106 protein-coding genes, 1 tRNA gene and 1 riboswitch (1 of these 108 running past the window's edge) are annotated in these 115,343 nt (G+C 48.3%); of the genes, 28 read left to right on the forward strand and 79 right to left on the reverse strand.

Annotated features, from left to right (window positions below):
* Positions 1–118: 118 nt before the first annotated feature.
* The 3 genes from guaA to LG211_RS14415 are packed head-to-tail and all read right to left on the reverse strand — an operon-like array spanning position 119 to position 3,965.
* On the reverse strand, positions 119–1,663 hold the full coding sequence (gene guaA / locus LG211_RS14405; RefSeq protein WP_269477864.1) for a glutamine-hydrolyzing GMP synthase: 1,545 nt from the start codon (positions 1,661–1,663) through the stop codon (positions 119–121).
* Positions 1,664–1,675: 12 nt separating this feature from the next.
* Positions 1,676–3,187, reverse strand: coding sequence for an IMP dehydrogenase (locus LG211_RS14410; RefSeq protein WP_148396985.1), 1,512 nt, complete (start codon positions 3,185–3,187; stop codon positions 1,676–1,678).
* A gap of 22 nt (positions 3,188–3,209) precedes the next feature.
* On the reverse strand, positions 3,210–3,965 hold the full coding sequence (locus LG211_RS14415) for a M15 family metallopeptidase (RefSeq protein ID WP_269477865.1): 756 nt from the start codon (positions 3,963–3,965) through the stop codon (positions 3,210–3,212).
* A 334-nt stretch (positions 3,966–4,299) separates the two neighbouring features.
* Between LG211_RS14415 and LG211_RS14420 the strand changes: the two genes are divergently transcribed.
* Together LG211_RS14420 and LG211_RS14425 are read left to right on the forward strand one after the other, a co-directional pair.
* Complete coding sequence (locus LG211_RS14420; protein WP_269477866.1) at positions 4,300–5,466, forward strand: FIST signal transduction protein; 1,167 nt, start codon at positions 4,300–4,302, stop codon at positions 5,464–5,466.
* A gap of 48 nt (positions 5,467–5,514) precedes the next feature.
* Positions 5,515–6,948 carry an aldehyde dehydrogenase family protein gene (locus LG211_RS14425; RefSeq protein WP_148396987.1) on the forward strand — a complete coding sequence of 478 codons (1,434 nt, stop codon included), beginning with the start codon at positions 5,515–5,517 and terminating at the stop codon, positions 6,946–6,948.
* Between the two features lie 155 nt (positions 6,949–7,103).
* Here LG211_RS14425 and LG211_RS14430 read toward each other — a convergent pair whose 3' ends face one another.
* The 8 genes from LG211_RS14430 to LG211_RS14465 all read right to left on the reverse strand — a co-directional run bounded on the left by LG211_RS14430 (position 7,104) and on the right by LG211_RS14465 (position 14,544).
* On the reverse strand, positions 7,104–8,030 hold the full coding sequence (locus tag LG211_RS14430; protein ID WP_269477867.1) for an AraC family transcriptional regulator: 927 nt from the start codon (positions 8,028–8,030) through the stop codon (positions 7,104–7,106).
* A gap of 217 nt (positions 8,031–8,247) precedes the next feature.
* Entirely contained in the window at positions 8,248–8,760 is a 513-nt protein-coding gene (locus LG211_RS14435; RefSeq protein WP_253020822.1) for a ferritin, read from the reverse strand.
* Between the two features lie 72 nt (positions 8,761–8,832).
* The gene (locus tag LG211_RS14440) at positions 8,833–9,612 is read right to left on the reverse strand and encodes an IclR family transcriptional regulator (RefSeq protein ID WP_148396990.1); all 780 of its coding nucleotides are present in this window, start codon (positions 9,610–9,612) and stop codon (positions 8,833–8,835) included.
* Positions 9,613–9,769: 157 nt separating this feature from the next.
* Complete coding sequence (gene groL / locus LG211_RS14445) at positions 9,770–11,410, reverse strand: chaperonin GroEL (RefSeq protein ID WP_148396991.1); 1,641 nt, start codon at positions 11,408–11,410, stop codon at positions 9,770–9,772.
* Between the two features lie 23 nt (positions 11,411–11,433).
* Complete coding sequence (locus tag LG211_RS14450) at positions 11,434–11,712, reverse strand: co-chaperone GroES (protein WP_148396992.1); 279 nt, start codon at positions 11,710–11,712, stop codon at positions 11,434–11,436.
* A 205-nt stretch (positions 11,713–11,917) separates the two neighbouring features.
* Entirely contained in the window at positions 11,918–12,700 is a 783-nt protein-coding gene (locus tag LG211_RS14455) for a prepilin-type N-terminal cleavage/methylation domain-containing protein (RefSeq protein WP_269477868.1), read from the reverse strand.
* Between the two features lie 129 nt (positions 12,701–12,829).
* Positions 12,830–13,738: a DNA-3-methyladenine glycosylase family protein gene (locus tag LG211_RS14460; RefSeq protein ID WP_269477869.1), complete on the reverse strand. Its 909-nt coding sequence runs from the start codon at positions 13,736–13,738 to the stop codon at positions 12,830–12,832.
* Entirely contained in the window at positions 13,738–14,544 is an 807-nt protein-coding gene (locus tag LG211_RS14465) for a P-loop NTPase family protein (RefSeq protein ID WP_269477870.1), read from the reverse strand. The genes LG211_RS14460 and LG211_RS14465 overlap by 1 nt, the downstream gene beginning before the upstream one ends.
* Before the next feature lie 71 nt (positions 14,545–14,615).
* Here LG211_RS14465 and LG211_RS14470 point away from each other — a divergent pair, with 71 nt between their 5' ends.
* On the forward strand, positions 14,616–14,786 hold the full coding sequence (locus LG211_RS14470; protein WP_148396995.1) for a DUF362 domain-containing protein: 171 nt from the start codon (positions 14,616–14,618) through the stop codon (positions 14,784–14,786).
* A gap of 67 nt (positions 14,787–14,853) precedes the next feature.
* Here LG211_RS14470 and LG211_RS14475 read toward each other — a convergent pair whose 3' ends face one another.
* From LG211_RS14475 to tsaE, 8 genes are all read right to left on the reverse strand, one after another.
* On the reverse strand, positions 14,854–15,498 hold the full coding sequence (locus LG211_RS14475; protein WP_253020818.1) for a redox-sensing transcriptional repressor Rex: 645 nt from the start codon (positions 15,496–15,498) through the stop codon (positions 14,854–14,856).
* A gap of 67 nt (positions 15,499–15,565) precedes the next feature.
* Positions 15,566–15,793, reverse strand: coding sequence for an acyl carrier protein (acpP, locus tag LG211_RS14480; RefSeq protein ID WP_148396997.1), 228 nt, complete (start codon positions 15,791–15,793; stop codon positions 15,566–15,568).
* 150 nt (positions 15,794–15,943) lie between these two features.
* Complete coding sequence (abc-f, locus tag LG211_RS14485) at positions 15,944–17,899, reverse strand: ribosomal protection-like ABC-F family protein (protein ID WP_269477871.1); 1,956 nt, start codon at positions 17,897–17,899, stop codon at positions 15,944–15,946.
* Between the two features lie 18 nt (positions 17,900–17,917).
* Positions 17,918–18,934 carry a tRNA (adenosine(37)-N6)-threonylcarbamoyltransferase complex transferase subunit TsaD gene (tsaD, locus tag LG211_RS14490; RefSeq protein ID WP_269477872.1) on the reverse strand — a complete coding sequence of 339 codons (1,017 nt, stop codon included), beginning with the start codon at positions 18,932–18,934 and terminating at the stop codon, positions 17,918–17,920.
* A 9-nt stretch (positions 18,935–18,943) separates the two neighbouring features.
* Entirely contained in the window at positions 18,944–19,150 is a 207-nt protein-coding gene (locus LG211_RS14495) for a hypothetical protein (protein WP_148397000.1), read from the reverse strand.
* 276 nt (positions 19,151–19,426) lie between these two features.
* Positions 19,427–19,891, reverse strand: coding sequence for a ribosomal protein S18-alanine N-acetyltransferase (rimI, locus tag LG211_RS14500; RefSeq protein ID WP_148397001.1), 465 nt, complete (start codon positions 19,889–19,891; stop codon positions 19,427–19,429).
* Positions 19,884–20,573 (reverse strand): tRNA (adenosine(37)-N6)-threonylcarbamoyltransferase complex dimerization subunit type 1 TsaB, encoded by a 690-nt coding sequence (tsaB, locus tag LG211_RS14505; RefSeq protein WP_148397002.1) that lies wholly within the window; start codon positions 20,571–20,573, stop codon positions 19,884–19,886. The genes rimI and tsaB overlap by 8 nt, the downstream gene beginning before the upstream one ends.
* A complete protein-coding gene (tsaE, locus tag LG211_RS14510; RefSeq protein ID WP_415270804.1) occupies positions 20,561–20,986 on the reverse strand; it encodes a tRNA (adenosine(37)-N6)-threonylcarbamoyltransferase complex ATPase subunit type 1 TsaE in 426 nt (141 codons plus the stop codon). The genes tsaB and tsaE overlap by 13 nt, the downstream gene beginning before the upstream one ends.
* Positions 20,987–21,073: 87 nt before the next feature.
* On the opposite strand from tsaE, the gene LG211_RS14515 reads away from it, so the two are divergent.
* The 3 genes from LG211_RS14515 (at position 21,074) to LG211_RS14525 (ending at position 25,634) form a co-directional block, all read left to right on the forward strand.
* Entirely contained in the window at positions 21,074–22,486 is a 1,413-nt protein-coding gene (locus tag LG211_RS14515) for an AraC family transcriptional regulator (protein ID WP_253020814.1), read from the forward strand.
* 238 nt (positions 22,487–22,724) lie between these two features.
* On the forward strand, positions 22,725–24,029 hold the full coding sequence (locus LG211_RS14520; protein WP_253020813.1) for a saccharopine dehydrogenase family protein: 1,305 nt from the start codon (positions 22,725–22,727) through the stop codon (positions 24,027–24,029).
* Between the two features lie 18 nt (positions 24,030–24,047).
* Positions 24,048–25,634: an APC family permease gene (locus LG211_RS14525; RefSeq protein WP_148397005.1), complete on the forward strand. Its 1,587-nt coding sequence runs from the start codon at positions 24,048–24,050 to the stop codon at positions 25,632–25,634.
* Positions 25,635–25,809: 175 nt separating this feature from the next.
* Here the strand turns inward: LG211_RS14525 and LG211_RS14530 are convergent.
* The 4 genes from LG211_RS14530 to LG211_RS14545 all read right to left on the reverse strand — a co-directional run bounded on the left by LG211_RS14530 (position 25,810) and on the right by LG211_RS14545 (position 28,124).
* A tRNA-Pro gene (locus LG211_RS14530) sits at positions 25,810–25,886 on the reverse strand.
* Between the two features lie 129 nt (positions 25,887–26,015).
* Complete coding sequence (locus LG211_RS14535; protein ID WP_253020812.1) at positions 26,016–26,588, reverse strand: ECF transporter S component; 573 nt, start codon at positions 26,586–26,588, stop codon at positions 26,016–26,018.
* 104 nt (positions 26,589–26,692) lie between these two features.
* Positions 26,693–26,822, reverse strand: a riboswitch (FMN riboswitch).
* 74 nt (positions 26,823–26,896) lie between these two features.
* Positions 26,897–27,640 (reverse strand): zf-HC2 domain-containing protein, encoded by a 744-nt coding sequence (locus LG211_RS14540; protein ID WP_269477873.1) that lies wholly within the window; start codon positions 27,638–27,640, stop codon positions 26,897–26,899.
* On the reverse strand, positions 27,633–28,124 hold the full coding sequence (locus LG211_RS14545; protein ID WP_272490587.1) for an RNA polymerase sigma factor: 492 nt from the start codon (positions 28,122–28,124) through the stop codon (positions 27,633–27,635). The genes LG211_RS14540 and LG211_RS14545 overlap by 8 nt, the downstream gene beginning before the upstream one ends.
* A gap of 149 nt (positions 28,125–28,273) precedes the next feature.
* Between LG211_RS14545 and LG211_RS14550 the strand changes: the two genes are divergently transcribed.
* A complete protein-coding gene (locus LG211_RS14550; protein ID WP_269477874.1) occupies positions 28,274–28,954 on the forward strand; it encodes a hypothetical protein in 681 nt (226 codons plus the stop codon).
* A 98-nt stretch (positions 28,955–29,052) separates the two neighbouring features.
* Here the strand turns inward: LG211_RS14550 and LG211_RS14555 are convergent, their stop codons facing one another.
* The 7 genes from LG211_RS14555 to LG211_RS14585 all read right to left on the reverse strand — a co-directional run bounded on the left by LG211_RS14555 (position 29,053) and on the right by LG211_RS14585 (position 35,280).
* Positions 29,053–29,223, reverse strand: coding sequence for a hypothetical protein (locus LG211_RS14555; RefSeq protein ID WP_269477875.1), 171 nt, complete (start codon positions 29,221–29,223; stop codon positions 29,053–29,055).
* Positions 29,224–29,348: 125 nt separating this feature from the next.
* Positions 29,349–29,504, reverse strand: a complete 156-nt coding sequence (locus tag LG211_RS14560; RefSeq protein WP_269477876.1) for a hypothetical protein — start codon at positions 29,502–29,504, stop codon at positions 29,349–29,351.
* Between the two features lie 144 nt (positions 29,505–29,648).
* A complete protein-coding gene (locus tag LG211_RS14565) occupies positions 29,649–31,043 on the reverse strand; it encodes a DEAD/DEAH box helicase (RefSeq protein WP_269477877.1) in 1,395 nt (464 codons plus the stop codon).
* Between the two features lie 117 nt (positions 31,044–31,160).
* On the reverse strand, positions 31,161–32,597 hold the full coding sequence (gene pepV / locus LG211_RS14570) for a dipeptidase PepV (RefSeq protein WP_269477878.1): 1,437 nt from the start codon (positions 32,595–32,597) through the stop codon (positions 31,161–31,163).
* Positions 32,569–33,792, reverse strand: a complete 1,224-nt coding sequence (locus tag LG211_RS14575) for a CapA family protein (protein WP_148397010.1) — start codon at positions 33,790–33,792, stop codon at positions 32,569–32,571. The genes pepV and LG211_RS14575 overlap by 29 nt, the downstream gene beginning before the upstream one ends.
* 16 nt (positions 33,793–33,808) lie before the next feature.
* Positions 33,809–34,033, reverse strand: a complete 225-nt coding sequence (locus tag LG211_RS14580; RefSeq protein WP_148397011.1) for a NifU family protein — start codon at positions 34,031–34,033, stop codon at positions 33,809–33,811.
* A complete protein-coding gene (locus LG211_RS14585; RefSeq protein WP_253020808.1) occupies positions 34,033–35,280 on the reverse strand; it encodes an ABC transporter substrate-binding protein in 1,248 nt (415 codons plus the stop codon). The genes LG211_RS14580 and LG211_RS14585 overlap by 1 nt, the downstream gene beginning before the upstream one ends.
* A gap of 193 nt (positions 35,281–35,473) precedes the next feature.
* On the opposite strand from LG211_RS14585, the gene LG211_RS14590 reads away from it, so the two are divergent.
* Positions 35,474–36,016: an NADH peroxidase gene (locus LG211_RS14590; protein WP_272490588.1), complete on the forward strand. Its 543-nt coding sequence runs from the start codon at positions 35,474–35,476 to the stop codon at positions 36,014–36,016.
* Between the two features lie 87 nt (positions 36,017–36,103).
* On the forward strand, positions 36,104–37,267 hold the full coding sequence (locus LG211_RS14595; protein ID WP_148397014.1) for an iron-containing alcohol dehydrogenase: 1,164 nt from the start codon (positions 36,104–36,106) through the stop codon (positions 37,265–37,267).
* A 381-nt stretch (positions 37,268–37,648) separates the two neighbouring features.
* Here the strand turns inward: LG211_RS14595 and LG211_RS14600 are convergent, their stop codons facing one another.
* The 3 genes from LG211_RS14600 to LG211_RS14610 are packed head-to-tail and all read right to left on the reverse strand — an operon-like array spanning position 37,649 to position 39,438.
* Positions 37,649–38,512, reverse strand: coding sequence for a DUF4097 family beta strand repeat-containing protein (locus LG211_RS14600; RefSeq protein ID WP_269477879.1), 864 nt, complete (start codon positions 38,510–38,512; stop codon positions 37,649–37,651).
* Positions 38,505–39,125 (reverse strand): DUF1700 domain-containing protein, encoded by a 621-nt coding sequence (locus LG211_RS14605; RefSeq protein WP_148397016.1) that lies wholly within the window; start codon positions 39,123–39,125, stop codon positions 38,505–38,507. The genes LG211_RS14600 and LG211_RS14605 overlap by 8 nt, the downstream gene beginning before the upstream one ends.
* The gene (locus tag LG211_RS14610) at positions 39,118–39,438 is read right to left on the reverse strand and encodes a PadR family transcriptional regulator (protein WP_148397017.1); all 321 of its coding nucleotides are present in this window, start codon (positions 39,436–39,438) and stop codon (positions 39,118–39,120) included. The genes LG211_RS14605 and LG211_RS14610 overlap by 8 nt, the downstream gene beginning before the upstream one ends.
* A gap of 160 nt (positions 39,439–39,598) precedes the next feature.
* On the opposite strand from LG211_RS14610, the gene LG211_RS14615 reads away from it, so the two are divergent.
* The 3 genes from LG211_RS14615 to LG211_RS14625 are packed head-to-tail and all read left to right on the forward strand — an operon-like array spanning position 39,599 to position 41,880.
* Positions 39,599–40,228: a TetR/AcrR family transcriptional regulator gene (locus LG211_RS14615; RefSeq protein WP_253020806.1), complete on the forward strand. Its 630-nt coding sequence runs from the start codon at positions 39,599–39,601 to the stop codon at positions 40,226–40,228.
* Positions 40,215–41,105, forward strand: coding sequence for an ABC transporter ATP-binding protein (locus LG211_RS14620; protein ID WP_253020805.1), 891 nt, complete (start codon positions 40,215–40,217; stop codon positions 41,103–41,105). The genes LG211_RS14615 and LG211_RS14620 overlap by 14 nt, the downstream gene beginning before the upstream one ends.
* The gene (locus LG211_RS14625) at positions 41,092–41,880 is read left to right on the forward strand and encodes an ABC transporter permease subunit (protein WP_148397020.1); all 789 of its coding nucleotides are present in this window, start codon (positions 41,092–41,094) and stop codon (positions 41,878–41,880) included. Before LG211_RS14620 ends, LG211_RS14625 begins: the two co-directional genes overlap by 14 nt.
* Positions 41,881–41,924: 44 nt before the next feature.
* On the opposite strand, the gene dusB is transcribed toward LG211_RS14625, so the two are convergent.
* The 5 genes from dusB to LG211_RS14650 form a co-directional block, all read right to left on the reverse strand.
* The gene (gene dusB / locus LG211_RS14630) at positions 41,925–42,884 is read right to left on the reverse strand and encodes a tRNA dihydrouridine synthase DusB (protein WP_367177893.1); all 960 of its coding nucleotides are present in this window, start codon (positions 42,882–42,884) and stop codon (positions 41,925–41,927) included.
* Positions 42,881–43,672 (reverse strand): type III pantothenate kinase, encoded by a 792-nt coding sequence (locus LG211_RS14635; RefSeq protein ID WP_148397021.1) that lies wholly within the window; start codon positions 43,670–43,672, stop codon positions 42,881–42,883. The genes dusB and LG211_RS14635 overlap by 4 nt, the downstream gene beginning before the upstream one ends.
* A 148-nt stretch (positions 43,673–43,820) precedes the next feature.
* A complete protein-coding gene (locus LG211_RS14640) occupies positions 43,821–44,216 on the reverse strand; it encodes a biotin/lipoyl-containing protein (protein WP_253020803.1) in 396 nt (131 codons plus the stop codon).
* Between the two features lie 36 nt (positions 44,217–44,252).
* The gene (locus LG211_RS14645; RefSeq protein WP_148397023.1) at positions 44,253–44,666 is read right to left on the reverse strand and encodes an OadG family protein; all 414 of its coding nucleotides are present in this window, start codon (positions 44,664–44,666) and stop codon (positions 44,253–44,255) included.
* Between the two features lie 11 nt (positions 44,667–44,677).
* Positions 44,678–46,219 (reverse strand): acyl-CoA carboxylase subunit beta, encoded by a 1,542-nt coding sequence (locus tag LG211_RS14650; RefSeq protein WP_148397024.1) that lies wholly within the window; start codon positions 46,217–46,219, stop codon positions 44,678–44,680.
* 239 nt (positions 46,220–46,458) lie between these two features.
* On the opposite strand from LG211_RS14650, the gene LG211_RS14655 reads away from it, so the two are divergent.
* The gene (locus tag LG211_RS14655; RefSeq protein WP_253020802.1) at positions 46,459–46,635 is read left to right on the forward strand and encodes a hypothetical protein; all 177 of its coding nucleotides are present in this window, start codon (positions 46,459–46,461) and stop codon (positions 46,633–46,635) included.
* A 751-nt stretch (positions 46,636–47,386) separates the two neighbouring features.
* Here LG211_RS14655 and LG211_RS14660 read toward each other — a convergent pair.
* The 5 genes from LG211_RS14660 to LG211_RS14680 all read right to left on the reverse strand — a co-directional run bounded on the left by LG211_RS14660 (position 47,387) and on the right by LG211_RS14680 (position 55,676).
* Positions 47,387–48,637 (reverse strand): serine hydroxymethyltransferase, encoded by a 1,251-nt coding sequence (locus tag LG211_RS14660; RefSeq protein WP_253020801.1) that lies wholly within the window; start codon positions 48,635–48,637, stop codon positions 47,387–47,389.
* Between the two features lie 32 nt (positions 48,638–48,669).
* Positions 48,670–50,235 (reverse strand): PucR family transcriptional regulator, encoded by a 1,566-nt coding sequence (locus LG211_RS14665; protein WP_253020800.1) that lies wholly within the window; start codon positions 50,233–50,235, stop codon positions 48,670–48,672.
* Positions 50,236–52,428, reverse strand: coding sequence for an ATP-dependent zinc metalloprotease FtsH (ftsH, locus tag LG211_RS14670; protein ID WP_269477880.1), 2,193 nt, complete (start codon positions 52,426–52,428; stop codon positions 50,236–50,238).
* Between the two features lie 70 nt (positions 52,429–52,498).
* A complete protein-coding gene (tilS, locus tag LG211_RS14675) occupies positions 52,499–53,887 on the reverse strand; it encodes a tRNA lysidine(34) synthetase TilS (protein ID WP_148397027.1) in 1,389 nt (462 codons plus the stop codon).
* Between the two features lie 19 nt (positions 53,888–53,906).
* A complete protein-coding gene (locus LG211_RS14680; protein WP_269477881.1) occupies positions 53,907–55,676 on the reverse strand; it encodes a SpoIIE family protein phosphatase in 1,770 nt (589 codons plus the stop codon).
* Between the two features lie 306 nt (positions 55,677–55,982).
* On the opposite strand from LG211_RS14680, the gene LG211_RS14685 reads away from it, so the two are divergent.
* Both LG211_RS14685 and LG211_RS14690 read left to right on the forward strand, forming a co-directional pair.
* Positions 55,983–56,693, forward strand: coding sequence for an ABC transporter ATP-binding protein (locus LG211_RS14685; protein WP_269477882.1), 711 nt, complete (start codon positions 55,983–55,985; stop codon positions 56,691–56,693).
* Positions 56,690–58,264, forward strand: coding sequence for a putative ABC exporter domain-containing protein (locus LG211_RS14690; RefSeq protein WP_148397030.1), 1,575 nt, complete (start codon positions 56,690–56,692; stop codon positions 58,262–58,264). The genes LG211_RS14685 and LG211_RS14690 overlap by 4 nt, the downstream gene beginning before the upstream one ends.
* A gap of 20 nt (positions 58,265–58,284) precedes the next feature.
* Here the strand turns inward: LG211_RS14690 and LG211_RS14695 are convergent, their stop codons facing one another.
* The 3 genes from LG211_RS14695 to metG form a co-directional block, all read right to left on the reverse strand.
* Complete coding sequence (locus LG211_RS14695) at positions 58,285–59,103, reverse strand: TatD family hydrolase (protein ID WP_253020797.1); 819 nt, start codon at positions 59,101–59,103, stop codon at positions 58,285–58,287.
* A 41-nt stretch (positions 59,104–59,144) separates the two neighbouring features.
* Complete coding sequence (locus LG211_RS14700; RefSeq protein WP_253020796.1) at positions 59,145–60,116, reverse strand: hypothetical protein; 972 nt, start codon at positions 60,114–60,116, stop codon at positions 59,145–59,147.
* A gap of 62 nt (positions 60,117–60,178) precedes the next feature.
* Positions 60,179–62,113: a methionine--tRNA ligase gene (gene metG / locus LG211_RS14705; RefSeq protein WP_148397033.1), complete on the reverse strand. Its 1,935-nt coding sequence runs from the start codon at positions 62,111–62,113 to the stop codon at positions 60,179–60,181.
* A 323-nt stretch (positions 62,114–62,436) separates the two neighbouring features.
* Here metG and LG211_RS14710 point away from each other — a divergent pair, with 323 nt between their 5' ends.
* A complete protein-coding gene (locus LG211_RS14710) occupies positions 62,437–62,988 on the forward strand; it encodes a DUF3793 family protein (protein ID WP_148397034.1) in 552 nt (183 codons plus the stop codon).
* Positions 62,989–63,473: 485 nt separating this feature from the next.
* On the opposite strand, the gene LG211_RS14715 is transcribed toward LG211_RS14710, so the two are convergent.
* On the reverse strand, positions 63,474–64,280 hold the full coding sequence (locus LG211_RS14715; RefSeq protein WP_148397035.1) for an undecaprenyl-diphosphate phosphatase: 807 nt from the start codon (positions 64,278–64,280) through the stop codon (positions 63,474–63,476).
* A 17-nt stretch (positions 64,281–64,297) separates the two neighbouring features.
* The gene (locus LG211_RS14720; RefSeq protein WP_148397036.1) at positions 64,298–65,470 is read right to left on the reverse strand and encodes a phosphoribosylaminoimidazolecarboxamide formyltransferase; all 1,173 of its coding nucleotides are present in this window, start codon (positions 65,468–65,470) and stop codon (positions 64,298–64,300) included.
* Positions 65,471–65,630: 160 nt separating this feature from the next.
* Between LG211_RS14720 and trhA the strand changes: the two genes are divergently transcribed.
* Positions 65,631–66,260 carry a PAQR family membrane homeostasis protein TrhA gene (trhA, locus tag LG211_RS14725; RefSeq protein ID WP_148397037.1) on the forward strand — a complete coding sequence of 210 codons (630 nt, stop codon included), beginning with the start codon at positions 65,631–65,633 and terminating at the stop codon, positions 66,258–66,260.
* Here the strand turns inward: trhA and LG211_RS14730 are convergent.
* From LG211_RS14730 to LG211_RS14825, 20 genes are all read right to left on the reverse strand, one after another.
* Positions 66,249–66,500 carry a hypothetical protein gene (locus LG211_RS14730; protein WP_269477883.1) on the reverse strand — a complete coding sequence of 84 codons (252 nt, stop codon included), beginning with the start codon at positions 66,498–66,500 and terminating at the stop codon, positions 66,249–66,251. The genes trhA and LG211_RS14730 overlap by 12 nt on opposite strands.
* Before the next feature lie 190 nt (positions 66,501–66,690).
* Entirely contained in the window at positions 66,691–67,284 is a 594-nt protein-coding gene (locus LG211_RS14735; protein WP_253020791.1) for a recombinase family protein, read from the reverse strand.
* A 345-nt stretch (positions 67,285–67,629) separates the two neighbouring features.
* Complete coding sequence (locus LG211_RS14740) at positions 67,630–68,829, reverse strand: ATP-binding protein (RefSeq protein WP_269477884.1); 1,200 nt, start codon at positions 68,827–68,829, stop codon at positions 67,630–67,632.
* 345 nt (positions 68,830–69,174) lie between these two features.
* Positions 69,175–69,789 (reverse strand): cytidylate kinase-like family protein, encoded by a 615-nt coding sequence (locus LG211_RS14745; protein WP_148397041.1) that lies wholly within the window; start codon positions 69,787–69,789, stop codon positions 69,175–69,177.
* Positions 69,790–69,819: 30 nt separating this feature from the next.
* Complete coding sequence (purD, locus tag LG211_RS14750) at positions 69,820–71,112, reverse strand: phosphoribosylamine--glycine ligase (RefSeq protein WP_269477885.1); 1,293 nt, start codon at positions 71,110–71,112, stop codon at positions 69,820–69,822.
* A 15-nt stretch (positions 71,113–71,127) separates the two neighbouring features.
* Complete coding sequence (gene purH / locus LG211_RS14755) at positions 71,128–72,663, reverse strand: bifunctional phosphoribosylaminoimidazolecarboxamide formyltransferase/IMP cyclohydrolase (protein WP_269477886.1); 1,536 nt, start codon at positions 72,661–72,663, stop codon at positions 71,128–71,130.
* Between the two features lie 5 nt (positions 72,664–72,668).
* On the reverse strand, positions 72,669–74,087 hold the full coding sequence (locus LG211_RS14760; protein WP_148397044.1) for an amidophosphoribosyltransferase: 1,419 nt from the start codon (positions 74,085–74,087) through the stop codon (positions 72,669–72,671).
* Complete coding sequence (gene purN, locus LG211_RS14765) at positions 74,075–74,668, reverse strand: phosphoribosylglycinamide formyltransferase (RefSeq protein WP_148397045.1); 594 nt, start codon at positions 74,666–74,668, stop codon at positions 74,075–74,077. Before purN ends, LG211_RS14760 begins: the two co-directional genes overlap by 13 nt.
* Complete coding sequence (gene purM / locus LG211_RS14770) at positions 74,669–75,718, reverse strand: phosphoribosylformylglycinamidine cyclo-ligase (protein ID WP_148397046.1); 1,050 nt, start codon at positions 75,716–75,718, stop codon at positions 74,669–74,671. It abuts the gene before it with no gap.
* Positions 75,697–77,157, reverse strand: coding sequence for an amidophosphoribosyltransferase (gene purF / locus LG211_RS14775; protein WP_148397047.1), 1,461 nt, complete (start codon positions 77,155–77,157; stop codon positions 75,697–75,699). The genes purM and purF overlap by 22 nt, the downstream gene beginning before the upstream one ends.
* A gap of 19 nt (positions 77,158–77,176) precedes the next feature.
* Positions 77,177–77,881, reverse strand: coding sequence for a phosphoribosylaminoimidazolesuccinocarboxamide synthase (purC, locus tag LG211_RS14780; RefSeq protein ID WP_148397048.1), 705 nt, complete (start codon positions 77,879–77,881; stop codon positions 77,177–77,179).
* 15 nt (positions 77,882–77,896) lie between these two features.
* Positions 77,897–78,409: a 5-(carboxyamino)imidazole ribonucleotide mutase gene (gene purE, locus LG211_RS14785; protein ID WP_269477887.1), complete on the reverse strand. Its 513-nt coding sequence runs from the start codon at positions 78,407–78,409 to the stop codon at positions 77,897–77,899.
* 31 nt (positions 78,410–78,440) lie between these two features.
* On the reverse strand, positions 78,441–82,166 hold the full coding sequence (locus LG211_RS14790; protein ID WP_269477888.1) for a phosphoribosylformylglycinamidine synthase: 3,726 nt from the start codon (positions 82,164–82,166) through the stop codon (positions 78,441–78,443).
* A 298-nt stretch (positions 82,167–82,464) separates the two neighbouring features.
* Positions 82,465–83,604, reverse strand: a complete 1,140-nt coding sequence (eutH, locus tag LG211_RS14795; protein WP_465250804.1) for an ethanolamine utilization protein EutH — start codon at positions 83,602–83,604, stop codon at positions 82,465–82,467.
* 646 nt (positions 83,605–84,250) lie between these two features.
* The gene (locus LG211_RS14800) at positions 84,251–85,393 is read right to left on the reverse strand and encodes a glycerate kinase family protein (protein ID WP_148397051.1); all 1,143 of its coding nucleotides are present in this window, start codon (positions 85,391–85,393) and stop codon (positions 84,251–84,253) included.
* The gene (locus tag LG211_RS14805) at positions 85,386–86,978 is read right to left on the reverse strand and encodes an APC family permease (protein WP_253020782.1); all 1,593 of its coding nucleotides are present in this window, start codon (positions 86,976–86,978) and stop codon (positions 85,386–85,388) included. The genes LG211_RS14800 and LG211_RS14805 overlap by 8 nt, the downstream gene beginning before the upstream one ends.
* Positions 86,975–88,381, reverse strand: a complete 1,407-nt coding sequence (locus tag LG211_RS14810) for a carcinine hydrolase/isopenicillin-N N-acyltransferase family protein (RefSeq protein ID WP_148397053.1) — start codon at positions 88,379–88,381, stop codon at positions 86,975–86,977. The genes LG211_RS14805 and LG211_RS14810 overlap by 4 nt, the downstream gene beginning before the upstream one ends.
* A 186-nt stretch (positions 88,382–88,567) precedes the next feature.
* Positions 88,568–89,104: an RNA 2',3'-cyclic phosphodiesterase gene (gene thpR, locus LG211_RS14815; RefSeq protein ID WP_269477889.1), complete on the reverse strand. Its 537-nt coding sequence runs from the start codon at positions 89,102–89,104 to the stop codon at positions 88,568–88,570.
* An 8-nt stretch (positions 89,105–89,112) separates the two neighbouring features.
* Entirely contained in the window at positions 89,113–89,943 is an 831-nt protein-coding gene (locus LG211_RS14820) for a hypothetical protein (protein ID WP_148397055.1), read from the reverse strand.
* Between the two features lie 39 nt (positions 89,944–89,982).
* Complete coding sequence (locus LG211_RS14825) at positions 89,983–90,219, reverse strand: hypothetical protein (RefSeq protein WP_148397056.1); 237 nt, start codon at positions 90,217–90,219, stop codon at positions 89,983–89,985.
* 176 nt (positions 90,220–90,395) lie between these two features.
* Here LG211_RS14825 and LG211_RS14830 point away from each other — a divergent pair, with 176 nt between their 5' ends.
* Together LG211_RS14830 and LG211_RS14835 are read left to right on the forward strand one after the other, a co-directional pair.
* Positions 90,396–91,229, forward strand: coding sequence for a putative ABC transporter permease (locus LG211_RS14830; protein ID WP_269477890.1), 834 nt, complete (start codon positions 90,396–90,398; stop codon positions 91,227–91,229).
* A 4-nt stretch (positions 91,230–91,233) separates the two neighbouring features.
* Positions 91,234–92,100, forward strand: coding sequence for a hypothetical protein (locus LG211_RS14835; protein WP_148397058.1), 867 nt, complete (start codon positions 91,234–91,236; stop codon positions 92,098–92,100).
* Positions 92,101–92,543: 443 nt separating this feature from the next.
* Here the strand turns inward: LG211_RS14835 and LG211_RS14840 are convergent, their stop codons facing one another.
* The 6 genes from LG211_RS14840 to LG211_RS14865 all read right to left on the reverse strand — a co-directional run bounded on the left by LG211_RS14840 (position 92,544) and on the right by LG211_RS14865 (position 100,935).
* Complete coding sequence (locus LG211_RS14840; RefSeq protein ID WP_148397059.1) at positions 92,544–93,044, reverse strand: GyrI-like domain-containing protein; 501 nt, start codon at positions 93,042–93,044, stop codon at positions 92,544–92,546.
* Positions 93,031–94,710, reverse strand: a complete 1,680-nt coding sequence (locus LG211_RS14845) for an amidohydrolase (RefSeq protein ID WP_269477891.1) — start codon at positions 94,708–94,710, stop codon at positions 93,031–93,033. The genes LG211_RS14840 and LG211_RS14845 overlap by 14 nt, the downstream gene beginning before the upstream one ends.
* 17 nt (positions 94,711–94,727) lie before the next feature.
* The gene (locus tag LG211_RS14850) at positions 94,728–96,434 is read right to left on the reverse strand and encodes an amidohydrolase (protein WP_269477892.1); all 1,707 of its coding nucleotides are present in this window, start codon (positions 96,432–96,434) and stop codon (positions 94,728–94,730) included.
* A complete protein-coding gene (locus LG211_RS14855; protein WP_269477893.1) occupies positions 96,431–98,170 on the reverse strand; it encodes an amidohydrolase in 1,740 nt (579 codons plus the stop codon). The genes LG211_RS14850 and LG211_RS14855 overlap by 4 nt, the downstream gene beginning before the upstream one ends.
* 22 nt (positions 98,171–98,192) lie before the next feature.
* Positions 98,193–99,473, reverse strand: a complete 1,281-nt coding sequence (locus LG211_RS14860) for an MFS transporter (RefSeq protein ID WP_253020777.1) — start codon at positions 99,471–99,473, stop codon at positions 98,193–98,195.
* Between the two features lie 106 nt (positions 99,474–99,579).
* On the reverse strand, positions 99,580–100,935 hold the full coding sequence (locus tag LG211_RS14865) for an APC family permease (RefSeq protein ID WP_253020776.1): 1,356 nt from the start codon (positions 100,933–100,935) through the stop codon (positions 99,580–99,582).
* 208 nt (positions 100,936–101,143) lie between these two features.
* Between LG211_RS14865 and LG211_RS14870 the strand changes: the two genes are divergently transcribed.
* Genes LG211_RS14870 through LG211_RS14880 form a run of 3 tightly spaced genes read left to right on the forward strand, consistent with a single transcriptional unit; the run spans position 101,144 to position 103,874 of the window.
* Positions 101,144–102,523, forward strand: coding sequence for an MFS transporter (locus LG211_RS14870; RefSeq protein WP_269477894.1), 1,380 nt, complete (start codon positions 101,144–101,146; stop codon positions 102,521–102,523).
* 26 nt (positions 102,524–102,549) lie between these two features.
* The gene (locus tag LG211_RS14875) at positions 102,550–102,783 is read left to right on the forward strand and encodes a hypothetical protein (protein ID WP_269477895.1); all 234 of its coding nucleotides are present in this window, start codon (positions 102,550–102,552) and stop codon (positions 102,781–102,783) included.
* Positions 102,768–103,874, forward strand: a complete 1,107-nt coding sequence (locus LG211_RS14880) for an amidohydrolase (protein ID WP_253020773.1) — start codon at positions 102,768–102,770, stop codon at positions 103,872–103,874. Before LG211_RS14875 ends, LG211_RS14880 begins: the two co-directional genes overlap by 16 nt.
* Positions 103,875–103,885: 11 nt before the next feature.
* On the opposite strand, the gene LG211_RS14885 is transcribed toward LG211_RS14880, so the two are convergent.
* The gene (locus tag LG211_RS14885) at positions 103,886–104,818 is read right to left on the reverse strand and encodes a helix-turn-helix transcriptional regulator (protein WP_253020772.1); all 933 of its coding nucleotides are present in this window, start codon (positions 104,816–104,818) and stop codon (positions 103,886–103,888) included.
* 286 nt (positions 104,819–105,104) lie between these two features.
* Here LG211_RS14885 and LG211_RS14890 point away from each other — a divergent pair, with 286 nt between their 5' ends.
* Together LG211_RS14890 and LG211_RS14895 are read left to right on the forward strand one after the other, a co-directional pair.
* A complete protein-coding gene (locus LG211_RS14890; RefSeq protein WP_253020771.1) occupies positions 105,105–105,536 on the forward strand; it encodes a MarR family winged helix-turn-helix transcriptional regulator in 432 nt (143 codons plus the stop codon).
* Entirely contained in the window at positions 105,533–106,816 is a 1,284-nt protein-coding gene (locus tag LG211_RS14895; protein ID WP_253020770.1) for a cytidylate kinase family protein, read from the forward strand. The genes LG211_RS14890 and LG211_RS14895 overlap by 4 nt, the downstream gene beginning before the upstream one ends.
* A gap of 287 nt (positions 106,817–107,103) precedes the next feature.
* On the opposite strand, the gene LG211_RS14900 is transcribed toward LG211_RS14895, so the two are convergent.
* Positions 107,104–108,549, reverse strand: coding sequence for an amino acid permease (locus LG211_RS14900; protein WP_253020769.1), 1,446 nt, complete (start codon positions 108,547–108,549; stop codon positions 107,104–107,106).
* A gap of 38 nt (positions 108,550–108,587) precedes the next feature.
* Positions 108,588–109,694 (reverse strand): agmatine deiminase, encoded by a 1,107-nt coding sequence (gene aguA, locus LG211_RS14905; RefSeq protein WP_148397069.1) that lies wholly within the window; start codon positions 109,692–109,694, stop codon positions 108,588–108,590.
* Positions 109,695–109,900: 206 nt separating this feature from the next.
* On the opposite strand from aguA, the gene LG211_RS14910 reads away from it, so the two are divergent.
* On the forward strand, positions 109,901–110,491 hold the full coding sequence (locus tag LG211_RS14910) for a TetR/AcrR family transcriptional regulator (protein ID WP_148397070.1): 591 nt from the start codon (positions 109,901–109,903) through the stop codon (positions 110,489–110,491).
* A gap of 239 nt (positions 110,492–110,730) precedes the next feature.
* Here LG211_RS14910 and LG211_RS14915 read toward each other — a convergent pair whose 3' ends face one another.
* Together LG211_RS14915 and LG211_RS14920 are read right to left on the reverse strand one after the other, a co-directional pair.
* A complete protein-coding gene (locus LG211_RS14915; protein WP_269477896.1) occupies positions 110,731–111,888 on the reverse strand; it encodes an iron-containing alcohol dehydrogenase in 1,158 nt (385 codons plus the stop codon).
* Positions 111,889–111,904: 16 nt separating this feature from the next.
* Positions 111,905–113,314, reverse strand: coding sequence for an MFS transporter (locus LG211_RS14920; RefSeq protein WP_148397072.1), 1,410 nt, complete (start codon positions 113,312–113,314; stop codon positions 111,905–111,907).
* A gap of 222 nt (positions 113,315–113,536) precedes the next feature.
* Here LG211_RS14920 and LG211_RS14925 point away from each other — a divergent pair, with 222 nt between their 5' ends.
* From LG211_RS14925 to LG211_RS14935, 3 genes are all read left to right on the forward strand, one after another.
* Positions 113,537–114,130, forward strand: coding sequence for a TetR/AcrR family transcriptional regulator (locus LG211_RS14925; protein ID WP_148397073.1), 594 nt, complete (start codon positions 113,537–113,539; stop codon positions 114,128–114,130).
* Positions 114,131–114,292: 162 nt separating this feature from the next.
* Positions 114,293–115,135, forward strand: a complete 843-nt coding sequence (locus tag LG211_RS14930; protein ID WP_253020766.1) for a MerR family transcriptional regulator — start codon at positions 114,293–114,295, stop codon at positions 115,133–115,135.
* A gap of 129 nt (positions 115,136–115,264) precedes the next feature.
* Positions 115,265–115,343, forward strand: the 5' portion of a protein-coding gene (locus LG211_RS14935) for an NAD(P)H-dependent amine dehydrogenase family protein (protein WP_253020765.1). It continues 1,004 nt past the right edge of the window; the window shows 79 of its 1,083 coding nt (coding positions 1–79); the start codon lies at positions 115,265–115,267; its stop codon lies off the right edge, out of view.

The following is a 115,343-nucleotide window of genomic DNA, read 5'->3' on the forward strand; positions in this document are numbered from 1 at the left end:
CACGAAACCGTTTATTCAATCTGTTTTGATTTCTACCTTTAAGGTTCTTTCTTTTACACAAAACTTTCCGGGGTCTCCTCAAACGCTGTATTTCCAACGTATGAGAGTTTTGTTTTAGCTATTCAAACTCTATCGTCCCAGGCGGCTTACTCGTACAATCATAAAGCACCCGATTCACATGAGCCACCTCATTGACAATCCGGCTCGTCACCTTCCCCAGCACCTCCCAAGGAATCTGCGCCGCCTCCGCCGTCATAAAGTCAATCGTATTCACAGCACGCAGCGCGATGGCATAATCGTAAGTCCGCTCATCACCCATAACGCCAACCGACCGCATATTGGTCAGCGCCGCAAAATACTGCCCGATATCGCGAGCGATCCCGGCCGCTGCGATCTCCTCACGGTAGATCGCATCCGCATCCTGCACGATCTTCACCTTCTCAGCCGTAACCTCGCCGATAATGCGAATCCCAAGACCCGGCCCCGGGAACGGCTGACGGAACACCAAATGCTCCGGAATTCCCAGCTCCAGTCCAGCCTTGCGGACCTCATCCTTGAACAGATCCCGCAGAGGCTCGATAATTTCCTTAAAATCCACATAGTCCGGCAGGCCGCCCACATTGTGATGAGACTTGATGACAGCAGACTCGCCGCCTACGCCGCTTTCCACCACGTCGGGATAAATGGTCCCCTGAACCAAGAAGTCCACTGACCCGATCTTTTTCGCTTCCTCTTCAAAGACCCGGATAAACTCTTCTCCGATGATTTTCCGTTTCTTCTCCGGCTCCGTTACACCGGCCAGCTTCTCATAAAAGCGCTGCTGGGCATTGACCCGGATGAAGTTCAGATCATACGGGCCTGACGGTCCAAACACCTCTTCCACTTCGTCGCCCTCATTTTTACGGAGAAGGCCGTGATCCACGAACACGCAGGTGAGCTGAGCTCCGATGGCCTTTGACAGCATGACCGCCGCCACCGAAGAATCCACGCCACCGGACAAAGCGCAGAGCACACGCCCGGAGCCAACCTTGGCCCGGATGGCTTCGATGGAAGTTTCCACAAAGGAATCCATTCTCCAGTCGCCTTTGCAGCCACATACATTATACACAAAATTGGACAGCATCTTTGTCCCTTCAGCAGTGTGAAGCACTTCCGGATGGAACTGCAATGCGTAAAGACCCTTTTCCGGCATTTCCGCTGCAGCCACCGGACAGTCAGGCGTATGGGCTGTTACAACAAAACCCTGCGCAGCCGACTCAATGTAGTCATTGTGGCTCATCCAGCAAACCGTCTTTTCAGACACATCAGAAAACAGCTTGGACGATTGATCCACCGTAACCTCAATTTTTCCGTATTCCCGAACCGGCGCCTTGCAAACATGGCCGCCCAAAAGATGCATCATCAGCTGTGAGCCGTAGCAAATTCCCAAAACGGGAATTCCCAGCTCAAAAAGCTCCTTTGTATAAGTGGGCGAATCCGCTTCGTAAGCGCTGCTTGGGCCCCCGGTGAGGATGATCCCTTTGGGGTTCATCGCCTTGATTTCTTCAATATCTCTTTTATAAGAATAAATTTCACAGTACACGTTGCATTCACGCACACGCCGGGCGATCAGCTGATTATACTGCCCGCCGAAATCCATCACAATTATTTTTTCATGCTGCATGGAATCCTCTCCTTATCTCAAGTTGCTGCTGTTTGAAGTATCCTTTAAGATAACGTCGTGTGCTCCGCCCTCCACAAGGCTGGTAGCGGAAACAATGGTCATCTTGGCCTTCTTCTGCAATTCCGGTATGGTCAAAACGCCGCAGTTGCACATGGTCGATTTCACTTTCTGCAGGGAATAGCGGACGTTGTCACTCAATGCTCCCGCATAAGGCACGTAGGAATCGACGCCTTCCTCAAAAGAGAGCTTGCTGTCGCCGCCCATATCGTAACGCTGCCAGTTACGGGCGCGGTTGGAACCTTCGCCCCAATATTCCTTCACATAGTTGCCGTTGATATTAAGCTTGTTGGTTGGTGATTCATCAAATCTGGAGAAGTACCTGCCCAGCATAATAAAATCAGCCCCCATGGCAAGAGCCAGGGTCATGTGATAATCATAAACGATTCCGCCGTCGGAGCAAATGGGAATATAAACGCCTGTCTTTTCGTAATATTCGTTTCTGGCCTGAGCCACCTCGATCACTGCACTGGCCTGGCCACGGCCGATGCCCTTCTGCTCTCTGGTGATGCAGATGGAGCCGCCGCCGATTCCGATCTTAACAAAATCAGCGCCCGCTTCCGCAAGATAGTTAAAACCTTCCCGGTCAACAACGTTTCCAGCGCCGATTTTTACCGAATCGCCGTATTTAGCGCGGACAAAATCCAGCGTATCCTTCTGCCATTCGGAGAAGCCTTCGGAAGAGTCAATGCACAGCACATCCGCGCCCGCCTCAACCAGCGCCGGAATACGTTCCGCATAATCCCTGGTATTCACGCCGGCTCCCACCATATAGCGCTTATGTTCATCCAACAGTTCATTTGGATACGCCTTGTGGGTATCATAGTCTTTTCTGAAGACAAAATGAGTCAGTCTCTGATTATCATCGATCACCGGAACCGTATTCAATTTGTTATCCCAAAGAACATCATTGGCTTCCGAAAGAGTGGCTCCTTCTTTCACATAAATCAGTTTTTCAAAGGGTGTCATAAATTCTTTAACCTTGGTTTCCAAAGACATTCTGCTGATCCGGTAATCCCTGCTGGTAACGATGCCCACCAGCTTGCCTTCCGCCGTTCCATCCTCAGTGACAGCCGTTGTGGAATGGCCTGTCCGCTCTTTCAGCTCCAGGAGTTCTCCCAAAGTCTGATCAGGACGAATGTTGGCGTCGCTGGTCACAAATCCGGCTTTATGGCTCTTTACCCGGCGAATCATCGCTGCCTGGTTCTCAATGGTCTGTGATCCAAAGATAAAAGAAATCCCGCCTTCCTTTGCCAGCGCAACGGCCAGCTTATCGTCGGATACCGCCTGCATGATCGCGGAAACAAGAGGAATTTTCATCTTAATGGAAGATTCCTCACCTTTTTTAAATTTAACGACCGGGGTGGCAAGGTTGACATTATCAACCCTGCATTCCTTTGAGGAATAGCCCGGTACCAGTAAATACTCGCTGAATGTCCTTGATGGTTCATTGAAATATACTGCCATTTTACCCTCCTTTAAAACATCTTTATACTTCTCCCAAATACTCTTCGAGAGTGATTTTTTGTTCATAAATTTCTTTCGCAGCATCCTTTCCCACATAGCGGATGTGCCAGGGTTCATATTCATACCCCGTAATATCTTCTTTCCCTTTTAAATAGCGGATAATAAATCCGTATTTATGGGCATTTTTAGCCAGCCATTCTCCTTCATCCGTATTGCCGTAAGCCTGCACCAGATTATAATTCACTGAAGGCGACGATACATCTGCACAAAGGCCGCTTTGATGTTCGCTGTATCCCGGCTTTGCGCTGTATTGCTCGGCTGCGTACTTGCCATCCTTGCCCACGTATTTCTCGTAGAGCACTTTCTGGTAAGCGTACGGCCGAAATCCGCTGGTAAGCTTGATGGTATGCCCCTGTTTATCAGCTGCTTTTGCCAAATCATTAAAAGCGGACGCTACCGTTTTTCGCAGCTTTTGATATTCCGATTCCCGGGATGAAACCTTGTACTTTACTTTCTTAAGGTCCCCCGGTTCATAATCTTTTCCAAGCCCATGGCTCTTATTGACAAGAATCAGATATTCCGAAGACTTGTCCACTGCCGGAGGCTGAGTCTGAATCGCGGCTTCAGTTGCCGGAACCGTCGCGTTTACCTGCGTGTCACCCTCCCCTACGTCCTGGTGAACATAAGGCGCCAGCAGAAAATAGAATCCGGAAAATACCAGCAGCATTAGTATGGCAACAGCTAGCCTGAGCGTAGGTTTTTTCCTATTCTTCACCATTTGTTTCCCCTTTTTCTTATAATACAGGAACTATCGATTGCGCAGCATTTCCTGTATTTCAAAAAAGTTTACCTTGTGAAAGTGAGCGCCAAGCGCGAATAACGTTTCCAAAGAAAACTTTTTTTATTCAAAACTATATTAACATATTTTATAATAAAAAACCCTCTTTTACAAATAAATTTTCCGCATTTCTCCTTGTTCCGCATTACGAAACCACCTGTCTGCATAATAAAACACACGGCGTTGACTAACTGAATTTTCGGACTTATTATGGGTGTTGAAAAGGGGTTAAGAAAAAATATATTGAGATAAGTCTTATAAGGAGGTACGAATTATGTTAAAGGTAAAAACAGGCGCAAGCGTAAACACCAATGCGGCGGCGGCCGGGAAAGAAGCTGCCTTACAAGTAAAAGAAAATGCAGCTGATATGAAAATGGCTTTCGTATACAGCGGGGTGCAGTATGATCAGAAGGAACTGCTGGCCGCCATTGCAGCCGAGCTTCCAGGTGTGCCATTGATCGGCAACACATCCTTTACAGGTGTCATCACCCAGGACGGATTTATCTCCGGTGAAGATGGATTTGTAGGCATCATGGCCATGTCTGACGAGGCGTTGAAGGTCGGCGTAGCCGGAATGGCCAAGGAAGGCACTGCAAGAGAAACCGGCAAAAAAGTCGCCGAAATGGCCCTAAAAAACGCAGGAACGGATGCTACGCCCGACTACTTTTATATGACAGCGCCTCCGGGAGAAGAGGAATTCTATCTGAAAGGAATCACAGAAGTAATCGGCCGGGTTCCCTTCTTCGGCGGCAGCGCTGCTGACAATGCCATAGCCGGTGAATGGCTGCTTTACACCGATCAGATGGTGACAGCCGATGGACTTGGCGTCGCATTCTTCTACACAGATAAACCTTTTGCCAACAAATATACCGGAGCCTATGGTGAAACCGACAAAATGGGCATTATTACAAAGGTCGCCCAAAATCGGACCCTGCAGGAAATCGATGGAATTCCCGCTCTGGAAAAATATCGTCAGTGGACCGGAGCCTCAAAGGAACAGGTCACAGAAGGCAATTTGCTCGCCTACAGTATCACCAATCCGCTGGGCGTGAAAGACCGCATGGGTGATCTGATCGCAATTCGCCACCCGATGAACGGTAATGCCGATGATTCCATCAACGTGGGCAACAACCTGGCTGTTGGAACGGCGGTCATTCTCATGGAAGGAAGTGTCGACGGCCTGATTTCTTCGGTAGGCAAGACGCTGGAAGATTTGAAAGCAAGAATGAATGGCGAAATCGGCGGACTGCACCTGGTACACTGCGGCGGCAGGAGAGCCGGTATTGACAACCGGATTGACGAAGTTACCGCACAAGTGAAAAAAGCGGTGGGAGATATTCCATTCATCATGGAGTTCACCTTCGGGGAATACGGATATGAAGATGACGGATGCAACACCTGCGGCGGCCTGATGCTGTCCTTCACCGCATTTGGAAAATAGATTACATACATAAAGAAGGGATTGTTCAGAAGAAAGGAGATTATCACTATGAAAATGATTATTAATGGAAAAAAGGTTGACAGTGTGAGCGGAGAAACCTTTGACGTGCTGGCGCCGGCCACCGGAGAAGTGATCGAATCCGTGCCCAAAGCAACTGCTGAAGATATTGAAAAGGCCATCGACGCAGCGGAAGCCGGCCAGAAAATATGGGCGGAAGTTCCCGTCTGCGAAAAAGCCGAGGTCCTTTATCGGTTCCTGGATATCGTGGAAGAAAATAAGGAAAGCCTGGCCCAGTTGTTGTCCGCTGAAAACGGTAAACCAATCACAGAAGCCAGGGCGGAAATCGGAAACATCAAGATCGGCTTTTCCGGTTTTATCGAGCATGCAAAGCACTATTACGGCGCTATTATCCCTCCGGGTACGGAAGCCGGGCAGGCAGCCAACCTGCAGCTGGTAACCAGAGAACCCATCGGGATTGTGGCCTGCATCATACCATTCAACTTCCCGTGCGACTTATATGATCAGAAGGTTGCGCCGGCCTTGATGATGGGGAATGCTGCCATCGTGCTGCCATCATCCGATAATCCGTTGACCCTGATGCGCCTCACCGAGATGCTGGTTGAGGCCGGCGTACCAAACGGAGTCATCCAGTGTCTCACTGCTCCCGGCGCTGTGAAAAGTGCGGCTGTAGCTGATCCCAGAGTCCATCTGGTCACCTTAACCGGAAGCACGGAAGTGGGAATCGATACCGCTCAGATTGCTGCTAAAAACTTGACCCATACAGCCCTTGAACTGGGGGGCAATGACGCCTTTATCGTATTGGAAGACGGTGACGTGGATTTGGCTGTAGAAGAAATGATCTGGGGCCGGATGTACAATACCGGACAGGTCTGCTGCGCCAGCAAGCGTTTTCTGGTCCACAATTCCCTCAAAGACGAATTCGCAGAAAAATGTGTTGCCAGAATCAAACAGATGAAAGTAGGTATGCCCAAGGAAGAGAACACCCAGATTGGTTGTCTGATCAGCGAAAAAGCAGCTGTTAAAGTTGAAAAAGAGGTTGAACTGACCGTCCAGCAGGGAGGAAAAGTCATCCTGGGAGGAAAAAGAAACGGCGCCTTCTACGAGCCGACCGTTATCGTCGATGTTCCTAAGACCGCAGACGTTGCCAAGGATATGGAAATTTTCGGCCCGGTCGTTCCTATCATCGGCTTCGATACCGATGAGGAAGCCATCGAAATCGCCAACGCGTCCATCTTTGGATTGTCAAGCTGCGTCTTCTCCAAAGATCAAAAGCGCGCCTTCAAGGTTGCAAAAGCCATGGAAGCAGGCGGCGCGGTCATCAACGGAGCCAGCTTCTTCAGAGCCTTTGAAATGCCTTTCGGCGGCTGGAAGCACAGCGGCATCGGTACGGAAGGCGTCATGTCCACCTTCGATGAAATGACCCGCGTCAAAAACATCGTTTTAAAGAATATTTACGAATAATCATACAAAGAGAAAAAGGGGCTGTCGCACATTTCAAAATAAGTGATGTGTGGGATCAGCTCCTTTTTCGCACAAATTTCGCGAATTGATGGTTGAAACGTGGAGGTTTCCTAAAAGCTCCGCCTTCGCAGCGGATTAAGTCAGCAGGTTTGCGTTTATTCTTTTGATAGAGTAACGGGAGCTACCCAAATTTCCATGCGATTAGTTTCTTGTAAGGTCATATTATATTTTTCAGCAGAAAATGGTTTTGTAGTTAGACCATGCCTGGGAAGCCATGTGCTAAAAAGATATTTTCCTGCCTGGTCCAGCGCTGATGATACAAGTTCTTCAAAGCTTTCAGCCTCTATGGAACAAACAATGTAGTCTCCTTCTGGCAACTCCTGTTGCACAAAACCACCGTTCAGCTTTTGCGGAATGTTTTTGGCAAGTCCCCCTGCAAAATAGGAAAATGTTTCTTTTTCCTCATCCGCGGAATATGGCATGCCCAATTCAATGTTCGGATGAATATATTGATCAATTGCCTTTTTTTCTTTATGATAACTAATCCAAAGCTGTCCTGGTACATCTATGCCTGTCCTTTCTCCAACTGGTGTTTGTGCCGTTATGGAAACATCTGCTGAAAGACCCAGATAAACTTCCGGAGTGTCAAGGTGTTCTCTGCGTATTTCTAAAATGATATTTTCAACGATTAGAGGAACACCCTCATCCGCCATTTCATAACCCAAAGAAAGAATCGGTTTTACAAAAGTATTGAGAAGCGGTCGATGTTTTTTATATTCCTCTGGTGTAATCCCATAGGTGTCCTTAAAGGCCCTGGTAAAATTTGAATGACTGGCAAAGCCATAGTCTAACGCCACATCTAAAATCCGCGGGTTCCCTGTATTTAGTGTATCGATCGCTTCTGCCAAACGCCGCAGTTTGACGTACTCTTGCAGCGGTTTATTTACCAGCCGCTTAAACAATCTTTGAAAATAAAATGGTGACAATCCAGCTATTTCAGCTAAAACTTCTGCCCGTATATTTTCCTGTAAATGTTCCTCAATGTAATCGACAGATTTTTGAACTGCTTCCCATGCGTGCATATTGTTTACCTCCTGTTTGATTGTGTCATTATTATATCAAATGAATCACGCTTGGGCTTTCCCTGCAATGCCCAGTTGGAAATCAGAATTGTGAACACCCTTCTAGAAAAAAGCTCTAAGCGCCTTCACCAACCATGAAAAAACTCATGATTAAGAAGTTGCTTAGAGCAGGTATCATCCAATAAATTTATATAATCCAAAGCACTTATGCAGTCTTTTACAGCGTCAGTGACGGCGCGTTATATGTCCTGCCCGCCAGTTCGCTGTCCAGCATATACAGGCCCTTAGCATCACTGCCAAACAGTTCAAACTTACGAACCAGGCTGTCAGCCGTATCTTCTTCCTCAGCCTGTTCTTTTACAAACCAATCCAGGAACTGCATGGTCCGGAAATCCTTATCCTGATAAGCGGCATCATAGATGTTATGAATCAAGCCGGTTACATACCGTTCATGCTCCGCACCCACTTTCAAAGGATCGATAAATTCCTTGAATTCCTTATCCGGCTTGCCGATCGCTTCCAATGTGACGGACTGGCCGTTCTGCTGAAGATATTCCATGAAAAGCATAGCGTGATCCCGCTCTTCCTGTGCTTGAATCTTGTACCAGTTATAAAAACCGTCCAGATTCTCATCCTTATAATAATTCGCCATATCCAGATACAGATAGGCAGAATAAAATTCCTTATTCACCTGGTCGTTCAACAATTCTACTACTTTTTTTGATAACATATCGCTTCCTCCTTATCTTACAAATGTCACTACTCTTATATGTATACCACATTTTTTTAAATTGTAACAAATTTATTCAACATAGCCCATGCTCCGCGACAGCTCCAGTGCCACCTGCTTTACATAGGCAGCCGTGTCCTCAATGCGGTCATCTGTCAGTACACGTACATCTCCGCTGGCGCTGATAGAAGCAATGATATCACCACGATAATCGTAGATAGGCGCTCCAATACATCGATGCCCGATCTCAAATTCCTGATCATCCATAGCCCAGCCTTGCCTGCGTACCTTGGTCATTTCCTCATGAAGTTCTTCCATGCTGGAAATGGTGTTGGGCGTAAATTTAATGAAGCTGCAGTTTTTCATTCGGTCTTCCAACTCCTCCTTTGAGTAATTGGAAAGAAGACATTTGCCCAAAGATGAACAATAGGCGTGCATTCGCAGTCCGATCTGGGAATACATCTTCACCGTGGAAACCACATCCATCTTTTCGATATAGACTACTTGATCTCCGTCCAGTACGCCTAAATGGGAGGTCAATCCCAAATGGGATGTAATCTGTACGATATAGGGCCGGGCCTCGGTCTGCAGCTCCAGGCTGTTGATGTAGCAGCTGACCGCCTCAATCAGCTTCAGTCCGATCTTGTAAGTGCCCGATTCTGTCTTTTCTATGTAATTTCTTCTCGTCAGCGTCGCTAAAAGTCGATGTGCCGTACTTTTATGGAGTCCCACACGGTTTGCCAGCTCGGTAACACCCAGGCCCTCCTGTTCCTCTGCTAAAACTTCAATCATGTCCAGCACTCGATCCACAGATTGTACGCCTTTATCATCGTGGGTCGAAGGCTTTGTCATAAATCCACCTCCTCGCATTACTGTGATAACGTTGCAAATTCAAGTTTGGGTCTATTATACCACAGTTAAAAAGGTTGGGGAGCTTTTTTTCTTTTGAGAAAAGGAAGAGCAGTCTGCTGGGCAGACTGCTCGAAACTATTCTTTTGGAAATGTCAGCTTACATCATTCCCGGCATACCGCCCGGCATTCCGCCGCCCATTGGAGGCATTGCCGCGCCTTCTTCTGCAGGAGCATCTGTTACGCCTGCTTCTGTTGTCAGGAGCATTGCGGAAGCGGATGCCGCGTTCTGCAGGGCTGATCTTGTAACCTTAGCAGGGTCTACGATACCTGCGTCGATCATATTTTCATATTCTTCGTGAGCTGCGTTAAAGCCTACGCCCGCGTCGCTGGTAAGAACTTTAGCAACAACTACGCTGCCTTCGAATCCAGCGTTTTCTGCGATCTGTCTAACCGGCTCTTCCAGAGCTCTCTGGATGATTGCTGCACCAGTCTTTTCATCGCCGGCCAGGTCTTTCACATATTTTGCCACTGCCGGAATTGCGTTGGCCAGCGCTACGCCGCCGCCGGAAACGATACCCTCTTCAACTGCCGCTTTTGTAGCGTTGAGAGCATCTTCAATTCTCAGCTTTCTTTCTTTCAGTTCTGTTTCGGTAGCTGCACCTACTTTGATTACTGCTACGCCGCCGGACAGTTTTGCCAGTCTTTCCTGAGTCTTTTCTTTATCGAAATCTGAAGTGCTTTCTTCGATCTGCGCTTTCAGCTGATGAACTCTCGCTTCGATTTCGCTGGCATCGCCTGCTCCGTCTACGATTACGGTGTTTTCTTTGTCAACCTTAACGGTTGCGGCTGTACCCAGCATATCCAGGGTAGCTTCCTTAATATCATAGCCAACTTCTTCAGAGATTACTGTACCGCCGGTCAGGATAGCGATATCTTCCATCATGGCCTTTCTTCTGTCGCCGAAGCCAGGAGCCTTAACAGCTACACAGTCGAAGGTTCCCTTCAGCTTGTTGACAACGATGGTTGCCAGCGCTTCGCCTTCCAGATCTTCGCAGATGATCATCAGTTTTCTTCCCTGCTGTACGACCTGCTCTAAGATTGGCAGCAGCTCCTGAATGTTGGAGATTTTCTTATCTGTCAGTAAGATGTAGGGGTTTTCTAAAACAGCTTCCATCTTTTCTGTATCAGTTACCATATATGCGGACAGGTAGCCTCTGTCAAACTGCATACCTTCTACTACGTCCAGCGTCGTTCCCATGGATTTTGCTTCTTCTACGGTGATAACGCCGTCTTTGCCCACTTTTTCCATCGCTTCTGCGATCAGTGCGCCGATCTGGTCATCAGCAGCGGAAATGGATGCAACCTGCGCGATGCTTTCTTTGCTGTCCACTTCGTGGGAAATCTTCTGAATTTCATCCACAGCCACATCAACAGCTCCCTGGATTCCTTTTTTCAGTACCATTGGGTTTGCGCCAGCTGCTACATTTTTAAATCCTTCTTTAATGATGATCTGAGCCAGCAGTGTCGCTGTAGTCGTACCGTCGCCAGCGACGTCGTTGGTCTTTGTCGCAACTTCTTTGACCAGCTGAGCCCCCATGTTTTCAACAGCATCATCCAGCTCGATCTCTTTTGCGATAGTCACGCCGTCGTTGGTGATCAGCGGTGATCCGAACTTTTTATCGAGAAGAACGTTTCTTCCCTTTGGTCCTAACGTAATTTTTACTGTATCTGCAAGTTTGTCAACGCCTGCCTGTAATTTTCTTCTGGCGTCCTCACCATAATGTAATTCTTTTGCCATTCCTCATTACCTACCTTTCCTAATTACTCCACGGTTGCTAAAATGTCTCTCTGGTTTAAGATCGTGTATTCTTCACCCTGATATTTGATCTCTGTTCCGGCATACTGGGAAAAGATCACTGTGTCTCCTGCTTTCAGTTCCATCTTTTCTTCTTCTGTCCCAGGTCCCACTGCAACGATCTCCGCCATCTGAGGCTTTTCTTTCGCCTGACCAGGCAGTACAATGCCGCTGGCTGTCTTTTCTTCTGCTTCTAATCTTTTAATAACCACACGTGCGCCCAAAGGCTTAATTCCAAAACTCATAGTTTCATCTCCTTCACTTTTATAGTTATTTTATTATCTACGATTTGTTAGCACTCACTCTTTACGAGTGCTAACTATAATTTAATACTTTCAGTCCCAGTTGTCAACAGGTTTTTTTGGTTTTTTGCTAAAGATTTTTTAAAGAAAGGAAAAGCGGCAGGCTGCCCGGACTCTTCTCCGTTCAGCTGCCGCCTTAAATCAGATTTTATTTTTTCTTAAATCCTTTTCCCGCTAAGTATTCATCAACAAAGTGATCAATGTCTTTGCCTTTGTAATTCTTAGCGTCAGCTATATTGGTTTCTTTTCCGCCTGTACTATAAACTTCTCCATTCACTTTGATGATCCCTGCATTCCAGGAACCCTGGGGGTTCCCCTCCGAATATGGGGATAAATTTGCAAAATATATGATATTCCCGTTACCCAACTGATAAGGACGCCAGTACATGGTTTTTCCATCATAGCCTGTGCTGGCAAGCTCTGTCTCGCTGACCTTAGGCAGGCTTCCGTAGGCCTTATAGACATTCCTAATCAGCTCGCTATCCTTGCCGCTATTATTCAGCTCTTCCGCAGCCTTCTTCACCGCTGCAGCAAACTTACTGAACTCATCCGCTGCGCACCCGCAGGTAAACTCGCCCCGATAGCCGGCGCCGGAAGGAATCAACTTAAACTCATAATCCTGATCATATACCGGGCATTTGGTTTCACCTTCATAATATCCGTTATCCAGCATGTACTTTGCCACATTGGTACCAGTAATCTTTATCACATCTGCGGTCGTAGTGCAGCTGCGTATCTGAGGATCATAATTAAACATAGCAATAAACTTCTTTTCCAGATCACCCCGCTGAATGGCGCATTTTGTCTTTTCCGTCTTTTTAATATATCCAGTGTATGCCGGAATCAAAATCGCAGCCAGTATGGCCAAGATTACCAGCACCACTATCACTTCGACCAGTGTGAAGCCTCTACTATCTTTCCTTCTTTCCATATCAAATCCTGCCTCTTTCGGAAAAATCCACGCGGTCATAATCAGCCCAGCGATGTTTCTATCGTTCTCTTTCAACCGTTCGCATCTATTTTACCACAAATTTAAAAAATGAACACCCCCGGCAAAGGTTCATTTCCTGCGGTTCTCAAGAGTCAAAGGATCCGCGGATTGCCTGCGGCTGATTTGGCGAACATAGTAGAATAAATATTGCTGGGCGATTCCGCCGTAGCTGCCATAGGTACGGCCCGCAAAATCACTGATCTCCTTCACTGACTCCAGCCCGTAAAGATCGTTCATTACCTTTTTCATCCACACATCCACCGGAAAGCAATCGTACTTGCCCATGGAAAAAAGTAAAATACAATTTGCAACCTTGGGCCCCACACCGGGAAAGCTGGTCACATATTCAAAGGCTTCCGCAGCGGATACATCCGGCGCCCCCATCGTTTCCAGCCGCTCCAATCCGTCTGCGGCCACTTTTCTGGCGGTGCCGATCAAGTATTTTGCCCGGTAGCCCAGCCGGCATTCCGCCAAATCTTCCGGCTCCAGACAGGCCAGAGTCTCCGGCGCAGGAAAGGTGTAGTAGACCTCTCCGTCCAGCTGGCCGGCCTTTTCCCCAAACTGACAGCACAAAGCTTCAATACATTTTTTAATCCTTGGAATATGATTGTTTTGAGAAAGGATAAACGAAATCAGTGTCTCCCACTTGTCCTGCCTCAGCAGGCGAATTCCCTGTCCTGCACCAATGGCTCTTCCAATAACGGGATCCTTTGCCGCCAATTCTTTTTTGATGGCGCCATAATCCCGGCCCAAGTCCAGATAGTCCTTCCAAAATCCATTAAAATCCTCATCCGTTACATTTGAAAGTATCAGCCGGCCCCCTTGCTGGCAGGGATCAAATCGCAGATTAGCAATACGTCTGCCTGCAATACCGGCATAGCTTCCGTCGGGCCGGCGGTTCCACCTGAATGCCTGCCCGCAATCAAAGATATGGTCCAGGTCAAAATCGCGTATGCCTTCTATGCTGACCTGCCTCATTATTTCAGACCTCTTACTTCAATATCAAAGCGGTTTACATTGAAAGCCGTCATATCTTCGATCTGCCGGGTCGCTTCTTTTTGTAGCGCTGCAGCCTGAGCCACTATGTTAAATCCGTAGCGCATATTGACCAATGCCGTCAGCTCCACCCCTTCCATAGCCGTGATTGTCATCACCCGCAGGATATCGTCCACACTCTCCATCCGGGCCGCCACGCATTCCACAATATCGCTGAATACTTTGTCCGACAGATTGTAATCCCCCAGATAGCTGTAAGTCGGCCGCACCACGGATTTTTCCGCGAACCCGCCCTTATTGGCGCTCCATCCGCGAAAGATGCGCAGCGGCGACATAAAATAACCGGAGAACTGACGCTTGAGCTGAAAAACCGGAGCAGGGATAACGTGCTGTCCCATTTCATGCCGCTGTTTGTGGGCAATCGCCCGCTCCTCTTCCGTAGTGATATCCGTTATATACACGGTCTCCGATATTTGCGGGAGTGCCAGTCTCTTTGCAATTCGTTTAACCATCTCATCGGAAGTGCCAATTACTAAAAGCTTTTGCGGAGGTGTTCTACGGATGCTTTCAGCCACCTCCTTCTGGTGTTCCTCCTTAGTAAATAGGGCCGTTTTGACTGCCCCGACTTTTGTAGACTGCCTTTTGGCAGATATACCGGCCATAACTTTATTCTCATAAATAAAGAGTCCATCATCGATGATACCCTCAATATTTAATTCTTTACATAGGTTCTGGGCCTGGAAGCTCTTTCCTGTTCCACTTTTGCCCACAAGTGCGTAAACTTTCATCTTGAATTCTCCATACCCTTCTGTTATAATCAGATGTATCGTGAAGATAAACATTAAAGGAGGTTGTTACAATGGCTTATGTAATTAAAGATGCTTGCATCAGCTGCGGAGTATGCGCAGGTGAGTGCCCGACGGAAGCTATCTCTGAAGGCGACGGAATCTATGTAATCGACGCTGATAAGTGCATTGACTGCGGCGCATGCGCAGGCGCTTGCCCAGTTGACGCTCCAGTAGAAGCTTAGTTTATACATAATAATTTGTATACGTAATAACCGTTTCTTGCATAAAGAAACGGTTATTTATTTTTTGTTATATATTTTCCGTAGTATTGCGGTTCATATGGTACGCCAGGGAGTGCAGGCTGTCGCTCAGATGCACATTCTCAATGGCTACGTGGTCCGGCACTTCCAAATCTACCGGAGCAAAATTCCAAAGGCCGCTGACTCCGGCAAAGCAAAGTTTGTCCGCAACCTCCTGAGCGCTGTCCTTGGTCGTACAGATAATCCCAATGTTGATTTGGTTCTCTTCCACATATTCTACGATATTCTCATAATCCATAACCTCAATATCGTTGATCTTCAAACCGATCAGCCTTGGATTGATATCAAAAATACCGCAAACCACAAAGCCTGCTTTGTAGTAATAGGTGTAGTTAGCAATGGCCTGGCCCAGATTACCGGCACCAACGATAATCATCTTATATTCCTTATCCAAGCCTAAAATGGCGCTGATCTCATTATACAGGCCCTCAACGTTGTACCCGTATCCCTGCTGTCCAAAACCGCCGAAGTTATTGAGATCCTGACGGATCTGCGAAGCCGTGTATCCGATCAAGCTGCTGAATTCATTGGAAGAAATTTTGTCGACTCCCTTTTTCTGCAATTCTTTCAGATATCGTCGATATCTGGGCAGGCGCTTGATAACCGCATTTGATATTTTCGTATCTTTTTTCATTCCACTTCCTCAATTACCTTATAATTTGCAAAACCCGCCTTGCGACGGGTTTTCCTGATCTGCTGTCTTACGCTTTTTCCTCGACATATTTGATAATATCGCCTACAGTCTGGAATTTTTCTGCGTCTTCATCGGGAACTTCGATGTCAAATTCGTCCTCGATCGCCATAATGATCTCAACTGCATCCAGGGAATCCGCTTCCAAATCTTTCATCAGATGGGTTTCTGTCTTTACCGCATCCTCTTCAACGCCCAGCTGTTCAGCAATAATTCCCTTAATCTTATCAAAAACCATAATATACCTCCATTCAGTTAAACATTACCGGTTTATCATATTTGCCCATTGCAAAGTTTATCCGCAAATAACTCAAACTTATTATAGTAGACAGTTCTTTATATTGCAACCGTTTTTTAACTTTTTTTCCATCGGATCGTCCAACTTCCGTTAGATGTCCTGCAATTCCATCCATCTTTCGTATTCGCCGGCCATCTCTTCCTTGGCCTCGTCCAGCTCTTTGCTCAAGGTTTTCAGCTGCTCCGGATCGGTCATCACTTCCTCCCGGCATAGCTGTGCCTCAATGGATGCAATCCTGCTTTCCAGGGATTCAATGTTCTCTTCCGCCTGCGCAAGCTGTCTTGCAAGCCTTCTTTTTCGAGCCTCTTCTTCCTTTTTCAGGCGGCGCTGCTCATTGACGGAAAGTTTTTCCTCCTGGGTTTTTTCCTCTTTTCCGGCCAGCTCTTCCAGATACTTCTTGCCGGATTCGATCTCCTGCTTCTTTTCCACGTAATAATTATACGTTCCCAAAAAAGCCGTGATGCCTTCCCGGCCCAGCTCAAAAATTCTGGTGGGAATTTTGTTGAGAAAGTACCGGTCATGGGAAACCACGATAACGGTTCCGGGAAAATCCAGCAGCGCGTCCTCAAAGACTTCCTTGGATTCAATGTCCAAATGGTTGGTTGGCTCGTCCATGATCAGGGTGTTGGCTCCTGACAGCATCAGCTTCAGCAGCGACAACCGCGCCTTTTCGCCGCCGCTGAGGGCGCTTACCGGAAGAAATACCATATCACCCTGAAAGAGAAAGCTTCCCAGTATGGAGCGCAGCTCCGTGTCCGTATAAAGCCGATATGCGTCGTGCAATTCTTCCAGTACCGTATTGCTTCCGCCCAGCAGCTGCTGTTCCTGATCGTAATAGCCGAAATCCACGTTGTGGCCCACTTTCAGCCTGCCGGAATTTGGTGAAAGATCGCCCAGCAGGATTTTTAGCAGCGTAGTTTTTCCCACGCCATTTGGCCCCACGATACAAATCCTTTCACCCCGTTTGATATCAAAGTCCACCTTTTCAAAGAGATGCTTTTCATTGGAACCGTAGCCGAAGCTTTTGGAGAGGCCTTCCCCTTCCAGCACGTCGTTTCCCGTTTTGAAATTCTGCCGGAACTGCAGCTTCATTCTGCCTCGCGATGCTTCCGGGCGGTCTACCATTTCTACCGCCTCCAGCCGTTTCTCCCGGGAAGCGGCCCGCTTGGCCAATTTTTCGGTGCCGTGCTGCTTGAAACGCCGGATAATTTCTTCTTGGCGGGCGATTTCTTTTTGTTGCTGCTGATACTTGCGCATCTGCGCTTCCCGCCGCTGTTTCTTCTGCTCGGCATAGCTGCTGTAGCTGCCTTCATATGTATAAAGCTTGTGATGTTCCACTTCGAAGATGCGGTTGACTGTTTGATCCAGAAAATAACGGTCGTGGGAAACCAGCAAAATCGTCCCTCGATATGATTTTAAATATTGTTCCAGCCACTTGAGCGTACCGATGTCCAGGTGGTTAGTGGGCTCGTCCAAAAACAGCAGATCCGGTTTTTTTAAGAGCAGGCACGCCAAAGCCAGGCGAGTCCGTTCTCCGCCGCTCAATGTGGAAATCTTTTTGTGATAAAACTCTTCTCCAAAGGCCATGCTGCTGAGAATTCCGTTGATTTCGCTCTTGTAGCTATATCCTCCTTGATCCCGATATTCTTCCTGCATCCGGTCGTATCGCTCCAGGAGCCGGTCCACCTGCGGACCTGATTCGCCTCTCTCAGCTTTCTTGGAAATTTCGGCGGAAAGGGCGAGCATGTCCTGCTCCATTTGTTCCATTCCCGAAAAGATGGCCTCTACCTCTTCCATGACGGTATGTTCCGAATGAAAGTTATCGCTCTGCTTCAAGTATCCAATCGTAGTGTCCGCAGACACAAAAAAATCACCGATGTCCGCGTTCAGTTCACCTGAAAGGATTTTAAGCAGAGTTGTCTTACCGGCCCCGTTGGCTCCGATGATGCCGATCCGGTCTCCTTCGTTGATATGGAAAGAGACGTTCTCCAGGATTACATCGACGCCGTAAGCCTTGGTCAAATCCTTTGCTGATAAAATAATCATCTTTCTTTTCCTATCTGTCTATAATGGTAAATTGGGGATCGCATCCAGCGTCAGATCGTCTGTGATCCCGGATTTATATTTGTAGTACGCTGCACAGCCGATCATTGCAGCATTGTCCGTACATAGGATCGGCGACGGATAATAAAGGGCGATGCCTTGCCTGCGGCACGCCTCTTCCATCATGCTCCGCAGCTTGCTGTTGGCAGCAACGCCCCCCGCCAGCACGATCTTATCTTTTTTCATCTTTACTGCCGCGGAGATGGTTTTTGTCACAATGACATCCAAAACAGCCTGCTGAAAGCTGGCGGCCACATCGGCCGTGTTAATCGCTCTGCCGGCTTGTTTTTCCGAGTTGATATAGTTGAGCACACCGGTCTTAATACCGCTGAAGCTGAAATCCAGGCTGTCCTTCTCCAGGAATACCCGCTTGAATTCCACCGTATGGGGGTCTCCTTCTTTGGCGATCTGATCGATCAGCGGTCCGCCAGGATAACCCAATCCCAGCACTCTGGCCACCTTATCATACGCCTCTCCGGCAGCATCGTCCCGGGTCTTTCCCAGCACCCGGCATTCATTATAGCCGGTCACTTCCACAATATTGGTATGTCCTCCGGATATGACCAGAGCCATAAAGGGCGGCTCCAGATTCAGGTGTTCTATGTAGTTGGCGCTGATATGACCCTGAATATGATGCACGCCCACCAGCGGCTTGTCCGCCGCCAAGGCATATGCTTTGGCTGTTGCCAGACCGATCAGCAGCGCGCCTACAAGGCCCGGACCATAGGTTACGCCAATCAGGTCCACCTGCTCCATCGTTATCCCTGCCTGGACAAGCGCCTGATTCGTGACATGGTTGATATTGGAAAGATGGTGGCGGGATGCGATCTCCGGCACCACCCCGCCGAACACCTGATGCACCTCAATTTGTGATGCAATGATATTGGAAAGGACCTGCCGTCCTTCTGCCACAATCGCCACCGATGTCTCATCGCAGCTGGATTCGATGCCCATTGTCAATAATTTTCCGTCTTTCATAATTATCCTCTATTCTAAAGGGAAGATCTGATTCTGTGCCTTGACTACACACTGGTTATCCGACGACAGGTGTCTGCAGTTTTCACAGGATTGATAGGTTCCCATGTTGAACATATCAAAATCATGCCTCCTGGAAAAGCGGCTGCAATGGCTGGCCACTGCTACCATGTCATCTCCGAAACGGTCTTCCTCATAAAAATCGTTATTGTGTCTCATGATTCCCTCCTCGAACGCTATTCTTAATACTAGTATCCTCCGGGAATCGGTTTTTATTCTGTTTTCACTATTTTAGTGCGGCGTTGACGCTTTTGGCTGCGGGCCGTTTCCATGCTCCCATGGGATCGCCGCTGCAATCGCACTTTTATCGCTGGAAAACATCATCGTAAATGCCGCTCTGCATTATCTCCAGCGATAAAATCAGCAGCTGCGGGATTCATCCATGCTGCGGGCCCCTTATACAGACCTAAAGGCGCTCCTGAACACTCTTGCCCCTTAGTTCTTCAAAGGCTCGGAAGGGTCTCGCCACATGATCACTGCATCTTCACCGTTATCCTGATAGTATCCTTTGCGCAGTCCTTCTTCCTTAAAATTAAATTTGCGGTAAAGTCCTTTGGCCGCTTCATTGGAACTGCGGACTTCCAGCGTAAAGCGCTTGATGCCCTGGCCCTCGGTAAACTCGATCATCACGGCAATGATGGCCGATGCGATATGTTTTCCCCGATGTTCCGGCAGCACTGCCACATTGGTAATGTGCCCTTCATCGATCACCAGCCACATACCGGCGTAGCCGACGATCTCTCCGTCCAGCTCCGCAATCACATAGAAGGCCAGTTTGTTTTCTGTCAGTTCCTGGCGGATCGATTCCCGGCTCCAGGGGGTGGCAAAGCAGATTTCTTCCAGTCTTGCAATGGCGTCGATATCCGTTTCATCCGCCTGTCTAATTACTAAATTACTCATGTCTCTTCTCTTCCAATTTCCGTTCTGCTTCTGCCTTGCGCATATAGTTGGGCTTTAATTCCTCGCAGCATACGGCCTTACCCTGCATAAACAGATCCTTAGCCACACGGGCCACCGAGTCTGCCGATTGGAGACGGCACTCCTTGGGCGCCAGCTCTGCATCGTCAAAATAATCTCGATAAGCCTTGGTGCCGTCGCCGAAAAACATTCTCTGTCCGCCCAATGCATTTACTTTGTTTAAAAATTCTTCAATCATATAGGGCGCACCTTCAACAGCTTCCTTAATTTTCCCGTCCTGCCAGCGATAGGCGCCGGCATAGACCTGGCTCCTCCTGGCATCGAAAACCGGGCAGATCAATCCCGTGTATTGGGGCATGTGATAGGCAAAAGTCATCAATGTAGGAACCGCGATTGCTTTGATATCCAGTACTTGTGCCAGCGCTCTGGCAGAAGACACGCCGATGCGGATTCCGGTAAAGGACCCGGGTCCCTGGGATGCCGCCACAGCTGTTAGGTCAGACAGTTTCAAACCATTTTCTGCAAGAAGCTCTTGAACCATTGGCATCAGGTTTTGCAGGTGGTTCAATACGCCTTCTGATTTTTTCAAAATAACATGATCCGCTTCGTCGATAATCGCTGCCGATGCGTGCGCTCCGGTCGTTTCCAACGCTAAAATGTACATTGATATATCCTTTCTCCCTCATTTTTACCATATTGGATAAAGATCGTCTTTGCTTCCGGGGGAATCAAGTCTTCGATCACGTCCGCCCATTCGATGACGCATACGCCGTCTCCATAAAAATATTCTTCATATCCCAGCTCGAACATTTCATCCGGGTCTCCGATCCGGTACACATCAAAATGATACAGCGGCATCCTGCCGTCGTGATATTCCTGTACAATGGTAAAGGTTGGGCTGGTAATGGTTTCTTCAATGCCAAGGCCCTTTGCGATATACTTGGTGAGGGCCGTCTTTCCAGTGCCCAGATCGCCGATGAGCGCGATCACATCGCCCTTTTGGGCTTCCCTCCCCAGCTGCAGCCCGAATTCTTTTGTTTCTTCTTCGTTTTTTAAGGTTATTGTTCTCATATCCATTTATTCTACCACAAGAAAAGGGAAATTGAAAACTCAATTCCTTGAGATGTATGTTAAAATAGAAGAAGAATATAAAGGAACGGGGAAATGATGATGCTTCAGAGAGAAGATATTAGCTTTATTCCAGACACGCCTACCGCGGTGCGCGCCTATAATATTACCGATTATCCTCCTCATTGGCACGATGATTGCCTAGAGGTAATTTTTGTACTGAAAGGCCAGGTGCAGGTTTTGGCCAGCTATGACCGCTTTCAGCTGCAAGAGGGAGATTACGTCGTCCTCAATGAAGGTGATATCCATTATCTCCATGGAAACGGGGATAATTTGGTTATATCTTTATATATTGATCTTCTGCAATTTGAGGATCAGCAGCCATACATCCGATATTTGAACTTTATCTGTGAAAGCTTTAATACCAACAGCATGCAGGAGAAGTACGTGCCCGAATTAAGAAAGCTTTTAGTAATGGTTATTGTGGAAGCGGCAAAGAACGACAAGGAAATCGACAAAATCAATGAAAACATGAGGCAAATTATGGAGCTCCTTGTCTATAAATTTGATATGGCTCATTATTATAACGGACGGGATATTGCGGAAGACCAGCTCCAGAGATATCATAGGATTATGAAAGAAATTGAGGAGGGGTATGAAGAGAAGGTCAGTCTGGAAGCGCTGGCGCAGAAGGAGTTCATCGGCAAAACTTATATCTCCCAATTTTGGAAGAAGATGACTAATATGAATTTTACTGAATACCTCAACTCCAGGAGAAGTGAAATGGCGGAAAAGCTTCTCTTTACTACGGAAAAAAGCATTAATGAAATTTCTCTATACTGCGGTTTTTCCGATCCGAAATATATCTATAAGAGTTTTAAAAAGTGGTATGACCGCACACCGTCAGCCCATAAAAAAGCTTACCAGGAATATATGCAGCGGGGAGCATGTTTTGAAGAATATGATGGAACACAGCTCTTGGGCAGTTTTGGCCGTGATCTCATTGATTCCTTCATGGATGAAGAAAAATCCTATTTGATCCACTCCGCGGATTTGTCCCATAACTGGAAAGAAAAATATGAATACCAGATGAGAAAGTACACTGGCAGCAGAATAAAAAAAGAAATGATCCGAGAAAGCCACCAAGCGCTGGGACTACGGGAAATCTATATGCCTCTGCTGGATAAAAACGCGGCCGGGCTCAGAGATGGAAAAATAACGTATGATACCGAGTTTGTAGAAAATATTTTTCGAATCGTCAGAGAAATGTCGTATGTCCTCTGCATTGAGATTCGATTTGAGGAGCGGAGCGCAGAGGAATGGGAACAGATTATTACAGGCTTTGCCTCTTCCATACAGCATCAAGAAGGAAAAGAAGCCTTGAGCCGATGCAGATTCTGCATTTATTTCAGTGAGTTTGAAAAGGATGTGGAGGTAAAAGGCCTGATTGATCGGTTAAAGGGGCACATCGATCCGAAGAATATAAAAATGGCATTGAAGTTCGATTAGGCTGCATAGCTGTTTTTTCGAAACAAAAACTAAAAATTGACAAGGACGTATTTTCGGAGGCCGACCGAAAAGGCGTCCTTGTTTTTTTCTTCCCGGAAAAAAGAAAAAAGGTCAAGGATAAAACCGACTAAATTTTGTAAAAAACATAGAATTTGGAGCAATTGATGAACCGGGCCAAATCTCTTAAGATAAAGAAAACGAATTATTTGAATGATCTGACAGAAAGGAAGAAGAAAAAATGAAATTAATGGTTGTAGGCTGCGGCGGTGTTGGTGAATCAATTATCAAGATTATGAAAGAAAGAGATCCACAGGGCTCTTGGCTGGAAAAAGTTGTGATGGCGGATTATGATCTTGGAAAAGCGAGAGATATTGCAGAAGAGATCAGTGACCCGAGGTTCGTACCGGAAAAGGTAAACGCAAAGAGCAAGCAAGAACTGGTAGCCTTAATTGAGAAACACAAGATTGACTTTGTAATGGATGCGGCGCTTCCGTTTTTAACAAATACGATCTTTGACGCGGCGCTGGAAGGCGGAGCCAACTATTCCAACATGGGCGTATGGACAGTCCCAGAGGATGAACCGAAGTGCTATGGAACAGGAAAGCAGTGCTTTAAAGAGTTCATGGCCGATTATAACTTCAATAAAAACAAGGAGTGGGAAGAAAAAGGCCAGCTGGCTATCATTGGTCTGGGAATCGAGCCTGGTACCATCGACGTCTTTGCCAGATTCGCGGCGGATCACCTCTTTGATGAACTGCACACGATCGACATCAAAGATGGAGCCAACATGGAAGACCCCAACGGCGGCGCGGATGACGTTGCGTTTGGATTTAACGTATGGACCGTGCTGGATGAATGTATGAATCCGAATATCACTTGGTATGATGATAAAGGTTATGTGTGTGATGAACCCTTTGCAGGCGAAGAAGTCTTTGAATTCCCTGATGGCGTAGGCCCTGTAAAGCTGTATAAAATTGAGCACGAAGAAACCGTATTCATGCCAAGAGTGCTGAAGGAGAAGGGCCTGAAGCGCGTTTCCTATAAAATCGGACTGGACGACAACCTGGTAAGCGCTCTGAAGGCAGTCAACGCGCTGGGACTGAGGAGCACAGAGCCGGTTGAAATGAATGGAACGCTGATTTCACCAAGAGATTTGGTTGCAAAAGTGGCGCCCCAGCCGGACAGCATCGACGACCATGTATTTGGAAAGACTTGCGGAGGAATTTTGTGCGAAGGAATCAAAGACGGAAAACAGAGAAAAATCTTTATGTATCAGAGTACGGACCAGCAGGAATCTTTGAAACGTTTCGGGACACAGGCGGTCGTTTCCCAGACAGGCTTCGGCGCTTCCATCGGAATCGAGCTGGTGGGCAGAGGCATCTGGACCGGAAAAGGCGTTCAGACTCCGGAATGTTTCGACGCGGTACCATATCTGAAGATCATGCAGGAAGCCAATTTCCCATTTGGTATTGTTGAGTACGAATCGGAATATAAGGCGGAAAAAGATCAGAAAGACTTGCAGGCACTGTTCGAAGCGCTATAAACACAAGGAGGAACCTTTATGCATATTCCAAGTCAAGCAGGGGAAGTCCTGCTTGAGAATGAAAACCCGTCATTAAAAAAATCTGCTGTAAAGCTGTCCACCGTATTTTTTCTGCTCTATTGCTATATCGCAGGAGGCTCTTATGGAATCGAGGATATGGTGGGCCAGGCAGGCCCGGGGATGGCAATTCTTCTGCTGGTTCTGCTGGCCATTTTCTGGGGATTGCCCTACGGATTAATCTGCGCGGAAATGAGTTCCACCTATCCGGAAGCAGGCGGGATCTATGTGTGGGTAAGGGAAACGTTTGGAGACTTTTGGGGATATAACTGCGGTTGGTGGTATACGCTGATGGGATTTATCGACACCGCGGTATACCTGGTCCTTGCAGTCAGCTACATAGAGAGCTTTATTGAGATGTCGACGTTAGCCCGGATTGCGCTGATCGTAGCATTGGTCGTTATTTTTACCTATATTAATGTAAAAGGTTTGGAAATGCTGGGGGCCAGCACCATTATTTTGGGTATCATCAGCCTGGTTCCCTTTGCGCTGCTGACAATTATGGGGTTTGTAAACTGGCAGACAAACCCCTGCCTCCCTTTTTTCAATACGGAGAGCGGAGCGTTGGGCAGCTTTGGCCTGGCGCTGGTTGTCGGCATGTGGATGTATTCCGGCTATGAGGCCATTTCCGCCCTGGGAGGTGAGATCGAAGGTGCGTCCAAACTGATTCCAAAAGGGTTGATGCTGGCGATCCCTTTCGTAGCATTGACTTATATTCTGCCGACGGTAGCAGGTATTGCTGGGCTGCCGGAAGGGACCTGGTCCCAGTGGAGCGCGGAAGAAGGGCTTTCCTATGTGGAGATTGGAGGCATGATCGGCGGAAAGCCGCTGATGATTATCTTTGTCATAGGCGCGGTGTTTGCCAACCTTGCGATTTACAACGATTATGTGGCATCCTCCAGCAGAGCGCCTTTTGTTATGGCGGAAGACAGGCTATTCCCCAGATTTTTTATGAAAGTGGATAAAAAGAATGGAACGCCGTATGTGGCGATCTGCGTTGTAACCGCAGCCACTCTGCTGTTGGCGATGATTGGCTCCTTCGATGTCCTGATTGTTATGGATGTTTTCCTTTATATGTTCTGCCTGCTGCTGGTCTTTGGCAGTGCCGTGTATATACGCTTTAAAAAGCCAGATTTACACGGCGAATACCGGATTCCGGTAGGCAAGAAATTATTCTTTGTCATTGCACTGTTTCCGATTGCAATTTGCATCATCGCCCTCTGTACCAATGGGCTCGGAGCTGTGATTATCGGGATTGTTGCCCTTTTATCCGGTCCAATCACTTACTATCTGTTTAAAGAGATGTATGGCGGAAGGGACGGGGAAGGCTATTGTGCCGAGCTGACCATACACACCAAGCTTTGGGCATGGCTGGTTCCTCTGTACGCAGCCTTCCAGTGGAAAAAGCATCGGTACCGCAGCAAGCTTGCGGCCCGGTCCATGGAGCGAATGATGATTCTTAATATCTGCACCTGGATGCTGATTCTGCTGGTGGCAGTCGGCTGTCTCAAATTCGGTTTAATTGATTTGATCATGGCATCGGCATAAAAAAAGTGTGAATGACGGGAGCACAGCTCCCTATTCACACATGTCGGCCGCAAGGGCCGACACTTTGCAAGGTACTTTCTTTGAAACTCCGTCAATATCGATTGCATCGATATTTCCTGCGTTATAAAAGAAAAAGACAAGTTCCAACTTTTCTCTTAGTTGAAACTTGTCTTACTGGTCTGAGTGACAGGAATTGAACCTGCGGCCTCGTGGACCCCATCCACGCGCGCTACCAAACTGCGCCACACCCAGCCGCTGCGAATTTTAGATTCTCTTCTATTTTACCACATAAAATCGGATTGACAACCACCAATTTAAAAATACCCGGCAGAATTTTATAATCCGCCGGGTATCTTCTTATATGGACAATTACATGAATCTCTATTTGTGCAGGAATTTGGATATTCTCTTATAAAGGAAGAAGGTCAGCACTGCATTGATCCCTGCCTTTGTAAAATTGAAGGCGATAATAACCGGAATCATGGCCACGACTGCTGATCTTGGTGCGCCCATAAAATACGGTGTAATCAGAATGTTGGCCGGGACCATTATCACTACCATGGCCAGGACTCCGCAAAGAAGTGCAATGATCGCCTTTTTTCTAGTCTTTTCGCCTCTGTAGATAAACCCTGCTACCAGAACAAATGCTCCTGTGGCGATCACGTGCATCAGAATTCCATAAACCCCGCTGGCTGAACTGACCGTAAGTCCCTGAATGACAGAAGTCACCACTGTCAGAAGGAGCCCCGCCCAAGGTCCGAAAGCAAAGGTTCCGATCAGAATTGGAATATCCGCCGGGTCATATTCGTAAAACGCCGTAAACATTGGGATATGTATAAAATATACCAATACAACCGATATGGCTACCAGCATGCCCATCTTGGCCAATTTCACTGAGTTGGACTGTCTGTGTCCGCTTTGATTTAAGTTCTCTCCCATTTTTGCCTCGCTCATTTTTTGATTCCTCCATTTTCTATGAATAAGTTCAGGAATCTGTCAGGTCACTAAAAAACCCTGGAATAAATTCCAGGGCAAAGTCACTAAATACAAGAACCGTATCCGTGTTTCTTTCATCCGGACTATACCGTCGGTACGGGGATCTGACCCGTTCGGCCAAAAAGGCTCGTGGACTCGTAGCTCATGCTCATTACCACCGGTGAGGAATTTCGCCTCGCCCTGAAACAGATTTGTTTTTACGATAATATTATAGTGGGAAATCGGGGCGTTGTCAAATTTTTGTTGTAAAATGCGTTTTAATCCCCCTATTGATCCGCCTTTACAATTCTTTCTCCGGCCACCGCATTCCATTCATCGATTTGCCGATAGACCCGATCCTTAAAATCATCGGATACCCATAGTAGATAACGGGGCGAACCGGGGGTGGCCTGATAATATGCGGCCACGGTTCTCATTTTCTGTTCCCTCCCATCCTCAAATTGTGTAACGCCGTCCACACTGTCCTCCGGATCAGAAGAAAAGGTCATGGTCACCTCATTTTTCATGGGTTTTCTTTTAAAGGTCCTGCTCCACATAGAGCTGGTACAGTGAATAACCTCCGCCAAATATTCATACTGTTCATTTTCCGCCACCAGCTCGGCTTCCCCATAGAGACCTTCGTATGACGGTCCGCTAAAAGTCAAGTTATGCTTAGTAGGTGTTTTTTTATCCTGCACCACCGAAACCTTTACCTCTTCATAGGACATGGGCGTTTCCACCAGCTGCATAAAGATCGATAGCCCCGTCCAAAGGCCTGCCAAAAGCGCTGTAATAACAGCCAGGATCACATACTTTTTTCGGATTTTCTTTTTTATTCTCTGTAAAGCGCTTTTCCCTTCATCAGCAGTGATGGGAGCCTCGACCGGCATGTTCATTTGTTCGAATATTTTTTTACAATCACTGCATTGCGCCAGATGCTCATCCACAAGCTTTTGGCTCTCCTCACTGCAGATACCGTCCATATACAGCGGCAGCAAATCTCTTACTGTTTTGCATTCCAATCTATTCATGCTGTTCCTCCTCCAACCTTTCCTGAATCTTCACTTTGGCCCGATAATAAATCACTCGGGCCCAGCCTTCACTTTTGCCGAAAATTTGCCCAATTTCTTTAAACGGCAGTTCGCCAAAGGTCCGGACAGAAAAGACCTCTTTGTACGGCTCCTCCATATGATGAAGGATTTGATAAATTTGCAGGGCGCTTTCTTTTTTAATAAAATCCGCCTCTGTATCCGTTCGGTCCGGCTGCTCCAGATCCAGCTCTCCAGCCACATGTTTGTCTTTTTTTAATTCTCTAAAATAAGTATGCTTGGCGATTTGGCAAAGCCACACGCGCAGATCGCAATCACCACGAAAAGAATCGATTCCCTTGAGCGCTTTGAAAAAGGTTTCCTGCGTGATTTCTTCCGCAGTCTCTTTGCTTTGGCTCAAAGCAAAAATATATTTATAGACGTCTTTAAAATATTGATTGTAGATTTCATCAAAATGCTTCACCATCTCACCTCTTTAGCTATATGACTCCTCAGACGGAAAAACGTTACAGCTTTTTTAAGCATACCACAAAATTTTTCGTTCATTAATGTTTCTTTAATCTTTTCGTGGTTTAATAAACACATAATCAAGAAGCATATGAAGGAGGGAGTAATATGAATACAGGTATCGCAAGGAAAGCCACTGCCGTCATTCTGACGCTGGCTATGATCATGACCATGGGAATCTTTACTACCGGAACCGTATCCGCCGCCAGTTCGTCGGCGCCGAAGATCGAAAAGATCAAGTATGACGGCAAAGGAAAAGTCGAAGTTGATTTCTATGGTAAGGTCAAGTATAAAAAAGTCAAAGTAACGGTCAAGGACAATTCCGGCAAGAAGTATAAGGCTTCTATCCGGGACAAGGATAATGATGAGCTGGAATTTAAAATCAAAAAATACAAAAAGGGGAAAAAATACACATTCACTATTAAAGGTATCAAAAAAGCCAAGGCATCAAAATACACTTCTGTGAAGGGAAAAGTAAAAATTCCGGCAGCCAAATCGGCAAAGAACAATATCAAGATGAAAGACATTGACTACGACTACGAAGATCAGGAAGTAAGCTTTGATTTCAAAACCAAAGTGCAATGGAAAAACCCAAAAGTTAAGATTACAGATTCCAATGGAAACTCTTACAGCACCAGGATCACCGATAAGGACAGCGACGATCTGGAAGTATGGGTCGGCGGTTTGACCTACGGCGAGAAGTATAACTATTCCATTTCCGGGATCAAAGCAAAAGGAGCATCTTCCTATACAACGATTAAAGGCACTTTTAGAGCGATCGATGATTAGTCGTACATGATAAACATAGAGAGGCCGGGCATTGCATGAAGCTGAAGCAAATCACTTCTTTCATGCAGCGCCCGGTCTCTTTGATTGCTGCCAATTCTTTATTCGGTCTCGTCGCTTCCGCTTGCCAGCAGTTTTTCGTAGATCGCTTCCGTATCCAGATGGGGATGCTCTTCCATATATTGATAGATCCGGTTCACTTGCGCTGCATCCTCCAGCAGGTCTTCTGCGACCTCTTCCGGAGTCTGGCCTTTTTCCTTTTTACGTCCCACCTGGTCGATTAGTTTCGTCCAATGGCCTTTTTCCTTCTCCCCTCATGCGGAACGTGTATCGGTACAGCCCTTTTCCAAAGAGGTCAAAGGGCATGATCATGATGACATATACGTCATTCAGCTGCTTATAGTCGATCACCCCTTGGCAAATGCTTTAAAACGACCTCTTTTCCAAGGATGATCTCCAGGATGCAGGCTGCGATTTCCGGATCCTCCATGGCCTCCGCGAACAAAAACCGATCCAGCAAGTTTAAATCCTTCAAATTCTTTTTTAATGTCATTTCTATTTCCCTTTATTATACCCATTCTATATGTATTGTGAAAAATATTCCCAAATTAGTCAATTTATTGATTGCTACTTTTTAGGAAATTGAAATAACAGGTACAAAAAGAGCTGCCGGGAGTCATGCCCGGCAGCGGATGGATTAATTTCTGCGACGTCCTGGATTGCGTTTCCGCTTTCCGTCTCTTTTTTTCTTTTTAGCAGGTGCTGCAGCCCAGTGGGGCTCCTGACTGATCTCCGTGATTTCATCGCCCATCTGCATCTGCAAAAGCGCTGCGGCCAAGTATTCAATGGGGTAGCCGCTTTCCTTCGCTTTCTTATGGAGCATGCTGCCGGTCAGCTGCAGATTATGGCCTTCGGCCAATCGGACTGCCTGATTGAGAATTTTATCCGATTTCTGCTTCATCACCGATGTGGCCGACGGCAGAGTTCCCTTGGCCAGCCGGGTTTTGCAGTAGCCTTCGATGCTCCGCAGCTTATAAATCTCTTTTCCGACCACAAAGGTAAAAGCCTTGCCTTCCTTACCCGCGCGGCCGGTGCGGCCGATCCGGTGGACATAAGCCTCTTCTTCCTGGGGGATGTCATAATTAAAGACCGCTTCCACATCATCCACATCCAAACCTCTAGCCGCCACGTCAGTTGCTACCAGAATGTTTGCCTTGCCATGGCGGAATTGGGCCATAGCCGCGTTTCGCTGACCCTGACTCAAATCTCCGTGGAGCGGTTCTGCAGGATACCCTTTTCCTTTCAGCTCTCCCGACAAGGCATCGGCTCCCCGCTTGGTTTTGCAGAATACCAGCGCCCGCTTTGGGTCGTGGACATCCAGCAGGCGGCACAGGGCCTCCGTTTTATCCTTGCTTTTCAGCTCGAAATAAAACTGCTCGATCAGGGGAATAGTCAGTTCTTTTTTGGTAATTTTAATCAGAGCTGCATTCCTTTGATATTTCTTTGTAATATTGAGAATAGCCTGGGGCATGGTAGCGGAAAACAATACGGTCTGGCGCTCCTGCGGCGTATCCTCCAGGATCGTTTCAATATCCTCGCGGAATCCCATATTGAGCATTTCATCGGCTTCATCCAGCACCACCGTTTGGATTCCGTCCAGTTTTAAGGTCCTGCGCCGCATATGATCCATAACTCGTCCCGGCGTGCCGACGACGATTTTTGTTCCGCTTTTCAGCATCTGTATCTGTTTTGACATATCCTGCCCGCCGAAAACGGGAGCAATTTTTACGCCCTTCGTATATTTAGAAAACCGCCGCAATTCTTCCGTAGCCTGGATGGCCAGCTCCCTTGTGGGGCATAAGACCAGGGCCTGAACGCCGCTGCTGTCCGGCTGGATTTTCTGGATCAGCGGAATGCCGAATGCCGCGGTCTTTCCCGTACCCGTCTGCGCCTGGCCGACCAGATCTTTGCCTTCCATCATCACTGGGATCGCCTTCTGCTGGATGGGTGTCATCTGCTCAAAACCCATTTCCGCCACTGCATGAAGAATTCCCTGATTAAGTCCCGATTGATTATAATTCATTTGTTCCATTCAAATACTCTTATCTTTCCTTTTACTTACAAACAAGAAAAGCCGGCGCTCGTTTACTGGAGCGTCGGCTTCTTTTTTACGATTCTTAATTAGTATACGCTATAATTGCCGTTCAAGTCAACTATTTTCTTCTTCGTCCGCTGCTAGGCGGAAGATTGCTTCTGCGTAAATTTTGGCCATAGCTACAAGGCTTTCCACAGCTAGGCATTCGTTTTTCTGATGCCCCAGCTCCGGCTCGCCAGGAAACCTGGCGCCAAAGGCGATCACATGCTTCATCGCCCTGGCATAGGTGCCGCCTCCGATCACCAGCGGCCTGCTGTTTTCATCACCAGTCTGCCTTTTGTAGATATCCATGAGCGTGGCGATCATGGGATCATCCTCAGCAATATAGATCGGTTCCTCGTGCTTTTCCTTGACAATGCCCAGATTATAGCGATCCAGCACCGGCATGATGCTTTCATAGACCGCCTCATCGCTGGAGGTCACCGGGTAGCGGACATTGATGGTAAAGGATGCGGCCTGAGTGGACACCGCCGCCATCCCCACATTGAGCACCAGCTTGCCCGACGGCTCATCCGAAAAGCCGCAGCCCAGGGATTGACCATCCAATTCATAACCAATGTAGGTATTATAAAACTCGATTAATTCATTGATATCATCGCTGGCAAAGTTCAGGTTTCCCAAAAAATCCATTAAAATAGAGATGGCATTCTCGCCCTGCTCCGGCTTGGCGCCGTGGGCGGAGACGCCTTCTGCCGTAATCTCCAGGCTCTTGCCGATGCCTCTGCATTTCAGCTTCACCTGATGCTGCTGGCGAAAAGCCGCCGCCTTTTCCTTAATCGTCTCATAGCCTCCGCCCGCCGTATCGCGGACCACGGCTCTGGCATGGTCCGCAACCATGTTGGCTGCGTTACCGCCGCTTAGGGAGCGGAGTTCCAGCCCTTTGGAAGCGCTGCTGCCAAACTTTTTGGCAATTTCAAAAACCAGAATGCCCTTTTCCCCATGAATGGCTGGAAAATCGCCGTCAGGCGTAAATCCGTAGTCAGGCGGTGCCACCTTCTCCAGGTAATATTTCATCCCTTTCCAGTTGGTCTCTTCGTCCAGCCCCAAAATCAAGCGCACGGTATCTTTGAGAGGTACGCCGCTGTCCTTCACCGCCTTCATGGCATAGAAGGATGCCACCACCGGACCTTTATCGTCCATCGTACCCCGGCCGTAAATCTTTCCATCCACGATCTCGCCGCCATAGGGATCGTAATCCCAATCCGTACCTTCCGGAACCACATCCAGATGGCCGACAATTCCCATGACGTCGCCGCCGTTTCCAGGCAAGTCGATATGTCCCCCGTAATGGTCCGCATCCTTCACTGCAAAACCTTCAGAAGTTCCTTTTTCCAGCATATAGGAAAAGGCCTGCTCAACGCCTTCCCCGAAGGGATATTGGCCTTCCATCTCTTCGGCCACGCTTTTTATTTGAACAAGCTCCTGCAGCGTCTTGATCATCTGTTCTTTGTTTGCTTCTATGTTACTGATTATCGATTGCAAGTATTCCATTTGCATCCTCCCTGGCCTGCTTTGCCCTGGACAAATGTCCCGAGGCCGCCAAAGCCTCGTTGTCCTTCAGCCCGTCATCCAGCGGAACAACCGCATAGACCTGTTTACCGTCAGAATAATACTTATCTACCCAAGTGGGCACAGCACTCATGGAAATCTGGCTGATTCCACTGCCTTCCACATATGTAAGATCCACCTGGGCGATCACACCCTGCTCTGTGTAACGATTATTCAACGTTTCTGTCCTCTGGTTAGAAATAAAATTGCCCATGCTGTAAAAAACCGGCACCTTTTTCTCCGAATCGCCGGCCTTAAGCCAGGCAGTTTCCTGCAGCACGTGAGGATGGGAGGCAAAAATAATATCTGCACCCAGATCGGCCGTCATCTGTGCCAGTTCTTTCTGATGCTTATTGGCGGACTTCTGATACTCTTCTCCCCAATGGTAATAGGCTGCGATCACTTCCGCTCCTGCGGCTTTGGCTTGATCAATGGCTTCCTTGATCTTCTCGCCATCTTCTTTCAGCGTGTTGAAGTTAAAGGAATTGATGCGGGCCGCCACTTCATCGGAAACTGCGCTGCCGTTGATGGAAACGCCTCCGCTGCCTGATCCGGTTTCATAAGTAAACGCTACAATGCCCACTTTGACACCCTTCACGTCCTGAATCAGATACCGTTCATCGGCCTCTTCTTTCACGCTGCCAACTGTCGGAAGCTGATTCTCTTTAAGTACTTTCAGAGTCCGCAGTATTCCGTCCAGGCCTTTATCCGCCATATGGTTGTTGGCGGTAATCGCCACATCAAAGCCTGCATTTTTCAACGAAGTCGCAAGGGCGTCGGGTGAGCTGAAGTTAGGGAAACCCGAATAGGGCTTGCCCGCGAAGGTTGTCTCCACATTGCACAACGCCAGATCAGCCTCCTCAATATATGATTTTACATATTGAAAATTGTTGTCGTAATTATATTCTTTTTTATCCGAGTCATAAGCAGCATTGGTTTGGGGGTTGTGGGACATAATGTCGCCCACACATAGAATGGAGAGGGGAATCTCCTTTGGCGGCGCTGTTTCTCCAGCCGGAGAGCCGGCAGGCACTGCACCCGATATTTTTGTCCAGGCTAAAAGAATAGCCAGCCCTAGAAAAACCAGGGCCAGCGCGCTAAAGACTCCTATTTTTAATTTGTTTGTCTTTTTTTCCATGTTCTCTTCCGTAAAACTACTGAACTGCTTCTACGCCTTTGATTTCGGGATAGCTTTCCATAAGGATTCTCTCAACGACTCCTTTGATCGTCATCTGCGCTCCCGGGCATCCCGCACAATGTCCCTGCAGTCTCACTTTTACAATATGATCGTCCGTATACTCCACGAACTCAATATCTCCTCCGTCTCTCTGTAGGAAGGGTCTGATCTGTTCTAAACCTTCTTTGATTTTCTGTTCCATTATTCATTCTCCTTTTTCTTCTCTTTTTTCTTAACATTTTTCTCCGGTTCTACCGGATCAATCGTACATATGGGCTTGATTTTTTTATTAGCAATTGTATTTATAACAACGGATTTCTTAGGATCTCCGACGCTATCAAAGGTAATTTTTCCGGAGGCGCCAGAAAAGTCGGCCGTCTGGGCCAGGGCCTCACGGACATCTTCGCCGGTGCAATTCGCCCCTGCGGTCTCGATGGCATGAATGAGCAGCAAATACGCATCGAATCCCAATGCCGTTTCGGCTGCCGCAGTTTCGTCTTTGCCGTACTTTTTACTGTAGGCATCGAGAAATTGCCGGGAAGTCTGTGTCACCGCCTCATCCTCCGTATAAAGTGTGGAAAAGGCAACGTTATTGTAAATGTATTTTCCGGCAATGTCCATAAATTCGTCCGTCGACCAGTCGCTGTCACCTAAAAAAGTCACATTGCTGATCCCCATCTTTTTCGCCTGTTTGAGAATCGCTGCCGCATCGGGGATATCTCCCGGGAGAAATACCGTGCTCACCCTGGAATTGGCAATCGCCTGCAGCTGCTGTGAAAAGTCCTTATCTCCTGTCTTAAATTTTTGATAAACGGCTATGGCTTCTCCATCCCCCGTTAATTGGACAAACTTGTCTTTAAAGCTGCTGGCCATTGCCGTAGCCTGATCATCATCATCCGGCAGCAGGATCCCGCTTTTCTTTTCTTTGAGCTGCTCATAGACATAGCGGGCCAAAGCCTCGCCCTGATAGGATTCCACAAAGCATACCCGGAAATAATAAGGGTGGTTCTTCGTTACCAGCGGATTGACATTGGTTATTGCGATACCGGGAATCTTGGCCGCCTCCAGATATCCGTTGGCTACCAGCGAATAAATACTGCCATAGCTGCCCAAAACAGCCAGAGGCTGCTTTTTAATCAGATCCGCCATAGCAGTTTCGGCTGCATCAAGATCTGACTTATTATCCGCATAGACCAGCTCTACTTGTTTTCCCAAGACATTGGGATAAAGATCATGAGCTAGTTCAATCCCCCGAACCTCCAGCTCTCCCTGCTCCTTATCGGCGCCGCTCATTGGTTCGTAAACCCCGATTCTTATAGTATCGTCCGATGATGCGTTTTTATTTATAAACGCTTCTTTAAAGTTATTAAACGTCGTGCATCCTGCCAGTGACAAGGAAAAAACACCTGCCGCAAGGATGCCGGCCATTATCTTTTTCGCCTTTGACATGCTGTCCTCTTCACCTTCTTGCCTGTATTCTCTAATTCCAAACATTTCCCTCTAAGTTACATGTACATCAAATTATACCTGTTTTTTGCAAAAAGGTAAAGTCTGCTGCAAAAAAAGGTTGTTTCATTCCATATAATGGTGGTATAACTAGATTAGAGTAAATTAAGACTAAACTATTGGGAGGTAGAAAATTATGAAATGGACTTGTTCAGTATGCGGATACACGCACGAAGGACCGGAACCACCAGCTCAGTGCCCACAGTGTAAAGTGCCCGCCGAAAAATTTGTAAAAGTTGAAGAAGGTAAAAGAGAATGGGCTGACCAGCACGTAGTCGGCGTTGCCAAAGATGTAGATCCGGAAATCGTGCAGGGCCTTAGAGATAATTTTAATGGGGAATGCTCCGAAGTTGGTATGTATCTGGCTATGGCGAGAGTCGCTCACAGAGAAGGATATCCGGAAATCGGACTTTATTGGGAAAAAGCTGCTTGGGAAGAAGCTGAGCACGCTGCCAAGTTTGCAGAGCTTCTGGGAGAAGTGGTTACGGATTCCACCAAGAAGAATCTGGAAATGCGTGTAGACGCAGAAAACGGCGCTTGCGCAGGCAAGAAAGCTCTGGCTAAAATGGCTAAGGACCAGAATCTGGATGCAATCCACGATACGGTTCATGAAATGGCTAAGGACGAAGCAAGACACGGCTGTGCTTTTGAAGGTTTACTTAAGAGATATTTTGGCTAAAATCAAACATAACGAGGATGCGGCGTGTCTGCATCCTTTTTTCTTTATACAGGAAACCACGTTTTTATGTAAGGAGTGAAGAAACCGATGAAAAAATTTCAGTATTATATTCCCACCCGGATTTTGTTCGGAAAAGGAGCGCTGGATGGCCTGCACAAGCAGGCTCTGCCCGGAAAAAAGGCGCTGATCGTCATCAGCAGCGGAAAATCAACCAAGGCCAACGGGTATCTGGCCCGCGTGGAAGAGCAGCTTGAAAAAGCCGGCTGTGAGCATGTTCTCTTTGATAAGATTCTGCCCAATCCAGTGCTTCGCCACGTGATGGAAGGCGGCGCGCTGGCTAAGGAGACAGGCTGTGACTTCGTTGTCGGCCTGGGCGGCGGCAGCAGCATGGACGCAGCCAAAGCCATTGCCGTCATGGCCACCAATCCCGGCGATTATTGGGATTATAACGGCGGCAAGACGGGCAAGGGACTGCCGCTGGTATGCGATCCTCTTCCCATCGTCGCCATTACCACCACTGCAGGAACAGGTTCGGAAGCCGATGCCGCTACCGTTACCACCAAAGAGGAGACCAATGAAAAATGCGGGTATGTCAATGAAAAACTCTATCCTGCCATCTCAGTGGTGGACCCGGACTTGATGATGACCATCCCGCCGATGCTGACGGCTTATCAGGGATTCGACGCCCTCTTTCATGCAGTGGAAAGCGTTATCAACAAATACGAAAATCCGATGGGTGAAATGTTCGCCCTCAAAGCCATCGAATATATTGCCAAATACCTGCCGACGGCGGTCAAGGATGGAAGCAATGAAGAAGCCCGCAGCTACGTGGCTCTGGCAAACACACTGGCCGGATTCTTTATGATGTGCACCTCGGAGCATTCCATGGAACACGCCCTCAGCGCTTATCATCACAGCCTGCCCCACGGTGCAGGACTGATTATGATCAGTCTGGCTTATCACGACCACTTTGTCAAAACCAGCGCTTGCGACGAGCAGTACATCAAGATGGCCAAAGCCATGGGAAAACACCATGCCAAGGATGCCGGCGACTTTATAGATGCGTTAGCACAGCTGCAGAAGGACTGCAGCGTGGACCAGCTGAAAATGAGCGATTACGGAATTAAACAAGAAGAACTGGATAAATATGCGGTTAATGCCAGAGAGTCCATGGGAAGGCTCTTTGCCTGCGACCCGGTTTCTCTGTCTGATGAAGATGTCGTGAAAATTTATCAGAAATCCTATCGCTAGTTTTTTTGCGATATTGGAACTTACGAAAACGCGGCTTGCCACTTGCAAGTCGCGTTTTCTTTATGGGTTCAGCTCCGAATCCACAGGCCAGGGTCCCGGAAAATTTTTATAAAATTTTTTATTTTTTACGCGAAGTTGTGGGTTTGCGAGGGCTGACCCCGCCAACTTGACTGCCCGCGCAAACTCAAGTCGGATCTGACAGCGTCTGGCTGTTGAAACCTGCGCAAAAATGGAAACGTTATTCGCGCTTCGCGCTCACTTTCACAAGGTAAACTTTTTTGAAATACAGGAAATGCTACGCAATCGATATTTCCTGTATTATAAAAAATCCCGCACTGGACGTCCCTGCGGGATTTTATTTTACAATACACACTTGATTTTTTATATAAAGTTAATTTCCGTATCTCCAGTATCGCAATTCGTCTCAATATGATTGGCCGCCGCCGGATTTTCCGCAAGATAAGTGGTGCCCACGCTCTTTCCATTAATGGAGCAGTCCCCCAAGTCCGTCTGCGTTTTTATGGAATAGGAATCCTGCGGTAGGTAGGTGGTCAAAGTACAATCCCCCATGTCACCGTCGATTTTCGTCATTCCTGCAAATTCTCCGGAGAGATTCATATCACCCGCATTCAGCTTAATCGAGGCAGAGGAAGATTTAATGCTGGCCCCTTGGATACTGCCCATATCGGCACTCAGGTCCAGTTCTCCGGCTATAATCCCGTTCATGGTAACATCTCCCGCATCCGACTCGATGTGCAGCGTTTTTGCCGATAGATCATTGAGCTTTACATCCCCCATATCGCTGTCAATCTCAACGCGATCAAAGGCTGTACCTTGGGGGTAATAAATTTTTATCACCGTATCTTTGTGGTCGCCCAGATTGAAAAGATTCAAGTTAAACCAGCGGATTTTTTTCCCGGATGTCTTTACATTCAGGATACCGTTTTCCACAGAAACCCTGGGTGCGCCCATGGCTTTGTCATAACTGGTTTCCACTGCGAAGGTCTGCCCTTGGACAAATTCCACCCGGCCCAGGTCCGAATCCACATTGATGGAAGAAAAGGCTTCTGTCGCTCCATTCTGATGCTCTTGCTGTCCGCCGGTAAGGCTGATCCATGGAACCCGCTCCTCAACACTGGCCAAACCCCGAATTCCTCCCAAGGCCGCGCCGGCAATGCTGAGAAGCAGTCCTGCGCCGACCACGATTCCGCAGACCATTAAAAAGGTTTTCATTCTCTTACTCATTTCCATGCCCCTCCTTTGCCAGCTTTTTCTCCCGTCTCCTCTGACTGCTCTTCTGCATTTCTTTTGCAGTCAAACGGATGAGGGCCCTGGCACCTATCACAACACCTACACACAAAACTGCCATTAGACCGGCGGCTACAAGCCCCATGCCGATCAGCATCATACCGCCCGCCACGCTTCCGGCCAGCCCGGCAAATCCGATGGCGACAAGAGCAATGCCGCCGATGCAGAATGCGATCAGACAGGCAAGCAGCGCTGCGATCACCGCAAAGATACTGATAAAGACGGCAAAGGCTACGGCCCCCAGAGCGATCGCCAGCGGCAAGGCGACCGGCGCCGCAAAGATGCCCATGATCACCCATAAAATCGCTGACAGCCCTTTTTTGGTGCTCTGGCGGCCATTGTCGTGATCCAGCTGGCGGACAGCGTAATCAGCCTTAATCTGGGTCGCAACTTTAGATGGACTTCCCAGCTCCTGGATAGTCTCTGCTTCCCGTTCCGGTCCGGCCTCATCAAAATATTCACTGTAGTATTCCATCGCTGCCTGAATCTCTTCCTTCGGCAGCTTTGATAACTCGGCGGCCAGCCGGTTCATAAACTCTTGTCTATTCATGATCTTCACCCCCGTTGAGCAAGGAATCGATTTGATCCTTGTAAACTTTCCATTCTTTCTTATACATTTCACATCGTGTAAGCCCTTTTTCTGTTACCGTATAGTAACGCCGGTTCCTACCTTGATAGGGCTGGTCATAGGTCCGCAGATAATCCTCTTTCTGCAGGCGCCGCAGCACCGGATACAAGGTTGACTCGGATATATCCAGAACTTTTTTCATGGATTGAGTCAACACATACCCATAGGTATCTTCTTTTGAAAGGACCGACAATACACACGCTTCCAGAAGGGCTGAATCAATTTTAAATCCCATAGAGCATCCTTCTTTCTTTTATTATATTGTTCATCTGCTAATACTATACGACGTATAATATTGTTTGTCAAGCAAATTTTGCGAACTTTTCTATTGACCAGATCGGTCAATGCTGTTATACTGTTATTGACCGAATCGGTCAACGAAAAGGAGTTTTTTTATGAACGACAAATTTTACAACCTGCCCGTCGAAAAACAAAATGCGATTATAAACGCTGCGCTCCATGTGTTTGCGGAAAATGATTATAAAAAAGCGTCAACAGAGGAGATCACCCGGCTGGCCGGTATTTCCAAGGGCCTGCTTTTTCATTATTTCGGCAGCAAAAAAGAGCTGTATCTCCACCTCTATCAATATGCGGAAAAGTCCCTGATTGAGGGAATGAGGCGGTACTACGATTCTGAGGAGACGGATTTTTTCAAAGCTCTGATCAGCGCACAGATGGCGAAAGTTCAGGTGCTTCATCAGCATCCGGATCTAATTTCCTTTTTGGTGAGAGCCTATCTGGAACACGATGACGCCGTAGAAGCACAGATAGATACCAGGTTCAGAGACATTATCTCCGCCAGCCGCACCACAGTCCTGGAACGCACCGACGGCAGCAAATTCAAAGAAAGCATTTCCCCGGACCAGGCCCTGGATATCATCCTTTGGATGTCGGACGGTTTTATGCGCAGCCGCACGCCGCAGCAGCTGGCAGACCTAGAAGCGCTCAATGAAGAATTTTTGTCCTATATGGATTTGCTGCGCCGTCATTTTTATAAGGAGGAATATTGGGATGAACATAATTGAAACAAAAGGTCTGACAAAATACTATGGCAAATCCCGGGGGATCATTGATCTGGATTTGTCCGTTTCGGAGGGAGAAATCTTCGGTTTCATCGGCCCCAACGGAGCGGGAAAAAGTACGACGATCCGCCTGCTGCTGGGTCTGATTTCCCCTTCATCGGGAACCGCCAAGGTTCTCAATATGGATTGCGGCCGGGAGCGAACGTCGATTTTGGCTCAAATCGGCTATATGCCGTCGGAAGCCATGTTTTATGATAGTCTGCGGGTAAAAGAAATGATCCAGCTTTCAGCCAAACTGCATAAGAAAGATTGCAGCCGGGAAGCTGCCTTGCTCTGTGACCGTTTTATGCTGGATAAAGAGAAGAAAATTCGGGAGCTGTCTCTGGGAAACCGGAAAAAGGTTGGAATTGTCTGTGCCTTCCAGCACCGCCCTCAGCTGTACATACTGGATGAACCCACAAGCGGGCTGGATCCGCTGATGCAGAAGGAGTTCTTTTCGTTGGTGGAAGAGCGGAACAAAGAAGGTGCCGCTGTCTTTCTCTCTTCCCACGTGCTTTCAGAAATTCAGCGTCATTGCCATAGCGCCGCCATTATCCGGGACGGGCAGCTGGTCGTGCATGGCTCAGTCGAAGCCCTTTCCAAAACATCGGCGCGGAAAGTGGAGGTTCACGGGATTCAAACGCCGCCGGCCATCGATGGTATCCTCGATGTGGACTGCGGCGCAGAAAGTGTCCGCTTTTTATACCAGGGGGAGATGAAGTCGCTGATCGCCTCGCTGAATGCCCTTCCTGTCCAGGACCTTTCGATATCCGAACCGGATATCGAAGAAATCTTTATGCACTTTTATCATGAAAGGAGTGGGTCCAATGATCTTATTTAGACATGAATTGCGGCAGGGCCGCAGGATGCTGCTGATTTGGAGCGCTGTGGTCGGTTTTATGATTTTGATCTGTATGCTCATGTACCCGGAAATGGGAAAGCAGATGGGCGGTATCGACAAAATCTTTTCTCAGATGGGGGGTTTTACCGAAGCCTTTGGCATGGATAAGCTGAGTTTGGGTTCGGTGATGGGCTTTTACGGTATCGAATGCGGAAATGTTCTGGGAATCGGCGGTGCTTTTTTCGCGGCTCTGCTGGGGATCAGCAGCCTGGCTAAGGAGGAGGCCGGTCATACGGCGGAATTTCTCCTCACCCATCCCATCAGCCGCATGAGGGTCACTTGGGAAAAGCTGGCTGCCCTGATCTGCCAATTGATTCTTTTTAATGCAATCTGCATCGCCTGTTCATTGATTTCTTTTGTTCTGATCGATGAACAAATAGAGGTTAAGGCGTTTGTCCTCTTTCACATCGCCCAGTTCCTGCTTCAGCTGGAAATCGCACTTATCTGTTTTGCCATTTCCTCCTTTTTGCGTAGATCCGGGCTTGGACTTGGTCTTGGCTTTGCCGCTCTACTGTATTTCCTCAATATCATCGGAAACATCAGCAGCCAGGCCGATTGGCTCAAATATATCACGCCATTCAAATATGCGGACGCTTCCTCCATTATTCCCGATGGGACGCTGGACGGCAAGCTGATCATATTGGGAATGGTATACACGCTGGCAGCGGCGCTGATCGCTTTCCTGCATTTCCGGCGCAAGGATATCAGCGTGTAGGTGCGTAGGCAGATACACATTCAGCCCATACCAAACCTCCCGGCTCATTCGCCAATGCGCTCGATTTCCCGCCTCAGTTCCTCCAGGTCGGTAATGCGGTTAATCGTCCTTCTTACCGCCGCGGAACCTCTGATCCCTTTTAAATACCAGCCCACATGTTTGCGCATCTCCCTGACGGCCGCATACTCGCCCTTGACTGCTGTCAGCCGCTCCAAATGAATGAGCATGGTTTGCACCCGCTGCTCAAGGGAGGGCGCCGGCGGCTTTTCATCGCCTTTCCAAATGGCAATCGCATCGCGGAAAATCCAGGGGTTCCCGAGGGCGCCCCTGGCAATCATCACCATGTCGCATCCGGTCTCTTTCAGCATGCGATTGGCATCTTCGCCTGAAAAAACGTCTCCATTTCCAATCACTGGAATATTGACGTTTTCTTTTACCCTGCGGATCATATCCCAGTCCGCATGGCCCGTATAATACTGCTGCCTTGTTCTGCCGTGAACTGCAACAGCAGCGGCCCCCGCAGCCTCAATGGCTTTGGCGGTCTGGACCGCGTTGATGGAATCGTGATCCCATCCGATGCGGATTTTGGCCGTCACCGGCTTTCCCGCATGATCCGCAGCCGCTTTTACCAGCTCATATATTTGATCCGGATCTTTCAGCAGTGCGGAGCCTTCGCCGTTTTTTACCACCTTGGGCACCGGACAGCCCATATTAATATCAAACGCCGCATTTTTACGACCCCGCAAGGTTTTTGCCGCATGGGCGATGATGTCCGGTTCGCTCCCAAACAACTGATAGGCGATCGGCTCTTCGCCTGGAAAGATTTCTAAGAGACGCTCTGTATTTTTATCTTTGTACCAGAGTCCCTTGGCGCTGACCATTTCCGAGTACAGAAGGGCAGCCCCCTGCTCCTTTGCCAAACTTCTGGCAGGACCGTCGGTAATCCCGGCCAGCGGCGCTAAAACGAAAGGGTTTTCCAGCTCAATATTCCCTATTTTCATCATTTCTGTCTTTTATTCTTCCTATGGATAATTTCCAGGCCCTCCAAAGTCAGCAGCTTGTCCACATGATCGATGCAGTCGATCCCGCTGTCAATGAGAGTAGCCAGCCCTCCTGTGGCGATAACCTTTACCGGTTCTTCCGACTCGCTGTAATCCTGCAGTTCCTTCTTCATCTTTTTTACAATATAGTCCACCATTCCCATATGGCCGTAGACCAGCCCCGACTGCATGCTGTGGATCGTATTTCTGCATATTACGTTCCCCGGTTCCTCCAGCTCGACCTTAGGCAGCTTGGCAGTCTTTTCGAACAGAGCCTCTGAAGAGATTTTCAATCCTGGCGCAATGGTACCGCCGATATACTCCGCTTTTTCTGAGATCGCGCAGAATGTTGTAGCCGTTCCGAAATCAATGATGATCAGCGGTCCGCCGTACTTGGCGTGAGCTGCCACCGCGTTGACAATTCGGTCTGCGCCTACCTGCTTTGGGTTATCGTATTTCACCACCAGGCCGGTTTTGATACCCGGTCCGATGACAATCGCTCTTTTATTAAAATATTTCATGGATAGATGCTGCAGCGTGAACAGTACGGAAGGTACTACCGTGGAAATGATCACGTCCTCCACTTCCCCTACGTCCAGTCCTTCGTACTGAAACAGCTGATTGATCACCATTCCGTATTCGTCGGCGCTCTTATTGTTATCCGTTTCCAGCCTCCAGTTTTGGATCAGCTCCCCCTCTTTAAAAACGCCCAGTACAATATTGGTGTTTCCTACGTCAAATGCTAGTAGCATGGCTTTGTTTCTCCTTTGCTCTGCCTTTTTTAGAATTCTGCAAGCTATTATACTCCAATATGCGCGCTATGTCGAGCATATTTATACCTGACAATGAAAACTGGCGGGTCGCATGTGCCCGCCAGTATATTCATCAAATCAAATTCACTTATTTAAGAGTAACCAGAACGTCTCCGGCATTTACGGACGCGCCCTTGGCTGCAGGTACGGTATCTACGGTTCCTGCTGCTGGTGCCATGATTTCGTTCTCCATTTTCATAGCTTCCAGAATGATCAGAACGTCTCCGGCATTTACAGCCTGACCCGGTGTAACTTTCACTTCCAGAACTGTTCCCGGCATCGGGGCGCTTACCGTGTTTGCTCCCGCTGCCGGAGCTGCGGCAGCAGGTGCTGCCGGGGCCGGGGCTGCTGCCGGTGCAGGAGCAGGAGCCGCAGGCGCTGCCGCTGGTGCCGGTACAGGCGCTGCTGGTGCCGCTGCTCCGCCTACTTCTTCAACTTCTACTGCATACACAGTACCATTTACTGTAATGTTATATTTTTTCATTTTCGTTTACTCTTCCTTTCCTGATAAATCCTTCACTTAAAACTTTCTGCTGTCAATGCAGTCGGCGCGGCCAGCATCACCCCATGCTGTCGTGTCACCGGATATTCTGCGTATTTTCCGAACGATGAAATTATTTGCGCCCCCCTCATAAGCAGTGATCGCTGCTGTAATGACTGCGATCAAACTGTCATCGGCAGTGACTGCTGCCGCTCCTGTGGGAGCTGCCGGGGCTGCAGCGGGTGCGGCATCTGCCTTCTGCGGCGCCTTATCTCCCTTGTTGGGACGATATGTAAATTTTGTCATGATTGCGATGCAGGCCCATAACAGGATCAGCACGATAAACGTGATCCCCATTCCCATCAGGGTCGTGATCCCGGCCCCTGCCATCTTTTCTCCAAAAGTCATGTTATGCATCACATCGGGATTTGCAAATTGCTCCATTAAGCTCATTATGCCACCTCCTACAGCGGAATGTTACCGTGCTTCTTAGCAGGTAAGGATTCTCTCTTTGTGCTCAGCATATCCAGAGCGCTGATGATTCTCTGTCTAGCTGTAGCCGGTTCGATGATGTCATCTACATAACCCATCTCCGCGGCTCTGTACGGATTGTTGAACCGATCTTCGTATTCAGCAATTTTTTCCTGTCTCTTTGCTTCCGGATCGTCGGCTGCTTTGATATCTTTTTTAAATACGATATTGGCGGCTCCTGCGGCTCCCATTACAGCGATCTGTGCCGACGGCCAGGCCATAACCAGATCTGCGCCCAATTCCTTGTTGCACATTCCGATGTAAGCGCCGCCGTAAGCCTTTCTCAGGATCATGGTGATCTTTGGAACGGTTGCTTCGCAGTACGCGTACAGCATCTTGGCGCCGTGGCGGATAATTCCGCCGTATTCCTGATCGGCTCCCGGAAGGAATCCAGGTACGTCTTCCACGGTCAACAGAGGAATGTTGAACGCGTCGCATCTTCTGATAAATCTTGCCGCTTTGTCGGATGCGTTGATGTCCAGGCATCCGGCTCCGAACTTGGGCTGGTTGGCAATAACGCCTACCGTTGCTCCGTCCATGCGGATGAAGCAGGTGATCATGTTCTTCGCATAATGGGGCATAACGTCAAAGAGTTTACCGTCGTCTGCGATCTTGGTAATAATATCGTACATATCATACGCTTTATTGGGGTTATCCGGAATGATATCGTTGAACTCCGGAATCATTCTGTTGGGGTCGTCGCTCGTCGCATAGATCGGAGCTGTTTCCAAATTGTTGGAAGGCATGTAGCTGAGCAGCTCTCTTACCTGCATCAGTGTATCCGTATCATCCGTTCCTATAAAGTGAGCAACTCCGCTGACCGTGTTATGGGTCATAGCGCCGCCCAGCTGCTCGGCGGAAATATCTTCACCAGTAACCGTTTTAATGACTTCCGGTCCTGTTATGAACATCTGGCTTGTTTTGTCTACCATGAAAATAAAATCTGTGATGGCCGGTGAATAAACCGCTCCGCCTGCGCAAGGTCCCATGATTACGGAAATCTGCGGAATAACGCCGGAAGAGATCGTGTTGTTGTGGAAGATCTTGCCGAATCCGGAAAGCGCGTTAACCCCTTCCTGAATTCTCGCTCCGCCGGAGTCATTTAAGCCGACGATCGGTGCTCCCATTTTCAGAGCCATGCCCTGCACCTTGACAATCTTCTCTGCATGGTATTCACCCAGAGATCCGCCAAGTACGGTAAAGTCCTGCGCATAAGCAAATACAAGTCTGCCGTCCACTGTACCATAACCAGTAACAACGCCATCCCCAGGAGCCTTGGTGTCAGCCATGTCGAAATTGGTGCATCTGTGAGAAACAAACACATCGTTTTCTACAAAGCTTCCTTCGTCGAAGAGAACATTCAATCTCTCTCTTGCGGTCAGCTTTCCTTTTTTGTGCTGCGCATCGATCCTTTTTTGTCCTCCGCCCTGAGCTATTTTTTCTTTCAATTGGCGAAGTTCTTCAAGCTTGTTCATATATATTTCCTCCTTAAGTATTTTGGATGTTTTGTGAAATATTTATCAGTGCATGGTACACCAACCTCACTATAACGTAATTCAAGCTCTTTTGCAACCAAAATTCCGTTGTATACATTATTCTTCCAGCTGGTCTTTACAAGGGAGACAGCCGTTTTTTCAAAGTTTCGGCAATATCGTATCCAGGACAAGTATAACCCGTATGTTTCTACCCACACTATCTAGTAGGAGGTGATAAAATGGATCTTGGAGATATGACTTCAAAAGAGCTGGGCGAACTTACTTCAAAAGGCCTTGTAAGTCTCGGTAAAAAAATTCTTGAGGAGCAGGAAGGGGAAGTTCCCGGAACTCTAAAAAATCAAAACCTGGGGCACAATTCGAAGAAGGAAGGACTGGGGCCCAATACTCGGCGCTAGGCGAGTCAGTTCGCGTATTGCACACGAATTTCTAAGGGGGGCCGTCGCATTCATGAAAACGAATGCGATGTGCCCTTTTTTTCGATCCCTTTTATGGAAGGAGCGGGCCCTTCGGGCCCGGATTAGTAAAGGGTGAAAAGTAAAATGATCGCTCGAGCTTGTTTTTGTCTAAGATTACGATGATTTTTTATCGTGGGAAAAGAAAAAAAGCTATAAAAGCGATAATTACATGCTGTTTATAGGTGAATTGGCCGTAAAAAAGGCCTGAAATCATCGCTGGAAAGGCCTGCCAGGCACAGATCGCGATGATTTGTTCCCGGCCTCAACTCCTGGAGAATGACGGTATCAAAATAGAGGCAGTGTAAACACTGCCTCTGGGTGCCAGAGCATCCTTAATTGCACGTGGGCCGGGCCGTCCCAACAGCAAAAAAACTTTTTTGGCCGGTTTCTATTCGAAATGGCCTGTTTTTAATGCAAAGTTCATAGAAGAACAGGGCATTTTGCCGTTTTCACAGCAAGCCAGGATGGCAAAATTCATTTATTTGCTGCATATAGGCGCATACAAGCGACTTGCATGCGGTTATCTGCATCTAACACCGGATACAATCCGGCCTGCAGCGCCATTTTATATGGACATTGGCTGCCAAAAGGCCGGTTTCGAATAGGATTTGCAATATTTTTTGTTTTGCTGCATTGTAAAGGGTTCGCGTCAACAGTTTTGCCTGCCGTCAATATGCGAGCATTTCAAACTCTATTTCTGAATAGTATGCAGCGGATACGTTTGGCAAAGCTCTTTGACGATGGCTTTTGCCTGCTCCATGGCTTTCGGATCATCCGGGTTATCCAGAACAAGCGCCATGGCCTCCACTGTTTTTTCCACATCCTCTTCCTTAAATCCTCTGCTGGTCATGGCCGGTGTTCCCAGCCTGAGACCGCTGGTAACAAATGGGCTCTGGGGATCATTGGGAACTGCGTTTTTATTGGTCGTGATGTTTGCCTCGTCCAATAGATTTTCCGCCCGTTTTCCAGTCAGGTTTTTGCCTACCAGGTTTACCAGTACCAAATGGTTGTCCGTGCCGCCGGAAACCAAATCAAAACCTTTTGCAATCAGTGCTTTTGCCAAAGCCTGCGCATTGTCGATCACCTGCTGCTGATATATTTTGAACTCCGGCTCGGCAGCTTCCTTAAAGCAGACAGCTTTGGCAGCGATAATATGCATCAGCGGACCGCCCTGGGTTCCTGGAAAAATTGCTTTGTCGATGGCCTTGGCATACTTTTCTTTGCATAAAATCAAGCCGCCCCTGGGACCGCGCAGTGTCTTATGGGTGGTGCTGGTAACGATATCAGCATACTCCATCGGGTTGGGATGATGACCGGTTGCCACCAAACCGGCAATATGAGCCATATCCACCATTAAAATCGCGCCTACTTCATCGGCAATGGCCTTAAACTTGTCCGTTTCAATGGTCCTCGGATAAGCGGAGGCTCCTGCCACAATCAGCTTGGGCTTATGTTTGAGCGCCAGCTCACGCACATTGTCAAAATCGATCTTTTCCGTTTCCGGGTTCAGTCCGTATGGGACGAAGTTGTAGGATTTTCCGGAAATATTGACGGGGGATCCGTGGGATAAATGTCCGCCGTTGGATAAATCCATGCCCAGAACCGTGTCTCCATATTCCAAAACCGCCTGGTAAACGGCCGTATTGGCGTTGGCGCCGCAGTGAGGCTGAACGTTGGCATGGTCTGCGCCGAAGAGCGCCTTGGCCCGTTCAATGGCCATAGCCTCCACCTCATCGACGAATTCGCAGCCGCCGTAATACCGCTTGCCCGGATAGCCTTCCGCATATTTATTGGTCAGAGCGCTTCCTGCCGCTTCCATGATTTCATAATTGACAAAGTTTTCAGAAGCGATCATTTCAATCTTTGTCTCCTGTCTGCCGATCTCCCGTTTGATGGCGGCGCTGATCTCAGGATCAGCCTTGTCCAAGTAATTAAAATACATTCCGTGTTCTCCTTTTTTCTACCATAAATATATTAACTAACCACCCGCTCAAGGCGTTTGAGAGCCAGTGCGATCGTCAGCCCGGGAATAACCCGGTTTCCGGTAATTTCCACGCCCAGCACATCGTTAATCCGTTTCAGCCTGTATTGAACTGTGTTAGTATGAATCCCCATAAATTCAGCGGTTTTGCCGCTGTTCATCCCGGCATCCAGGACAAAGGTTTCCAGCGTATCCAGCAGCTGTTTTCCTTTGTTCTCTCCCGCGCCCTTGAAGGGTTCCAAAAGTTCCAGATAATTTTTTTTCACATAGCCGCCCTGGAGCTGGATATTAATGCAATTGCTCACCAGTGCCAGTTCGTATTTTGTAAATACTCGTTTATAAGGGAAGACGTTTTGTACAAAGGACCAACTCTCGCTGATCAGCCTGTATGCGTCTCCTGCACCCTCAATTCCATCCAATCCGGTTACATGGAAAATACGGACAGTCTTGTCCTCTTTTAACTTATTAAACAGCTTGACACAGCTGCTCTTTCCGTCAATATCCACATCCGGGTCATCTCGATCAATCAAAATCATGCCGTAAGTTTCATCGGCCTCGCTGATTTTCATGATATGCAGTCCTTCTTGCTTTTCAAATTCAGTCAGGATTCCCTGATTGATTCCTTTGGCAAAAAATACGCTGAGTATATCGTCCCCTTCGATTCCGGCCTCGTCCTTCAAGGTGTAAGCCAGACTCTTGTTGCCCCGCATGAGGGCTTTGATGAATTCTGCTCTTGCATCTCTTTCCGGAGTATATTTCCACATGCCCATAGCCAGCTCGATGATTTCGGCCAGCTTGGTGATCTCCCCTGCGGAATAGGAATCTTCGTTGTCCACGATGAACATAAAGTATTTATCATTATTGATCGTTACCGGGCCCCAATAGGTAAGGACCCCATTCACATCGATCATTGTGTAGACTTCCGATTGTTTTTCCACTTCCCGCTCTTTTCCCATACGAATGGCTTCTGCAATCGTCGCCTTATGGCGCGTCTCAACGGATAAGATGGGGTTGAAATCTTCACTGAGGAGAATCAGCTGAAAGTCATTATTAATGGCTGCCTCTCGGACCGCCGATTGAAAGTTGCTGTGTTTTTCAAAGTTCAGCAAATGGAAAATGGTATTGCTGATCAGCCGGTTGCTAAAATTATCGCTGTAAAGGACTTTTTCCATGATCTGCGTAATCACATGGGAGTAGTGGGCGCGGCTGTCTTTCGGCATCACAATCAGCGGCAGATCGGCTGCTTCCGCGGCCTGGATCACCTTTTTATCAAGAGCGGGCACAACCGTGCCCACATAGAATATGACCAAAGCCGCATGGCCGTCAGCAGCCACCTGCTTTACAATCTGGCATTGCTGGGAGACATCGTCTCGGACCGCAAAGAAACCAGTCAGAAGAAGCTCACCTTTATCGTCGGCATAAGCCGCCACTTCTTTGGGCGCGGTAGCTTCTAGAACAGAAACCGCTTTCACGTCATTGCCAAGGGCCGCTCTGCCTGCCACTACCCTGGCGCCCTTAAAGGCTCTTAACTCCAGACAATCCTTTACTGTAACTTTCATTTATTTTTCCTCTTTATCTTCCTCCGAAGCCTTTTCACTGTCTTGATCTGGCGCTTCTACGGACTGGGGGTCACCCTCATCCTCTGACTCTTCATCCATTTCCTCATCGTCATCGGCGAAATAGTCTTCGTCATACTTTGCCAGTTCTTCTTCACTGGGCATATCGTCGTCATCCGGCTCTTCCTCGCCTTCTGTAACCCAATTTTTTTCTTCACCGTCCTTATCCAGGACCATACTATTGAGCGCCTCTTCCGCTTCTCTGGCCTCCCGTTCTTCTTGTTCCCGAAGAATTCTCGCAGCTTCTTCTGCTTCGGCTGCGTTCTTTTCACGGCGCTGGTTCTCTTTGTCCAGCACATCGTCAGCCAGCTCTTTGGCAGTCATCTTTCCGCTGTACAAAAGCTCGAACTGCTCGCCGTCCAGCGTCTCAATCTCCAGCAGCGCTTCGGCCACCGTATAAAGTTTATCCAGATGCTCGGTCAGGATCGCTTTTGCCTCTTCGAAGCAAGCTTCTACAATATTTTTAACTTCCTCATCGATCTCAGAAGCAGTTTCTTCTGAGTAGTTCTGCCTGGTGGAGAAATCCTTGCCCAGGAACACTTCATCCGATGAGCTGTAGTTGACAGGTCCCAGCTTGTCGCTGAAACCATATTTGGTTATCATATCCTTGGCAATTTCCGTCGCCCGCATGATATCGTTGCTGGCTCCCGTACTGATGTCGTCCAGGGTAAGCATTTCCGCTACACGCCCGCCCAGCAGATGGATAATCTGCTCGCGCATGGTGGTTTTGGTGCCGTAATATTTGTCCTCTTTGGGCAGGATCATTGTAAATCCACCAGCACGGCCTCTCGGCACGATGGTGATCTGATGAACAGGATCGGTTTTCGGCAGAGAGTGGGCGACTACCGCATGACCAGCCTCATGGAAAGCAGTCAGTTTTCGTTCTTCTTCACTGATTACCCTGCTCTTCTTTTCCGGACCTGCGATTACTTTTGTAATCGCTTCTTCGATCTCATCCATACGGATTTTAATTCCATTTCTTCTGGCTGTCAAAAGAGCCGCTTCATTGAGCATGTTCTCGATATCCGCAGGGGTAAAACCCGGAGTCCGTCTGGCAAGAACTTTGGGGTCCACTTCGTCTGCCAGTGGTTTGTTTCTCGAATGGACTTTGAAAATCTCTTCTCTTCCCTTGATATCCGGCGCGCCGATCACAACCTGGCGGTCAAATCTGCCGGGTCTGAGCAGAGCCGGGTCCAAGATATCCGGCCGGTTGGTCGCAGCCAGTATGATGATTCCCATATTCTCACCGAAGCCGTCCATTTCTACCAGCAGCTGATTGAGGGTTTGTTCCCGTTCATCGTGGCCGCCGCCCAGGCCGGCGCCTCTCTTGCGGCCCACCGCATCGATTTCGTCGATAAAGATGATACAGGGCGAATTCTTTTTCGCCTGCTCGAACAAGTCTCTGACTCTGGAGGCGCCGACTCCGACGAACATTTCCACAAAGTCAGAACCGCTGATGGTAAAGAAAGGAACCCCTGCCTCTCCGGCAGTAGCTTTGGAAATATAAGTTTTACCAGTTCCCGGGGGGCCCACAAGCAGAATTCCCTTTGGAATCCGTGCGCCCAGACTGTTGTACTTCTTGGGGTTGCGCAGAAAGTCCACCACTTCCGCCAGCTCTTCTTTTTCCTCATCCAGGCCGGCAACATCCTTGAACGTCACCTTTCTCAGGTCGCTGTCTTTCTGCAATTTTGCTTTGCTCTTGCCGAAGGACATGGCTTTGCCGCCTCCACCGCTCTGGTTCATGATAATAAAGAAGAAGAAAACCAGCGCCCCGATCATGATCAGGGTTGGCAGCAGGGTGATGAAGATCGATTCCTTATGAGGCTCGTCGGTCTTATACTTGAGCGTTTTGGCATCAATCTGCGGATACACGTATTTCTCGTTGAACCATTGCAAGTCGACCACATTGGATGCGTATGCGTATACCTGACTGTCATCTTTCAACGTAGCGCTGATCTTGGTCTCTGTGATATTAATCTCCGAGATCTGGCTGTCCGCCGCGTATTCAGCCATTGTGGAAAAAGAAACTTCCTTTTCCGCATCCTTGTCGGAACCGCTGCTGTAGAACCATGCCATGGCAAGTACCAGTCCAAAGATGATCAGGTAAATTCCTATATTTTTCGATAACCTTTTCAAATTTCCGTCCTCCCGTGTCGGTTTTTATTTAAATTTTGTTCTAATATCCAAAATTGGGTATGTCATTTTATCATATTTCACAAATAATTTCAAGCAAAAGGACCACTTTTGTTGCCTGATCGACTTTATATTTTTCACTGTAACGATGGGCCTTGAGATTGGTCCGCCCGTCGGCTACCATCCATAGAATTTCACTGCCGATGGCAGCCAGCGGCACCCGGTCCCGTTCTTCCTTGGGGACTTTTTTGTCAACAAAAAAATCCTGTATTTTTTTACGTCCAAGCTTGAGTCCGATATAATCACCGGGAAGCCTTGTTCTCAGCTGAACTTGCGGTGAAGCTCCATGTCCCTCACATATCTTTTCCCAGTCAAAGACAGCCGCTCCCGGAGGGAATTCCTCTTCCGCGGCGGCCAAGCGCATTTTCAGGCGCGTTTTGGCCCTGGCGGCCGTTTGATCGATTTCTTTTCTAAAAGAAACACAGCCGTAGCCGATGGTCATTTTACAGCCGCCGGGAAAGTCCAGAGACTTTGAAGTACCGCCTTCCATCAAAAGCTGGTCCGCCGCCTCCAAATGGCGCGCTGTGATATCCTGCTCCAGTCCGGCCTCTTCAAAGGCTTTGAGCATGACCCTGCGGCGAATGGCTTTTTCCAGAGACTGCAAGCCTGCCAGATTTAAAATTCCAGGCTCTATCATAAGCTCCTTATATGATTGTTCTGTGATCTTCCACAGATATTCTTTATCCTCAGCAGCGATTTTGCTCAGCCGCACCAGCGCGCTGTCAACGCTGCTGTTAAAGTGCTCCTTCAAATATGGTATCAGCTGGAGCCTGACTTTATTCCTGGTATAAATGGACTGCAGGTTGGTCTGGTCGATCCTCGGATCCAGTTTGTGCTCCCGGCAATAAGCTTCAATCTGCTGCCGCTTCATATCCAGCAGCGGCCGTATAACGGCAAAATCCCCTTCCCTGCGCAGATAGGCCATCCCTGCCAATCCGTCGGGCCCGGTTCCCCGCAAAAGGCGAAGGAGCACCGTTTCCGCCTGATCGTCAGCATTTTGGGCGACAGCAATCTTAATGGCTTCCCTTGCAATGCCCCTGTCAGCCAGGCTGCGGCACATTTCTTCAAAAGCCTGATAGCGCACCTTTCGTCCCGCTTCCTCGCTGCTCATTCCCTGCTCCTGCGCCAGCTTTGCGCAATCCCGGACAACAACCCGGCATGGTACGCCCTGACTTTGGCACAGCTTTTCCACATAACCCTGGTCTTCCTCGGCAGCGCCGGGGCGGAATTTATGGTTTACATGGACTGCGTACAAGCAAATATCCAATTCTTCTTCCAAACTTTTCAGCACATGAAAAAGGCACACTGAATCAGGGCCTCCGGAAAGGCCGATCACAATGTGCTCTCCGCGATTGATTAAATTATGCTTAAAAATAGTTTTTTTAATGCTTTCTCTGATCATGGACCCAGTATATCATAGATCAGCTGACTCTTACAGACAAAACCGTCAAGTCATCCTTTTCTTTCAAGCCATAGTTTTCTACGGCCCGGTTCATGATCAGGTCGCACATTGTCTGCGGGTCCTTGGATTTGATCTCTTCGATGGTCTGGGCCAGCCATTCCATGGAAAGGTCTTCTCGTTTGGAATCGGTCACTCCGTCGGATATCATGATCACCTGGTCGCCTGGATTCAAATGGACCGTCACATAATCGATCTTCAGTCCATCTACAATCCCCATTGGCATGGCCGAAACCTTCACCGTCTCCACAGCATTTTTCCGTTTAATAAAGGTCGTTGCCGCGCCGATTTTATAGAATTTCATTTTCCCGGTTTTTTTATTGAGGATACCCAGGTCAATGGTTGAAAAAATTTCATTTTCCGCATTGAGCAGGAGAATGGAATTGAGCAGCTTTAATACCAGCTCCACCTCCAGTCCGGCCTTGAGCAGCTTGATTACCGCAGCCACGGCCAGGCTGCTTTCCGTTGCCGCTGTCTTGCCGTTTCCCATGCCGTCGCTGAGGACGATGGCAAACCGCCCGTCCGGCAGTTCTTCCCACATATAGCTGTCACCGGAGATCCCCCGGTCTTTCGCATAGCCGGCCCAGGCAGGCTCGGCGCAAAGCTTTACGGAGGCGGCGCCGGGCCTGCTGCTTATTTCTTTAATTGTATGGTCGATAATTCTGGACATGGCCTTAAATTGATAGGACATCAGGATCCGGTTGTTTTCTTGTGAGACGAAAAGGGATGACAGGTCATCAAAATTTCTCCGGATCCTTTCTAAGTAAGCGGATGCTTCCGCGTTCTTTTTCTTTTCTTTGAAAACGCCGCAGCGCAGAAATGTGCAAAGGGCCGTATCCAGCCGGAAAAGCCACTTTTGCGGCATCAAGGCAAGGATTGCCCCTGATGCCAGCGGGCCGTATATGGGCAGCGCCAAATTGACGGATAGTTCAATGGTCCCCGCGCCCATTGTCACTGCCGCAAAGCATAACGCAGCTACAAGTTTATTCTGACCTCTGGCAAACCCTGCAACAACGCCTCCCAGCGCCAAGACAAGGATGGCTCCAGGCGGGCCGCCGCTGAGGATCAGGATAAGCCCGGAAACGAAACCAACCAGCAATCCTTCCATGGTGCCAAAGAGATAGCCGATGAGCAGCGTAATGGTCATGGCCGCCGGTATTAAAACCCAGGGCAGGCTTGTCCCGGAAACGATCAGCATAGCCGCGGATGCAATGGCCAGCATCCCGCCGGCAGTACCGCTTCTCGGTTCCCTTTTGTCCACCAGCTGGAGAAGAATCTCAAAGATGCCGCACAGCACCGCGACAAAGCAGCCCTCCAGGAGAAGGTCCGCTGCAGCGATTCGATATGTATATCCTGCGGCAATATAATAGATGCTCCTGGAGATCACCGTGATCGACCCTGCAATGACGGCTTTGTGCCAAGTTGCAAATCGAATTTTGGCTGTGCATAGAAACACCAGTGCGCATCCGCACAGCGCGCCCACGTCGCCCCAGATGGCGATCCCACTGCTGTAAAACGTCCCCAGTCCAATAAGCATGACTGGAAGTAAGTAAAAGTTTAATGTATGATAGGTCAGCAAGGCCGTAAGCAGGGCGATTCCCGCAGGAAACGTTTCCCCCATAAAACACGCTCTGCTCACTAGAAAGCTCAATACAACCACCGCCGCTACGGCCCATATATGAATATCCCCTTTTTCTTTGCCGATAACCGGCCTTTTTGATATCAGTTCCATTTACAGACTCCTCCTTTTGTACAAGCCTGGAGCTATTATACCTTACGCCAATATTTTCCTTTGTCGAAATCCGATAGAAAATACCAGTTTTTTTGCGACAAATTTCGAGAAGCTGCGGGACTCGTGCTTTGAGCTGTTCAGATAGGAATGTCAAAGGGGAGGCGGGGACGGTGCGGGACAGGCAGGGCGGAAAAAATTGACTTGCACCTCCAGTTCCTGTATCATATGAGCAACGGTTTTATCCCCATGCTCCTGACCGCTTATAATGGCCGGGCAGGCTGCGTAACATTGAGAGGAACCCTAGACATGATAGAAGTAAGGAATTTAACAAAACGGTACGGAAAATTTATTGCCAATAATAATCTGTCCCTGACGGTAAAGCCCGGTGAGCTTACCGTGCTGCTGGGCCCCAACGGAGCAGGAAAGTCCACCTTGATCAAATGCATCTGCGGGCTGCTGCGTTTTGAAGGCGCTATTACCATAAACGGATATGACAACCGCAGCAAAGAGGCCAAGCAGCAGCTGGGATACATCCCGGAGATGCCGGCCCTCTACCCCATGCTGACCGTACAGGAACATATGGAATTTATTGCCCGCGCTTACCAGCTGAAAGACTGGAAACCTCAGGCATCCCAGCTGTTGCGGCGCTTTGAACTTGATGATAAGCAAAACAAGCTGGGTAAAGAGCTGTCCAAAGGCATGCAGCAAAAAGTAAGCATTTGCTGCGCAGCCCTGACCAATCCCAGAGCCGTCATTTTCGACGAACCTCTTGTGGGCCTGGACCCCCATGCGATCAGGGAATTGAAGAGCTTGATCGCAGAATTGAAAAAGGATAGGTGTGCTATGATCGTTTCGACTCACATGATCGAAAGCGTAGAAGAAAATTGGGATACCACCTGTATCATGACAGGCGGACGTATCGCACGGGCCTGCCGCAGAGAGGACCTGGACAGCGGCAGCGATTTGGAAGATCTGTATTTTTCCATCACGGAAGGTAGCGGGGAGGAGAAAGCATGAGCAGCCACTTTTATTTGTTTCGTACCAGTTTGAAAAATAGAATAAAAGCCGTGATCCACAAGCCGGCCAAGCTGGTGCTTTATCTTTTGGTGTTCGCTGCCATCGGCGGGGCTTTGGCGACCACCCTTTTGGGCTCCGGGCAGATGAATCATGCGTATCCAACATCTTATTTACTACCCATTTATTTTGCCTTTCTGCTGCTCTTTTACGGCCTGGCCGTCCAGAAGGGCCTTTCATCAGGCGATACCATTTTTGAAATGAGCGACGTTAATCTTCTCTTCGTATCGCCGGTCAATCCCAGGGCAACCCTGCTCTATGGGCTGATCCGCATGGCGGGAATGTCATTTTTTGCAGGATTTTTTCTGCTGTTTCAGAGCAGCACGCTTGCTAGTTTTGGAGTAGGATTCGACGGCGTACTGATTCTCTTTGGCGCTTTTATCCTGGCCACCATCGTTTTCACCCTGCTATCGCTGGTCATATACAGCGTTACCAACGGAAGGCCCCGCAGAAAACGGACGGTACGGATCCTGGCAGTCGCCGTATTCGTGCCCCTGCTCATCTATACTGTCTTTCAGTTTGCCGCCCATGGCAGCATGGCTACGGGCATCATCATCCAGTCCCCTCTTCTAGCCGCCACCCCGCTCGTAGGCTGGGCATCGGCCGGGGCCATCGCTTTGATCCAGGGCAGTATGGCGGCAGGGCTGGCTTGGCTGGGGCTTTTGGCCGCTGCGGGGGCAGTCCTGTTCCTCTATATCCTGTTCAGCCGTTCCGATTACTATGAAGATGTGCTGGTGGCTACCGAAACCAGCTTTGAGCGGAAACGGGCAGCAGCGGAAGGCGACGTACAGGCAGCCGGTTCCACAACGGCCAAGGTGAAAGTAACCAAAACCGGCCTCAGCGGCCTGGGACCGCAGGTCCTTTTTTACAAACACATGCGTGAAACCTTCCGCAAAAACCGCTTTGGCTTTTTCAGTTTGTATATGCTGGTTGCTGCCGTAATCATCATCACAGTCTCTTTCTTCCTGCGGGATAGTCTGGGTCTGCTCACCTTGGTGCAGATACTCATGTGGATGCAGGTGTTCATGATCGGCACCGGACGGGGTCTGATGGAACTCTATTCCCATTATATTTACATGATTCCTGCCTCGCCCTTTCAAAAACTCATCTGGAGCAACATGGAGATGATGCTGAAAATCGTTGTCGAAAGCGTCTTGTTCTTAGGAATCCCCGCTTTCATCCTGGGCAGCAGCCCGGCCCTCACCTTTATAAGCATGCTGGCTTACATTCTTTTCTCGTTGCTGCTGCTGGCAATCAATTTTTTGTCCCTGCGGTGGACCCAGGCCAATCTCTCACAGGGACTTTTGCTGATCGTGTACTTCTTTGTTGTCATTCTTTTCATGATCCCGGGCCTGGCGGCAGCCATGGCCGTATTCTACTTGGTCGGCGGACCAGCAGCCATGGTAATCGCCCTTGGGGCACTCTCCGCTTGGGAACTGGCGGCGGCCCTGATCTGCTTCGTTTTATCCAGGCAGGTTCTGCACAACTGCGATATGCCTACCGTCAAAAAGTAGCCGCTCCCGGAGGGGATCCATTACTTGATTCCAAAAAAGCGCATCGCGTTTTCCTTGGTTTGAGCTGCCGTCTGCTCCAGCGGGATGCCTTTGATCTCCGCCACTTTCTTTGCCGTGTATTCCACATAGGGCGGAATATTGCGCTTGCCGCGGAACGGTTCCGGGGTCAAGTAGGGAGAATCGGTTTCTACAAGTAGCACCTCCAGCGGAAGCTCTTCCACTACGCCCGCCGTCTTTTTGTTATTCTTGTAGGTCACCGGCCCGGCAATGGAAATGGTAGCGCCCAGCTTGACATACTGCTTGCCCAGCTCCCTGCTTCCTGAAAAGCAGTGGAGCAGGACGCGGGCATCCCCGCTGCCATCATAGCGGGTCGGAAACCAGCCTTTCCTTTCCTGAGAAAAAGCACCTTCCTCTTTGAGAATATCCATCACTTCCTGATCCGCTTCCCGGGCATGGATCACAATGGGCATTTTCAGCTCGTTGGCCAGCTTGATCTGCTGGCGGAACCAGTATCGCTGGATATCCCGGTCTGAATAATCGTAGTGGAAATCCAGCCCGATCTCTCCAATGGCCTGGACCTTATCTTTTTTCGCCAGCCCTTTTATCATGGCCAGCTGCATCTCGTCCATATCCTTTGTGTCATGGGGGTGGCATCCCACCGCCGCGTAGCACCAGGGCAGACGTTGGGCGTGTTTTACCGCCATCGCCGAGCTTTCCAGGTTAAACCCAATGTCCATCACATAATCCAGGTTGGACGCTTCAATCTTTTCGATCAGCGCCTGACGTTCTTCCTCTGTAAAGGATTCATTGTTTATATGCGCATGGGAATCAAACAACATTTTCTCATTCCTCCAATCTCCCTATCGTTTCAAACACTTGATTACTTCCAGCTGTATTCATAAAATTGGCCGTTGAAATACAGGTAAAGCTGGACTCCGCCGCTCTTCCATTCAGAGGGAACTTCTATGATCGCATGTACCAGCCTCTTTTCGCCCGGCTTTAAGTCCACCAAATCCTTTAGATTCTTGTTGTCCTTGGTTTCCGTAACCACATACCCGTAACAGGTTTTCTCTCCTTTTACTGCCCGCGCGCCGACAAAGTTCACATCCGGGCACTTTTCCTTTTGCAGGTTTTCGGCCTCAATCTGAATGTCCAGCAAAACCGTATCCGGTTTCTTAGGCGTAAAGTATGTATATCCGTCGTATTTGGACGCCTTGGTCGGCTCTACCCTTTTGCCGGTATCCACCTTTTTCAAAGTAATTTCTCCGTATCCATCAGCTGTAACGGCTTTGTCCTTTTTCAGCGGAAGGGTCTGATCGATGTTCTTGCTGGTATCCAGCTTCAAATGGTAAATATCATATTTCTCGTAGTCATCGTTGTCAAAGGTCAGCTCCACCTCAGCGTTTCCTCTTGTCTTTTGCTGGCCATCCATGAGAATATAGACCGTGCCTTCCTCCTTGGGGCCGATCGCCTCTCGTGAAGAAAGCAGGGTATCATTGTTGACAAGAAGCAGGTTCTGATAGGACTCGTATTCTTGACCGCCCTGTTTGAGGATGGGCACTGCAAAATTCTGCATCTTGATTTCTTTGTCCGTCAGATTCTTAACGTTTGCCACCAATGCCACATAGGCCGGGTCTTCCATGTCGCCGTTGTACACCCATCCGCTTTCACTGCCCACCGGCGCATAGATTTCGTCGCTGCACATGATGGCGTTGACTGGGGTAAATTCAATATAATTCTCCAGCACTTGGGTTTTTCCCATTCCCAGATCGATGTCTTCCGGTCCGCAGGAGCACAGGGCAATAGCTGCAAAAATTGCTGCAAACAGCAGCGCGATCCTTTTCTTTTTCATATTCACGTTCCTCCTGAAAAAAAGCGGGCCGTCAAAGCGGCCCGCCCGATACCCATTAAACGCTATGTTACTGGATTTCCATCATCGGCAATTGTAGTAACAAATTCACACCGCTGTTTGCCATCCACCACATTATCGGCAAAAAGCAGCATTCCTTTAGATTCCAAGCCTCTCAGTTTTCTCGGCTTGAGGTTGGCAACGACTACCACCTTTCTGCCGACGCATTCTTCAGGCTTGAAGTCCTGAGCGACGCCGGATATGATCTGCCGTTTCTCTGTTCCCATCTTCACCTGGAACACCAGCAGCTTATCGGCTTTTGGATGTTTTTCGCAGGACAGGATCGTTCCTACCCGCAGGTCCAGCTTATCAAAGTCATCGTATTCGATCTGATCCTTTAATTCCAGAGGAATATTTTCATCCTCACCGCCGCCCTTGAGCGCTTCCAGCTCTTCCAGTTCCTTTTCAATATCCAGTCTGGGGAAGATTGGATTTCCTTTCTTCACCTGTTCTCCCTGCATCATATCAAAGTTAAAGGCGTCTTCCCAGGCTACGTCCGCATACCACAGACCCAGCTGTTTTCTGATTTCGCCCGATGTGGTGTGCATGAAAGGATAGATCAGGATGGAAACGATTCGCAGCGTTTCCGCCAGATTGTGCAGCACCGTATCCAGACGAGGCTTGTCCGCTTCATTTTTGGCCAGGATCCAAGGTGTATTCTCATCGATATACTTATTGGCCCGCCTTACGGCAACCCAAATCTCCTCCAAAGCCAGGTTGAATTCGAACTTATCCATATGGGCTTCCACCTTGCCTGCGGCGGAAACAGCAATGGACTTCAGATCTTTGTCTGTTTCATCTTCCGGAGCTGTGCTTTCCGGCACGTAGCCGCCGTTATATTTTTCGATCATGGAAACGGTCCTGGAAACCAGGTTGCCCAGGTCGTTGGCCAGATCATAGTTCATTCTCTTGAGCATAACCTCATTGGTAAAAATTCCGTCCTGCCCGAAGGTATATTCCCTCAGCAGGAAGTATTTCAGCGCATCGATGCCGTAGCGGTCGATGAGCTTCACCGGATCTACCACATTTCCCTTGGACTTGGACATTTTGCCGCCTTCCAGCAGCAGCCATCCGTGCCCCCTTACCTGCTTCGGCAGAGGCAGTTCCATGGACATGAGCATAGCCGGCCAGATCACAGTATGGAACCTGACGATCTCTTTGCCCACCAGATGGACATCCACCGGCCAGTATTCGTTGTATAGGTCCGGATCGTCCGGGTAACCCAGGGCCGTAATATAGTTGGTGAGCGCATCCAGCCATACATAGATCACGTGCTTTTCATCGATGGGAACCGGGATTCCCCAGTCAAAGGTGGATCTGGATATGCACAAATCCTCAAGGCCCTGCTTAACAAAGGCGATCATCTCGTTTCTTCTGCTGTCCGGCTGGAGGAAGTCCGGGTTGTTTTCAAACAGGTCTAAAAGTCTGTCCTCATATTTGGAAAGGCGGAAGAAATAGGCCTCTTCCTTGGCCTTCTCCACCGGACGTCCGCAGTCTGGGCACTTTCCGTCCACCAACTGGCTTTCCGTCCAGAAGGATTCACAAGGGGTACAATACATACCTTCGTATTCGCCCTTGTAGATATCGCCCTTTTCATAAAGCTCCATAAATATTTTCTGAACCCGCTCTACGTGGCGGGGTTCTGTGGTTCTGATAAAATCGTCGTTGGAAATTTCCATCGTCTCCCACAGGTCTTTGATGCCGTCTACGATCTTGTCCACGTATTCCTGCGGTGAAACGCCCTGCTCGGCGGCGATGGTCTGGATTTTCTGTCCGTGTTCGTCCGTACCTGTCAAAAACCGCACGTCATAGCCTGACAAACGTTTAAAGCGCGCCATGGCATCCGCCATTACGGTGCAATAGGTATGTCCTATATGAAGGTTGGAACTCGGATAGTAGATAGGCGTTGTAATATAATATTTGCCCTTTTTCTCTGTCATTTTCAATCATTCCTTTCTTACGCCAGCTGCAAATGAGCAGCAGCGGTGTTTGCAGCATGCCAGCCGTACCTGGGCACGCTCGGGCATGTCCATTCGTGAGGCGGACCGCCGTAGTTATTAGAATATCATGGTTTAGTGGTGTCCGTCAATCAAGGCTAAAATCTTTTTCAAAAAAGTGTTGACAGACCTGAAAGATTCCTGTATACTCTTGGTTAGTTAAAGCTAACCACCTGTTGAACAAGTCGCTTATGGAATTTGCTAGGTTCCATATTTTTTACCCTATTTGGTTAGCATAAACTAACTTTCAGGATCAGGAGGAACTCATGTTAGATAAGCATCTGGTTGCACATTGCTCGCCAACCTTAGCGGGACTGAAAAGTGCCAATATATTTAATTACTCTTTCAAATCAATAAAACTTTTAGAGCAGCAGCTAGCGCTTCTCCGCGCCGATCTTCGTCCAAAAGGCGTATCCCTCCGTGTGCTGCGCAGATCAGGAAAACGTGCCCTGATCTATGTGTACCGCAGCGCCAGGGTCCAGAAAGAATTACAAAGACGGGGTGTTTTGGACTTCCTTTCAAACTATGGCTACGAAACGGACCGGCTCGAACATTGTTTGCAATATCTCAGTGTGCGCATATCTTCTCACCTGGAATTTCCTCACGAGATCGGTCTGTTTCTGGGCTACCCTCTCGACGACGTTAAAGGATTCATCGACAACAAGGGCAGAAACAGCCGCTGCTGCGGCTGCTGGAAGGTTTATTGCAACGAATGTGAAGCGGAAAAACTTTTTGCCCGATTTGAAAAGTGCAGGTCCATATATTGGAATTTATTTAACCGCGGCAAGTCGGTCGTTCAGCTGACCGTAGCCGCATAAAAACTTGGTGCATCACTGGCGTTAAGCCGGTTTTGTAAATACATAAGTCATAAATGAAATCATGTAAGCGTCTGCGTCGCAGGCGCTTGTCTCCTTTTTTGGGCGGCAGCTCCTTGCCGCTCTCCAAAACAAAAATGTTCGCAAATCCTATTCGAAACCGGCCTTTTTGCAGGCAATGTCCATATAAAATGGCGTAAAATCACTCTGTTGTCTGCTTCAATTTGGTTGTTATATGCGGCTAACCGCATATAAATTGCCAGCACTCGCATCTATGCAGCAAACAAATGGATTTCCTCCACTTCGCTTGCTGAAAAAACAGCAAAACGACCTGTTTTTCTATGGACTTTGCCTCTAAATCAGGCCATTTCGAACAGAAATCAGTAAAAAAAGTTTTTTGGCCTGCCTGGCCGACCCGGCAGGATCCGGCTTCCGTACAACACAGGATGCTCCGATGTTCAAGGCCCGGCACTTCTTCACACCGTCTCTTACAAAAAGATTTTAACCCCAAAATACCCCAGCACGATCACGCCTAAAACAATCCGGTACCATCCGAAAACTTTAAAATCATGTTTCTTAATATAACTCATCAAGAATTTGATGGCAGCCATGGAAACGAGAAACGCCACCACCATGCCGTTGAGCAAAAGCATGGATTCCTCGCCGGTAAAGTGCATCCCGAATTTCACCAGCTTGAGAAGGCTGGCACCGAACATAACCGGAATCGCCAAAAAAAAGGTGAATTCCGCCGCTGCTGTCCGGCTGACGCCGATCAGAAGTCCCCCCAGGATGGTGGCGCCGGACCTGGACGTGCCGGGGAAAACGGCCGCGATCAGCTGGAACACCCCGATAATCAATGCTTGTTTGTAAGTCAGATCATCGATGCTGTTCACCTTGGGGACAGCACTTTTATTGCGGTTTTCGATGACAATAAACAGGATGCCGAAAAGGATCAGCATGATGGCGACCGTCTGATAATTATAAAACCATGCGTTGAGCACGTCGTCCAAAAGCAGTCCCACTACAGCCGCCGGCACGCAAGCGACGATAATCTTCACCCACATGATCCAGGTCTTTTTGCTGGTGGGGATCAGCCTCCGCCAATAAATGACAACCACGGCCAGGATCGCCCCCAGCTGTATGACAACCAGAAACATTTCCAGAAACTCCGGCGTTACCTTCATTTTGATAAATTCATCCACCAGGATCATGTGGCCGGTACTGCTGATGGGCAGCCACTCGGTTATGCCTTCCACAATCCCCAGGACAATCGCTTTTATGATTTCAATCTCCATTTCCCTTCCCCTTCCGATTAATGATGAAACAGTCTCAGCCCTGTGAAGGCCATTGTAATTCCGTATTTATTGCAGGTCTCGATGACATGATCGTCCCGCACTGATCCGCCAGCCTGGGCAATATATGAAACTCCGCTCTTATGGGCCCGCTCGATGTTGTCGCCGAAGGGGAAGAAGGCATCCGATCCCAGCGATACGCCGTCCAGCTTTTCCAGCCACGCTTTTCTCTCTTCCCTGGTCAGCACGTCCGGTTTTTCAGTGAAAAACTGCTGCCATGTCCCGTCCCGCAAGACGTCGTCATAGTCGTCGGAAATATACACGTCGATGGTGTTATCCCGATCAGCTCTTCGGATCCCTTCTTTAAAGGGAAGGGCCATAACTTTTGGATGCTGGCGCAGGAACCAGGTGTCAGCCTTGTTGCCCGCAAGTCTGGTGCAGTGTATGCGGGACTGCTGTCCGGCGCCGATGCCGATGGCCTGGCCGTCTTTTACATAACAAACCGAATTGGACTGGGTATATTTGAGGGTGATCAGCGCGATCAAAAGATCCCGCTTTGCTTCTTGGGGAAGTTCTTTGTTATCGGTGGGAATCTGCTCCAAGAGAGCCTCCGTGATGGGTGCATTGTTTCTGCCTTGTTCAAAGGTGATGCCGAACACCTCCTTGGTTTCCTGCTGGTGCGGGGTGTAGTCCGGATCGATCTGGATCACCAAATAGCTGCCCTTTCGTTTGCTTTTTAAGATTTCCAGCGCTTTTTCAGAATAGGACGGAGCAATGATGCCGTCGGAAACTTCCCGTTTTAAGAATTCCGCGGTCTGCTCGTCGCATTCATCCGACAAGGCCACAAAATCACCGTAAGATGACATGCGGTCTGCGCCTCTGGCTCTTATGTAGGCGGTGGCCACATCAGAAAGCTTTGCGCCTTCAACAAAATAAATCTTTTTTAAGGTCTCGGAAAGCGGCGTACAGACCGCTGCTCCTGCCGGGCTGACATGTTTGAAGGATGCAGCTGCCGCCATTCCGGTCGCCTGCTTTAACTCCTTTACCAGCTGCCAGCTGTTGAAGGCATCCAAAAGGTTGATATATCCGGGACGTCCGTTTAAAATGGTAATGGGAAGTTCGCCTTCCTTCGTATAGATTTTTGCTGGTTTTTGATTGGGATTGCATCCGTATTTTAATTCCAGTTCTTTCACGTTCTATTCTCCTCTCAGCGCTGCGCGCATGGTTTGTAACACTCTAAGGAATATATTAGCGGATATAGTCTCCATTGTCAAAAATATTGATTGCTTTTTTATTTATAATCTGTCATACTTTAATAAATGATATCTAAAATTATATTAGGAGATATTTATTATGATTACACGTATTTTCAATCCACGAGATTACTGGAGCTTCTGGACCCACTTCATCGGCGCGGTCCTGGCCGTTTTTTCCGCGTTTTTGCTCATGTTTTTCCACACCAGTGAACATTCATGGTCCTTTCTCGTTTTCGCATTGTCGCTGATCGCCCTTTATTCCTGCAGCAGCATCTATCATTATGTCCGCGGGCCTGAAAGCCGGGTTCAGAGGCTGCGCAAGCTGGATCATTCGATGATTTATGTCCTCATCGCCGGAACCTATACTCCGGTACTGGCCAATTGTATGGATGCGGACAAAGGACGCATATGGTTGATTGCTGTCTGGGGCGTGGCCATTGTTGGGATTATTCTCAAGGTCTGCTGGCTCAACGGACCCCGCTGGCTGTACACTTCGCTCTACCTGATTATGGGCTGGGCCATCGTTTTTCAGATTGGTTCTCTTACCGTATCGACAGACTTTGTTTACTGGCTGGCCGCAGGAGGGATCCTCTACTCGGTCGGCGCTGTCATGTACATAGTAAAAAAACCGAACATCTTTGCGACATTCGGCTTTCATGAAATCTTTCATATATTTATTCTGTTAGGCTCTTTATGCCATTTTCTTGCAATCTTTTTATATGTCTGAATGCTCCTTACAATAATTTGATAAAAATGTCCGTATCTCAGCCTCTGTGCCCAACATACACTTCTCGCTGCTGATATAAGATGCTGCGTCTTTCCAGCTCTGGAGGGAGTAAAGGTTATAGGGTATGGTCTCGATGACTATGCCGATCTCGGGTAGCTTGCAGGGCTGGTGCAAGTCAGACAGAAACATGCATCCGGTTTTGTTTGCGATTTCTTCCAACAATATGTCGCTGTCTTCCATGATAACCATCACCTCCTGCATTTGCCTGGTCAGAAAATCAGACAAATTTCGCCAGCCGTGATATACTTTTTTTAGTAGGTTTTTCCCTCGATTTATGACGATTTTACTCTATGTACCATATAAAGCAAGGTGGTTAAAAAAGTCTACTTTTTTCGCCAGGTATGTCGGATGCTATCACGAAGGTTTATGTCTACAGCCAGTCTTTGGTCCATTTGAAAAAAGTGTTATGGGTCACATTCAGACGCCTCGCCGCTTCCCTGCCGCTGATTTTCCCGGATCTCCACATTTCGCATAAAAAAAAGAAATCCTCTGGGATTTGTTTTTGCGGCCTGCCGAAGCGGACTCCCCGAGCCTTAGCTGCCGCAATGCCTTCGTTCTGCCTCTGGCGTATATTCTCCCGTTCCGTCTGCGCAACATAGCTGAGCAGCTGCAGCACGATATCTGCGATCAGTGTTCCCGTCAAGTCCTTGGTCCCCTGTGTATTGAGCAGCGGCATGTCCAGCACCGCCACGTTCACCTGTTTTTCCTTGGTCAGAATCCGCCATTGTTCCAAAATCTCCTCATAATTGCGCCCCAGCCGGTCAATGGATTTTATCGCCAGCACATCTCCCGGCTTTAATTTCCGCAAAAGCCGTTTGTATTGGGGCCGGTTAAAATCCTTGCCGCTCTGCTTGTCCAAATAAATATGGGCGTCCGGAACAGCAAATTCCTTTAGTGCGATCATCTGCCGATCTTCGTTTTGTTCCCGCGTAGATACTCTCGCGTACCCGTAAACTTGGTTCATAATCTCACAGCTCTCCTTTCCTTTTTTTCGTTAGTATGTCCAACTCAATACCGAATCACACATGCGGTAAAAGCAGTAATCATCCGCCGAAGGCAGCGGATACCTCCAGCTAGTATGACATTTTGACTAATTAGGGAAAATTTTATTAGAAGGTTTCATTTTTTTCGCAAAGTTATGGGTTTGCGAGACCTGATATTGAGAAGAAGCAGGTTTTGATGCTTGCAGCTAAGTTTGATAGGGAGCAATCGTTGAAAATTGCGTAAAAATCAAAATTTATTTTAATTATTTTCCGGAAAAGCGATGCCGTCTGAAATTCAACATATGCGCTTTAGTTTACCATAATCTTCAATAGTCCTTCTTCAGCAGAAAGTCTGCTAAATGCATAATTTTGACACCATTTACATTGCCTGCGGCCAGTTCGTCAAGTGTTACGATATACTTCGGGTAATGGTCTTTGATTTCAAGAAGATTGGCAAGCTCTCTGTCAGATTCCTCCGGCAGTCTGCGGCACACCTGAACATAAATTCGTTCGTCACGCCGTATCGCCACAAAATCAATTTCTTTGGTTTCGTTTTTTCCGATATAAACTTGGTATCCTTTTCGGCGCAATTCAAAGTACACGATGTTTTCAAGCATCGCTGCAATGGACTTGGGATTGAATCCCATTATGCAGTATTTAAGAGAAGCATCGGCAAGATAGAATTTTTCCTGCGTTTTTAATACCGATTTTCCTTGTAGATCATAGCGTGAGCAACGGTAGATTACAAAAGCTTTTTCTAACCATTGAAGATAATTATACACGGCTTCGACGGAGAGCGCGCGTCCCTCTCTTTTCAGGAATTTCACGATAGCATTGGCTGAAAAAGTTTTGCCTACATTTTCAACAATATACTTTACAACCCGGTTGAATAAATCAAAGTTGGTTATGTTATGCCGCCTGGTGATATCATTTGTAATCACAGAATTGTAGATTCCCTCCACAATCTGATATGCGGATTGTTCGTCAAAGCTGCTGCGAGCGACAATGGGAAAACCGCCCATACGGATATATTCATTCAAAAGTTCTTTCACGGAAAGGCCACTTGACTTTTTGAAATCCAGATATTCGGCAAAAGACAGCGTAAACACCGGAATCGAAATGTATCTGCCTGTTAAATAGGTCGATATTTCACTTGACAGCAATTTTGAGTTTGAGCCAGTCACATAAATATCGGTATTTGCATTTTCAAGCAGGCTGTTGACCGCTTTTTCCCACCCGTCAATTTCCTGCACCTCGTCCAGCAGAAGATAGTACCGGCTGTCATCAACCATTTTTTCTTTGATACTGTTATGCATATCCTTATCTGTCATACCATCGTCAAAATCTTCCGAGGTATAGCGCATACTGATAATATGATCTGCTGGAATGCCGCTGCTTTGCAGATCATCCCGCAGCATTTCGAAAATCGTGGATTTGCCGCAGCGCCGAACTCCCGCCAGTATTTTGACAAGCGGCACATCCCGATATGTTTTCAGCATGTCCATATAGTTTGATCGGATAATCATAATATTGACCCCCTTAATTCTTAGACAGCGGCAATCAACCTACTCCATCTTTATTATGATTATATCCAAAAACTTTGTAAAAATAAACAGTTTTTACGTTAAATTCAAAAAAACTTGGCAAAGAATTTAAGTTTTAATTTTATTCTACATTTAACACAAATAAATATACCAGTACATTCAGTAGCGCTCCCACAATAGACAATATGATCGGAACAATGGCAGCATTTTGATAAAACGGAAAATATAAAAAACGTGTGCATGACGGAATAAAATATGACCATGCGCGAGCGTTTCAACTCTTGCATGGTCATTTTCGCTTTACACCGCTTGAAGATTGATTTGCCGCTATCGATCCAGTTTAAGTTCCAGATAGTCTTTAATAATCTTCACGATATTTTCTATAGAAATGTAGCCGCTGTCAATGCACAAATTGTAGTTTACCGGGTCTCCCCATTTGCGGCCGGTATGATAATTATAGTAATTGGCACGGGCCTTATCCGTGTCGTTCATGATTTTTTTAACATCCTTTTCGGGCACTCCGTACTCTTCTACAGCCCGTTTGATCTTATCCTCTGCCTCCGCGTAGATAAAGATGTTGGTTGCACCTTGAATACCTCGAAGAACATAATCGGCACATCTTCCGACAATAACGCAGGAGCCCTCATCTGCAATCTTGCGGATAGTATCAAACTGAGCCAAGAAAAAGCGTTCATTCAGAGACAAGCTGTCCGGCCCGGAGTCTCCCGTTCCGAAAGCAGAGGACAGGCTGTAAAAGAAACTGTTTTTCGCTTTCATCTCCGCCTCTTCCATCATCTCTCTGGAAAAGCCGCTCTCTTCGGCAATTCTTGAAAGGAGTTCTTTATCATAATAGGGAATCCCTAAATCGTCAGCCAAACGTCTTCCGATCAATCTGCCCCCGCTTCCAAACTCACGGCTGATGGTTATAATTTGCTTTTTCATAACGTTGCCTCCCTTGATTTATTTTTTCTATTATAACAGATTTGAGTTGATTATTCCAATATCATTTCTGTACTGCATTCCATCAAAGGAGATTCGTTTTACATTATCAAAAGCTTTTTCCCTGGCCTGCTCATGGGTATCACCTATGGCAGTGACGCCCAAGACTCTGCCGCCGGAAGTCACCACCGCGCTGCGGCAGGACTGTTCATCACAGATATGTTCGGAAGCCGTTCCTGCATGAAATACAACCACGTCACTATCCACTTTTTCCAGTCCCGTAATTTCCTTTCCTTTTTCGTAGCTTCCCGGATAACCTCCGGAAGCCAGAACAACGCAGACTGCTTTCTTATCGCTCCACGTTATCTCTACGTCGGCCAGCCGGTTTTCCGTCACAGCCAGGAAGATGTCCAGCAGATCGCTGTCCAGTCTGGCCAGAACCGACTGAGCCTCTGGATCGCCGAAACGATTGTTGAATTCAATCACCTTGGGGCCGTCCTTGGAGATCATCAGACCGATGAACAGCACGCCTTTAAAATCAAGCCCGTCCGACTGAAAGCCTTTGAGGGTTGGAATCAGAATCTCCTCACGAATCTGCTCTTCCAGCGCATTATCAAACACCAGACTTGGAGAATAGGTTCCCATTCCACCCGTATTAGGTCCCTGATCACCGTCGTAAATCCGTTTGTAATCCTGAGCTGACTCCATGGGGACGATGGTATGTTCATCAACAAAGCACAGCATGGAAGCTTCCACACCGGTCAGAAATTCTTCTACCACCACTTTATCACCGGCGCTGCCGAAAACCCGGTCGCCCATCATCTCTTCAATGGCTTTTTTCGCATCTTCTTCGTTTTCCGCAATCACAACACCTTTGCCAGCAGCCAGACCGTCGGCTTTCAAAACCATCGGGTAGCCGAACAAGCCTGCCGCCTCTAAAAGCTCCTGCTTGTCTGTGAATTCTTTATATCCGGCCGTGGGAATCTGGTGCCGCTCCAAAAAGCTTTTGGTAAAGGCCTTGCTGGCTTCCAACTGGGAGCATTTTTTGTTGGGGCCAAAGGCGGTGATTCCGGTTTTCTCCAGTTCGTCCACAATCCCCATTGCCAGCGGAACTTCCGGTCCGATTACGGCCAGGTCCACCTGATTTTCTTTGGCAAAGGCGCATATGCCTTCTATATCTTCAGCCTTAATAGGCACGCATTCTGCGTCCAGGGCAATGCCCGCGTTGCCGGGGGCACAATAAATTTTATCAACTTTCGGGCTTTGGGCCAGCTTCCACACAATAGCGTGTTCTCTGCCGCCTCCGCCCACTACCAGTACTCTCATATTCCTCTCCTGCAATTAATGTTTGAAATGACGGACTCCGCAAAATACCATGGCGATTCCCAGCTCATTGGCTTTATCGATGGATTCCTGATCCCGCATGGAGCCGCCCGGCTGAATAATGGCTGTGATCCCGGCTTTTGCTGCTGCGGTTACACAGTCATCAAAGGGGAAGAAGGCATCCGATGCCAGCACTGCGCCCTGCAGCGGAGCGTTCGCCTGACGAATGGCATTCTCCACCGCCCAAATGCGGTTCACCTGGCCAGGCCCGATACCGAGGGTGGCCTGGTCTTTGGCAATGACGATGCCGTTGGATTTGATATGCTTCACCACTTTCATGGCCAGCCGCATGTCCTCCATTTCCTTATCCGTCGGAATACGGTCGGTCACAACCTTTAATTCCGCTTCATCAAAGAGCACATCGTCGGTTCCCTGCACCAGGAGGCCGCCGCTGACTTTCTTAATATCGATCTCTCCTGCAGGACCTTTCTTGTCGATGCCCTCCAGCTTGAGCAGACGGATGTTCTTTTTCTGGGTCAGAACAGTCATCGCTTCCTCAGTAAAGTCCGGGGCAATGACAATCTCGATAAAGATTTTATTGATTTCCTCAGCCGTCGGCCCGTCGATGGCCCGATTGGCTGCTACGATGCCTCCGAAGATGGAGGTCGGATCGCACGCATATGCTTTTTTATAAGCGCTCAAAATATCAAATCCTGTTCCAACGCCGCACGGGTTGGCGTGTTTTACGGCTACCACCGTAGGCTCTGTGAACTCTTTCAGCGCTGCCAGTGCTCCGTTGGTGTCATTGATATTATTGAAGGAAAGCTCTTTTCCGTGGAGCTGCTGCGCCATAACCAGACTGCCTTCAGCCGGCTTGATCTCTTTATAATAAGAAGCCTTCTGATGGGGGTTTTCTCCGTAACGAAGCTCCTGGACTTTTTCAAAAGTCAGAGTCAGGTTATCCGGCAGCTCACCGTCGATCTCCTTTCTCAGATAGTCGGAAATCATGGCGTCATAGGCAGCCGTATGCTGGAACACCTTCAGCGCCAGCCTGTATTTGGTATCGTAGGAAACCGCCTTGTTTTCTTTCAGCTCTTCGATTACTTTTGCATAGTCGCCAGGGTCGCAGACAACCACCACATCCTTGTGGTTTTTCGCCGCCGAACGGAGCATGGTCGGTCCGCCGATGTCGATATTTTCAATGGCTTCCGGAAGCGTTACCCCCGGCTTTAAAATCGTTTCCTTGAAAGGATATAAATTGATGGCCACGATATCGATGGTTTCAATGTTCAAATCAGCCAGCTGCTTCATATGCTCCGGCTTATCACGCATGGCCAGAATTCCCCCGTGCACGGCAGGGTGAAGGGTTTTGACTCTTCCATCCAGACATTCGGGAAATCCGGTGACTTCCGAAATGCCCATGACCTTCACGCCATTATCGGAGAGCCGCTTGTGGGTCCCCCCGGTGGAAATAATTTCAACGCCCAGCTGTTCAAGTTCCTGTGCGAATTCTACAATTCCGCTTTTATCTGAAACACTCAGTAATGCTCTCATTTTTCCTATTCCTTTCCATTCCAACAGTAAGTACAAAGGTTGCAGCTGTCCACGCCGATGGCCTCAATGGTATCCTCCAGGTTCTGAAATTTCAGGCTGTCGAATTTCAGCCGTTTGCGAATCTCCTCGACCATGGCCTCGTGCTTATCCGTATTGCTGTCCGCGTACTCTGCCAAAAGTTCCTCTGAAATCTCGTCGCCTTTGATGCCTTCCAAATCCCGGATAACGCGTCTGGTGATCAGTTCCAGATCGCTGACGGACCGGGAGAAATTGAGAAACTTACAGCCGTACATGATCGGCGGGCAGGCGGACCTGACATGAATTTCTTTGGCCCCGTTATCAATCAGATAAGAAACGGTTTCGGAAAGCTGCGTTCCCCGGACGATGGAGTCGTCAACCAACACGAACTTTTTGTCGCGAATAATCTGGAATACAGGTACCAGCTTCATTTTGGCGATCAAGTTACGCGCCTTCTGGTTCTGGGGCATAAAGCTGCGGGGCCAGGTGGGCGTGTACTTAATCAGGGGTCTGGCATAGGGAACCCGTGATTGGTTGGCGTAGCCTAAGGCATGAGCAATGCCGCTGTCGGGAACGCCGGCAACATAATCCACATCCAGATCGCCGTCCCTCTGAGCCAGCAGTTCGCCGTTGCGGTTTCTCATCAGCTCTACATTCCTGCCTTCGTAAATAGATGTGGTGTATCCGAAATAGGTCCACATGAATGCGCAGATCCGCATTCCCTCCTGGGGCTCGCTGACGGTCTTTTCGCTATCCGCTGTCAGAAAGGCGATTTCCGCCGGTCCCAGCTCCCTCTGGTATTTGTATCCCACATTGATAAAGGCAAAGGATTCGGATGCGGCGGAGTAAGCTCCGTCCTTTTTGCCGATGATCAGCGGCGTTCTTCCGTATTTATCTCTTGCCGCGTAAAGGCCCTCTTTGGTCAAAATCAGCATGGTCAGGGAGCCGTCGATCTTTGCCTGGGCGATACGGATTCCATCGACGATATCTCGTCCGGTGGAAACCAGGGCTGCTACCAGCTCCGTATTATTAATCGTACCGCCGCTCATGGACATAAATTGAGTCGGCCGATCCTTCAGCAGTTCTTTTACAATGGCCTCTTTGTTATTAATACGCCCAACTGTGGTAATGGCATAGTCGCCCTGTCTGCTGCAGACGGTCAGCGGCTGTGGATCGCCATCGCTGATAGCGCCGATGCCCATATTCCCCTTCATCTCTTCGATATCGCTCTCAAATTTGCTTCGAAACGGTGAGTTCTGTATATTATGAATGGAGCGGTTAAACCCGTCCTCTTGCAGGACGCACATGCCGCCGTTCTTTGTTCCTAAGTGAGAGTGGTAATCTGTCCCGAAAAACAGGTCCATCACGCAGTCCTGTTTGGAAACAAACCCAATTACTCCGCCCATTTCTTGCCTCCTTCTTTTTCTGGCAGTTCTGCCATAACTTTCTTAATTCCTTCCGCTAAAATTACATGTTCCGTTTTTAAAACTCTCGCAGCCAGGGTATCCGCCGTGTCGCCGGGCTCGACGGGGACTTCTCTTTGCAAAATGATCTCTCCCGTGTCCACTCCTTCGTCCACAAAATGTACGGTAGCGCCGGAAACCTTCTCTTTGCCGTCGATGACAGCCTGATGCACACGCTTGCCATAAAAACCCTTGCCGCAGTATTTTGGGATCAGGGACGGATGGATGTTGACGATCCGTTTTCGGTAAGCGTCGATCACCGCCGGCTCCAGCACCTTCATATAACCGGCCAGCACGATCAGGTCGGTGTTTTCGGAAGCAAGCTCTGAAAGCAGCCGTCCAGTTTCCTTGACCACTTTTCCCTTGATTCCGGCTTTGGCCGCCCGCTCCAGGGCGTAGGCGTCTTCTCTGCTGGCAATCACCTGAACGATCCTGGCCCCTTCCAGTTCGCCGGCCTGAATTTTATCGATGAGGGCCTGCAGATTGGTGCCTCCGCCGGAAACCAGTACGGAAATATTGACCATCTATTTGTCCTCCAATATTACTTGATCGTCATCGGTTTTAACCACCTGGCCGATGATGTCCGCAGTCTCGCCCGCTGCGCGCAGCGCCTTTACTACTGCATCGGCGTCCTTAGCATCTACGATCATCATCATTCCTACGCCCATGTTGAAGGTGGAAAACATTTCGATCTTGTCGATGTTGCCGCACTTCTTGATATATGGGAAAATCGGCGGTACCTCCCATGTACCAATCTTGATTTTAGCCGCCAGTCCTTCTGGCAGAATCCTGGGAATGTTTTCGAAAAAACCGCCGCCAGTAATGTGGACAATTCCTTTGACATCGAATTTGGGAATGACCGCATTGCAAGCGGCCGCATAGATCTTGGTGGGAGTCAGCAGCGCTTCTCCCAGGCTCATGCCCAGTTCTTCCACGTGGTCCTTAACATCCATGCCCATCTTGTCAAAGAATACTTTTCTCACCAGAGAATAGCCATTGCTGTGGATTCCGCTGGAAGCGATGCCGACGATCACATTTCCTTCATCCACCTTTTTGCCGGTAATGATCTTTTCTTTATCTGCCATGCCGACGGAAAATCCCGCCATATCGTATTCCCCTTCTCCGTAAAAATCGGGCATCTCCGCGGTTTCTCCGCCCACCAGAGCGCTGCCGGCCTGTCTGCAGCCTTCGGCAATGCCCTTGACAATATCGGCAATTTTCTCTGCCTTCACTTTTCCTGTGGCAATATAGTCCAGGAAAAAGAGGGGTTTGGCTCCCTGGCACAGCACATCGTTGACGCACATAGCCACACAGTCGATTCCCACGGTGTCATGCTTGTCCATTAAGAAAGCGATCTTCAGCTTGGTTCCCACCCCATCGGTACCGGATACCAGGACCGGCTGTTTCATCGTGGCCACATCGATCTGAAAAAGGCTGCCGAAGCTGCCCAGACCTGTGAGCACATTCTCATTAAAGGTCTGTTTTACATGATCTTTCATCAGGGATACTGCACGCTCGCCTTCTTTTGTATCTACACCTGCATCCTTGTAGGTCAGTTTTTTCCTATCATCCATGGTTCATCCTCCCGTTCCATGTCCAGTTCCGGCAGCTCCATGGGATAATCACCCGTAAAGCAGGCCGTACACGTTTTATCATTGCCCATTCCAATGGCTTTCAGCATGCCTTCCACACTGAGGTAGCCCAGCGAATCCGCTCCGATCATCTCGCGGATTTCGTCGACAGAATGGGCTGCTGCAACTAGTTTACTTTTGTCCGGGGTATCGATTCCAAAAAAGCATGGGTCTGTAACCGGAGGGGACGCCACCCGCAAGTGGACCTCTCTGGCCCCTGCGTCTTTCAACATTTGAACAATCTTGCCGCTGGTCGTGCCCCGCACCACCGAATCGTCCACCATGATAATCCGCTTTCCTTCCACATTGCCCTTGAGCACATTCAGCTTGAGTTTTACCGACAGCTCCCGCATCCGCTGATCCGGCTGAATGAAGGTCCTGCCCACATAGCGGTTCTTAATCAGCCCTTCACCGTAAGGAATTCCCGATTCCTCCGCATAGCCGATCGCCGCCACTGTCCCCGAGTCGGGAACGGATATGACCATGTCCGCGGCTGCCGGGCATTCTCTTGCCAGAATCCTTCCGCATTCGCTGCGTGCCGTATATACGCCGACTCCGTCCAGCTTGCTGTCCGGTCTTGAGAAATAAACATACTCAAACGCGCATGAAGCCCGTCTTTTCTTTTGGGTATAGTCTAAGGATTTCAGCTCCCCATCTTCAATTACGATCATTTCTCCCGGCTCCACATCCCGAAGGAACTCTGCTCCCATCACTGGAAAAACACAGCTTTCCGATGCGAGGACAAAGCCTTCATCATTTCTTCCGATACAGAGCGGACGAATCCCGCCGGGATCCCGTACGCCGATCAGTTTGCCGCCCACGGTAATCACCAGCGCATAAGCGCCCCGGATCACGTCCAGGGTTTTGGTAATGGCCTCTTCAATGGTGTGCTGGTTCACATGCTTGGCAATGAGGGCCGCGATCACTTCTGAATCAATACCGGTCTGAAAAATGACGCCGTTTTCCTGCATCTGTCTGCGCAGGATATGGGCGTTCACCAAATTTCCGTTATGGGCCAGCGCGATGGCTCCGCCACGGTAATAGACTACCAGTGGCATGGCGTTGACAGCGTGGCTTTCCCCCGCCGTTGAATAGCGCACATGGCCGATGGCAATATCCCCCTGGAGCCGGCCGATGATCTCGTCATTAAAGACCTCCTGAACAAGGCCCATATCCTTATAGTACTGGATTTTCCCGTCCTTGTTGGAAGCGATGCCCGCACTCTCCTGTCCCCTGTGCTGGAGAGCGTGCAGTCCGAAATAGACGCCGCGGGCAATGTCTTGTTTCCCCGGAGCATATACGCCTACAACGCCGCATGCGTCATGAAATTTTTCATCTTCTGCGGCCCGGCCCCATCCATATTCAATTTTACCTTCTCTCATTCCTAATCCCCCTGTATTTTTATTTTTGTACCCTCTTCAGCACTTCCTGGTAGGTTTCTTCCACATTGCCCAGGTCTCTTCTGAAACGGTCTTTGTCCATTTTTTCGTTGGTTTTCACATCCCACAGTCTGCAAGTGTCCGGTGAAACTTCGTCGGCCAGAATCACGTCTCCGTCAAAGAGTCCGAATTCGATCTTAAAGTCGATGAGCTTCAGTCCCTTGTCCAGGAAGAATTCTTTCAGTGTTTCGTTGACAATGGTCGTATATTTTTTAATGGTTTCGATCTGTTCTTCCGTCGCCAGTCCCAGGGCAAGGGCATGGGATTCGCACATGAGTGGATCGCCCAGATCGTCGTTTTTATAGGAAAATTCAAAGGTCGGCTTGTCGAATACGATTCCTTCTTCCACACCGTATCTCTTAGCAAAGGATCCTGCGGAAACGTTTCTGGTGATTACTTCCAGAGGCAGAATTTTTACTGCTTTTACTACGGTTTCCCGTTCGCTGAGCTGCTCGACGAAATGGGTGGGAACCCCCTTCTGTTCCAGCAGCTGGAACATGATATTGCTCATCACGTTATTTACTGCGCCTTTACCTGCGATCTGGCCTTTCTTTTCGCCGTTGAAGGCAGTGGCATCGTCTTTGTAGTCTACGATGTACAAGTTGGGGTCGTCAGTTTTGAATACTTTCTTTGCTTTTCCTTCATAGAGCTGTTCTAATTTTTGCATCGGTCTTTCCTCCCTTTATTTATCTGAAATAATGACTTTCTGTTCCGGCGGCGCATTAAATTCCTGGTCCAGCTTAATGATATCTTCTTCCATCTTCTTTTTGTAATCTTTGATGGCCTGTCTCAGCTCAGGATACTTGGTGCTGAGGATCTGCACTGCCAGCAATCCTGCGTTTTCCGCTCCGTCAACAGCCACTGTGGCAACGGGAACGCCTTTGGGCATCTGTACCACGGAAAGCAGGGAATCCAGTCCGTCCAGAGTGCTGGATTTCATTGGAATTCCGATCACGGGCAGCGGTGTTGTCGCCGCCAGCACGCCCGCCAGATGGGCGGCCTTTCCAGCCGCTGCGATGATGACTTCAAAGCCCTTTTCTTCCGCGGTTGCGGCGAACTCCTCGGCCACTCTCGGCGTCCTGTGAGCCGAAATGATCCTTGTTTCTGTTTCCACATTGAAATGTTTTAAAATATCTTCTGCTTTTTGTACTACTGGGTAGTCTGATTTGCTTCCCATAATAATTGCAACTTTCACCTTTGTTACCTCCTGCTTTATCTTTTATCCATTATTTGAAATAGTTTACGCCTGATTCAAAGATCTTCTGATCTTTTGCTCCGTCTACGTTTTTATAAACAAACGGTCCGATTCGCTCTGAGTGTCCCATCTTGCCCAGTACTCTGCCGTCCGGGGAAGTGATTCCCTCGATGGCCATGTTGGAGAAGTTGGGGTTAAAGGCGATATCCATGGACGGGTTTCCGTCAAAGTCCACATACTGGGTGGCGACCTGTCCGCCGGCGATCATGGCCCGGAGGGTTTCCTCCCCGGCGATAAATCTTCCTTCTCCGTGGGATACGGGAATGGTGTGAATGTCGCCCACTTCCGCTCCCGCCAGCCAGGGCGATTTGACGGAAGCCACTCTGGTACGCACCAGGCAGGATTCATGCCGTCCGATCTTATTGTAGGTCAGGGTCGGGCTGTTTTCATCCGGATCGACGATTTTTCCCTGAGGTACCAGTCCCAGCTTGATCAGCGCCTGGAAACCGTTGCAGATTCCCAGCATCAAGCCGTCTCTGTTCTCCAGCAGATCGGTAACCGCCTCCTTGATCCGCGGATTGCGGAACACGGCGGTGATGAATTTGGCCGAGCCGTCGGGCTCGTCGCCGCCGCTGAAGCCGCCCGGGATCATGATGATATGGCTTTCTTTAATCTTGCGCTCCAATTCCTGGATGGAGTCGATCAGCTGGCTCTGGGTCATATTGCGGATGATGTGGATATCCGCCTGGGCGCCTGCCCGCTCAAAGGCTCGCTTGGAATCCATTTCGCAGTTGGTTCCCGGGAAGGCTGGAATCAATACGCGGGGCTTGGCGATCTTGATGGCCGGAGCCTTGGTATTGCGCTCTGTCCAGGAAAGTGTCTCCACGGTTTCCTGGCCGTTATCTTTTGTTCTAACCGGGAAAATGCTTTCCAGCGGCTGTTCCCACTCTTTGATAATATCATCCAGATTCATGGAAATACCCTTCATTTCAATTCGAGGCTCTTCCATAGTTTTTCCAATTTCTTCGTATCTTACGCCTGCCAAAAGGTCATCCAGCTGCTCGCCGGCATCCAGCTCCAGAACCAGTCCGCCGTAATCGAGGCCAGTGTTTTCCGTATCCGGAGCCGATACGCCGATCTTATTTCCTACGGCCATCTTGACCAGACTCATGAACAGGCCGCCTTCGCCGATGGCGGAAGCTGCCAGCACTTTGCCTGCCGCGGTCAGGCTTCTCACTTTATCCATGGTCTTGCGATACGCTTCAAAATCCAGGATTCCTTCCTCATCCTTAACAGACGGCAGATAAACCAGTCTGCTTCCGGCTTTTTTAAGCTCGGTGGATACCACCTGCTCTGCGTCCAGAACTGCTACGGCAAAGGAAACCAGCGTCGGCGGAACATTGATGTCCATAAAGGTTCCCGACATGCTGTCCTTGCCGCCGATGGACGGGATGGACAGTTCCTTCTGCACCCGCAGCGCGCCCAAAAGGGCGGCCATTGGTTTGCCCCAGCGTTTGGGGTCTTGTCCCAGCTTTTCGAAGTATTCCTGGAAGGTCAAACGGATCGTCTTATAATCCGCTCCCATGGCAACCATCTTGGTTACGGAGTCGATCACCGCGTACATGGCCCCGTGGAATGGGCTGGCCTTGGCGATCTTAGGGTTGAAACCGTAGGTCATGAGGGTGGCGGTGGTGGTCTCGCCTTCTGTTACCGGCAGCTTGGCCGCCATGCCCTGCGCCGGTGAAAGCTGATATTTTCCGCCCAGCGGCATCAGCACGGTCGAAGCTCCGATGGTGCTGTCAAACCGCTCGATCAGACCCTTCTTGCTGCAGCAGTTCAGGTCCTTCAGCGCTTCTTCCGGTGAAAGGGTCTGGGTCAGCTGCTTGATGTCAAAGCCGCCTTTGACTTCTACGGCTGCTTTCTGTTTTGCGCCGTTGGTGTCCAGGAAGGCTCTGGAAAGGTTGAGAATGCACTTGTCTCTCCAGTACATTCTTACGCGGCCTTCGTCCGTTACTCTGGCTACGGTTGTCGCTTCCAGGTTTTCTTCATGGGCGTAGGCGATAAATTCTTCTTCTTTTTCCTTTTCAATGACAACGGCCATTCGTTCCTGTGATTCGGAAATGGCCAGCTCGGTTCCATCCAGTCCTTCATATTTTTTCGGCACCAGATCCAAGTTGATGTCCAGTCCCTCGGCCAGTTCGCCGATGGCCACCGATACGCCTCCGGCACCGAAATCGTTGCAGCGCTTGATCAATGTGGCAACTTCTTTTCTGCGGAACATTCTCTGGATGTTTCGTTCTACCGGCGGATTTCCTTTTTGTACTTCCGCTCCGCATTCGAGAATAGATTCTTCCGTATGCTCTTTGGATGAGCCGGTGGCCCCGCCGCAGCCGTCTCTTCCTGTGCGGCCGCCCACGAGGACGATCACATCGCCCGGCTGAGGAACTTTACGAATGACGTGGTCCGCCGGAGCTGCGCCGATGACAGCTCCGATTTCCATCCGCTTTGCCGCATAATCTTCATCATATAGTTCATCCACAAGGCCGGTAGCAAGTCCGATTTGGTTTCCGTAAGAGCTATAGCCGGAAGCCGCGCCCTGGGTGATCTTTCTCTGCGGCAGTTTTCCCGGAATCGTTTCTGACACCGGTCGTCTGGGATCGGCCGCGCCGGTTACACGCATAGCCTGGTAAACATAGACTCTGCCTGAAAGCGGGTCGCGGATGGCGCCGCCCAGACATGTGGCCGCGCCGCCGAAGGGTTCGATTTCCGTCGGATGGTTATGGGTTTCATTTTTAAACATGACCAGCCAGTCTTCTTCCTTGCCATTGATCTTCGCCTTTGCTTTGATGCTGCAGGCGTTGATCTCTTCCGATTCGTCCAGGTCGTGGAGAATTCCCTGTTTTTTCAGATATTTGGTCCCCATGCATGCCATGTCCATGAGGCAAATGTCCTTATCACGATCGCCGTAGACTTCACTGCGCATGCCCATGTATTCTTCAAAGACCTTTTTGACCATGGTTCCATATGGTCCCTCGTCAAATTGGATGTCCGTCAGGCTTGTGTTGAAGGTGGTGTGTCTGCAGTGATCCGACCAATAGGTATCGATAACCTTCAGTTCGGTAATGGACGGGTCCCGCTTTTCTTCGTTTTTGAAATATTCCTGAATCGCTCGCAGGTCGTCCGGGCTCATGGCGAATTCCATTTCCCTGCGGAACTGTTCCAGGGCTTCTTCGTCCTTATTTATAAATCCTTCGATGATTTTCACATCCTCCGGCACCACGGTTTCCATATCCAGTGTTTCCGGTTTGGCGTTATCAGCGATCTGAGAATCCACCGGATTGACGCAATAGTTTTCAATTTCTTTCAGCTGCTGCGGCGGCACATTGCCCTCCAGCACGATCACTCTTGCGAACTTGACAACAGCGTCTGCTTCAGCGTTGATCAGTTTGATGCACTGCGCCGCTGAATCCGCCCTCTGGTCATACTGCCCCGGCAGGTATTCAACGGAAAAAAAAGTAGCAGAACTCAGCTCCTCCGGCATCTGCTCGTCGTAAGCAGTGTCAATGGCTGGTTCTGCAAACACTGTATATCTGGTTCTCTGGTAGGTAGCATCGTCTATACCGTCCACATCATAGCGGTTTAAAATCCGGATGCCAGTCAGTCCTTCTATGTGGAGGTTCTGCTGAATATCCTCCAGCATGCTGCGCGCCTCTACGTCAAAGCCCTTCTTCTTCTCTACATATATTCTTCTTACCATGTTTTCGCCCTTTCCGTACATTTTTCGTATCACAGGCAAATATTGTTCGCCTTTTTGTAAGTTTTCGCTTAGTTTACGGAATAATTTTAGCATCTTTAGGGGATTTGTTCAATGAAGAATGGGCGAAAAAAAGAAGTTTTTTTGAAGTATAGCGAACATTCTTGTCTACATCAAACCGTATCGTTCGTAATTTTACGTTTCCATGCGATTTGCTGATTTTTTCGAATTTTCTGAGTCAGACGCCAGCGGACAGCAGTGTCGAGATGTTCCGCCGCTGGGGCCAATCGTCACCTTCGGACTAGGCCCGGTTAAGAAAGAAGGCCAATGCTGCTGCCGTCACGCCTGCTGTCAGTTTGCCCGCCAATAGGGGTACGATCATATTGGGGCTGTAGCCGGCAGTAAATCCCAGGTGATCGCCCAGGGCAAAGGCCCCGGAAACAGCGAAGGCCACATTCATCACCTTTCCTCTGGTATCCATCTCTTTCAGCATGTTAAACATGGGTATGCTGTTGGCCATACTGACCAGAAAACCAGCAGCGGCAGCCTTGTTGATTCCCAGATGCCTTCCGGCTTTAATCAGGGGCTTTTGGAAAAGGCGGGTGATTAAATGTACCAGGGGAAAGGCTCCCGCCAGCAAGATGGCGATGTTCCCAATAATTAAGAACACCTGTGAAAGGGGCGTCATCCCTTCAAACACCTCAAAACCGGTGAGCTGGGCTGTCAAACCCAGCGCAAGGCCGATGATGCTGACGGTGACGATGAGTCTGCCGAGCCAGATAAAAGCCGTAATCAAAATACGCTCCCATTTCCACATGCCAAAAGCGATAGCTAGAGAAATGACAGCGATGGGAATGGTATTTATTCCTACCATTTCTATGGGAAATCCCGCTGTCAGTCCGCCGACTAAGACGCCCAGGGGGATTGTTATTAAGCCGGTCAGGATTCCCTTTGCAAGAATATTCCGATCATCTTTATGGACGATACCCAAAGCAACGGGTATGGTAAAGACGATGGTGGCACCCAGCATGGCGCCGGTTATAATGCCTCCCAGCGCGGCTGCCTGGGCATCAGCCGTCATCTCTGCCGCAAGGGGCGCTCCGCCCATATCGATGGCAAAGAAAATTCCGGCAAACATGGCCGGATCAGCGCCGATCTTCTGAAAAATTGGAACGATCACCGGGCTCAGATATCTGGCGAGAACCGGCGTCAGTACCAGCAGTCCTGCCATAGATATGGTAAGGGGTCCCATGGCCATGATTCCTTCCTCAAATTTTTCTCCCAGCCCGAACCGGCTGCCGAAAATGCGGTCCGCCGCGCCCAGCAGCGCAAAAAAGACCATGATATATAGAATGATCTGGTTAATGTCGATTGTTGTCCCCTCCTTAGTTCTTTGTGTCTTGCGGCAGCGCCGGATTGGTACGGCTTCGCCCAGGGTGATTTCGAATTGGAACAGCTTCGCCGGGGGCGATGTCGAAAATTGTCCAATGAAACAATTGGTTCAACAATGTATTATTGTTTTCATCGATAGTTGAGCTAACTCTTAATTTCCGCCTTGGACAGCGCCACATTCAACGGATAAATATTATACCCTGCTAGACGCATCGATGCAAGATTAAGTGTTTTTTACGCTGTGGGGAATAGGCGTCCAATGAAGCTGGTATCTGCGCTCTGCCGAGGCCAAAACGAGTATTCGGAAATTTTTAAATGATTTTTGTGATTTTTACGCAAAGTTGCGGGGTTGCGGGCCTCATGTTGGGGAAAGAAGGGTTTGGTTGCATGCTAACTGATTTGAGGCGGCTCAATCGTTGGAAAATGAGTAAAATTCAAAAAATATTTTTGTTTTTTTCCGGCTTCAGAAAGGTATTTGACATTCCAGCTCATTCAAATTCAACGTCGTCTGTTTCTTCATAGTCGGCAGATCATTCTACACTTCTTATTAGGATGCCGCAAAAAAAAACGCCGCCATCCACCTTTTGCAAGGTAATGGCAGCGTTTCTCTCTTTCTTTTAGCCGATTTTGTCAGCCCGCCTGCCGCAGAGAGGCGATGCCGCGCTGATCACACGGAAGTAACAAGCAACGGTCCGTCAGGCATGGGTCAGCGCCTGCATCATGGCCCTGGCCAGGTCTTTGCGGCAATTGCGCTTCAGTTCCTCTTCATTTTTATATGTACCGGGATCCGTCTGAAACACATTGGATACTCCCAAATCGTAAATTGGCGATATATCTCCCTTTACGGTTCCCACGACTGCAATTACAGGGACCTGCGCCTTCTTTGCGCGCCGGGCAATCCCTGCGATCACCTTGCCTCCCAGGCTCTGCCGGTCCAACTGCCCTTCCCCGGTAAAAATAACCCGGCAATCTCTGAGGGTAGTTTCAAAGTCCAGCAAATCTAAAATTACGCCGATCCCCTGTTTCAGCTCGGCGCCCAGAAAGGCAAAGGCGCCGGCTCCCATTCCTCCGGCCGCTCCTCCTCCCTTGATCTCGGATACGTCGATTCCCGTCCATTCCTTAATTCGCTGGGCATAGATACGCAGATTCAAATCCAAATCCTTTACCATATCTGGGTCCGCGCCCTTCTGCGGCGCAAAGACATACGCCGCACCATTGGGCCCGTAGAGAGGATTTTCTATATCGCACATGGCTTCAATCTGAATCCCTTTCAAAAACCTGCCGCACTCAGAAGTTTCGATACGGCTGATTTGGTCCAAGGTCCCTCCTGTCGGAAGAAAAAGATTTCCCTGTTCATCATAAAAGCGAACTCCCAGAGCAGCAGCCATTCCTGCGCCGCCATCGTTGGTGCAGCTGCCGCCCAGTCCCAAAACAATCTTTTTTGCGCCGCCGGATACAGCGGCCTTGATTAACTCGCCAACCCCATAAGTCGTGGCTGTGGAAGGATTATTTCCTCCCTTTTTTCCAATGGAAAACCCCGAAACAGCCGCCATTTCCACAACGGCCGTTTCTCCAATTCTTCCATAGCACGCATGCACAGTTTCTCCGAAAGGACCGGTCACCTGCGCTTCTTTTTTTTCGCCGCCAAAGGCATGAAGAAAACAATCCACAGTTCCTTCCCCGCCGTCGGCGATGGGAACACTGATGATCTGTGCCTGGGGATCATATGCTTTTATGGAAGTTTCCATGATCCGGCAGACTTCAATGGCATCCATGGTTCCCTTAAAGGAATCCGGCATGATTACATATTTTTCTTTTGTCGGAGCCTTTTTATTCATTCTTTCCTTCCTTTAATTCCAGCTTTTTATACATTACTCCAAAGACAACTGCCGCCGCTGCACAGATCACAGCCGCTGCCGTAATCAACAGCATGAACGTTTGAAAGATCGTTTCCGGCCCGTAAACCTCCGTATAATATTGGGGATCCTCATATCCGGGCAGGAATAATCTCCCGATAATCATCAGCACGGACAATAACCCAAAGGCAAAGGATAATCGCTTCGTATCCCCTACCGCCAGCTTTGTGCGGCTGTTGATGGGATATTTCTGAGGATCGTTTTTATAAAGTCCGCCGTAGGCCCGCTTAAAGATGATATAGGCGATCGGCCCGCTGATCATCCCCAGCAGCCCCAGGACAAAATAGTCGGCGCCGTTGATATACAGAGCGATGAAAGCTACGATTACCGGGATCGCGCAGAAGATATCGGTACCCACTTTTCCCAGACGAATCTTATAGCGTCTGGGCAGGTCCGGCTCTGTGCGCCGCAGCACAATCTGGGAAATCATAATCAAGGAATAGAGTCCCAGGTTGAACAGGGCAACGATCGTCACCAGAATGTCAAAGTTAAAGGCGCATAAAACCATCGAAACAATCGAAAGGCTGAGAATGGCCACATAAGGAACACCGTGTTTTTTATCGCATTTCGTCAATGCTTTGGGAGCCAGGTTATCCTCTGCCATTACGAAAAATCCCCTTGCTCCGGAAGCCAGATAAACGTTGAACATGGAAATGTTTGAAATAAATGCCACCAGCATAAAGGCCACACCGAATGCGGGAGCGTACTGCATCGCTACGTTGACATAAGAAACGCCGTCAGAACCCCAGCTTTCCCACTGTCCCACTGAACCGAGGGAAGCGATGGTGGGCAGCACATAAGTTCCGATAATCAGCGGCAGCGCAATGATAATGGCTTTGGGAATGATCTGAGGATTTTCCAATTCGCCTGCCAGGCTGGACATGGATTCATAACCGGCATACATCCACATACCGATCGCAATGCTGGACCCGATGCTGCCAATAGCCGTCTGTCCAGTGGCAATCACCGGTTCAAAGGGATTTTGAGAAAAATTTAAAAATCCGATAATTGCTATGCCCGCAAAGGCAACCAGAATCGCCCCGGAAATAATAGAGCTGACAATGGCCACATCCTTAACTCCGCGTAAATTTATCCAGGTGAAAATTCCAATGATGATCACCTTGCAGATATAGCTTTGAAAATGGTTCATTCCTATGTAAGAGGACAGATAATCCGTAGCTAAAACAACAAATACCGCCACATTAATGTAGATGCCGATATTTTTCAGCCAGCCGATCTGAAATCCCCAGAACTCTCCTAGGGCCCGCTGAACCCATCTGTAAAATCCGCATTCATCGGGAATGGCCGATCCCAGCTCGCAGGAAGCCAGTGCGATGGGGAATGCCCATACAAGGGGGAGCACCAAAAGCATGATGATTGTCATACCCGGCCCTGACGCCGAAATCATATCTTCGATTCCGTAAGCTCCGGCCGCGGTCATGGCATAGATCATCCCAACAATTCCGATTACCCCTACTTTATGTTGTTTCAATCCATTGCTGCTCATTTTCCTATCCTTTCTATCAAGCTCTGATCATACGGCATGTTGCATCCTGCCGCTGAGTCCCGGAAGTAATCCAACATCAGATAGTTGATTCTAGTCTGCGCCAGCCGGCCTTTAATTTTTTTCGTCAGCTCTCTGGCAGATTCCAGACTTCGCGTAAAGGCTTCTTGCGATAGCTCTTTCAGCTTTTCTTTGTTGCCATCAAATTCTTTTTTCGCGCTCTCCACCTGCAGAATGAATTCCTCTTCCATGGGATTAAAGACTTCTCTTGCCATGGGAGCAAAGTCATCGTAGCTGAGCGCGATATACCGTTCCAGCTCTGTAAAGGTCCACCAAGGGCTGTCAGGATTGTACATTCCATCGGCATCCGCCAGTTCCTGGGGGATCCATCCGATATTAAACTTGGGCGTAAAGATTGAGCAGCACGGCGGTGCCATACTTCCCCAATAAACAAATTTAAAGGGATCGGCAGCATCCTTATCCAATGAGCAGACCACGCTTGCCGCTGACGCGCATCCATTCATGCCTCCCGGATGGCAGCAGATCGTCGGCATCTTAGAGGTGGCGATGTCGTATGGAAGGGGTTTTCTGTAAGAAAGATCGTAATGATCCCTCAGATTATTCATCATCATTTTCACAGTAAACGGCTCTCTGCCCGTCATCAGCTCTTCTTGCCGGATATATCGAAAATATGCTTCACCATCTTCATAGTCGCAGTCTGAGATGGAAAAAGTCTGGCTGATGTTGATCCGATCTTCTTTCCTGCACCAGCCTTTCTTGGATGCCTCTTCAATCACCTGGCTTCCAATCATCTGGTAGTCGTCCGTCAAGGCATAGATATTTCCGATATGTCCCACATGGTCGATTTTTTTAGCGGCCCACATCCGCTGGCAAGATTCGAAGATGTACGCCTCTTCATAGTCGGCGATAATATAATTGGCGTTGAAATACTGAGGCCGGATCAAAGGATCTCCACCTGTTCCGTAGGTTTCCAGCAGCCTGCCGATAATTTCCACAGCCTTTGCCGCGCTGTCGGCCCGCTCCAGAGCCAGTCTGAGCATGTCCATGCCAATAAGACCCCACTGACGTTCGGGAGTTTCTCTGCCTGTAACCGCCTCATTGCCGATGATTACTCCATGCTCATTGATCCCGTGTTCAAATCCAAAGATGTTATATGGCCTGGAACCGATGTATCCAAAGGTATGCTCCACCTGGGGAATTTTGATGTAGGTGCATTGTACCATTTCGCCCGGCTGATGATCGGCAGGAGGATAATATTCCAATGGCTGAGATTCGTTGACCGGACGGTCGCTGTTTTTGCCAAAGATAATATCTCCCTGTTTCGTGGCACTTTGAAGCGCGATCAACGTGGAGCATGATCGGCTGGTGCCGGCGTTCTTTTTCATTTCCTTACCTCCGTTTGTAGAAACCGCTGTCTGCGGACTTCTCGCTTTTCCATGAACTTATTTTAAAACCATTATACAAATCCAGGCAACAAATAGAAATGGGCACATGACTAAAAATAACGCCGCTTTTTTGTTATACATACCAAACATCAAATTATGTTTTATGAAAGCCAATGAGCGGATCGTCTAATCACACTTTCTAAAGTACAGCTCTGTATAACAGACCTTACCATGGCTCTGCTCTGACTTCATCAAGCTGATTCCGTACACCTGCTGACCGATCTGGGGCAATTGTCGGTTAAAATCGCTGATATTAAACGCCCCATTCATCACGACTCGTCTCGCCAGTGTGATGTGGGGCCGAAACGCTTTTCGGTCCGGCTGAACGCCCCTCTTCTGAAGTTGACCGATTAACCTCCGCTGTATTTCAAAAAGTGTTTGGTTTTCTGTAATTCCCAGCCAATAGAGGCCTTCTGCTCCGCGTTGAAACCGTCCAAGCTGGCAAAAATTCAGCTCGAATAACGGGCAGTGAACATCGTCCATTGCACGGCATACATCGTATATCCGATCCTCAGGGACTTCGCCCAGAAAGGCTAACGTCAGATGCAGATTCTCAATAGGAGTTAAAGCTCCCTTCCGCATAAATTCTTTCAGGGCTAAGGCTGTATCCCCTAGTCTATTTTTGGTTTGATCATTAAAATTAATGGCGATAAAAATACGCATGCTCTCTCCTATAATCTATGCAGCGTTTGTTGAATAAGCATTTTTATCCGACGCCGCCTAGTCTTTACATTGTTGGGAAGATTCCCGTCCTCAAAAGGGCTCCCATGTATAAGGCCGAGACAAATGCCTTCTACAATCATCTCTTTTTGCCTTCTTTCTGTCAGCAGATCCACTTCTGGACAGCACCAGCTTTTAATCTCGTCCTCAATGGATCGAGACAAATCTCTCTTTTCTGACCGGAACCGATTATAACAAATGCCCGCCAACTGGCGAAACAGCCGATGAATCGGTTCTTCTATATTAATACAACAAGGATAAAAATATATGCTGATGCTGCTGCTCATGTCAGTTTGAATAATTCGCCAATGGTCCTGCTCCGTTGTATGGCTTTGACCCAGCCGTATAAAGCATGGTCTGTGAAGATCAAAGATTTTTTTGTCCAGCCCGAATTCTTCATTTAAATAACCCATTGCCTGCCGTATATTCGCCGCCTCTACCTGCTGCCCTTGAGCATGGTAAAATTCCCGGCTCATAGAAATACCCAGATCGTTTAGCCGCCTCAGGGTTCTCACAGTACCGCACCGAGCCGGCGAATTATGTGCCAGGTAGCGGAGCGCTGCTTGACCTCCGGAAAAAATTTTATAATGGGGCTCCCCTGTATTGAAAATTAAATCTTCCTTATGAATGGCGATGATCCAATCATAATATATCTGTACAAGCATATCTCTATGAACGGAATCCAATGCCATCTGGGCAAAGGCTGCTACTCTTTTCCCGCATTCGGGCAAATCGCCGCATGAGAAGCCTTCAGCCAAAGTCTGCCGATCAATTACTGCCATGATAACGCCCTTCCTTATTTCAGACAACTAAGTTTCCTGCTATGATATCTGTCCAGGCCAGTATTTCCGCAAATCCCGGTAATCTTTCCAATTCAGGCCCGTAACTTGCTCAATTATCGACCATTCCATGCCCATCCTTCTCATACGCCGGACGATTGAAATCCTGGCTTCGATCCGTCCCTCCCGATAGCCTGAGCGAAACGTCTCTTGACGGATCTCTGCAAGCAAAGATTCGATTTTTGTCTGAGGGTTCTTTTTTTGCGGCAACGGTTTCATCTTTTTATAGCTCCCTTTCTATGTAATTTTTTTACATTTACATTGTTTTCCATATCATAGCGTATTTAGCTTTTGCTGTCAACCATTATTTTCCATAAAAAATTAATCTTTTTAATTATCCTTATCGCATGTTTTCCAAGCTGTGGTATAATAGCTCCAAGGGAAAGGGGATTTTTATGGATTTATCCGTCTATGAGCTTGCAGCTTTCTTTTTTATATACGGTTTTTTAGGTTGGTGTACGGAGGTTTGTTTTCAGGCCTTGAGCAAGGGCAAACTGGTCAATCGTGGTTTTCTGAACGGTGCCATCTGTCCGATTTACGGAGTCGGCGTGACCTGCGTGGTCTGGCTTTTAGAGCCGCTGGCGTCCCATGGATTGGTTTTGTTCTTTGCATCGATTCTGCTCTGCTCGATTTTAGAATGGATAACCGGCTTTGTCCTGGAAAAACTGTTTCATCAGAAATGGTGGGATTATGCAGATGAGCCCTTTAATATTGGCGGCTACATCTGTCTGCGGTTTTCCATCATGTGGGGGTTCGCATGCGTCTTTGTCGTGTATATCATCCATCCAACCATAGTGAGGCTGGTGGATTGGTTCCCTCATACGTTGGGAATTGCAGCGCTGTCCGTTCTCGGCGCCGCTTTTTTAACGGATTGTGCCGCAACCATTAAGACCATGATCGGCTTTAACAAAGAATTAAAGCGGATCGATGAAGGAGCGGCCAAGCTCAAAGAGGTTTCCGATGATATCACCGAGGTTCTTTATGAAGGAGCTGTTATGGCGAAAGAGGAAGCAAAGCGGGCCAGGAAAGAAACCGAAGAGCTCAAGGCCAGGATCGCTGCTGAAAAAGACGACATAAAAAATTATAAAAAAGAATTGGAACGAAAGCTTACCTATGGGCAGCGCAGACTGCTGAACGCATTTCCCGGTGTAAAATCCACCCGGCATATTGAGGCAATGGATGAAATGAAACGCCGGCTTGACGAGTATAGGAAATTAAAGAGGAGATAATGAGATGAAAGTATTAAAAGTTATTGTTGCATTGATTATATCGTTCCTGCTTATTTGCACGCAGGGGATTTTGATGGGGGCGTTTGCATGTGACCGTTCCTTTTCCGCCGATTCGGTGACCAAAGCGATTCAAGAAACGAACTTTACAAAGCAGCTGTACGATCAGGCGGCCGCGTCTAATGAGGCCGCCGATGAAAAGGTCCAGACTTTTATACAGCAGGCCATGGGCACAGATACCGCAGCCAAAGCCCTTGGAGAATATGCATCGTCCGCAATCAACTCGGTTTTATACGGCGAAAAATATGAACAGTTCACTCAGGAGGATTTGGCGCGCATCGCGGAAGACAGCCTGGCGGAACTATCGGGGCAGACCGGGGTAACCATTTCGGAAAGCCAGAAGAAACAAGTCCTCAGTTATGTGGATAAAAACGGTCCTGCCATCGTTAAAGAAATCAATGACACGCTGCCGGTGATGAACGATAGCGCTGCGGCAGGCAGCAGCGAAATGGCAGCGATTTCCCAGGTTCAGTCCTTCCTGGGCACACCCATGAGAGTGGCTTTGTCGGCAGTCTGCCTGATTCTCGGTATTCTCCTCATCGCCCTTTTCTGGGGAAGCAAGCTGGGATTCATCTGGTGGGCATTCATCAGCTTCATTCTCGGATCGGTATTTGTACTTTTGGGTACTTCCAGTAATTTGCTCAGCAGCTACATCCAGGAAACAGGCGAAGGCACTACTTTTTCGCTGCTGTTGACCGGAATGTTCACCAAAGGCTTTACCTTTGTGGGTGTGGCCGCCCTTATTTTGATGGCGGTCCTGGTTGTGATGTGCCTGGTGGGAAGAAGCATCGCAAGAAAACGAGCTGCCGCGTAAGCGTCTGAGCATATTCATTAAAGAAACTTAATAAAGTTGGACAGCTGCGCCTCCCAAGGCCGAGAGCGCGAACCGAAAAAAGTTAAAAGTATCAGAATTTAGCCCAGTGGCATTCAATCCTGATACTTTTTTTCTCTGTTGTAACCGACGCCCTCCGGTCCAGCGCGTGGAAAATTTTTAAAAATTTGAAGTATTTTTACGCAAAGTTGTAGGTTTGCGGACCCTCATATCGAGGAAACCCTCGCTTGGCTTCTGACAAACGGAGCTGAGAGCCTGCAACCGTTGAAATTTGCGTAAAAAGTAAAATCTTTTTTCAGATTTTCCCCAGGAATCCCACTTCACTGCTTCACCCCGCCGGGGCTTCAAATTCTGATAAACTCCTGTAAAAATTGGCATCTTGCTCTCCAAACCGGCCCTTTTAACCATCCAGGCCCAGGACTTTCTTATCGCGCCTTTCTAACGGGAATCTGTATCTCTGTCAGGTATTCTTCTTCCCGCTCCCTGTTCCAGCATCCGTCGATGGCGCTGTCTCTGGGCGGTCCCGCCTGCTCATAGCCATGCTCCTTTATCCACGATCTGGCGAATGCATGGGCTCTTCCCAGGTTCCTATATGGACCCTTGTGGAGGACTGACACAACCGTGACCGGCTCCAGCTCTCCAAACTGATACGCCTCGCAGTCTTGCCCAAACCCGGTGACCGCATCGCAAAACCGGTAATGCACCTCCTTATCCCGGAATTCTCCATCCATGTAGATCAGCACATTATAGTCCGGATCCACCAGCTGAATCTGGGGATTTTCCTTCATCACCCGGTCGGATAAATCCTGAAGAAAGTTTTCATCTTTCGTAAAGTTAAAAAAGGATTCCAGCGACGGCGCGAAATAGTCTTTATAATAGATAATGCAGCCTGGTATTTTTTTGATCTCTGCTTTATAGCTCTCCATAGATGACCTCCCCTTCAAAAACCACTGCTCCAAAGTCAATATCCTTTACCTTTGCCGGATCCGCCTCCAAAGGGTTCTCCGACACGATACAAAAATTAGCCAGTTTTCCCGGAGTCAGGCTGCCCATGATGGTTTGCCAGTGAAGCTGTCTGGCCCCCGCCGCCGTGTACCCTTTCAGTAGAGTTTCCAAAGGGATGCGGGCATTTTCCGGCGGGCGCATGCCGCCTGGGTAGAGCCCCTCATCCAGCGGAAACTGGGGGTCGATCCGGGTATTGGCAACCTGTATGCCGAAGAAAGGATTGGCCCGATTCAGCTCGTAATCCGTTATGACATCGCTGGAAAACGCCACCTGGGCGCCAAATCTGATCATGGGGTTGAACTGGTACATATTGTTCCACTTTTCCTCCCCGATAAAGCGCTTTGCCTCATCGCCGAAATACCCGCCCGACCAGTGGCAGCTCCAGTTGACCGCGATGCCCAGTTCAGCCGGTTTTCCCATATCATCTGCATCCACAAGCTCGCAGTGGGCAAACACAATCTGGGAACCCCATTCCTTTCCCTGGAGCGCCGCCTCTTTTTTAGCCGCCGCAACTGCCTGCCATCCGGTGCGGAAAGCCCGGTCACCCACAATATGCAGGTGGACATCCAGCTTTTCGTCGTTGCAGAGCAGGAAACAGTTTTTCAACTCTTCCTGTTCCATCTTTATTTCTCCATAATTTTTGCCCTCAGGATCGCTGACATGGGGCTCCAGATAAGCGCCGTTTCCCGATTCGTTGGTGCCGTCCAGAAACAGTTTCATGGTCTGAACCTTGATGTGCTTTGTTCCGTATTGTTTTTGGTAATGGCGCAAAAGCTCGATCTTCCCCGGCAAATCCTGATAGGACCAAAAGCGCACCGCTCCGTCATAATAGACTTTTAACTCGCCCCGATCATCCAGATTTTTCAGGACCCGCATCTGTTCTTCGCTTTCAATGACCCCATCAAAGAGAGCCGTGATTCCTTTGGCTTTAAAAAAGTCTAAAACTCGTTTCATGGCCGGCTCTGTCACCTCGATCGGCGGCGTCCATCCGATCTTTTCATACATCTTATCCGCGAAATGGAACCAAGCCATCTCCTTGACCCAGCCCGTAGGATTGCCGTCCTGGTCACGGACGAACATCTCCAGGCCCGGAACCGGATCTGGCGTGGAAGCATCCACCTCCATCAGCTCCAGCATCTTTGAGTTGACCCAGTGCATATGATCGCCAAAGTCCTGGCAGAGACATGGCCGATCGCTGATTGCCGTATCCAAAAGCTCTTTTGTCGGTCCCTCGGCACCAAATAGATTGGTCAGATAATATTCAAAATACAGAAACGGCACTTCCTCTTTGGGATGTTTGTCTCCATAATCTTTTACATAGCTCAGAAGGTCCCGGACGTTTTCAAACATGGGCATGGGGATGTGCCAGCTGCTCATGGCAACGGCCGCAGGATGAATGTGGCTGTCGATAAAGCCGGGAAGCACAAACCGCCCCTCAAGATCGATGGTTCGCACTTCTTCGCCCTCTGTTCTCGATTCATCCTTTCCTACATAGATCAATTTATTGTCTTTATACGCCAGTACCTCCGCCCACGGCTGTTCATCATCCGCAGTGAAGATACGTGCGTTCCTCAGTAGCGTAATCATAATCCCTCTCTTTTTCCTTACTTTTCGTATACGACCTTTCCTTTAAAAATGGTCTGTTCTGCCTCTACTTTATAGATTTCATCAAACGGCACGGCCTCGATATCGCAGTCCAAAATGACCAGATCCGCCGATTTACCCACCTCAATGTTCCCGGTCACATCCTCCAGGAAATTCTGGTAGGCACCGTTGATGGTCAAAGCCCGGATTGCTTCCGTCAGAGAAACCCGTTCCTGCTCGCCCAGGACCTTTCCTTTGAATCGATCATAGTCGGGCGCGTCAGGAAATACGCTCCTGGTCATGGCACACTGAATTTCGTGGAAGGGATTGGGCGGCGGAGTCACCGGAAAATCGGTTCCGTAGGCCACAATCGCCCCAGCGTCCTCAAAGCTTTTGTTGGGATAAAATTTCATGGCCCGCTCTTCGCCAAAGCATGGTTTATAAAAGTCTTCCACATCCGTATCATAGATCATCCATCTGGGCTGGCAGGAGCATACGATAGAAAGATCGGCTATCCGCTGCACATCTTCCTCCCGCACGCCCATCAGGTGGGCGATGACGTTGCGGTTATCGCCGTCCGAATGCTTCTGCGCCTCTTCCAGACAGTCGATGGAGGTCTTGACCGTTTGATCACCCATTGCGTGCATGTGGATTTGAAAGCCCTGTTCAATCGCCCGGCTCATATATTCTGCGCCTTCCTTCACCGTCCAGAAGAGATCGCCCCGGTAGTCTTCCTCCCGGCCCGCGGTTTTATTGACCTGGGCGCTGTATGGCTCAATCATGCAGGGCGTGCCTTCCATGAACATTTTGATGGTATTGATCTGGAACAAATCACCCCGGTTATCTTTTCCTTTTCTGGAAAGGGCCGTCTGCCAATCCTCCTCCGCCCGGTTGTTATCCAGGGCATACACGCCCCTGGCCCGCATGGTAAGCCGGCCCTCTTCAGCCAGCTCCACATATGCCTGGCGGGCGTTGTCGGTGTGAAAGGCATCACAGATCAGGGTCACGCCATAGTTATTTGCCAGCTCCTTCTGGTATTTGAGCAGCACCTCTTTGTACTGTTTCACTGTATAATCATATCCTGGGAGATTGGCCTTGATCAGTTCAATTGCCGAAGCCTCTTCAAAGATGCCGGTTGGATATCCATCCTTTTCTCTGTGGATAACCCCCGTATCCGGTGAAGGCGTCTCTTCGGTCACGCCGGACAGTTCAAGAGCCTTTGTATTGACCCAAATATTGTGCAAGCAGTAGGATTCCAGAACAATGGGTTTGTCGCTTAAAACCTCATCCAAATCGTGGCGGCTGGGCATTCTGCCGTCGCCGTTGGAACCATTGAACCAGGCCCGGTTCCAGCCGTTTCCCCGGATCACTTCCAGATCGGGATTGGCCTCAATATAGGCTCGCAGCCGATCCGTATATTTTTTAATGACATCCTCGTTGGATTCTCCCTCTTCCTGGTAAATATTAAATAAATCGCAGGCAGCATAGGTCCCGGCGCTGGAAGCCGCATGGCAGTGTCCGTCACACAGGCCCGGCAGCACCGTATGGCCCTTGCAGTCGATCACCTTTGTCCTGCTTCCAATAAACGGGTTCATTTCTTCCGATGTGCCCGCGGCTATAATAATTCCGTCTTTCACCGCTGCTGCTTCGCCCCGGGTCACGCTGCCCGCCAGGTCAACCGATAGGGTTTTTCCATTGATTAAAACTAAGTCCGCTGTATTCATCATCTTTCCTCGCTCTCGTTCAAAGGATATACTTCTCTTCCTTTAAAGAAGGTTTTCTCCGCCCGCAGGCTTCCGATTGCTTGCGGATCAGTTTCCGTGATCCGCTTATCCAAAATTACAAAGTCCGCGGATTTCCCGATTTCCAGAGACCCGGTCACATCCTCAAGGAAACATTGATAAGCACTTGATATGGTGTATCCTTCGATCATATCATTAAGGCCGACCTTTTCCTGCTCCGCGCCCAGGGATACGCCTTTGTAGTGCTCATATTCCGGATGGGGCGGCGTGATGGTCCTGGTGATACCAGTCTGTATGCCAAGAAAAGGACTGGGAGGAATGGTCACAGGAAAATCCGTTCCGCAGGTAATCCGGCATCCGGCATTTTTGATGCTTCCAAAGGGATAGGTCCTGTGAATCCGCTCCGCGCCCAGCATGGCAGCTCCTGTCTCTTCACTCATGCTGTCGGCGATGGCCCACATGGGCTGGATCGCCGCTATTATGCCCAGCCGGGCCATTCTGTGGATATCCCCTTCGTCCACCAGCATCAGGTGGGTTATAGTGTGGCGGTTCTTTTTCAAGTCGTTGAACTCAGCCACATATTCAAATGCGTCAAGGGCCATGCGCACCGCTCCGTCGGTCATGCAATGGAGGTGGATCTGCAGCCCGGCGCTGTCGATTTTTAGAAAGTATTCATTGAGTTCTTTCTGGCGCCATTGGGAATAGCCCCGGTAGCCTTCCTCCATGCCGATGCTGGCCAGCCAATCCTTCTCGAAAGGCTCATTTAAGCAAAACGTCAGACCGGATCCGTCGATGAAAAATTTTACGGTTTGGATGGCAAATCCGTCCGTGCGATATTTATCCTTGTCAGCCAGGATCTCATCGAATTGGCTGGCGGGCAGGGAGGGATCCGCGTAAAAGGAGGACCTGACCCGCAGGTTGAGCCGCCCTTCCTCTTCCAGCTCCTGATAGGCTTTTCTGGCATTTTCGCTGCAGTATGCGTCGAAAATCAAGGTCGTGCCGTAAGAATTTCCAAATTTGTCTTGATAATATTCAATCCCCGCCTTGTATTCCTCCACCGAATAGTCGGCTCCAGGCAGATTGCGCAGCAGCAGGTCCGTGGCCGTGGTTTCCTGGAAAATGCCGGTGGGGTTGCCGATAGGTCCCCTTTCGATGACTCCATTGCGGGGCGACGGGGTGTCTCTGTTAATTCCCGCCAGTTCCATGGCCTTGCTGTTTACCCATAAATAGTGATGGTCAAAGGACCGGAGAATCATCGGGATATCCGGGCAGACGGCATCGATGTCCGCTGCCATGGGCTGCCCCATGGGGTCGGAGACAAACAGGGTGGGATTCCAGCCGGCGCCGCGGATGATGGCGGAATCCTTGTGGTTCTCCGCATAAGCCCTGATTTTCTCCTGATATTCTTTGATATAGTCGTCCCTGGTTTTGTCCGGCGCGAAATCAACTCCCCGCAGATCAAAATCAAAGATCAGTTCTGTAGTCATGGATGCATGAAGGTGGGAATCTGCCAGCCCGGGCAGAACGGTCCTGCCTTCCAGGTCGATGATCTTTGTGTCCGGACCGATCCAGCTTTCCATCTCTTCATCCAATCCCAGCGACAAAATCTGTCCGCCGCAGATCGCCATTGCCTGATATTCTTTTTTGCATCTTGCTTCATCGATGGAGTACAACTGCCCGTTTTTTAAAACCAGTTCTGCAGTCTTTTTCGTGTTTATCATATGCTTTGCCTCGCGATCTTTTTTATAACGACTTTTCGTTGAACTCGGTGTACTTTCTCTTGGAGGAGGTACAAATTCCTCGAATTACCGCTACCAGTACCAGCACGCCGGTCATAATCAGCCAAGGAATATGATAAGCTCCGAACGTCTGGTAGAGTACACCCACTGCAGTGGCTCCAATGGCTCCGCCGATACCGATGAACACATTCACGTAGCCGATCAGCCTGCTCAGATCTTTTTCTCCGTACATGTGGCTCATCATTAAAGGTGAGATAATATTGATTGCCGGAACGCCGAACATGTAACCGATCATGAACACTGGAATGCCCCATCCGGCCGTACCGGTATAAGCCAGGCCGAACACTGCCATGGCAAAGAAGAGGCTGGTGCCTACCGCTGCCACCGATAGTTTGAATTTGTCACAGATAATGCCGATAATTGGTCCGGTTACGATCATAATGAGGGACATGGTGGAAATTAGAGCTGTGGCTTTTGTCTGTGAAATTCCGCCGATCACCATGGTCGCGATGCCGTGCTGGAGGATCGAGCCAGAAACGATAACGGCCAACGTGCAGGAAATGAAAGCCAGCCAGGTGATGGGTTTTTTCAAGGCTGCGGCAAAGCCGATTCCGGAAGCGGTTCCCTGCTGCATGGCTGCCAATTCACTTTCCTCCAGGTCGCCGACCCGCTGGATTCCCTTTTGGGCCGGGCTCCAAACGACAACTTTTAAAGCGATTAATACGCAGACCGCAACGCAGGCGGCCAGAATGATGTAGCCGACTCTCCATCCGCGGGAAAGGATCACAAAGTTGAGTACGTTCATGAGAATGACGGTAATAATGGACATTATGGCCAAGAAGATACTCATGGCCCTGCCCCTGGCCTTTTCGCCAAACCAGTTGCTGACCAGGATCTGGCACGGTGTCATGGTAAAGGCGCCGAAGCAGAATCCCTGCGGAACCGCGAAGATGTAAAACCACATCAGAGATTTCGCCATGGCAAATCCAATAAAGGAAATAATTCCCACACATCCTGCGATAATCATGATCTTTTTCATGTTCTTTTCATTGAAATGTTTTGAAATAGTAAGCAGGGTTATGATCTGGGTCAGGGACATGATGGTTATGTAAAAAGAATAGCCTGCCACGGGAAGGCCCAGGGACTGGGTAACCGGCATTAGGAACACCCCGGTCACAGAAACGATTCCGCTGTAGACCAGCCCGCAGAAGATGGCGGCGGCCAGGACGATCCACCACCCATAGTAGAATTTCCCATTTTCATCACGGAAAGTAAACGATTTCATAATAATTGCCTCCTTAAATAAATTTGTGCCTGAGGTTGTAATAATTGGCAGCCGCTTTGGCTGTAAGTTGCGAAGTGCGCTAAGTATCGCAGTAAAGTCAGTCTGTTTACAGCTCGATTTGGGGAGGAAGCTGTCTCAGTCCTTTTGTCTTAAACAGCAGATAAACGAGCCCTGCCGCAAGCCAGATTCCTCCGATAATTTTGGCATTTGTCTCCAGGCTGAAAAACAGGTAAAGAATGACCACTGCTCCAATAGCTGGAATCACAATATATTGAAACACAGCTTTTCCCCCTCTCTTGCGGTCTTTGACCCAATACTGCATGACGACAGACAAATTGACGAAAAAGAAGCCTACCAGTGCGCCGAAGCTGACCAGCGAAGCAGCTCCTGTCATATTGCCCTGGAAAATGATTGCTACCAGACCTACGATTCCAGCAATTAATATATTATATACTGGGACGCCTGTCTTAGGGCTGAGATAGCCGAACACCTTTTGAGGCAAAAATCCGTCTCTTCCCATGCTGTACATAATTCTGGAAACTGCCATCTGGCCGGTAATGCAAATCGCGATGCAGCATACGGAATTAAGAACAATAAATATGTAGTTGAACATGGGATATCCAATTTTTACATAAAATTCCGTAATTGCAGAATCCGGATCCGTAACTTCTGAAAAGGCGTTTGGCCAGGCCGCATTCATGATAATTGCTGTCACTACCCACAAGAGGCCCGCTCCCAAACAGATAAGCACGGCTGCACGGCCGATTGTCTTTTCGGGGTTTACCGTCTCTTCAGCCATGGTGCTAACCGCATCAAAGCCCAAAAAACCTACGGCCAGAATAGCCGATGCCGCTAATACACCCGTCATGGTAAAGGATTCCGGCTTAATATAAATATCTGTCGCAAAGAGAGTTCCTTCTCCGCCGCCGTCGAACACATAGATTACTGCCAGAATGATGGTTACCACCAGTGCTGCAATTCCCAGGAGAGAAATGATTGTATCTACGGTGGAAGCCACTGTAATTCCCCGTAAATTGAACAGGGTTACAATCAATACTCCAATGATGATCCATACCCAGATTGGTACTGACGGCATCGCCACATTGAGATAAATTCCGAAGCTCAAATAGCAAACCATAGGCAGCAACAGGTAATCTGCCAGCATCGCCCATCCCACCATAAATCCCAAATGAGGATTCATTGTTTTTTGTGTATAAGTATACACCGAGCCAGCTACCGGATAGCGCCGGGTCATCTTTGCATAACTAATCGCAGTAAAGAGCATGGCTACTGCAGTTATCGCAATGACAATCGGATAATGTCCGCCTGACAACACGCTGAGAATACCAAAGTACATGGTAACTGCGGCAGGAGACAAGTATGCCATTCCTATGAAAAATAACTGCGGCAGCTTTAACGTTCGTTTCAGCTGGCCTTGTTCCGTTACAGCCTTTGCTTCCATATGTTCTTCCTCCTATAAACAAATTACATTTGATGAGTGCTTATATTTATACAATACAGTATTTTCAGAATATTGCAATTCAATTTTTAGGGTATTTTATTGTTTAAAAAACATGAAATTTACCATAATGTTTTGTTTTTTAGCCTGCCGCCTTCAGTATGTTTTTCTCAAATTGCAGGCGACATGGGTTTTTCGGAATGTGAGGCGGATGCGGCTTGAAGATCACCTCCGCTGCTCGGTTTTTATATCGACCCAAGAAACCCACCTGCACCACAAAAGTGTCTATATAGCAGCTGCCTATATGGGCGGAACAATTTCGTTAATTGTAATATTATGGGATGCAATGGTTACTCCAATCATAGGGTATATCGCAGACCGAACAACGTCAAAATATGGGAGGCGGAGACCTTTTATGCTGGCCGCTGTTTTTCCTTTACTTCTCTTTACGGTATTGCTGTTTACTGCTGTTAATTTTGGAACAACAGTCTCCTATGTTTACTATATTATAATCGGCATTTTGTTCTGGACTGTTTACGATTTTTATGTGGTACCATTTTCCGCATTAGGTGCGGAGTTAACGCAAAATTTTAACGATCGCAATAATTTACGAACAGTAGTGGGATTTTTTATTTATCTCACGGTTTGGGGCGTTACCGCACTTCCTATGTTCATTTGGGACAGGGTATCTCTTGCAGGCGGTTCTGATCAGTTGGCATGGATCATTTCGGCGCTTGTAATAGGCGGAGCCGGGCTTATCTGCGGACTTATTTGCTGGAATTTTACGAGAGGAAAAGAGTTATCCGCCGGAAGTACTCTTGTAAAGAATGCCAATACACGAATAGAAAGGGGCTTCCTGCGTAATTACATTGAACTTTTAAAACAGCGCCCTTTGCAAAATATTACACTGACAATGATCTGTCTTTGCATCTCCTTTTCGATTGAATCGGCGGCCCTGGTTTATTTGATGAATAATAATTTGGGCCTTTCGGAAACAACACAGGCATTTTATTGGACATGTTATACGGTGATCACTTTCATCGTACTTCCCATCTGTAATGTAATCGCTAATAAAATCGGAAAACGAAACGCTTTGCTTCTGCTGAATGCTCTGGCCGCAGGAGGATGCGTGTTATACTATGTCGTAGGTATTGATAGTTTTGTCCAATTAGTAATATTCTCTTTTCTATATCAGCTGGGAAACTCAGCACTTTGGATTTTAGGGTATTCCCTAAGTTACGATTGTATAGAGGTGGACGAATTTTTACATGGCTGCCGAAGAGAAGGCGCTGTTACGGGATTGACCTCCTTTGCGCAAAAACTAGGATCTGCCTTAGGCATGTGGATCAGCGGCTTATTACTTTCGTTTTTTAATTATGACGGTACCCAGGCAGTTCAATCTGCGGCAACCGAAAAGGGGATTCTTTTCCTTAATACCATAGCCCCTGCAATCTCCATTCTATTTGGAATTGTTTTCCTTTGGTTATACCCGATTAATCAAAAAAATTATCAGGCAATTCTTGAGGCTACGGAACAGAAAAAAACAGGCCAGCCATTCAGCGTGGAAAAATTTAAGGAATTGATAAAATAAATCCTGGAGAGGAGAAATTTATAAACATGGAAAACAAAAAGGAAATAGCCGATATTGTGATTCTGAACGCAAACGTATATCTAGCTGATAACCAAGATACCATGGCTGAGGCCATAGCGGTTAAAGGAAGCAAAATTTTTTGTGTAGGAAAGGAGTCTTTCATCCGAAGCCGCATTGGGAGTACGACGGAAATAATCGATGCGGCAGGCAAAACCGTAATGCCTGGGCCAATTCAAAAGCTATCATGGACGCAGGAATAACAAATGATACTGCAGATCCAGCAGGAGGCCGCATTGATCGTAATGAGGATGGCACAGCCAGCGGATTTTTTGAGGACTGTGTATCCGTTGGCGTTACTTCGGTGCGGGAAGCCGGCATATCCGATGAGCCGGCCTACGAAGCCTACCTGCGGATGCTGGATGAAGATTTGCCGATCAACCTGTTTATGGATGTGGTTATCCCCTCCAATCATGAAACAAGCAACCGGGAAAAGCTTAAAGCAGCCCAACAAAAAATTGAAATGTTTAACCGTGGAAATTACTATACGGGTGGAGTGAAAATTTTTTTGGACGGCGTTTGTGAAGCAAAAACAGGTGCGGTCGAGGAGCCTTATTCAGATGATCCAAATAATAGAGGCACCCTGCTCTGGGAACCCGAAGATTTTAATGAAATTTGCAGACTGGCGGATGAACAGGGACTTCAAATTCATATACACGCCATCGGCGACCGAGCAGTTTGCACCGCCCTTGATGGTATGGAATACGCCTCTGCTGTAAATGGCAGCCGCCATGCAAGAAATATGATTGCACATATTCAATTAATGAAAGAGCAGGATTTAGAGCGGTTTGCTTCACTGGGCGCCATTCCTGTAATGACTCCGCAATGGTTTGAAAAAGAGCGTATGTATCGAGAGGTAGACGTCGCGTACTTGGGATGCGAACGGGCAGATTCAGAATATCTATTCAGACGCTTTTTTGATGCTGGCGTTCTCGCGACCTGCGGAAGCGACGCACCGATTGGGGTGACCAAAGAACTGCTGCCCATACCATTCAGTCCCTGGCAAGGAATCCAGCAGGCTATCACCAGGTGCGCACCCGATGCTTCTTATGAAGATGAAGCGCATATCCTGAATCCTTCTGAAAAAGTTGATTTAAAGACAGCAATCAAAGCATATACGATCTATGCGGCCGCCTCGTGGTTTAGGGAAAAGTCGACCGGGAGTCTGCTCCCCGGAAAGGATGCGGATTTGATTTTACTGGACCGGGATCTGTTTCATACAGAAGTAGGCCAAATATATAAAACGGTCGTTAAGTTGACCATGAAGCAAGGGAAAATCGTATACCGAGGATAGAACAAGAGCCCTTACAAAAACAACTTCGTCCTATGATTCTGCATGGATATCTGCATGACATCATCCTTAATATCCCGAATTTCCACATATTCCAGATCATCCTGCACGCCGTATTTATATTTATCGCGGAACTGCTTGGGCGTGCATCGGTACCAGCGCTTGAATGCAGCATAGTACAGCTTTACGTCGGAAAACCCATAGGCTTCAGCAACCTGAGCGATGCTTTTATCAGTCGTAAGCAGCATTTTTTCCGAGGCATTGGCTCGGTTGTAAGCCACCATTTTTTTAAAACTGAGACCGCTCTTTCGAATGAACTCCGAGACATAGGATTCTGTGAGGTGGAACTCCTTTGCCAGATCCTGAAGGGTCACCGGCTCATGAAGACGTTTCCACAGAAAGACGCTTATTTCGTGATAACGCTCGATATACTTCTCGCTGAGCTGTTCCCGGGAGACGAGATAGAAAAGAATGTCAAACTCACGCACCATCATTTGCATGATTTTATCAGTAGCCCGGTTGACCACTTCCAGATCAGGCTGATTTTCCTCATTGAGATATATCAGAATCCCCAGCAGCAGACCCTGCAGCTCCAGGTGAGCTTTCGTAGGATAGGGCTGCTCGGATTCTTTCAGTCCCTCACAAACGAACATGGAGTTTCGTGTCGCCGGATATTTTTCATAAAAGGGATCTAAATCAATGTAAAAGGAGACACAGATGCTGCCGTCGCCCTCCGCCAGATAGTAGGCATCCCGGTCCACGGAAATGAACTCTCCCTGGTGGAGGGTAAACTCTTCATATGCATATGAAAAGCGGATGCTCCCTTTTATGCACATAATGATTTCAAGAACCCCTTCCTGCAGCTGAGTGGAAAGAGAGTTGGCTGAATAAATGCTGAGTCCAAGAGGAGTCCCTTGTATCCATGAAACTTTTTTTGTCTGGATCATTGTTGTTCCGATCTCCTTTCCTATTCTTTCTTTTTCCCCAAAACGATCCTGGATTTTTTATCCTAAAACACCGCGGCAATCCATATCCAGCCAAAAAAACTATTCATAGCAGTATTATCTTGAAGAAACGCTGCGTGTGTTTACCATGAAAGTATTATAGCATATTCAATTTTGAATTCGACATAGCCGCCCAAATTCCACAAAAAGAATTGACAAAGTTTAAATATACGATAAAATATTAGCATACAAACTATTTGTATGCTAACTAAAAAAGGAGTTCGTTTTTATGGATACAAGTTTACACTATTTAATTATGATCGTACATTCTTTATTTCAGAAACAGGTATTGGCTGAGCTCTCTCCCCTGGGACTGACGGCGGGCCAGCCAAAAGTGCTGGATTATCTGGGCCGTCACGACGGAAGCGTGCAAAAAGAGATTGCAGTAGGATGCCAGATCGACCCGGCCACCCTCACCGGACTGCTCAACCGGATGGAAGACAAAGGGATGATTGAGAGACGGAGCCTTTCTGGCAACCGCCGCTCCTTTCATATCTATTTGACCGAGCTTGGGTGGGCGCGCCAGAAAGAAGTTATGGCTGCTTTTAAAAAATGTGAAAACAAACTGCTGTCGGATTTGAATCCGCTGCAGCAAAAGGAATTGACGCGCACGCTTTTGCAATTCTGTAAAAAAATGACGGATTTTGAGGTGCTGCAATGAGTAAAATGGAATTATTAAAACGATACATATTCTTCTTTTTGGGGCTGTTCATCAACTCCTTCGGCATCAGTCTCATTACCAAAGCCGCCTTGGGAACCTCGCCTATTTCCAGTGTTCCTTACACCCTCAGCCTGGCCTTTTCTCCAACTTTAGGCATATTTACCCTATATATGAGCATTGTCCTGGTGATCGTGCAGCTGATTTTATTGCGAAAAAACTTTCCCAAACAGTACTGGCTGCAGATTCCGATTTCGTTTTTGTTTTCCGCCTTTATCGATCTGACCATGTATCTGCTCAGGTTTTTGGCGCCGGAAGCCTATATTGTACAATTTCTCTGTCTGCTTTTGGGCTGCTTGATTCTGGGAACGGGCGTCTTTATGGAAATGGCGGCAGATGTGGTTATGCTTCCAGGCGAATGTTTTGTTAACGCGATTTCCAAAACCTTTCATACGGACTTTGGAAAAACAAAGGTCGCTTTTGATTCTTCGATGGCAATTACAGCCGTAATCATGAGCTTGATCCTTTTCCGCGGTCTGGCCGGTGTTCGGGAAGGGACGATTATTGCAGCAGTTCTCGTCGGCATGATCGCCCGTTTTCTTAAACGAAAGATTGGCGCCAAAGTTGAAGATGTTTTCTTCCGGCCTGCTGCGCAGGAAAAGGAGCCTGCTTCTGAGAAAACCGCTTCTTTGGGAGAGGAACCCATGATTATCACAATCGCCAGAGAGTATGGAAGCGGCGGCAGAAAAATCGCGGAAAAGCTCTCCCAAGAGCTGGGGTTTGCCTTTTATGACCGGGACATCCTTTCTCAGGCAGCTGCTAAACTCCATATGGATGAGCGGGAAGTGGAGAAAAAGGATCAGAAAATTACTAGTATTTTTCTATATGATATGCTTTCACAGCTCTACGACTTCTCCGAACAAAAGCCGATTTTGGATGATGTTTACGAAGCAGAAAAGCAGGTGATCCTGGATACCGCATCCAAGGGAAACTGTGTAATCGTAGGCCGATGCGCCGACGACATCTGCAAAGATTTCACCAACGTGCGCCGCATTTTTCTTTATGCAGATGAGGGCCATAAGGTTGGAGAGATCATGAGGCGGGAAGGGATGTCTGAATCCAACGCTTTAAAGCATGTAAAGGAAGTGAATAAGGAGCGGGCAACCCATTATAAATACTACACTGGCAAGGTGTGGGGCATGGCCTCTAACTATGACCTCTGTGTGGATACCGGCACCGCCGGAGTTGATAAAACCGTGGAGTTAATCGCCTCTATTCTTTAGGTGTGCCCATGGGCCCGCGGAAAATTTATAAAAGAAATCGAATTATTTACGCAAAGTTGTGGGTTGGTGGGACCTGATCCCGCCAACTATGCGGCCCTCGCGGCCTTGTTACGAATTTGACAGCGCCAGATCGTTGGAACTTGCGTAAAAAGCGAAATCTTTTTTCAATTTTTTCCCGAATATCCTCAAGCTGCAGCCCCCTCACATTCCGGAAAACTTCTGTAAAAATAAAGCTGCAAGTAAAAAGCCCCGGGAGCTCCCGGGGCCAATTTTCTTACTGCATTCACTTAGTCTTTCAAATAGTCTTCCGATTTAATTTCTTCCAAAACTTCATCGAAATCAATTTCCTTTTTCACCTTGTATTTTCCGCTCTTGCTCATAACCGTAAAGATTACATATGGAATCAGGAACCATGGAATTCCCACGATAACCGCGATTCTTGTATCCGGATAGTAAGCAGTGATGCCAAAGGCCAGTGCCAGAATGACCAGCCCAATAATATTGGGCAGTGGATACAGCGGTGTATGGAACTTTAAATTCTTTTTGGTCAGCCCGTGCTGTTTCAGCCGTTTTCTGAAAATCAGCTGCGAAATGCAAATCGCAGTCCAGCAGAAGATTGTCGCGATCCCCGATACGGAAAGGAGGAAGGCATAGAAGGAGCCGGAGCTGTCAAAGGAGTAGATAAAGAGGATAATCCAAACTACAACCAGGGAGAACACAGCTGCCGTAATGGGAACGCCCTTTTTCGTCGTTCTACCCATAACTCCGGGTGACATGCCTTCCTTGGACATGGAGAACATATCCCGAATTGCAGCATACAAGTTGCAGTTGGCACAAGACAGCGCCGCAACAATAATGATCAGGTTAAATAGGTGAGATAGCGCGCCGAATCCATTGTACGAAAGTGCATCCGCAAAAGCGCTGGTGTCATAGCTGCAAGTCGTCCAGGGCAGAATGACCGTAACCAGGAAAGTGGGAATGATGAACAGCAGCACCACGCGGATAGCTCCGGCCCTTACTGCGCTTGGCATAACCTTGGCCGGATTTTCCGTTTCCCCGGCTGTCAGGGCCACGATCTCAATTCCCGCAAAATTCATAACGATGATGGATAGATTGGCGAAAATAGCCATTACCCCCAGCGGGAACAGCCCGCCCCGTCCGGTCATATTGGACATGCCCGGCGCTTCATGGGTTCCAATTACGCCGAAGGCGATTAAAACAGCCAGTACAACGAAGACCACAATGGCCGCCACCTTAGTAATGGCCAGAATCGATTCAATCTTGCCCAGATTGCTTACCTGCCTCAGATTGATGATGGTGATGACCAGGCATCCCAGCACCGCGCCTGCGAATACTGAGATTTGCGGCACATACATATTGAGGATCGTCCCGATTACGATGCACTCAGATGGTATGTAAACGATAATTGCAATCCAGTACGTCCAGCCTACACCGGCAGCACATCCATCGGAGATGAATTCTCTGGAGTAAGAAATGAAGGAACCAGTTGTCGGCATTGCCACTAGCAGTTCTCCCAGGCAGTACAAGGTACAAAATACTAGGATGCCGCCCAGCGCAAAGGCCAGGAATGCTGCCGGTCCGGTCATTTGGATGAATCCGCCTACCCCGTAAAAGTAGGCAGAGCCGATTACGCCTCCCAAAGCAACCATCTGCACGTGTAATTTTTTTAATCCTTTCTGTAGAGTTCCGTCTTGTAGTGTTTTATCTTCCATGCCGGTCTCCTTTCCGCGCTAGAAAATGGTGCAATGATTTACTTACACTGAGCTTTTGGCTGCTGAAGCGTCATGCAGTGAACGTTTCCGCCCGCCAGGGACCACTCTCTAGTGTAAATGGGAACGATGTCCCTGTCCGGATAGATTTCCTGCATCTTCTCCATAGCTTCTTTGTCTCTCGGATCTCCGAACTGGGGAACGAGGACTGCTCCGTTGATCAGATAAGAGTTGATATAGGTAACGGCCAGTGGCAGTCCCGATTCTCTCGAAGCCGCATCCTGGCAAATATCGATACCATCGTTTTCTTCCTCGGTGATATATAAAACCTCCGGAATGTGAATCTTAATAATTTCGAATTTTCTTCCCTTGGCATCTGTCTCGTTGGAAAGGATATCGTAAGCTTCCTTCAGGCAAGAATACTGGGGATGGTTGGGATCGTCCACCCAAGACAGAACGATTACGCCGGGTCTTGCGAAGAAGCATACATCGTCCACGTGGCCGTCGGTTTCATCAAAGGCCATGCCCCGCTTCAGCCAGATCACTTTATCGATGTTCATATATTCTTTCAGGTATCTTTCTGTTTCTTCCTTGGTCATGTCGCCGTTTCGATTATGATTCATGAATACCTGCTCTGTAACGATCAGCGTTCCTTCACCGTCCACCTGTGTGGCGCCGTTTTCCAGGACAAATTTCGTTGCATCATAGCGGTCACAGTTTTCTATTTCCAGGATTTTTTGGCCTACCTGGGAGTCCAGCTTCCACGGGAAGTAGAGTCCGCCTTCCAAACCGCCGTAAGCGTTCCATCCCCAATGTACACCTCTTACCTCACCCTTGTCGTTAATTACAAAGCTGGGTCCTTTATCCTGGGTCCAGGCATCGTCGGTGGACATTTCAATCACTCTAACTTCTTCCGGCAGTCTTGCTCTTGCATTTTCATACTGGGTAGCAGAAACCAGTACTGTCAAAGGTTCATATTTAACCAGTTTGGTTGCAACGTCTACGAAAACTTTCTGCGCGGGCTTGCCTCCGTCTCTCCAAGTATCGGTTCTTTCCGGCCAGATCAGCCAGGACCGTTCATGTTCTTCAAATTCTCCAGGCATTCTGAATCCATCTTGTTTCGGTGTGCTCTTTAATGTTCTAGCCATTGTTGTTCCTCCTCTTTACTCAAAAAGTATATTTGGGTGGTAGTTTTTGTAAAATCAGCCGGCATGTTTACTAGACCGACCGGTCGGTACTGAAATAGTACAATATTTTCAGAAAATTGTCAACACCCAATATCAAGAATTGACTTTTTATTTTTTTTGTGCTTAAATGTCTTGGTAATTAAGAAAGCAGGTATTGGAGTCTGGATATGAAATCAACGCGAAACACAAAACAAGAAATCGTTAACGCTTCTCTGGAGCTTTTCGCCAGCAAAGGGTACGGCGGTACCTCCATGAATGACATTATTTCCGCCGTCGGCATCAGCAAGGGGAGCGTTTACTGGCATTTTAAAAGCAAAGAAGAAATTTTTATGCAGGTCATTACGGAAAGCTACGCGGAATGGATCAGCCTTGTCAATTCGGAGCTTGCCCTTATCGATGATCCCATCGACAAACTTCGAAAATACGGAGAATTGTTTATCGCCACCATCGACATGCCTGTCTGGCGTATTTCGCCGGAAACCTACTGGAACGAATTCAGCGCAGAAAACAGGAAAATTTTAGATAATTGTTTTTCTCAGGACGATATTATTCTCCAGGGAATCTTCCAGGAGGCCATCGACCAAAACCTAATTTCCGGAGAAGATCCTGAAAAACTGATGTGGATTTACATTTCCAGCCTGGAGGGCATGTTCGAAAAGATCATTCTCTCCTACAAGAACCAAGACAACAATCATGAAAAACTGGAGCACTACGCAGCCTCGGGCATTGAGTTGTTTTTAAAGACGATTGTTAGATAGTTAAAGTATCAGTATTTCGCCAAAACATCATCTTCACTGACAGTTTTGAAGCGGACCATTAAAAAAAGTATCAGGATTGAGTAGTAGCGGGCTCAATCCTGATACTTTTTTATTTGCGCAGCGCTGGAAAGGGGCATTATAGGCCGAAACTGTCTGAAACGAATGTGTTTTTTAAGATTTTAATAGCGGCATTTATTTCCCGGCTGGCAGCTTCCGGCCTTAATAAAATATCCTATAGCCTATTTATCGTAATTTTTGTGGAGAAATTCGACCATATCCTCTGTTTTGGGAATATGGGGATAGGTATATTGGTCCGGCTCGGATTTTACTGCTTCCGCCACGGTTTCAATCAAGGAGGGCTCGACGCCCAGCTCTTTCAAATTGGGAATGCCAATGCCGTCAGCGAATGCTTCTACCCGTTCTGCCACCAGGGTTCCCAGCTCATCGTTGTCCATTTCCTCCGGCAATTTCAGACCCATGATTTCGCCCAATGCTCGTACTTTTTCGGGCACAGCATGGACGTTATCTTTAATGGAAAAGGGCAAGGCGATGGCGCATGCGACTCCATGGGGCAGATGCCAATAGGCGCCCATAGGATGGGCCAAGCCATGGCCCTGATTCTGAAAGGCATTATTAAAGGCAAGCCCGGCCGTCAAGCAGCCCAGGCACATCCCGGTTCTGTTTTCAAGGCAGCTGCCCGCTTCCACAGCCTTTGGCAGATATTCAATAATCGTGCGGATCGCTTGCAGGGAAATGGCTTCCGTAATGGGCGTGGCAATCATAGACATATAGGATTCCACCGCATGAGCCAGGGAGTCCATACCGGTTGCGGCCGTTATTCCTTTTGGAATCCCCAGCGCCAGGACAGGATCGATCACTGCCAAATCGGCTCCCAGGTTTTTCCCCCAAATGCTCACTTTTCGCTTTTCATCAGGGACGCTCAAAACTCCCCCATCTGTCACTTCACTACTAGTCCCAAAGGTGGTGGGCACCAAAATCAAATACCCGCCCGGGCACTTCATAGTATCGTAGTCATGGGCGTAATCCAAAATCTTCCCTTCATTTCCCAACAGCGCGTTCACACACTTTGCCGTATCCATGGTGCTTCCGCCGCCGATTCCCAGAATGCCTTGAACCTTCTCCTTTCGAGCGATGGCGGCAGCCTGATCGATCAGACCAGCCGGGGGATCGGAAACCACTTCTCCAAATTCAAGGACCTCAATGCCTTCGCCTCTTACGCTCTCCAAAACACGATCTACAATGCCGGTGCTTTTTACCCCTTGGTCATAGATGCACATAATTTTATCTACATCCGCATCCTTAAAATATTGGCCTGTATTATCGGAGTAATGTTCACCGAACATCACTTTACTGGGCACGTTAAAAATAAATTCCATGATTTCCCTCCTTATCCTACAAAAGTTCTTTAAAGGATTCCGTCGAATACGGCTTTCCTGCTTCTTTCAGGGCAATAGCTTCTTTAATTGCTGTGTGTCTAGCTTTTGTCATAGGGTTGGTCGCAGTAGCAATGATCGACAACAGCAGAAAAAAGCTGGTGCCGACCGACAACAAAACGGCGAATCCAGTCAATGTGGTCTGTGATTGTTCCGCCAGACCAGGATCATATCCCAGCCATGTAATGATCCACCCGCAGATGGCAACTGCAATCGCCGAACCCAGTTTCTGCGTGAGAGAGGCCATTGAATAATAAAGGCCCTCTTTTCTCTGTCCGGTTCTAAATTCATCCACTTCGACACAATCCGGTATGGATGCCCACGTAACCTGGTAAATGGCATTATATCCTACCACATAAATACTGGTCATGACATATACCGCGATGGCGTTTCCCGGAGCATTGATCACCCATACGAAAATGAACAGGGTTGCGATCCAAATCACCATTGAAAAATTCCATGCGACTTTTTTGGAGTATTTCAATGCGATATGGTTTGTCAGCGCAATCCAGAAAAAGGCCACAACCCACATAATAACCATTGCCGCGGAAATTTGATTTTCCGACAGCTGCAAATTATACGACATATAGTAAACGGTAACAGAAACGGCTACGGTCTGGCCCACGATGCCAAACAAATAGGAAAGGGCCACGTGCCTGAACGATTTGTTGGAAAACGGACCTTTGAAAGCTTTCGCCAGATTGAAGGGCTCCCCATCTGCCATCTCTGTGCTTTCCCGGCCTTTCGTCGTTTTCCAGGCGATCAGTATGGTGATTGTGCACAGAAGTCCGAACATTAAATTAGCAGCGGACCATCCCATGCTGGCTGAATCAAACAGCTTTCCCAAATAAGCGGTGATCGCCATGGTAAAGCCGCTGACAATGCCGCCCACTGTCGCCCAGGTATAACGAATGGAACTCAGCTTGGTTCGCTCATCATAATCCAGTGTCATCTCCGATCCCAGAGCTGTATAAGGAACATCGATCAGCGTCTGGACTACATAGAAAAGAATGATGAGAATCGCAAAATAAACCATAGACATGGCGGAACCGAATCCCCAGTCAGTGAATAAAAGCCATGATACGAGCCCGAAGGGGATGGCAGCCATTAACAAAAATGGCCGGCGACGCCCTTTTTTCGGATTTCGCTTATCACTGATGGTCCCGATCAGCGGATCGGTAATTGCATCGACAAGTGTACCGATGCTAAGCAGCATTCCGGCAAATCCCGCCGATAATCCCACTACATCGGTAAAAAAATACAAACCATAGGTAATAACGATTGTAAAGGTAAATAATGTTGCATATCCGGCAGACCCGTACCCGACCATTACCTTTAACGGAAGACCTTTTTTCGTATTACTATTCATTTATTTCCTCCTAGCATTCGCTGAAACCCATTTCAATAACGGTTGATTTTCCCCTCCTTTCTTGGCTGGCGTTATTTTCTAAACCGACCAGTTGGTATGGTTTTAATATAATCGTTCTTCCTTCCCTTGTCAACGTTGATTTTGCCTGCAGTCTATGCTAAACTATTATTCATAAATGAATTTATATTCACCCGTGATTAAAGGCCAAGTTAAGAGGATTGTATGAAAAGTAAAACGGATACAAAACAACGGATTTTGGATACATCCCTGGATCTTTTTGCTTCTAAGGGATACGCCGGAACCTCCATGAACGACATCATTTCTCAGGTGGGAATCAGCAAAGGCAGCGTTTATTGGCATTTTAAGAGTAAAGAAGAAATCTTTGTCAGTGTTCTGACGACCAATTATGCCAAATGGATGGAATTGGTCAATTCCCACTTGAAAACCATCGACGATCCTATGGAAAAGCTGAAAAAATATGGTGAATTGTTTATCGCCACAGTCGATATGCCAGTCTGGCGCATTGCTCCGGAAACCTATTGGAACGAGTTCAGTGAAGAAAATAAAAAAATAGTTGACCAATGTTTTTCACTGGACGACAAGCTGATCTTAAATATTTTCAATGAGGCGCTGGAAAAAGGATTATTAAAATATGACGATACAGAGAAGCTTACCTGGTTTTACATTTCATCCCTGAAAGGCATGTTTGAGAAAGTTCTTCTTTCTTATAAGCACGGCCGCGGCGATCGGAAAAAGGCCGAAGAGTATGCCGTGTCGGCCATCTCCATATTCTTGGATATCATAAAAAACGTGTGAAAACAGGACTGGTGCATAAAAAGCGATTTGCTTCGTACACCAGTCTTATTCACATGTTTTTCTTTTTTGACCCCTTACCGCCTAAAGATTTTCCCTTTTCTGTAAATTATGCTATACTGTGGACATCACTTTATAGTTAGTATAATCTTAGGAGGTATCATTATGGATTTGCAGAGACTAACCATCGGACAAATGGCAAAGCTGAACCGGATATCCCAGCAGACGCTCCGGCTTTACGACCGAGAAGGGCTTCTTCGTCCGATGATTATAGACCCCCACACCGGCTACCGCTATTATCACATCATCCAGTCCGCCAGATTGGACATGATCCAGTACATGAAAGCATACGGCATGACCCTCAAGCAGATTCGCCAGCAGCTGGACGAGGGGGATTCGGAATCCATTCAGCGTTTTCTGGTCCAGCAGCAGGACGCCATTGACGGGCAGATCGAGGAACTGATCCGCAGCAAGCGCTCCATCGCCAGAACACTGGAAAACTACCGCCAGTACGAGGCACTTCCCAAGGACGGGCAGATGTTCATGGAATATATCCCCCAGCGTTACATCTATCGCTATACTTCGGAAAAAGATTTTTTTGACCAGGACTATGCCGGGTACGAATACATGCTCCGTGAATTGAAAATGCACCTGGCCAACAATGATCTTGCAATGAGCTATTTTTGTAATGTGGGAACAATCATGAAACAGGAAAATTTAATGAAAGAAAACTTTTCCTCCCATGAAGTCTTTCTTTTCGTGGACCCGGAAGATGCGACCGTATCAGCGGAAACGATTCCGGCAGCCATGTATTACTGCGTCTGTTCCGACGATTTCTATGCTGAAAAAGCCAACGCCAGAAAGCTGCTTGCGCTGATCCGCGACAACGGGTTTCAAGTCTGCGGGGACTACCTGTGCGAAGTGCTGGTAGAATTTCCGGTCTTTGAGGACAATCAAAGGAACATGTTCTACAAAATTGAAATTCCAGTGGTCCCTATGAAAAAATAGTCAAAAAAGTCTTGACTTTATACTTACTATAACATTTATACTGATTAGTAAGAAAAAGAATTAGCACCCGGGCTGCATAATTTGAAATCCGTTTATCGCTTTTGCGTGAATCATTGAGGAGGTCTCATTATGAAACGTAAGGTTAAAGTTGCCCAATACGGCTGTGGCAAAATGAGTAAATATTTGATGCAATATGCCGTTGAAAAAG

It is taken from the genome of Hominibacterium faecale (genome assembly GCF_020734085.1).
GTDB classification, from domain to species: domain Bacteria; phylum Bacillota; class Clostridia; order Peptostreptococcales; family Anaerovoracaceae; genus Hominibacterium; species Hominibacterium faecale.

Excerpts from the sequence above, each read along its gene's own strand:
- guaA (WP_269477864.1), bottom strand. The coding sequence starts at position 1,663 with ATGCAGCATGAAAAAATAATTGTGATGGATTTCGGCGGGCAGTATAAT.
- LG211_RS14410 (WP_148396985.1), bottom strand. The coding sequence starts at position 3,187 with ATGGCAGTATATTTCAATGAACCATCAAGGACATTCAGCGAGTATTTA.
- LG211_RS14415 (WP_269477865.1), bottom strand. The coding sequence starts at position 3,965 with ATGGTGAAGAATAGGAAAAAACCTACGCTCAGGCTAGCTGTTGCCATA.
- LG211_RS14420 (WP_269477866.1), top strand. The coding sequence starts at position 4,300 with ATGTTAAAGGTAAAAACAGGCGCAAGCGTAAACACCAATGCGGCGGCG.
- LG211_RS14425 (WP_148396987.1), top strand. The coding sequence starts at position 5,515 with ATGAAAATGATTATTAATGGAAAAAAGGTTGACAGTGTGAGCGGAGAA.
- LG211_RS14430 (WP_269477867.1), bottom strand. The coding sequence starts at position 8,030 with ATGCACGCATGGGAAGCAGTTCAAAAATCTGTCGATTACATTGAGGAA.
- LG211_RS14435 (WP_253020822.1), bottom strand. The coding sequence starts at position 8,760 with ATGTTATCAAAAAAAGTAGTAGAATTGTTGAACGACCAGGTGAATAAG.
- LG211_RS14440 (WP_148396990.1), bottom strand. The coding sequence starts at position 9,612 with ATGACAAAGCCTTCGACCCACGATGATAAAGGCGTACAATCTGTGGAT.
- groL (WP_148396991.1), bottom strand. The coding sequence starts at position 11,410 with ATGGCAAAAGAATTACATTATGGTGAGGACGCCAGAAGAAAATTACAG.
- LG211_RS14450 (WP_148396992.1), bottom strand. The coding sequence starts at position 11,712 with ATGAGTTTTGGAATTAAGCCTTTGGGCGCACGTGTGGTTATTAAAAGA.
- LG211_RS14455 (WP_269477868.1), bottom strand. The coding sequence starts at position 12,700 with ATGGAAAGAAGGAAAGATAGTAGAGGCTTCACACTGGTCGAAGTGATA.
- LG211_RS14460 (WP_269477869.1), bottom strand. The coding sequence starts at position 13,738 with ATGAGGCAGGTCAGCATAGAAGGCATACGCGATTTTGACCTGGACCAT.
- LG211_RS14465 (WP_269477870.1), bottom strand. The coding sequence starts at position 14,544 with ATGAAAGTTTACGCACTTGTGGGCAAAAGTGGAACAGGAAAGAGCTTC.
- LG211_RS14470 (WP_148396995.1), top strand. The coding sequence starts at position 14,616 with ATGGCTTATGTAATTAAAGATGCTTGCATCAGCTGCGGAGTATGCGCA.
- LG211_RS14475 (WP_253020818.1), bottom strand. The coding sequence starts at position 15,498 with ATGAAAAAAGATACGAAAATATCAAATGCGGTTATCAAGCGCCTGCCC.
- acpP (WP_148396997.1), bottom strand. The coding sequence starts at position 15,793 with ATGGTTTTTGATAAGATTAAGGGAATTATTGCTGAACAGCTGGGCGTT.
- abc-f (WP_269477871.1), bottom strand. The coding sequence starts at position 17,899 with ATGATTATTTTATCAGCAAAGGATTTGACCAAGGCTTACGGCGTCGAT.
- tsaD (WP_269477872.1), bottom strand. The coding sequence starts at position 18,934 with ATGAAAGACGGAAAATTATTGACAATGGGCATCGAATCCAGCTGCGAT.
- LG211_RS14495 (WP_148397000.1), bottom strand. The coding sequence starts at position 19,150 with ATGAGACACAATAACGATTTTTATGAGGAAGACCGTTTCGGAGATGAC.
- rimI (WP_148397001.1), bottom strand. The coding sequence starts at position 19,891 with ATGAGTAATTTAGTAATTAGACAGGCGGATGAAACGGATATCGACGCC.
- tsaB (WP_148397002.1), bottom strand. The coding sequence starts at position 20,573 with ATGTACATTTTAGCGTTGGAAACGACCGGAGCGCACGCATCGGCAGCG.
- tsaE (WP_415270804.1), bottom strand. The coding sequence starts at position 20,986 with ATGGATATGAGAACAATAACCTTAAAAAACGAAGAAGAAACAAAAGAA.
- LG211_RS14515 (WP_253020814.1), top strand. The coding sequence starts at position 21,074 with ATGATGATGCTTCAGAGAGAAGATATTAGCTTTATTCCAGACACGCCT.
- LG211_RS14520 (WP_253020813.1), top strand. The coding sequence starts at position 22,725 with ATGAAATTAATGGTTGTAGGCTGCGGCGGTGTTGGTGAATCAATTATC.
- LG211_RS14525 (WP_148397005.1), top strand. The coding sequence starts at position 24,048 with ATGCATATTCCAAGTCAAGCAGGGGAAGTCCTGCTTGAGAATGAAAAC.
- LG211_RS14535 (WP_253020812.1), bottom strand. The coding sequence starts at position 26,588 with ATGAGCGAGGCAAAAATGGGAGAGAACTTAAATCAAAGCGGACACAGA.
- LG211_RS14540 (WP_269477873.1), bottom strand. The coding sequence starts at position 27,640 with ATGAATAGATTGGAATGCAAAACAGTAAGAGATTTGCTGCCGCTGTAT.
- LG211_RS14545 (WP_272490587.1), bottom strand. The coding sequence starts at position 28,124 with ATGGTGAAGCATTTTGATGAAATCTACAATCAATATTTTAAAGACGTC.
- LG211_RS14550 (WP_269477874.1), top strand. The coding sequence starts at position 28,274 with ATGAATACAGGTATCGCAAGGAAAGCCACTGCCGTCATTCTGACGCTG.
- LG211_RS14560 (WP_269477876.1), bottom strand. The coding sequence starts at position 29,504 with ATGACATTAAAAAAGAATTTGAAGGATTTAAACTTGCTGGATCGGTTT.
- LG211_RS14565 (WP_269477877.1), bottom strand. The coding sequence starts at position 31,043 with ATGGAACAAATGAATTATAATCAATCGGGACTTAATCAGGGAATTCTT.
- pepV (WP_269477878.1), bottom strand. The coding sequence starts at position 32,597 with ATGGAATACTTGCAATCGATAATCAGTAACATAGAAGCAAACAAAGAA.
- LG211_RS14575 (WP_148397010.1), bottom strand. The coding sequence starts at position 33,792 with ATGGAAAAAAAGACAAACAAATTAAAAATAGGAGTCTTTAGCGCGCTG.
- LG211_RS14580 (WP_148397011.1), bottom strand. The coding sequence starts at position 34,033 with ATGGAACAGAAAATCAAAGAAGGTTTAGAACAGATCAGACCCTTCCTA.
- LG211_RS14585 (WP_253020808.1), bottom strand. The coding sequence starts at position 35,280 with ATGTCAAAGGCGAAAAAGATAATGGCCGGCATCCTTGCGGCAGGTGTT.
- LG211_RS14590 (WP_272490588.1), top strand. The coding sequence starts at position 35,474 with ATGAAATGGACTTGTTCAGTATGCGGATACACGCACGAAGGACCGGAA.
- LG211_RS14595 (WP_148397014.1), top strand. The coding sequence starts at position 36,104 with ATGAAAAAATTTCAGTATTATATTCCCACCCGGATTTTGTTCGGAAAA.
- LG211_RS14600 (WP_269477879.1), bottom strand. The coding sequence starts at position 38,512 with ATGAGTAAGAGAATGAAAACCTTTTTAATGGTCTGCGGAATCGTGGTC.
- LG211_RS14605 (WP_148397016.1), bottom strand. The coding sequence starts at position 39,125 with ATGAATAGACAAGAGTTTATGAACCGGCTGGCCGCCGAGTTATCAAAG.
- LG211_RS14610 (WP_148397017.1), bottom strand. The coding sequence starts at position 39,438 with ATGGGATTTAAAATTGATTCAGCCCTTCTGGAAGCGTGTGTATTGTCG.
- LG211_RS14615 (WP_253020806.1), top strand. The coding sequence starts at position 39,599 with ATGAACGACAAATTTTACAACCTGCCCGTCGAAAAACAAAATGCGATT.
- LG211_RS14620 (WP_253020805.1), top strand. The coding sequence starts at position 40,215 with ATGAACATAATTGAAACAAAAGGTCTGACAAAATACTATGGCAAATCC.
- LG211_RS14625 (WP_148397020.1), top strand. The coding sequence starts at position 41,092 with ATGATCTTATTTAGACATGAATTGCGGCAGGGCCGCAGGATGCTGCTG.
- dusB (WP_367177893.1), bottom strand. The coding sequence starts at position 42,884 with ATGATGAAAATAGGGAATATTGAGCTGGAAAACCCTTTCGTTTTAGCG.
- LG211_RS14635 (WP_148397021.1), bottom strand. The coding sequence starts at position 43,672 with ATGCTACTAGCATTTGACGTAGGAAACACCAATATTGTACTGGGCGTT.
- LG211_RS14640 (WP_253020803.1), bottom strand. The coding sequence starts at position 44,216 with ATGAAAAAATATAACATTACAGTAAATGGTACTGTGTATGCAGTAGAA.
- LG211_RS14645 (WP_148397023.1), bottom strand. The coding sequence starts at position 44,666 with ATGAGCTTAATGGAGCAATTTGCAAATCCCGATGTGATGCATAACATG.
- LG211_RS14650 (WP_148397024.1), bottom strand. The coding sequence starts at position 46,219 with ATGAACAAGCTTGAAGAACTTCGCCAATTGAAAGAAAAAATAGCTCAG.
- LG211_RS14655 (WP_253020802.1), top strand. The coding sequence starts at position 46,459 with ATGGATCTTGGAGATATGACTTCAAAAGAGCTGGGCGAACTTACTTCA.
- LG211_RS14660 (WP_253020801.1), bottom strand. The coding sequence starts at position 48,637 with ATGTATTTTAATTACTTGGACAAGGCTGATCCTGAGATCAGCGCCGCC.
- LG211_RS14665 (WP_253020800.1), bottom strand. The coding sequence starts at position 50,235 with ATGAAAGTTACAGTAAAGGATTGTCTGGAGTTAAGAGCCTTTAAGGGC.
- tilS (WP_148397027.1), bottom strand. The coding sequence starts at position 53,887 with ATGATCAGAGAAAGCATTAAAAAAACTATTTTTAAGCATAATTTAATC.
- LG211_RS14680 (WP_269477881.1), bottom strand. The coding sequence starts at position 55,676 with ATGGAACTGATATCAAAAAGGCCGGTTATCGGCAAAGAAAAAGGGGAT.
- LG211_RS14685 (WP_269477882.1), top strand. The coding sequence starts at position 55,983 with ATGATAGAAGTAAGGAATTTAACAAAACGGTACGGAAAATTTATTGCC.
- LG211_RS14690 (WP_148397030.1), top strand. The coding sequence starts at position 56,690 with ATGAGCAGCCACTTTTATTTGTTTCGTACCAGTTTGAAAAATAGAATA.
- LG211_RS14695 (WP_253020797.1), bottom strand. The coding sequence starts at position 59,103 with ATGTTGTTTGATTCCCATGCGCATATAAACAATGAATCCTTTACAGAG.
- LG211_RS14700 (WP_253020796.1), bottom strand. The coding sequence starts at position 60,116 with ATGAAAAAGAAAAGGATCGCGCTGCTGTTTGCAGCAATTTTTGCAGCT.
- metG (WP_148397033.1), bottom strand. The coding sequence starts at position 62,113 with ATGACAGAGAAAAAGGGCAAATATTATATTACAACGCCTATCTACTAT.
- LG211_RS14710 (WP_148397034.1), top strand. The coding sequence starts at position 62,437 with ATGTTAGATAAGCATCTGGTTGCACATTGCTCGCCAACCTTAGCGGGA.
- LG211_RS14715 (WP_148397035.1), bottom strand. The coding sequence starts at position 64,280 with ATGGAGATTGAAATCATAAAAGCGATTGTCCTGGGGATTGTGGAAGGC.
- trhA (WP_148397037.1), top strand. The coding sequence starts at position 65,631 with ATGATTACACGTATTTTCAATCCACGAGATTACTGGAGCTTCTGGACC.
- LG211_RS14730 (WP_269477883.1), bottom strand. The coding sequence starts at position 66,500 with ATGGAAGACAGCGACATATTGTTGGAAGAAATCGCAAACAAAACCGGA.
- LG211_RS14735 (WP_253020791.1), bottom strand. The coding sequence starts at position 67,284 with ATGAACCAAGTTTACGGGTACGCGAGAGTATCTACGCGGGAACAAAAC.
- LG211_RS14740 (WP_269477884.1), bottom strand. The coding sequence starts at position 68,829 with ATGATTATCCGATCAAACTATATGGACATGCTGAAAACATATCGGGAT.
- LG211_RS14745 (WP_148397041.1), bottom strand. The coding sequence starts at position 69,789 with ATGAAAAAGCAAATTATAACCATCAGCCGTGAGTTTGGAAGCGGGGGC.
- purD (WP_269477885.1), bottom strand. The coding sequence starts at position 71,112 with ATGAGAGTACTGGTAGTGGGCGGAGGCGGCAGAGAACACGCTATTGTG.
- purH (WP_269477886.1), bottom strand. The coding sequence starts at position 72,663 with ATGAGAGCATTACTGAGTGTTTCAGATAAAAGCGGAATTGTAGAATTC.
- LG211_RS14760 (WP_148397044.1), bottom strand. The coding sequence starts at position 74,087 with ATGGGCGGAGTAATTGGGTTTGTTTCCAAACAGGACTGCGTGATGGAC.
- purN (WP_148397045.1), bottom strand. The coding sequence starts at position 74,668 with ATGGTCAATATTTCCGTACTGGTTTCCGGCGGAGGCACCAATCTGCAG.
- purM (WP_148397046.1), bottom strand. The coding sequence starts at position 75,718 with ATGGATGATAGGAAAAAACTGACCTACAAGGATGCAGGTGTAGATACA.
- purF (WP_148397047.1), bottom strand. The coding sequence starts at position 77,157 with ATGAGAGAAGGTAAAATTGAATATGGATGGGGCCGGGCCGCAGAAGAT.
- purC (WP_148397048.1), bottom strand. The coding sequence starts at position 77,881 with ATGCAAAAATTAGAACAGCTCTATGAAGGAAAAGCAAAGAAAGTATTC.
- LG211_RS14790 (WP_269477888.1), bottom strand. The coding sequence starts at position 82,166 with ATGGTAAGAAGAATATATGTAGAGAAGAAGAAGGGCTTTGACGTAGAG.
- LG211_RS14800 (WP_148397051.1), bottom strand. The coding sequence starts at position 85,393 with ATGAATAAAAAGGCTCCGACAAAAGAAAAATATGTAATCATGCCGGAT.
- LG211_RS14805 (WP_253020782.1), bottom strand. The coding sequence starts at position 86,978 with ATGAGCAGCAATGGATTGAAACAACATAAAGTAGGGGTAATCGGAATT.
- LG211_RS14810 (WP_148397053.1), bottom strand. The coding sequence starts at position 88,381 with ATGAAAAAGAACGCCGGCACCAGCCGATCATGCTCCACGTTGATCGCG.
- thpR (WP_269477889.1), bottom strand. The coding sequence starts at position 89,104 with ATGCGTATTTTTATCGCCATTAATTTTAATGATCAAACCAAAAATAGA.
- LG211_RS14820 (WP_148397055.1), bottom strand. The coding sequence starts at position 89,943 with ATGGCAGTAATTGATCGGCAGACTTTGGCTGAAGGCTTCTCATGCGGC.
- LG211_RS14825 (WP_148397056.1), bottom strand. The coding sequence starts at position 90,219 with ATGAAACCGTTGCCGCAAAAAAAGAACCCTCAGACAAAAATCGAATCT.
- LG211_RS14830 (WP_269477890.1), top strand. The coding sequence starts at position 90,396 with ATGGATTTATCCGTCTATGAGCTTGCAGCTTTCTTTTTTATATACGGT.
- LG211_RS14835 (WP_148397058.1), top strand. The coding sequence starts at position 91,234 with ATGAAAGTATTAAAAGTTATTGTTGCATTGATTATATCGTTCCTGCTT.
- LG211_RS14840 (WP_148397059.1), bottom strand. The coding sequence starts at position 93,044 with ATGGAGAGCTATAAAGCAGAGATCAAAAAAATACCAGGCTGCATTATC.
- LG211_RS14845 (WP_269477891.1), bottom strand. The coding sequence starts at position 94,710 with ATGATTACGCTACTGAGGAACGCACGTATCTTCACTGCGGATGATGAA.
- LG211_RS14850 (WP_269477892.1), bottom strand. The coding sequence starts at position 96,434 with ATGATGAATACAGCGGACTTAGTTTTAATCAATGGAAAAACCCTATCG.
- LG211_RS14855 (WP_269477893.1), bottom strand. The coding sequence starts at position 98,170 with ATGATAAACACGAAAAAGACTGCAGAACTGGTTTTAAAAAACGGGCAG.
- LG211_RS14860 (WP_253020777.1), bottom strand. The coding sequence starts at position 99,473 with ATGAAATCGTTTACTTTCCGTGATGAAAATGGGAAATTCTACTATGGG.
- LG211_RS14865 (WP_253020776.1), bottom strand. The coding sequence starts at position 100,935 with ATGGAAGCAAAGGCTGTAACGGAACAAGGCCAGCTGAAACGAACGTTA.
- LG211_RS14870 (WP_269477894.1), top strand. The coding sequence starts at position 101,144 with ATGCGGCTTGAAGATCACCTCCGCTGCTCGGTTTTTATATCGACCCAA.
- LG211_RS14875 (WP_269477895.1), top strand. The coding sequence starts at position 102,550 with ATGGAAAACAAAAAGGAAATAGCCGATATTGTGATTCTGAACGCAAAC.
- LG211_RS14880 (WP_253020773.1), top strand. The coding sequence starts at position 102,768 with ATGGACGCAGGAATAACAAATGATACTGCAGATCCAGCAGGAGGCCGC.
- LG211_RS14885 (WP_253020772.1), bottom strand. The coding sequence starts at position 104,818 with ATGATCCAGACAAAAAAAGTTTCATGGATACAAGGGACTCCTCTTGGA.
- LG211_RS14890 (WP_253020771.1), top strand. The coding sequence starts at position 105,105 with ATGGATACAAGTTTACACTATTTAATTATGATCGTACATTCTTTATTT.
- LG211_RS14895 (WP_253020770.1), top strand. The coding sequence starts at position 105,533 with ATGAGTAAAATGGAATTATTAAAACGATACATATTCTTCTTTTTGGGG.
- LG211_RS14900 (WP_253020769.1), bottom strand. The coding sequence starts at position 108,549 with ATGGAAGATAAAACACTACAAGACGGAACTCTACAGAAAGGATTAAAA.
- aguA (WP_148397069.1), bottom strand. The coding sequence starts at position 109,694 with ATGGCTAGAACATTAAAGAGCACACCGAAACAAGATGGATTCAGAATG.
- LG211_RS14910 (WP_148397070.1), top strand. The coding sequence starts at position 109,901 with ATGAAATCAACGCGAAACACAAAACAAGAAATCGTTAACGCTTCTCTG.
- LG211_RS14915 (WP_269477896.1), bottom strand. The coding sequence starts at position 111,888 with ATGGAATTTATTTTTAACGTGCCCAGTAAAGTGATGTTCGGTGAACAT.
- LG211_RS14920 (WP_148397072.1), bottom strand. The coding sequence starts at position 113,314 with ATGAATAGTAATACGAAAAAAGGTCTTCCGTTAAAGGTAATGGTCGGG.
- LG211_RS14925 (WP_148397073.1), top strand. The coding sequence starts at position 113,537 with ATGAAAAGTAAAACGGATACAAAACAACGGATTTTGGATACATCCCTG.
- LG211_RS14930 (WP_253020766.1), top strand. The coding sequence starts at position 114,293 with ATGGATTTGCAGAGACTAACCATCGGACAAATGGCAAAGCTGAACCGG.